Origin of the sequence: Methylobacterium organophilum (genome assembly GCF_022533465.1) — a bacterium.
GTDB classification, from domain to species: Bacteria; Pseudomonadota; Alphaproteobacteria; order Rhizobiales; family Beijerinckiaceae; genus Methylobacterium; species Methylobacterium organophilum.
This window is the reverse complement of record NZ_CP092848.1, coordinates 570,795-685,160: the sequence shown is the minus strand read 5'-3', so window position 1 is coordinate 685,160 and position 114,366 is coordinate 570,795. Positions and strand designations below refer to the sequence as shown.

99 protein-coding genes, 2 tRNA genes, 2 pseudogenes and 2 riboswitches (1 of these 105 cut by a window edge) are annotated in these 114,366 nt (G+C 68.4%); of the genes and pseudogenes, 60 read left to right on the top strand and 43 right to left on the bottom strand.

Going from position 1 to position 114,366, the window contains the following annotated elements:
- Positions 1–46, top strand: the 3' portion of a protein-coding gene (locus MMB17_RS03065; protein ID WP_238311931.1) for an LLM class flavin-dependent oxidoreductase. It extends 1,013 nt beyond the left edge of the window; the window shows 46 of its 1,059 coding nt (coding positions 1,014–1,059); its start codon lies off the left edge, out of view; its stop codon occupies positions 44–46.
- 54 nt (positions 47–100) lie between these two features.
- Here MMB17_RS03065 and MMB17_RS03060 read toward each other — a convergent pair whose 3' ends face one another.
- A complete protein-coding gene (locus MMB17_RS03060) occupies positions 101–1,324 on the bottom strand; it encodes an acyl-CoA dehydrogenase family protein (RefSeq protein WP_241101034.1) in 1,224 nt (407 codons plus the stop codon).
- A gap of 645 nt (positions 1,325–1,969) precedes the next feature.
- Between MMB17_RS03060 and MMB17_RS03055 the strand changes: the two genes are divergently transcribed.
- From MMB17_RS03055 to MMB17_RS03035, 5 genes and pseudogenes are all read left to right on the top strand, one after another.
- Positions 1,970–3,307, top strand: a complete 1,338-nt coding sequence (locus MMB17_RS03055; RefSeq protein ID WP_241101033.1) for a sugar ABC transporter substrate-binding protein — start codon at positions 1,970–1,972, stop codon at positions 3,305–3,307.
- Positions 3,308–3,402: 95 nt separating this feature from the next.
- Positions 3,403–4,983: a sugar ABC transporter ATP-binding protein gene (locus tag MMB17_RS03050; RefSeq protein ID WP_241101032.1), complete on the top strand. Its 1,581-nt coding sequence runs from the start codon at positions 3,403–3,405 to the stop codon at positions 4,981–4,983.
- Positions 4,984–5,082: 99 nt separating this feature from the next.
- On the top strand, positions 5,083–6,003 hold the full coding sequence (locus tag MMB17_RS03045; RefSeq protein WP_241101031.1) for an ABC transporter permease: 921 nt from the start codon (positions 5,083–5,085) through the stop codon (positions 6,001–6,003).
- Between the two features lie 11 nt (positions 6,004–6,014).
- The gene (locus tag MMB17_RS03040; RefSeq protein ID WP_241101030.1) at positions 6,015–7,397 is read left to right on the top strand and encodes an LLM class flavin-dependent oxidoreductase; all 1,383 of its coding nucleotides are present in this window, start codon (positions 6,015–6,017) and stop codon (positions 7,395–7,397) included.
- 186 nt (positions 7,398–7,583) lie between these two features.
- Positions 7,584–7,763: pseudogene (locus tag MMB17_RS03035) on the top strand (hypothetical protein); the annotation flags it as partial.
- Between the two features lie 63 nt (positions 7,764–7,826).
- Here MMB17_RS03035 and MMB17_RS03030 read toward each other — a convergent pair.
- The 4 genes from MMB17_RS03030 to MMB17_RS03015 all read right to left on the bottom strand — a co-directional run bounded on the left by MMB17_RS03030 (position 7,827) and on the right by MMB17_RS03015 (position 12,376).
- Positions 7,827–8,165, bottom strand: coding sequence for a hypothetical protein (locus MMB17_RS03030; protein ID WP_241101029.1), 339 nt, complete (start codon positions 8,163–8,165; stop codon positions 7,827–7,829).
- Positions 8,162–9,736, bottom strand: a complete 1,575-nt coding sequence (locus MMB17_RS03025) for a hypothetical protein (RefSeq protein WP_241101028.1) — start codon at positions 9,734–9,736, stop codon at positions 8,162–8,164. The genes MMB17_RS03030 and MMB17_RS03025 overlap by 4 nt, the downstream gene beginning before the upstream one ends.
- A gap of 274 nt (positions 9,737–10,010) precedes the next feature.
- The gene (locus MMB17_RS03020; protein WP_241101027.1) at positions 10,011–10,889 is read right to left on the bottom strand and encodes a CorA family divalent cation transporter; all 879 of its coding nucleotides are present in this window, start codon (positions 10,887–10,889) and stop codon (positions 10,011–10,013) included.
- 26 nt (positions 10,890–10,915) lie between these two features.
- Positions 10,916–12,376, bottom strand: coding sequence for a carbohydrate porin (locus MMB17_RS03015; protein ID WP_241101026.1), 1,461 nt, complete (start codon positions 12,374–12,376; stop codon positions 10,916–10,918).
- A 640-nt stretch (positions 12,377–13,016) separates the two neighbouring features.
- Here MMB17_RS03015 and MMB17_RS03010 point away from each other — a divergent pair.
- The 8 genes from MMB17_RS03010 (at position 13,017) to MMB17_RS02975 (ending at position 22,367) form a co-directional block, all read left to right on the top strand.
- Entirely contained in the window at positions 13,017–13,973 is a 957-nt protein-coding gene (locus MMB17_RS03010) for an ABC transporter permease (protein WP_241101025.1), read from the top strand.
- On the top strand, positions 13,970–14,806 hold the full coding sequence (locus tag MMB17_RS03005; protein WP_241101024.1) for an ABC transporter permease: 837 nt from the start codon (positions 13,970–13,972) through the stop codon (positions 14,804–14,806). Before MMB17_RS03010 ends, MMB17_RS03005 begins: the two co-directional genes overlap by 4 nt.
- A 14-nt stretch (positions 14,807–14,820) precedes the next feature.
- The gene (locus MMB17_RS03000; RefSeq protein WP_241101023.1) at positions 14,821–16,473 is read left to right on the top strand and encodes an ABC transporter ATP-binding protein; all 1,653 of its coding nucleotides are present in this window, start codon (positions 14,821–14,823) and stop codon (positions 16,471–16,473) included.
- Positions 16,474–16,523: 50 nt separating this feature from the next.
- Positions 16,524–18,083 carry an ABC transporter substrate-binding protein gene (locus MMB17_RS02995; RefSeq protein WP_241101022.1) on the top strand — a complete coding sequence of 520 codons (1,560 nt, stop codon included), beginning with the start codon at positions 16,524–16,526 and terminating at the stop codon, positions 18,081–18,083.
- 4 nt (positions 18,084–18,087) lie between these two features.
- Positions 18,088–19,389, top strand: coding sequence for an LLM class flavin-dependent oxidoreductase (locus MMB17_RS02990; protein ID WP_241101021.1), 1,302 nt, complete (start codon positions 18,088–18,090; stop codon positions 19,387–19,389).
- 194 nt (positions 19,390–19,583) lie between these two features.
- On the top strand, positions 19,584–20,240 hold the full coding sequence (locus MMB17_RS02985; protein WP_241101020.1) for a hypothetical protein: 657 nt from the start codon (positions 19,584–19,586) through the stop codon (positions 20,238–20,240).
- Between the two features lie 52 nt (positions 20,241–20,292).
- Complete coding sequence (locus MMB17_RS02980; RefSeq protein WP_241101019.1) at positions 20,293–21,156, top strand: class I SAM-dependent methyltransferase; 864 nt, start codon at positions 20,293–20,295, stop codon at positions 21,154–21,156.
- Complete coding sequence (locus tag MMB17_RS02975; RefSeq protein ID WP_241101018.1) at positions 21,153–22,367, top strand: MFS transporter; 1,215 nt, start codon at positions 21,153–21,155, stop codon at positions 22,365–22,367. Before MMB17_RS02980 ends, MMB17_RS02975 begins: the two co-directional genes overlap by 4 nt.
- A gap of 288 nt (positions 22,368–22,655) precedes the next feature.
- Here MMB17_RS02975 and MMB17_RS02965 read toward each other — a convergent pair.
- A tRNA-Ile gene (locus MMB17_RS02965) sits at positions 22,656–22,731 on the bottom strand.
- Between the two features lie 254 nt (positions 22,732–22,985).
- Between MMB17_RS02965 and MMB17_RS02960 the strand changes: the two genes are divergently transcribed.
- Genes MMB17_RS02960 through MMB17_RS02950 form a run of 3 tightly spaced genes read left to right on the top strand, consistent with a single transcriptional unit; the run spans position 22,986 to position 25,256 of the window.
- Positions 22,986–23,405: a DUF4062 domain-containing protein gene (locus tag MMB17_RS02960; RefSeq protein ID WP_241101017.1), complete on the top strand. Its 420-nt coding sequence runs from the start codon at positions 22,986–22,988 to the stop codon at positions 23,403–23,405.
- On the top strand, positions 23,321–24,097 hold the full coding sequence (locus MMB17_RS02955) for a hypothetical protein (protein WP_241101016.1): 777 nt from the start codon (positions 23,321–23,323) through the stop codon (positions 24,095–24,097). Before MMB17_RS02960 ends, MMB17_RS02955 begins: the two co-directional genes overlap by 85 nt.
- A 52-nt stretch (positions 24,098–24,149) precedes the next feature.
- Positions 24,150–25,256, top strand: coding sequence for a DUF2235 domain-containing protein (locus MMB17_RS02950; protein WP_241101015.1), 1,107 nt, complete (start codon positions 24,150–24,152; stop codon positions 25,254–25,256).
- Here the strand turns inward: MMB17_RS02950 and MMB17_RS02945 are convergent.
- A protein-coding gene (locus tag MMB17_RS02945) for an IS630 family transposase (RefSeq protein ID WP_241099727.1) occupies positions 25,226–26,187 on the bottom strand; the annotation gives its coding sequence in 2 pieces (ribosomal slippage) (positions 25,226–25,836 and positions 25,836–26,187; 963 coding nt in all). The genes MMB17_RS02950 and MMB17_RS02945 overlap by 31 nt on opposite strands.
- Positions 26,188–26,988: 801 nt before the next feature.
- Between MMB17_RS02945 and MMB17_RS02940 the strand changes: the two genes are divergently transcribed.
- Positions 26,989–28,203 carry a glycosyl transferase family 90 gene (locus MMB17_RS02940; protein WP_241101014.1) on the top strand — a complete coding sequence of 405 codons (1,215 nt, stop codon included), beginning with the start codon at positions 26,989–26,991 and terminating at the stop codon, positions 28,201–28,203.
- A 208-nt stretch (positions 28,204–28,411) separates the two neighbouring features.
- On the opposite strand, the gene MMB17_RS02935 is transcribed toward MMB17_RS02940, so the two are convergent.
- The 5 genes and pseudogenes from MMB17_RS02935 to MMB17_RS02915 form a co-directional block, all read right to left on the bottom strand.
- Positions 28,412–29,217, bottom strand: a protein-coding gene (locus MMB17_RS02935) for an IS5 family transposase (protein ID WP_241099007.1) whose coding sequence is annotated in 2 segments (ribosomal slippage) — positions 28,412–28,890 and positions 28,890–29,217 — 807 coding nt in all. Because the reading frame shifts where the segments join, the coding sequence is not laid out codon by codon here.
- A 55-nt stretch (positions 29,218–29,272) separates the two neighbouring features.
- Positions 29,273–30,218 (bottom strand): annotated as a pseudogene (locus tag MMB17_RS02930) (IS630 family transposase).
- A gap of 115 nt (positions 30,219–30,333) precedes the next feature.
- A protein-coding gene (locus tag MMB17_RS02925) for an IS630 family transposase (protein WP_241099727.1) occupies positions 30,334–31,295 on the bottom strand; the annotation gives its coding sequence in 2 pieces (ribosomal slippage) (positions 30,334–30,944 and positions 30,944–31,295; 963 coding nt in all).
- Between the two features lie 320 nt (positions 31,296–31,615).
- A complete protein-coding gene (gene msrA / locus MMB17_RS02920) occupies positions 31,616–32,134 on the bottom strand; it encodes a peptide-methionine (S)-S-oxide reductase MsrA (protein ID WP_241101013.1) in 519 nt (172 codons plus the stop codon).
- A gap of 498 nt (positions 32,135–32,632) precedes the next feature.
- Complete coding sequence (locus MMB17_RS02915) at positions 32,633–33,754, bottom strand: NADH:flavin oxidoreductase/NADH oxidase (RefSeq protein WP_241101012.1); 1,122 nt, start codon at positions 33,752–33,754, stop codon at positions 32,633–32,635.
- A 374-nt stretch (positions 33,755–34,128) separates the two neighbouring features.
- Here MMB17_RS02915 and MMB17_RS02910 point away from each other — a divergent pair, with 374 nt between their 5' ends.
- Both MMB17_RS02910 and MMB17_RS02905 read left to right on the top strand, forming a co-directional pair.
- Complete coding sequence (locus MMB17_RS02910) at positions 34,129–35,109, top strand: hypothetical protein (RefSeq protein WP_241102104.1); 981 nt, start codon at positions 34,129–34,131, stop codon at positions 35,107–35,109.
- The gene (locus MMB17_RS02905; RefSeq protein ID WP_241101011.1) at positions 35,106–36,563 is read left to right on the top strand and encodes a hypothetical protein; all 1,458 of its coding nucleotides are present in this window, start codon (positions 35,106–35,108) and stop codon (positions 36,561–36,563) included. The genes MMB17_RS02910 and MMB17_RS02905 overlap by 4 nt, the downstream gene beginning before the upstream one ends.
- A gap of 532 nt (positions 36,564–37,095) precedes the next feature.
- On the opposite strand, the gene MMB17_RS02900 is transcribed toward MMB17_RS02905, so the two are convergent.
- Entirely contained in the window at positions 37,096–39,039 is a 1,944-nt protein-coding gene (locus MMB17_RS02900; protein WP_241101010.1) for a propionyl-CoA synthetase, read from the bottom strand.
- 140 nt (positions 39,040–39,179) lie between these two features.
- Positions 39,180–39,362: a YdcH family protein gene (locus MMB17_RS02895; protein WP_238311915.1), complete on the bottom strand. Its 183-nt coding sequence runs from the start codon at positions 39,360–39,362 to the stop codon at positions 39,180–39,182.
- 250 nt (positions 39,363–39,612) lie between these two features.
- Between MMB17_RS02895 and MMB17_RS02890 the strand changes: the two genes are divergently transcribed.
- Positions 39,613–39,828, top strand: a complete 216-nt coding sequence (locus MMB17_RS02890) for a YdcH family protein (RefSeq protein ID WP_238311914.1) — start codon at positions 39,613–39,615, stop codon at positions 39,826–39,828.
- 33 nt (positions 39,829–39,861) lie between these two features.
- On the opposite strand, the gene MMB17_RS02885 is transcribed toward MMB17_RS02890, so the two are convergent.
- On the bottom strand, positions 39,862–40,038 hold the full coding sequence (locus MMB17_RS02885) for a DUF3606 domain-containing protein (protein WP_241101009.1): 177 nt from the start codon (positions 40,036–40,038) through the stop codon (positions 39,862–39,864).
- Positions 40,039–40,250: 212 nt separating this feature from the next.
- Between MMB17_RS02885 and purE the strand changes: the two genes are divergently transcribed.
- Both purE and MMB17_RS02875 read left to right on the top strand, forming a co-directional pair.
- Positions 40,251–40,748, top strand: coding sequence for a 5-(carboxyamino)imidazole ribonucleotide mutase (gene purE, locus MMB17_RS02880; RefSeq protein ID WP_241101008.1), 498 nt, complete (start codon positions 40,251–40,253; stop codon positions 40,746–40,748).
- 31 nt (positions 40,749–40,779) lie between these two features.
- A complete protein-coding gene (locus tag MMB17_RS02875) occupies positions 40,780–41,889 on the top strand; it encodes a 5-(carboxyamino)imidazole ribonucleotide synthase (RefSeq protein ID WP_241101007.1) in 1,110 nt (369 codons plus the stop codon).
- Positions 41,890–41,911: 22 nt separating this feature from the next.
- Here MMB17_RS02875 and MMB17_RS02870 read toward each other — a convergent pair whose 3' ends face one another.
- From MMB17_RS02870 to MMB17_RS02860, 3 genes are all read right to left on the bottom strand, one after another.
- Positions 41,912–42,124: a SlyX family protein gene (locus MMB17_RS02870; RefSeq protein WP_241101006.1), complete on the bottom strand. Its 213-nt coding sequence runs from the start codon at positions 42,122–42,124 to the stop codon at positions 41,912–41,914.
- 102 nt (positions 42,125–42,226) lie between these two features.
- Positions 42,227–43,030 carry an ethanolamine ammonia-lyase subunit EutC gene (eutC, locus tag MMB17_RS02865; RefSeq protein ID WP_241101005.1) on the bottom strand — a complete coding sequence of 268 codons (804 nt, stop codon included), beginning with the start codon at positions 43,028–43,030 and terminating at the stop codon, positions 42,227–42,229.
- Between the two features lie 10 nt (positions 43,031–43,040).
- Positions 43,041–44,423 carry an ethanolamine ammonia-lyase subunit EutB gene (locus MMB17_RS02860; RefSeq protein WP_241101004.1) on the bottom strand — a complete coding sequence of 461 codons (1,383 nt, stop codon included), beginning with the start codon at positions 44,421–44,423 and terminating at the stop codon, positions 43,041–43,043.
- Between the two features lie 99 nt (positions 44,424–44,522).
- A riboswitch (SAM-I-IV-variant riboswitch) is annotated at positions 44,523–44,634 on the top strand.
- A 112-nt stretch (positions 44,635–44,746) separates the two neighbouring features.
- On the opposite strand from MMB17_RS02860, the gene MMB17_RS02855 reads away from it, so the two are divergent.
- Complete coding sequence (locus MMB17_RS02855; protein ID WP_241101003.1) at positions 44,747–45,724, top strand: threonine aldolase family protein; 978 nt, start codon at positions 44,747–44,749, stop codon at positions 45,722–45,724.
- A gap of 172 nt (positions 45,725–45,896) precedes the next feature.
- Here MMB17_RS02855 and MMB17_RS02850 read toward each other — a convergent pair whose 3' ends face one another.
- Positions 45,897–46,085: a hypothetical protein gene (locus MMB17_RS02850; RefSeq protein ID WP_238311906.1), complete on the bottom strand. Its 189-nt coding sequence runs from the start codon at positions 46,083–46,085 to the stop codon at positions 45,897–45,899.
- 303 nt (positions 46,086–46,388) lie between these two features.
- On the opposite strand from MMB17_RS02850, the gene MMB17_RS02845 reads away from it, so the two are divergent.
- Entirely contained in the window at positions 46,389–48,065 is a 1,677-nt protein-coding gene (locus MMB17_RS02845) for a methyl-accepting chemotaxis protein (RefSeq protein ID WP_241101002.1), read from the top strand.
- Positions 48,066–48,316: 251 nt separating this feature from the next.
- Positions 48,317–50,389: a DNA topoisomerase IV subunit B gene (parE, locus tag MMB17_RS02840; protein WP_420847321.1), complete on the top strand. Its 2,073-nt coding sequence runs from the start codon at positions 48,317–48,319 to the stop codon at positions 50,387–50,389.
- A 13-nt stretch (positions 50,390–50,402) separates the two neighbouring features.
- On the opposite strand, the gene MMB17_RS02835 is transcribed toward parE, so the two are convergent.
- A complete protein-coding gene (locus MMB17_RS02835; protein ID WP_241101000.1) occupies positions 50,403–51,380 on the bottom strand; it encodes an SPFH domain-containing protein in 978 nt (325 codons plus the stop codon).
- Positions 51,381–51,594: 214 nt separating this feature from the next.
- Between MMB17_RS02835 and MMB17_RS02830 the strand changes: the two genes are divergently transcribed.
- On the top strand, positions 51,595–52,893 hold the full coding sequence (locus tag MMB17_RS02830; protein WP_241102103.1) for an LLM class flavin-dependent oxidoreductase: 1,299 nt from the start codon (positions 51,595–51,597) through the stop codon (positions 52,891–52,893).
- 34 nt (positions 52,894–52,927) lie between these two features.
- Here the strand turns inward: MMB17_RS02830 and MMB17_RS02825 are convergent, their stop codons facing one another.
- The 3 genes from MMB17_RS02825 to MMB17_RS02815 all read right to left on the bottom strand — a co-directional run bounded on the left by MMB17_RS02825 (position 52,928) and on the right by MMB17_RS02815 (position 53,797).
- Entirely contained in the window at positions 52,928–53,251 is a 324-nt protein-coding gene (locus MMB17_RS02825; RefSeq protein WP_238311902.1) for a hypothetical protein, read from the bottom strand.
- Between the two features lie 73 nt (positions 53,252–53,324).
- The gene (locus MMB17_RS02820) at positions 53,325–53,570 is read right to left on the bottom strand and encodes a hypothetical protein (protein WP_238311901.1); all 246 of its coding nucleotides are present in this window, start codon (positions 53,568–53,570) and stop codon (positions 53,325–53,327) included.
- Between the two features lie 89 nt (positions 53,571–53,659).
- The gene (locus MMB17_RS02815; RefSeq protein WP_238311900.1) at positions 53,660–53,797 is read right to left on the bottom strand and encodes a hypothetical protein; all 138 of its coding nucleotides are present in this window, start codon (positions 53,795–53,797) and stop codon (positions 53,660–53,662) included.
- A gap of 248 nt (positions 53,798–54,045) precedes the next feature.
- Between MMB17_RS02815 and MMB17_RS02810 the strand changes: the two genes are divergently transcribed.
- The 3 genes from MMB17_RS02810 to alaS all read left to right on the top strand — a co-directional run bounded on the left by MMB17_RS02810 (position 54,046) and on the right by alaS (position 57,414).
- The gene (locus MMB17_RS02810) at positions 54,046–54,252 is read left to right on the top strand and encodes a hypothetical protein (RefSeq protein WP_238311985.1); all 207 of its coding nucleotides are present in this window, start codon (positions 54,046–54,048) and stop codon (positions 54,250–54,252) included.
- A 17-nt stretch (positions 54,253–54,269) separates the two neighbouring features.
- Positions 54,270–54,566, top strand: coding sequence for an RNA-binding protein (locus MMB17_RS02805; protein ID WP_241100999.1), 297 nt, complete (start codon positions 54,270–54,272; stop codon positions 54,564–54,566).
- Between the two features lie 169 nt (positions 54,567–54,735).
- Positions 54,736–57,414 (top strand): alanine--tRNA ligase, encoded by a 2,679-nt coding sequence (gene alaS / locus MMB17_RS02800; protein WP_241100998.1) that lies wholly within the window; start codon positions 54,736–54,738, stop codon positions 57,412–57,414.
- Positions 57,415–57,430: 16 nt separating this feature from the next.
- On the opposite strand, the gene MMB17_RS02795 is transcribed toward alaS, so the two are convergent.
- Positions 57,431–57,865 carry a DUF2147 domain-containing protein gene (locus tag MMB17_RS02795; protein WP_241100997.1) on the bottom strand — a complete coding sequence of 145 codons (435 nt, stop codon included), beginning with the start codon at positions 57,863–57,865 and terminating at the stop codon, positions 57,431–57,433.
- A 232-nt stretch (positions 57,866–58,097) separates the two neighbouring features.
- Between MMB17_RS02795 and rfbC the strand changes: the two genes are divergently transcribed.
- From rfbC to MMB17_RS02770, 5 genes are all read left to right on the top strand, one after another.
- Positions 58,098–58,649, top strand: a complete 552-nt coding sequence (gene rfbC, locus MMB17_RS02790; protein ID WP_238311896.1) for a dTDP-4-dehydrorhamnose 3,5-epimerase — start codon at positions 58,098–58,100, stop codon at positions 58,647–58,649.
- Between the two features lie 62 nt (positions 58,650–58,711).
- Positions 58,712–59,776 carry a dTDP-glucose 4,6-dehydratase gene (rfbB, locus tag MMB17_RS02785; RefSeq protein WP_241100996.1) on the top strand — a complete coding sequence of 355 codons (1,065 nt, stop codon included), beginning with the start codon at positions 58,712–58,714 and terminating at the stop codon, positions 59,774–59,776.
- Between the two features lie 10 nt (positions 59,777–59,786).
- Positions 59,787–60,671, top strand: coding sequence for a dTDP-4-dehydrorhamnose reductase (gene rfbD / locus MMB17_RS02780; protein WP_241100995.1), 885 nt, complete (start codon positions 59,787–59,789; stop codon positions 60,669–60,671).
- A gap of 23 nt (positions 60,672–60,694) precedes the next feature.
- Entirely contained in the window at positions 60,695–61,585 is an 891-nt protein-coding gene (gene rfbA, locus MMB17_RS02775) for a glucose-1-phosphate thymidylyltransferase RfbA (RefSeq protein WP_241100994.1), read from the top strand.
- Positions 61,586–61,807: 222 nt separating this feature from the next.
- A complete protein-coding gene (locus tag MMB17_RS02770; RefSeq protein ID WP_241100993.1) occupies positions 61,808–65,887 on the top strand; it encodes a glycosyltransferase in 4,080 nt (1,359 codons plus the stop codon).
- A gap of 128 nt (positions 65,888–66,015) precedes the next feature.
- Here MMB17_RS02770 and MMB17_RS02765 read toward each other — a convergent pair.
- The 6 genes from MMB17_RS02765 to lptF form a co-directional block, all read right to left on the bottom strand.
- Positions 66,016–66,099: transfer RNA gene (locus MMB17_RS02765), tRNA-Tyr, on the bottom strand.
- Positions 66,100–66,203: 104 nt separating this feature from the next.
- Positions 66,204–67,082, bottom strand: coding sequence for a 16S rRNA (adenine(1518)-N(6)/adenine(1519)-N(6))-dimethyltransferase RsmA (gene rsmA / locus MMB17_RS02760; protein WP_241100992.1), 879 nt, complete (start codon positions 67,080–67,082; stop codon positions 66,204–66,206).
- Positions 67,083–67,092: 10 nt separating this feature from the next.
- Positions 67,093–68,139 (bottom strand): 4-hydroxythreonine-4-phosphate dehydrogenase PdxA, encoded by a 1,047-nt coding sequence (pdxA, locus tag MMB17_RS02755; protein WP_241100991.1) that lies wholly within the window; start codon positions 68,137–68,139, stop codon positions 67,093–67,095.
- 67 nt (positions 68,140–68,206) lie between these two features.
- Positions 68,207–70,858, bottom strand: coding sequence for an LPS-assembly protein LptD (locus MMB17_RS02750; RefSeq protein ID WP_241100990.1), 2,652 nt, complete (start codon positions 70,856–70,858; stop codon positions 68,207–68,209).
- On the bottom strand, positions 70,858–71,946 hold the full coding sequence (lptG, locus tag MMB17_RS02745; RefSeq protein ID WP_241100989.1) for an LPS export ABC transporter permease LptG: 1,089 nt from the start codon (positions 71,944–71,946) through the stop codon (positions 70,858–70,860). The genes MMB17_RS02750 and lptG overlap by 1 nt, the downstream gene beginning before the upstream one ends.
- A 7-nt stretch (positions 71,947–71,953) precedes the next feature.
- A complete protein-coding gene (gene lptF, locus MMB17_RS02740) occupies positions 71,954–73,123 on the bottom strand; it encodes an LPS export ABC transporter permease LptF (RefSeq protein ID WP_238311887.1) in 1,170 nt (389 codons plus the stop codon).
- Between the two features lie 240 nt (positions 73,124–73,363).
- Between lptF and MMB17_RS02735 the strand changes: the two genes are divergently transcribed.
- The 4 genes from MMB17_RS02735 (at position 73,364) to msrP (ending at position 78,357) form a co-directional block, all read left to right on the top strand.
- Positions 73,364–74,860: a leucyl aminopeptidase gene (locus MMB17_RS02735; RefSeq protein ID WP_241100988.1), complete on the top strand. Its 1,497-nt coding sequence runs from the start codon at positions 73,364–73,366 to the stop codon at positions 74,858–74,860.
- Positions 74,857–75,537 carry a hypothetical protein gene (locus tag MMB17_RS02730; RefSeq protein WP_241100987.1) on the top strand — a complete coding sequence of 227 codons (681 nt, stop codon included), beginning with the start codon at positions 74,857–74,859 and terminating at the stop codon, positions 75,535–75,537. The genes MMB17_RS02735 and MMB17_RS02730 overlap by 4 nt, the downstream gene beginning before the upstream one ends.
- Before the next feature lie 95 nt (positions 75,538–75,632).
- A complete protein-coding gene (locus MMB17_RS02725; RefSeq protein ID WP_241100986.1) occupies positions 75,633–77,333 on the top strand; it encodes an AMP-binding protein in 1,701 nt (566 codons plus the stop codon).
- Between the two features lie 73 nt (positions 77,334–77,406).
- Positions 77,407–78,357, top strand: a complete 951-nt coding sequence (gene msrP / locus MMB17_RS02720; RefSeq protein ID WP_241100985.1) for a protein-methionine-sulfoxide reductase catalytic subunit MsrP — start codon at positions 77,407–77,409, stop codon at positions 78,355–78,357.
- Between the two features lie 119 nt (positions 78,358–78,476).
- Here the strand turns inward: msrP and MMB17_RS02715 are convergent, their stop codons facing one another.
- From MMB17_RS02715 to carB, 7 genes are all read right to left on the bottom strand, one after another.
- Complete coding sequence (locus tag MMB17_RS02715; RefSeq protein ID WP_238311882.1) at positions 78,477–78,737, bottom strand: YARHG domain-containing protein; 261 nt, start codon at positions 78,735–78,737, stop codon at positions 78,477–78,479.
- 64 nt (positions 78,738–78,801) lie between these two features.
- The gene (locus tag MMB17_RS02710) at positions 78,802–79,692 is read right to left on the bottom strand and encodes a LysR family transcriptional regulator (RefSeq protein WP_238311881.1); all 891 of its coding nucleotides are present in this window, start codon (positions 79,690–79,692) and stop codon (positions 78,802–78,804) included.
- 241 nt (positions 79,693–79,933) lie between these two features.
- Positions 79,934–80,911 (bottom strand): thioredoxin-disulfide reductase, encoded by a 978-nt coding sequence (gene trxB / locus MMB17_RS02705; RefSeq protein ID WP_238311880.1) that lies wholly within the window; start codon positions 80,909–80,911, stop codon positions 79,934–79,936.
- A 71-nt stretch (positions 80,912–80,982) separates the two neighbouring features.
- Positions 80,983–82,059: a mitochondrial fission ELM1 family protein gene (locus MMB17_RS02700; protein ID WP_238311879.1), complete on the bottom strand. Its 1,077-nt coding sequence runs from the start codon at positions 82,057–82,059 to the stop codon at positions 80,983–80,985.
- A 28-nt stretch (positions 82,060–82,087) separates the two neighbouring features.
- The gene (locus tag MMB17_RS02695; protein WP_420847320.1) at positions 82,088–82,615 is read right to left on the bottom strand and encodes a hypothetical protein; all 528 of its coding nucleotides are present in this window, start codon (positions 82,613–82,615) and stop codon (positions 82,088–82,090) included.
- Between the two features lie 4 nt (positions 82,616–82,619).
- Complete coding sequence (greA, locus tag MMB17_RS02690) at positions 82,620–83,096, bottom strand: transcription elongation factor GreA (protein WP_238311982.1); 477 nt, start codon at positions 83,094–83,096, stop codon at positions 82,620–82,622.
- Between the two features lie 111 nt (positions 83,097–83,207).
- On the bottom strand, positions 83,208–86,681 hold the full coding sequence (carB, locus tag MMB17_RS02685; protein WP_241100984.1) for a carbamoyl-phosphate synthase large subunit: 3,474 nt from the start codon (positions 86,679–86,681) through the stop codon (positions 83,208–83,210).
- Positions 86,682–86,996: 315 nt separating this feature from the next.
- Between carB and MMB17_RS02680 the strand changes: the two genes are divergently transcribed.
- The gene (locus MMB17_RS02680; RefSeq protein ID WP_241100983.1) at positions 86,997–87,437 is read left to right on the top strand and encodes a pseudoazurin; all 441 of its coding nucleotides are present in this window, start codon (positions 86,997–86,999) and stop codon (positions 87,435–87,437) included.
- Between the two features lie 90 nt (positions 87,438–87,527).
- Here MMB17_RS02680 and MMB17_RS02675 read toward each other — a convergent pair whose 3' ends face one another.
- Both MMB17_RS02675 and carA read right to left on the bottom strand, forming a co-directional pair.
- Complete coding sequence (locus MMB17_RS02675; RefSeq protein WP_238311876.1) at positions 87,528–87,905, bottom strand: hypothetical protein; 378 nt, start codon at positions 87,903–87,905, stop codon at positions 87,528–87,530.
- A gap of 165 nt (positions 87,906–88,070) precedes the next feature.
- Positions 88,071–89,312, bottom strand: a complete 1,242-nt coding sequence (gene carA / locus MMB17_RS02670) for a glutamine-hydrolyzing carbamoyl-phosphate synthase small subunit (RefSeq protein WP_241100982.1) — start codon at positions 89,310–89,312, stop codon at positions 88,071–88,073.
- A gap of 195 nt (positions 89,313–89,507) precedes the next feature.
- Between carA and MMB17_RS02665 the strand changes: the two genes are divergently transcribed.
- The 4 genes from MMB17_RS02665 to rpoD all read left to right on the top strand — a co-directional run bounded on the left by MMB17_RS02665 (position 89,508) and on the right by rpoD (position 94,706).
- Complete coding sequence (locus MMB17_RS02665; protein ID WP_241100981.1) at positions 89,508–89,966, top strand: GatB/YqeY domain-containing protein; 459 nt, start codon at positions 89,508–89,510, stop codon at positions 89,964–89,966.
- Positions 89,967–90,049: 83 nt separating this feature from the next.
- Positions 90,050–90,445 (top strand): VOC family protein, encoded by a 396-nt coding sequence (locus MMB17_RS02660; protein WP_241100980.1) that lies wholly within the window; start codon positions 90,050–90,052, stop codon positions 90,443–90,445.
- Positions 90,446–90,600: 155 nt separating this feature from the next.
- Positions 90,601–92,520 (top strand): DNA primase, encoded by a 1,920-nt coding sequence (dnaG, locus tag MMB17_RS02655; protein ID WP_241100979.1) that lies wholly within the window; start codon positions 90,601–90,603, stop codon positions 92,518–92,520.
- Positions 92,521–92,705: 185 nt separating this feature from the next.
- Positions 92,706–94,706: an RNA polymerase sigma factor RpoD gene (gene rpoD, locus MMB17_RS02650; protein WP_238311871.1), complete on the top strand. Its 2,001-nt coding sequence runs from the start codon at positions 92,706–92,708 to the stop codon at positions 94,704–94,706.
- Positions 94,707–94,785: 79 nt separating this feature from the next.
- Here the strand turns inward: rpoD and MMB17_RS02645 are convergent, their stop codons facing one another.
- Positions 94,786–95,052, bottom strand: a complete 267-nt coding sequence (locus MMB17_RS02645; RefSeq protein ID WP_241100978.1) for a DUF2798 domain-containing protein — start codon at positions 95,050–95,052, stop codon at positions 94,786–94,788.
- 302 nt (positions 95,053–95,354) lie between these two features.
- Between MMB17_RS02645 and MMB17_RS02640 the strand changes: the two genes are divergently transcribed.
- Complete coding sequence (locus MMB17_RS02640) at positions 95,355–96,650, top strand: adenylate/guanylate cyclase domain-containing protein (protein WP_238311981.1); 1,296 nt, start codon at positions 95,355–95,357, stop codon at positions 96,648–96,650.
- 6 nt (positions 96,651–96,656) lie between these two features.
- Here the strand turns inward: MMB17_RS02640 and MMB17_RS02635 are convergent, their stop codons facing one another.
- Positions 96,657–97,175, bottom strand: a complete 519-nt coding sequence (locus MMB17_RS02635) for a retropepsin-like aspartic protease family protein (RefSeq protein ID WP_241100977.1) — start codon at positions 97,173–97,175, stop codon at positions 96,657–96,659.
- Between the two features lie 192 nt (positions 97,176–97,367).
- Positions 97,368–97,490: riboswitch (TPP riboswitch) on the top strand.
- A 62-nt stretch (positions 97,491–97,552) separates the two neighbouring features.
- Between MMB17_RS02635 and thiO the strand changes: the two genes are divergently transcribed.
- From thiO to MMB17_RS02565, 14 genes are all read left to right on the top strand, one after another.
- Entirely contained in the window at positions 97,553–98,767 is a 1,215-nt protein-coding gene (thiO, locus tag MMB17_RS02630) for a glycine oxidase ThiO (protein ID WP_241100976.1), read from the top strand.
- Positions 98,764–98,976 carry a sulfur carrier protein ThiS gene (gene thiS, locus MMB17_RS02625; protein ID WP_238311867.1) on the top strand — a complete coding sequence of 71 codons (213 nt, stop codon included), beginning with the start codon at positions 98,764–98,766 and terminating at the stop codon, positions 98,974–98,976. Before thiO ends, thiS begins: the two co-directional genes overlap by 4 nt.
- 2 nt (positions 98,977–98,978) lie before the next feature.
- On the top strand, positions 98,979–99,782 hold the full coding sequence (thiG, locus tag MMB17_RS02620) for a thiazole synthase (RefSeq protein ID WP_238311866.1): 804 nt from the start codon (positions 98,979–98,981) through the stop codon (positions 99,780–99,782).
- A 29-nt stretch (positions 99,783–99,811) separates the two neighbouring features.
- On the top strand, positions 99,812–100,423 hold the full coding sequence (locus MMB17_RS02615; protein ID WP_241100975.1) for a thiamine phosphate synthase: 612 nt from the start codon (positions 99,812–99,814) through the stop codon (positions 100,421–100,423).
- Positions 100,424–100,531: 108 nt separating this feature from the next.
- Positions 100,532–101,044, top strand: coding sequence for a CYTH domain-containing protein (locus MMB17_RS02610; protein ID WP_241100974.1), 513 nt, complete (start codon positions 100,532–100,534; stop codon positions 101,042–101,044).
- Positions 101,045–101,227: 183 nt separating this feature from the next.
- Entirely contained in the window at positions 101,228–101,860 is a 633-nt protein-coding gene (gene queE / locus MMB17_RS02605; RefSeq protein ID WP_241100973.1) for a 7-carboxy-7-deazaguanine synthase, read from the top strand.
- A gap of 65 nt (positions 101,861–101,925) precedes the next feature.
- Positions 101,926–102,282, top strand: coding sequence for a 6-carboxytetrahydropterin synthase QueD (gene queD, locus MMB17_RS02600; RefSeq protein ID WP_238311862.1), 357 nt, complete (start codon positions 101,926–101,928; stop codon positions 102,280–102,282).
- 13 nt (positions 102,283–102,295) lie between these two features.
- A complete protein-coding gene (queC, locus tag MMB17_RS02595) occupies positions 102,296–103,018 on the top strand; it encodes a 7-cyano-7-deazaguanine synthase QueC (protein WP_238311861.1) in 723 nt (240 codons plus the stop codon).
- A gap of 208 nt (positions 103,019–103,226) precedes the next feature.
- On the top strand, positions 103,227–103,481 hold the full coding sequence (locus tag MMB17_RS02590) for an acyl carrier protein (RefSeq protein ID WP_241100972.1): 255 nt from the start codon (positions 103,227–103,229) through the stop codon (positions 103,479–103,481).
- Positions 103,478–104,641 (top strand): acyl-CoA dehydrogenase family protein, encoded by a 1,164-nt coding sequence (locus MMB17_RS02585; RefSeq protein WP_238311859.1) that lies wholly within the window; start codon positions 103,478–103,480, stop codon positions 104,639–104,641. Before MMB17_RS02590 ends, MMB17_RS02585 begins: the two co-directional genes overlap by 4 nt.
- The gene (locus tag MMB17_RS02580) at positions 104,641–105,597 is read left to right on the top strand and encodes an amino acid--[acyl-carrier-protein] ligase (RefSeq protein ID WP_241100971.1); all 957 of its coding nucleotides are present in this window, start codon (positions 104,641–104,643) and stop codon (positions 105,595–105,597) included. The genes MMB17_RS02585 and MMB17_RS02580 overlap by 1 nt, the downstream gene beginning before the upstream one ends.
- A 5-nt stretch (positions 105,598–105,602) precedes the next feature.
- On the top strand, positions 105,603–106,571 hold the full coding sequence (locus MMB17_RS02575) for a DUF1839 family protein (protein WP_241100970.1): 969 nt from the start codon (positions 105,603–105,605) through the stop codon (positions 106,569–106,571).
- Between the two features lie 12 nt (positions 106,572–106,583).
- Positions 106,584–109,061, top strand: coding sequence for a glycoside hydrolase family 2 protein (locus tag MMB17_RS02570; RefSeq protein WP_241100969.1), 2,478 nt, complete (start codon positions 106,584–106,586; stop codon positions 109,059–109,061).
- Positions 109,054–110,799, top strand: coding sequence for an alpha/beta fold hydrolase (locus MMB17_RS02565; RefSeq protein WP_241100968.1), 1,746 nt, complete (start codon positions 109,054–109,056; stop codon positions 110,797–110,799). The genes MMB17_RS02570 and MMB17_RS02565 overlap by 8 nt, the downstream gene beginning before the upstream one ends.
- Positions 110,800–110,815: 16 nt before the next feature.
- Here the strand turns inward: MMB17_RS02565 and MMB17_RS02560 are convergent, their stop codons facing one another.
- Positions 110,816–111,880, bottom strand: a complete 1,065-nt coding sequence (locus MMB17_RS02560; RefSeq protein WP_241100967.1) for a TerC family protein — start codon at positions 111,878–111,880, stop codon at positions 110,816–110,818.
- 211 nt (positions 111,881–112,091) lie between these two features.
- Between MMB17_RS02560 and MMB17_RS02555 the strand changes: the two genes are divergently transcribed.
- The gene (locus MMB17_RS02555) at positions 112,092–113,345 is read left to right on the top strand and encodes a TIGR03862 family flavoprotein (protein ID WP_241100966.1); all 1,254 of its coding nucleotides are present in this window, start codon (positions 112,092–112,094) and stop codon (positions 113,343–113,345) included.
- Between the two features lie 69 nt (positions 113,346–113,414).
- Here the strand turns inward: MMB17_RS02555 and MMB17_RS02550 are convergent, their stop codons facing one another.
- On the bottom strand, positions 113,415–114,221 hold the full coding sequence (locus tag MMB17_RS02550) for a collagen-like protein (protein WP_241100965.1): 807 nt from the start codon (positions 114,219–114,221) through the stop codon (positions 113,415–113,417).
- Positions 114,222–114,366 lie beyond the last annotated feature (145 nt).

The following is a 114,366-nucleotide window of genomic DNA, read 5'->3' as shown; positions in this document are numbered from 1 at the left end:
GATGCGCCGCTTCGCCGCCGAGGTGCTTCCGCGGGTGCGGGGCTGAGGCGGCGGGAAGGGCCGGATCCGATCGTGGCCTTCGGCGCGAGACCCCGCGCCCTCAGGCCGTGCCGACGCGGTACTCGCGGGGCGGCCGGGTGCCGTTGAGGGCGAAGGCACCGACGCTGCGCTCGCGGTAGATCCGCGGGTTGTGCGAGGTCAGCGTGCGGGCGTTGCGCCAGTGGCGGTCGAGCCCGTGCTCGGCCTTCACGGCGGAGGCGCCGAGCGCGTCGAACAGCACGGTGGTGGCTTCCAGGACGAGGTTCGTCACCACGGTGACGGCCTGGTTGACCTCGATATCGGCCAGGGTAGCGGCCGGTTCGGCCGCGTCCCGCCCCTGGGCCTGGGCCGCCTCGAAGGCGCGCTGCACGCTCTCGGCCGCCTTCAGCACGATGGCGCCCGCGGCATAGGCGTTCCCGCGCACCCGGCCGACCACCGCCTGCACCTGCGGGTCGTCGGCCGTGCGCCCGGCATTGCCGTGGCTGTAGACCCGGGTCCGGGCCGCGACGAGCCGGGCCGCATCCTCCGCCGCCGCCCGGCCGATCCCGGTCAGCGTGGCCAGATGCACGAGCTGGAAGAAGGCCATCGCGTAGGGAAAGCGCGCCGTCTCCGGCTTGATCAGCTCCGGCGCCAGCACGACGCCCTCGAAGCGGGCGGTGCCGCTGGCGGTGAGCGCCTGTCCGAAGCCGTCCCAGTCGTCCTCGATGGTGACGCCGGGCGCGCGGGTCGGCACTGCCGCGACCACGGGCGCGCCGTCCTCGTCCTGCGCCGACAGGTGGATCCAGTCGGCGAACAGCGAGCCCGTCGTGTAGAATTTCCTGCCGTCCAGCACCCGCTCGCCGCCGCGGTGGCGCAGGACCGTGTCGAACTGCCCGACCTTGGCCGGTCCCGTCTCCGACACGCCGCTGCCGACCGTGTCGCCCGCCGCGAGCCGGGCGATCCAGCGGATCCGCCATTCGGGCGAGGCGGCGGTCAGCACGTCCTCGGTGAAGCCGAAATGGGCGCGCAGCGCGTTGGTGACGTTGGAATCGGCCGCCGAGAGTTCGATCAGCAGATTGAAGAGTTCGGGCAGGCTCGCGCCGATCCCGCCCGCTTCGGCGGGGACGCGCAGGGTGGTGAAGCCCGCTTCCTTGAGCCAGCCGAGCTCGGCATGGGGCCGGCGACGCTCGGCGTCCCGTGCGACGGCGCCGGCGCGGATCTCGGCGAAGACCGGCCGGAAGCGCGCCGCGAGCTCCTCGTAGCGTCCGCTCGGGCCGGCCCCCCAGCCCGCATCGATCTGCGACATCGTCCGGTTGTCCTCTGCTGCCCGCCCGAACCGCCAGGGCGGCCATCGGGCGCGGAAGGGCAACGAAATCGGCAATTCTCGCCGCAAGCTCAAGACAAACCATCCGGATTGCGGCGCACGCACGCGATTTTGAAAGATCTTTCTTTGGTGGGAGATCGATGAAGTTTGTTGTCCTTTTTCATCAGGATCAACGAAAATGACATTCTCGGTGCCGCCTCTCTTCAAAGGAAGAGCTTCGAGAAGGCACGGACCCGGCCGAGGCTGCGCGCCTCGGCTCTTCCTCAGACGCGATGCGGCGCCGCGGCGGTGTTGCCCCTCAACTTGCCGCTCAGGCAGGCATTCGATGGTTGCGATCCGGAGCGGAGAAGCAAACCTGCGAAATCGTCTGCGTGTTCGAATGTCTGTTCCGCATGAGCTGAAACATAAGGTAAATATTTCTATTGACTGAAATTCGCATGGCCGAGATTATTGCTCAAGCTTTCTCCAGAATATCGTATGCAGATCCAAGCATCGGTTGAAACGATGCTTGTCAGTCCTCTGCACGACGAGCCGGCCGCGTCGCTTCGTGCGCGCGGATGCGGCGGCCGGAAAGCGCCGTGACAGGCCGCTCGGGATGCGCGGTCCGTGAAGGTGGAGACCTCTCAAGTGACAAGCCGCCGTCATCGCTCGATGCCCGATTTCGAGGACCGGAAGGTCGTCGACCACTACATGGACCGGCTCGATACGCAGGGCGTGTCGCGCCGCGACTTCCTGGCCCTCGCCTCGGCCGGCCTGTCGGCCAGCGCTGCGGCGACGGCCCTCGGCCTGCCGAGCGTCGCGGTGGCCGATCCCTCCGGCAAGATCGCCTATCTCGCCTGGAGCGCCAGCACCGAGTACAACCAGCTCGTCAGCAAGGGCGCCGAGGCCGCCGCGAAGGCGCTCGGCCAGAACTACGTCTTCCTCGACGGCCAGATCGACAGCACCCGCCAGCTCAACCAGTTCGAGCAGCTGACGACGACCCGCGCCGCCGGCGGCTTCTTCAACATCCTCGACGGCAGTGCGCTGCGCCGGGTCTCGAAGGTCGCCGAGGACACGAAGACCTATTTCGGTGCGATCTGGGACAGCGTGGCCTGGTACACGCCGTTCGACGCGGGCGATTACTACACGCTCTACGCTGTGCCCGAAGAGGACGACGCGCATCGGCGCGTCTCGGCGGAGGTTCTGAAGGCGGTCACCGAAAAATTCGGCGGCGGCGACGTCGTGGCCCTCACCGGCACGCCGGGCAATTGGTGCGAGGCGGCGCGCAACCGCGGGCGCGACGACGCCTTCAAGGATTTCCCGAAGACCAGGCTCGTCGACACGCTTCCCGGCAAGTGGCTGCGGGAGGAATCCCTGCGGGCGACGGAGGATCTGCTGTCGCGCAACAAGAACATCGTCGGCATCATCACGCAGAACGACGACGAGGCGCAGGGGGCGCTCGCGGCCCTGCGCAATGCCGGCATCAAGCCGGGCAAGGATATCTTCGTCGGCGGTGCCGACGGGACCTCGCTCGGCTCACAGGCGATCAAGCGCGGCCTGCAGACCGCCACGAGCGGCAACAGCCCGGTCTATACCGGCGCGCTCTTCGCCGCCCGCATCTTCGACGTGACCCATGGCTGGCAGCCGCGGGCGGCCGAGCGGCAGCTCTACTGGCGCGCGCTCACGGTCACGCGGGACAATATCGACAGCTATATCGACCGCTACGTCGACAACAAGGATGTCGAGCCGTTCGACTATCGCAAGCTGTCGCATGTCCTGCATCCGAACGACTGGGATCCGCAGGCCGATCTCTACCCGATCGACGTGGAGCACCATTGGCGCGGCTATCCCAAGCCCGACGGCTGGACGCTGCCCAAGGCCTATGCCGAGGCCAAGGCGCGCGGCGAACTGGAGGCGGTGAAGGCCGAGTATGCCGACCGCAACAAAATCAAGTTCGACGGCCCCTCGCCCAACCGCAAGGCCTGACCGCCGCCCGGGGACGGGCCTCTGACCGGAACCCCGAGGCGCGCGATGGGCTCGGGACGTGAGCGGCGCTCGAACAACAGGAAGACGACGGGATCATGAACGATCGACGCGCCGGGCCGCTGTTCGAGGCTCGGGGGCTTTCCATGCGCTACGGGCCCGTTCCGGTGCTCGACGGCATCGAATTCGACATCCCGCGCAACGCGGTCGTGACCTTCGTGGGCGAGAACGGCGCCGGCAAGTCGACGCTGTTCAACATCCTGAGCGGGATCACCGCCGCCCAGCACGGGACGATGCGCCTCGCCGGCCTCCCCTACGCACCGCGGGATTACGGCCGGGCCGCCCGGCTCGGCGTATCCCGCGTGTTCCAGGAGCAGTCGCTCGTCCTCAACGTGCCGGTCTACGAGAACCTGCTCCTGGGCTGGGAGGCAGGCTTCGCACGGGCCGGCCAGTTCCTCGATCGGGGCGCGATGATCGCCGCGGCCGAACGGATCGCCGAGGAGGCGGATCTCGACATCGATGTCCGCCGCCGCACCGGCGCCTACGATTTCTCGAAACGCCAATCGATCGAGATCGCGCGGGCCTGCCTGGCGGGCCGTCTTCTCGGCGGGGTCGAGACGCCCCTGGTCCTCCTCGACGAGCCGACCTCCGCCCTCGACCGCCGCGACGAGGAGGCGTTCTTCCGCCTCGTCGATCGCGTCCGGAAGCGCGGCTCGCTGCTCTTCGTGTCCCACCGGCTGACCGAGGTGCTCGGCGTCTCCGACATCATCTACGTCCTCAAGGACGGGAAGCTGGTGGCGAAACGCGATCCCCGCGCGACGAGCGAGGCCGAACTGCACAGCCTGATGGTCGGGCGGGCGCGGGTGGCCGACTATTATCACGAGCACCGCCAGCGGGTGGTTTCGGAGGCAGAGAAGCCGGTTCTCACGGTGCGGGCACTCGAACGGGCCGGTGCCTTCGCGCCCATCGACCTGCGGGTCCGCCCGGGCGAGGTCGTCGGCATCGGCGGCCTGCTCGATTCCGGGAAGGGCGCCCTCGGCAAGGCCATCGCCGGCATCGATCCGGCCGATGCGGGCACGGTCGCGCTCGGGGACGCGCCCGCCGGCGCGGCGGAGATCGGGCGCTTCGTCCGTGACGGCCTCGGCTACGTCCCGGCGGAGCGGCTGGTGGAGGGGATCATCCCCTCGGCGAGCGTGGCCTGGAACATCTCGCTCGCGAGCGGGGGCGATCTCTTCGCCAATGCCCTCGGCTGGTGGCGCCGCCGCCGGGAGGTGGAGACGGCGCAGCGGCACGTGCGCGGCCTCGCCATCCGCTCCGCCACGCCGGATGCCAGGACCGCGAGCCTCTCCGGCGGCAACCAGCAGAAGGTCGTGCTCGCCCGCTGGCTCTGCCGCTCCCTCAAGGTGCTGGTGCTCGACAATCCGACCCGCGGCGTCGATGCCGGCGCCAAGGAGGAGATCTACCGGCTGATCCGGGATCTCGCCGAGCGCGGTGTCGGGATCGTGCTGATCACCGACGAACTGCTCGAACTGATCGGGCTGTCGAACCGCATCCTGATCCTGCAGCGCGGGCGGCTCGTCGCCGACCTGCCGGCCCCGGCCGAGGCCAAGCCCCGGGAGCAGGATCTCGTCGCGCTGATGCTGCCGCAGAGCGGCGACGCGCCCGCCTTCGCCGCCTGACACCGGCTGATCCGGAGACCCATGATGACCGCCGAGACCGTCCGTCTGACTGCGCCCGCGTCCCGGAGGTGGCTGTCCCTTCCAAAGGTCGACAGGAGCGTGGGGCTGCCGATCGCCGTGGTTGTGCTGCTCGTGACCTTCTTCTCCCTCGCGACCGAATCCTTCGCGACCTGGCGCAACTTCACCGCGCTGAGCGGTCAGGCCGGCGCCCTGCTGATCGTCTGCCTCGGGGGCAGCTTCATCATCCTGATGGGCAGCATCGACCTTTCGGTCGGCGCGATCGTGCTGTTCGTCGCCGCCGCCAGCGTGCAGATCCTCAACCACACCGAGATCGGTGGCGGGATCTTCTTCGTCGCCGCCGCCATCGGCGCGGGTCTCGGCCTCGTCAACGGCCTCGTCTACGCGGTCGGCCGGGTTCCGTCCTTCGTCGTGACCCTCGGCACGCTGTCGATCTTCAGCGGGCTTGCCCTGCAGATCCTCCAGGGCCGCGCCATCCAGTTCGATCTGCCGGGCTTCGAGGAGATCGCCATCGGCCAGCTCGTCCCGCGCCTGCCCAACATCGCCCTGTGCGCGCTGCTCGCCTGGGGCGGCGCGGTCCTGGTCGCGAACCGCACGCGCTTTGGCCGCTACATGGCCCTGATCGGCGGCGGCGAGACGGTGGCGCGCACCGCCGGCATCCCGGTGCGGCGCTACAAGATCTACGCCTTCGCCCTGGCGGGCCTGCTCACCGGCATCGGCGCGATCCTGATCGTGGCCCGCCTCGGCGCCGCCGGCCCCTCGGTCGGGCAGGATCTGCTGCTGAGCAGTCTCGCGGCGATCGTGGTCGGCGGCACCTCGCTGGCGGGGGGCGTCGGCGGCCCGCACCGCACCCTGATCGGCGTGCTCATCATCACCATCATCGACAACGGCCTCAACCTGATGGGGGTGAGCCAGTATTCGCAGATGGTCGTGAAGGGCGCCGTCGTCATCGCCGCGGTGCTGGTGAGCCGCGAGCGCTCCCTCGCCGCCCTGGTGAAGTGAGGCGACCCGCCATGACCAAGCGGCTCATCCTCAACGGCTTCTCGATGAACGCCGTCTCCCACGTCTATCACGGCCTCTGGCGCCGCGAGGACACGCGCCAGACCGCCTTCAACGATCTCGCCCCCTGGGTCGAACTCGCCAAGCTCCTGGAGAAGGGCCGCTTCGACGCCCTGTTCGTGGCCGACGTGATCGGCGTCGATCCGGCCTACAAGGGCAGCTGGGACACCTATCTCGAAGAGGCGGTGCAGATCCCGATCAACGATTCCGGCGCTCTCATCGCCGCCCTGATCGGGGCGACGGAGCATCTCGGGCTGACCTTCACCAGCTCGATCCTTCAGGAGCACCCGTTCAACTTCGCCCACAAGGTCTCGACCCTCGACCATCTCAGCCGCGGCCGCATCGGCTGGAACATCGTCACCAGCGTCAGCCACAACGCGGCGCAGAATTACGGCTTCGACCGCATCGTCCCGCATGACGAGCGCTACCGCTGGGCCGACGAATATGTCGACGTCGCCTACAAGCTCTGGGAGGGCTCCTGGGACGACGATGCGGTGCTCAACGACCGGAAGGGCGGCCGCTACGCCGATCCGAGCCGGGTTCACCGCATCCACCATGAGAGCGCGCGCTACCGGGTGCTCGGCCCGCACCTGTCGCAGCCCTCGCGCCAGCGCACGCCGGTGCTGTTCCAGGCCGGCTCGTCCCAGGCGGGCCGCGCCTTCGCCGCGCGCAACGCCGAGGGCACCTTCATCGCCAGCCTCACGCCGGAGGGCGCGCGGCGGCTGGTGCAGGAGATGCGCGCCCAGGTGGCCGCCGCCGGGCGCGACCCGAGCGACCTCCTGTTCATCCAGGGCCTGTCCTTCGTCGTCGGCAGCACCGAGGCGGAAGCGCGGCGCAAGGCGCGCGACCTCGACGCGTATCGCAGCACCGACGGCCTGCTCGCCCATATCAGCCGCGACCTCGGCATCGATCTCGGGCTGCTGCCGCCCGACAAGCCGGTCGACGAACTCGATATCCAGGGCGTCCAGGGGCTGGTGCGCTTCTTCGAGGAGGCCAATCCCGGCAAGCGGGCGACGGTGGCCGATCTCGGCAATGCCTATGCCTACAACACCCGCATCGTCGGCACGCCGGAGAGCATCGCCGACGATCTCGCCCGCTGGCAGGCGGCGGGCATCGATGGGGTCAACGTCATCTATCAGACGACGCCGGGCTCGTTCGTCGACTTCATCGAGCAGGTCGTGCCGGTGCTGCAGGCCCGTGGCTTGGCTCAGACCGAGTACGGTCCCGGTACCTACCGCGAGCGCCTCTTTCCCGGGCGCGGCCCGCGCCTCAACGCACGCCACCCGGCCGCGCGCTATCGCGGGGCTTTTGGTGATGGAAAGGGCGAATCGACTTAGGCGGAATTGAGAAAAATAAAAATATTGGATGATGTATATATTCAGATGCTGTCTGCATCGACGGGAAAATGATCAATTTTGTCTATAGAATGATTTGCAATATTTTATTTTGCCTTCGAGTAGATGGCCGATGATAGCCCCTCAGGACGCCGCATCCGTTGAGGGACTCTCGTCAAGCAGGTTCGGTTCGTGTCGCTGACCGATGCCTGCGAGCGCCTCGAGGACGGGAGGTGCCATGACAACGAGGACCGATCGCATACGGCCCTGGGCGGCTTGGCGCTTCGAGCCTTCGCCAACCCGTCTGTCACAGCCCGGGAACTGGCATGGGCCGTGGACAGCAAGCCGGGTCGAATTCAAGAGCGGTGACGCGGCGGTCGCATGGCGCCCATCGCAGGGTCACGCACGCGTCGTTCACGGTCGGACAGATGATCATGCGCTGGCGGGCAGGGCGCCCATATCCATTTTCAGCGCTTCGATGATCGCCTCACGCCTGCTCGGTGTCATAATCATGCGAATGGCCAGCGGGGCATCCCAAAACACGGTGACTTCCTTCTCTGTCAGCACCGCCCAGAACGTCACCTTTGCGGCGCGGACCTCGAGTACCCGATCCGAGAGCCAGGTGGCCGCGGGTCGCCCGGGCATGAGGACGTGCGAAAGCCGCTCCTCCCATGAGGCGGTATGCGGGGCGAGCCGGGCGTCGATGAGGGCACGGCGGTCACAACCAGCCGGCCATGCGACAGGCAGGCGGCACAGAATTTCCCGGCTCAAATCATGCCTCCCGGGCGACGGCTCATGACCCGTCCCAGGCGCCTTTCGAGACCCAGCCATAGTCCTGCCGTTGCCAGGGTCCCGACGGCGACGACCCCGATGGCCGACAGGCCGGCATAGACGCAGGCGCCGATCAGCACAGTGTTGAGGGCGACGGTCATCGACTTGACCGATGTCTCCTCGCCCTCCGTCCGTCGCACGAAGGCGACGATCTCGCAGAGCCGGGCGAGGTCCGGTCCCGGCAGGCCGATCTGCGCCTTGCTGTCGGCGAGAGCGGCCGGACCGACCGCGATGGGCACGTCGGACTTGGCATGGGGCTCGGCCCCGTGCACGGCATGCAGATGGATGACCCGGTGACCGAGAAGTCGCTGCTGGGCGAGATAGCTCGCGGGCGTGTGCACCGCGCTGCGGACGAAGTGGCGCGAGGCGCCGATGCGTATGGCGAGGTCGTCCCGCCCCTCGTCCCGCGCCGGGCGGAAGAGGACGGTCTCGCGCAGTCCGAGTTTGGCCATGCGCTGTCCGAACTCGCCGGAGCCGAGGCCGGACGTGTCCCACTCCACCCCGTCGTCGAGCAGGATCTCGTCGGCCTCGCGAATCTCGAGGAGCGCACGGAAGTTGCGCACCACGATGCCCTGATCGGCCAGGCGTAGAACGATCTCGGCCGCGGCGATGCGCCGATGCACCAGCACCGGGCTAAAGAAATCCGGCCGCAGCACCGCCTGTGCCAACGGCGCACCACCCGAGAATGCGGCCGAGGCGCCGACGCACAGCATCAGCGGAGTGCTCGCATCCGCAAAGGCCGTGGCCGCCTTGGACCGCGGCGCTTCGGAGAAAACCGTCACTGCCGCTTCGGCCGCTCCCCGGAGGGCGGTCCGGTCCCCGCCCAAGGCGACGGCGAGGCGCTCGAACAGGGCGACCTCCGTCCGGCACAGGTTGCGGCGGGTCAACTTGTCCCAGACCCGGAATAGCCACAACATCAGCGCGGCGGGCAGGTGATCGCCGTTGATGAGGGCGAGCGCAGACAGGATCATCAGGACCGCTGTCGCGTCTGCCCTCCGCTGCCTGAGCTGCCGGAGAGCCTGGCGCGCCGTTGGCCAGGAGGCCGCCGCCAGCACCACGGCACTGATCGGCATAAGCGCCGGGACAATTGCCGCCCCGATGGCGAAAGCGAGATTGGCGTTGATGAGCAGGCCCTTGACCTCCGGGTTGGAGAAGGGCGTGACCACGCGCCGCCGCAGGATGGCCTCGATCGACTCGGCCTCCGCCACGAGGTGGGGAAGGCCGCTCGGGTCGCAGCGCAGGTCGAGGAAGCCACGCCTGGCCGAGTGCCGGTCCATTGCGATCACGGCGCCGCGCCGTTTGAGGAAGCTCGCGACGATCGCAAGCGCAGTCCGGTCGCGCAGCACCCCGTGGCTCAACCGGACCCGGTCGCTGCCAAGATGATGCACGCGCCACGTCGAGAGCGATGGGCCAGACCGCCACAGGGTGACGGGCTCTTCCCAGATGCGTTCCGAGACGTGCCGGAGGAAGGCCGCGCTGCGCAGGCTCTCCCGTTGGCCGGCCTCCCGCATGATCCGGGCAAGATGGTGCATGTCCTCGCCCGAGGCTGCGACCGGACCGGAGAACCGCAATTCGATCCGCGCCGCCGTGAGATCGAAGCGCAGCCCCTCCAGCCGCTCGATCCGAAGGCAGCGGTTCAGGAAGTTTGGCAGGGCCGGACCACAGGCGAGGCGGCCCGTGAGCGGCCCGGTCAGGATGAGGCTGGCCCCCGCCACGCGGACAGAGAGCGGGGCGACGGCGGGGGCGCCGCGGGTCGGCCAAGTCGTCGGCACGGCGGTCGGCATCTCAGATGAAGGCGACGACGAGGGCGGCCAAGCCGAGAAACTTCATGCTCTGGTTCTCGTCGATGTTGATGAGGCCCATCGTCGAGTCGAGCAAGAACGACACCTCTGCAGAGAGCTGCCCGCAATACTCACGCAGGGAGGTGATATCCTTGCCAATGAGCTTAAGCTGGGCCACCGTGTCGGGGCCGGCCCAGTGCCGCCCGTTCGCGATGATGAACGGGATGAGTGTCGACAGCGTCACCGCGGAATCGCGCAGATTGGCGACCAGCGCGTTGCGCCGGCCGAGACGCTGCACGATGCCCTTCAGGTCCCGGAAGCTGATCTTGCCACGGAGGCCCATGGGCCGGGCGAAGCCGTTGCGGGGATGCGCCGTATCGGAAAAGATCTCGGTCGTCAGGGCGTTGAGGTCCTGTTCGACCGTCCGCAGGGTGCTCGCGAGCTGGCCGACGATGGTGTCGAAGAGCTCGACGAGCATGTCGGCCGAGTTGTTGACCCGGGGCAGGCCGCTGCGCCGACGCGGCTCGGCATAGCTGCGGAAGGCTGGGAAATTCCCCTGCCGCATGCTGATCAGGCGCTCGTGGTCGGCGATCAGGCCAACGGGCAAATTCACCGCCACGTCACCCTCGAAGGATGGCAGCCAGCAGATCAGGTTGAGGTCATCCTGCTCCACGAAGATGCGGCTCGATTCCTCGATCTCATGCAACTCGTCCGGGCTGAACAGCTCGACGTTCAGCACCGACGAGACGAGGGCCCTCTCCTCCGGAGTGGCGGCCAAGAGATCGACCCAAAGGGATTGAGCGAGCCGCTGACGCCTCTTCTCCTCCGAAAAGTGATCGAGGGGCTGCAGACAAGTCTCGCCGCGGGCGAAGGTCAGGATCACGACGCGTCGGTCCTCTCGGGTATCCGTCAATACACCACCGAGAGCGCGCCCGAGAAGACGAGGGCCGGGCGGGTGATGGGGGAGACCGAGGCGTGGTCGCCGTAGGTGAAGCCGGTATTGAGGAAGACGCCGCGGGCGACGTGGGTGGAGTAGGACACCGTCAGATTGTTGATGGCGGTGACGCCCGGAATTTTTCGCGAGCGGGCGAGAAACTGGCGCTGGCTGAAATCCGTGTGCGTGTAGACGAGGCTGATGAAGTCCTTCGGGCGGCCGGGAACGATGCCGACGCCGTAGAGGCGGCCCTCGTAATAGCGGTCGGTCCCGTCGACATTCGGGTCGCCCTTCAGGAAGCTGGCGCCGCCATAGATGCCGCGGGCCGGGAAGGCGTCGTCCGTCTTCAGGATCTGGGCATCCGCCAGGACGGCGAAGGCGCTGTTCGAGGCGGTCTCCCGGGTCCCGAAGACGGTGTACGGGCTGTCGTTGTAGAGGACGCCGCCGCGGATCCAGACCGAGCGCTCCTCCGCGCTGGCCGCGCGCTTGTAGCCAACCTCGTTGATGAGCAGGGTGCCCGCATGCGGGGTGCTGAAGCGGAAGCCGGTCGGATTGGCATCGCTCTCGGCCTGCGCCCCCGCCGGGTTGATGCTGCGCTGGATGCCGGACTTCAGGTAGAGGTTGTTCGGTCCATTGAGGCGGATATTGACGCCGGGGGTCGTCAGCGGCGTCCGCGAGAGGCCGAGCTGGTAGAGTACGTTCGCGTTCGGCCCGAGGGTGCCGGAGATGATGTTGCCGCCGACCGATGTGCCGAAGAACTCGTAATTGTTCGCGATGTAGCCGGCTTTGATCTCAAGCCGGCCGTCGAAGAAGGACTGGTAGTAGTTGAGGCGCAGCAAGCTGAAGGCCGAGGGGCCGAACGATTCCCAGGTGGTCGTCAGCAGCACGCCCGCCGCCGTGATCTGGGCATTGGGGATGCCGTATTGGTCGAGATTGAGGCTGACCGAGAGCGAGGTCGAGGAGCCGAAGGTCGGCTTCTGGCCGTTATAGTATTGCGTGCCCGGCGTCTGATGCAGGGTGTCCCCGAAGAAGGAATACGACCCCAGGCCGAGGAAGCCGATCCCGTACTCGGCCAGCGCGCTGCGGATCCCGCCCGTATCGGCGATGACCGATTCGGCTGTGCCCGGGCGCGGCACGATCCAACCCTTCTCCCCCAGCGTATCGAAATATTTGAACGTGTCGCCCCGGGTCCCGGCATCCGCAGGCTTCGCCGACAGCGTCGCGGCAACGGCCGAAGTGGGAACGCCGGCCTTGGAATCCACGCTCTGCGCCTGCACGGCCGCCGTCGCGCACAGATAGGCCAGGGCCGCCCCGCCCGCCTTGCGGCCGCTCGTGATCCTGCGCGTCGCCCCGCCCTCGACGATTCTGCGCGCGGCGAGCGGGAGATGCGGCAGCCGTCGCCACGATGAGAACCGGACCGCCGGCGGGGCGATCATCCCGCAACGGGGGCTCTGTCCGGCGCGGACCCGCCCGGATGCCGGATCGCCCGACCGAAGCGAGGCCTGACGGAGGCGGAAATCTCCCAAGAGCACAGTCGCGAGCTCCCATGAAATGAGTGATACGTGCGCAGATTTGCGATGATGGGCGGCGCAAGTTTGAAATTATACAGAATTTGCTTCGATAAAATCGCCGTTACTCGACGTTATGTTTGATAATCCGAGATTTCAATGGCAAATTTCAATAAAGTTCTGGAAGAAAATCATCTTCCATGATGCGTCGCGGGAAGTTCGTTCTCGCCGACTGGGCGCGGAGATGGGGATCGGGCGGGAGGGTGGCGCCTGCAGCGCAGGCATCTCGTGGACTGTATAATGAATGGGCTTAAAGCTCAGCCGCCAATCGCGTCCGATCTTTCTTTGGGAGATCAAAAATTTGGAACATCATTCTCTTTGATTGCACCGCAAAATGCGCAACTAGATGGATGATAATACGCCGTTCGACGTGATGTGATCCTTACATTGAGCGGTTGGAGGCAGGTCTGTGTTCGAGCCTGCGTGACGAGAGCCCTTCCTGTCGGGAAGGGGCCGTGCTCTGCAGCAGAGCCCAGCATCGATTCGCCAATAGGGAGCAGCCTGCTTGGTGCCTCGTCTTGTCGTTCGACGTCTTGCCACCTTCGCCGTGGTGCTGTGGGCGGTCTATACGCTCGCCTTCCTGATGCTCTACGCCCTCCCGAGCGATCCCGTCGCGCTCATGCTGGAACGGCGGTCCTCCGGGGCGGGGGGAAGCAGCCCCGAGCAGATCGAACTCCTGCGGCTGCGCTACGGGCTCAACGACCCGTTCTGGCTGCGCTACCTGAAGGGCCTGGGCGAACTCCTGCGCGGGGATCTCGGCACCTCGTTCCAGTCGGGACGCCCGGTCCACGACCTCCTCCGCGTCGTCGCGCCCAACACCCTGGCGCTTGCGGGCTCCGCCCTTGCCCTCGCGCTGCCCCTCGCCTTGGCCCTCGGCATCGCGACCTCGTGGCGGCGCGGCAGCCTGGTCCACCGCGTCCTTGCGAACCTGCCGGCGCTGCTCGCTGCCGTCCCGGTCTTCTGGCTCGGCCTGCTCCTGACCCAGCTCTTCGCGTTCCAGCTGCGCTGGCTGCCCTCGACGGGCGGGAGCGGTTTGACCGGCCTGGTGCTACCGGCTCTCACCCTGGCGCTGCCGATCGCCGCCCTCCTGACGGCGGTGTTCGTGCGCAGCCTCGATCAGGTGCAGGAGGCGCCCTTCGTCGCGCTGCTGCAGGCGCGCGGGCTGCCCTGGCACCGCATCTATCTCGCGCATGTGGTGCGCAACGCCCTCCTCCCCTTCGTCACTCTGGCGGGGCTGATGGTTGGCGGGGCGCTAGTCGGCACCGTGGTGACCGAGACCGTGTTCTCGCGGGCCGGCCTCGGCCGGCTGTTCCTCTCCGCCGTCGAGACGCGGGACGCGCCGGTGGTGCTGGCCATCACCCTCCTCGCCGCCCTCGTCTTCACCGCGGTCAATCTTGCGGTCGACCTCCTCTATGCCCGCCTCGATCCGAGGCTGCGCGGCCGCATCGCGGAGGCGCGGGCGTGAGGGCGACGACGATCCTGCTGCGCGAGCCCTCCCGGAAGGGGCGCTGGCCCTGGCTGGCATTTGCCTTCCTGGCCTGGGTCGCGGCGCTCGTCTGCGTACCCTGGCTGCTGGCCGGGCAGGATCCCGCCGCGCAGGATCTCGCCCAGCGCCTTCAGCCGCCCTCTCCCATCCATCTCTTCGGCACGGACGCCTTGGGGCGGGACCTGTTCAGCCGCGTCGTCCACGGGGCGCGCGCGAGCCTGGTCACCGCCGTGGTGGCCCTCGTCTTCTCCTTCGGTCTCAGCCTGCTGATCGGGCTGACGGCCGGATTCCTTGGCGGCCGGGTCGATCGCGTCCTGATGGCGATCATCGACGTGCTGCTCGCCTTGCCCTCGCTCCTGCTCTCCCTGCTCATCGTCTCCGGCCTCGGCACCGGGCCGGTCCATCTCGGCCTCGCCGTCGGGCTCGCCTCGGTGCCGGCCTTCGCCCGGGTGACGCGGGCGGAGGTGCTGCGCATCAGCACGCAGCCCTTCGTGGAGGCGGCGGCGGGCTATGGCCTGTCGCGCTGGCGCATCCTCCTGCGCCACATCCTGCCCCATGCCCGCACCCCGCTCCTGACCCTCGGGGCGCTCGAACTTGCGACCATGGTCCTGTCCGTGTCGGCCCTGAGCTTCCTGGGCTACGGCACGCGCCCGCCGGATCCCGAATGGGGCAACCTCATCGCGGAGGGACGCGAGCATTTCGCGACCGCTTGGTGGCTCACGACCCTGCCGGGGCTGGTCCTCGCCGGCGTCGTCCTCGCCCTGCACCGGGTCGCCCGCGCCTCCGGCCTTTCCGGCGCGGGGCTCGCATGAGCGCGGGGCGGTCGATGGGCGGCGAACGGACGGCGCCGCCTGTGCTGCGGCTGAGCGGGCTGAGCGTCACCTATCCGCACCCCCGCGGCACCGGGGGCGGCCCGGTGCTCGACGATCTCTCCCTGCTCGTGCCGGCGGGAGAAACCGTGGCCGTCGTCGGCGAATCCGGTTCCGGCAAGAGCACGCTGCTGCGCGCGCTCCTCGGCCTCAATCCCGCCGATGCCGCGGTGACCTGGCGCCGGCTCGAGTTTCGCGACCCCGCCGGGGCGCTGCGCCGCGTCGACGACGTGCGCAGCCTGCGCGGGACAGGGATCGGCATCGTGCCGCAGGATCCGGTCCGCTCCCTCGATCCGCTGATGCGGATCGGCGCGAACTTCGCCGAGCTCCACCGCCATCGGCTGGGCCTCGCCGACACGGCGGAGAGCCGCGCCCGAGCGGCGGCGGCCCTCGCTGCGGTCGGCATCGACCGCCCGGAGGCGCGCCTGGCGCAATATCCGCACGAGCTGTCGGGCGGCCTGCTCCAGCGCGTCCTCGTCGCCCTCGCTCTGGTCGGCGACCCGCAGCTCCTTCTCGCCGACGAGCCGACCTCCAACCTCGACGCGACGGTGCAGAAGCGTGTCCTCGACCTCCTCGATGGGCTGCGCGCCGAACGCGGCCTCTCGCTCCTCCTGGTGACCCACGATATCGCGGTCGCCGCACGGCGGGCCGACCGCATCCTCGTCCTGCATAGTGGGCGCATCGTGGAATCGGGGCCCGCTGCCGCCCTCCTCGCCGATCCCCGCACGGCCTATGCGCGGCACCTGATCGAGAGCGTGCCGGGTCGGCTGCATCGCGGGAGCGGCCCGGCGGCGCAGGCCCCGACGCCGGTGGTTCTCGAAGGCCGGAACCTGCACAAGGCCTTCGGCCGCGGGGGGCAGCGGATCGCGGCGGTGACGGATGTCGGCCTGCGCCTCCACCGGAGCCGGACACTGGCGATCCTCGGCGAATCCGGGGCCGGCAAGTCGACCCTGCTGCGCCTCCTGGCGGGGCTGGAGCGGCCGGACCGGGGACGCGTGCTCCTCCACGGGCGGCACGAGCCCTGGACGCGGAGCGGCCGGGCCGCCTTCCGCCGGGATCTCCAACTCGTCTACCAGAACCCTGCCCGCAGCCTGAACCCCGCCTACACGATCGGCGACAGCATCGCCGAGCCGCTGGAGGCCAACGGCATTGGCACGCGGCGCGACCGCCCCGCGCGGGTGCTGCGCCTCCTGCGTCAGGTCGAGTTGCCCGAGGCCTTCGCGGAGCGGCGCCCCTCCCAGCTCTCGGGCGGCCAACTCCAGCGCGTCGCCATTGCCCGCGCCCTGGCGCTCGAACCCGCGATCCTGGTGCTCGACGAGCCGGTCTCGGCGCTCGATCAGGCGGTGCAGCTCGCCCTGCTCCAGCTCCTGCGGACGCTGCAGCACCGACTCGGCATCGCCTATCTCCTGGTCTCGCACGACCTCGCCGTGGTGCGGGCGCTGGCGGATGTGGTGATCGTCCTGCGCGGCGGCCGCATCGAGGAGCAGGGGACGGCCTCGGCCGTCTTCGAGGCGCCGCGCAGCGCCTACACGCGCAGGCTCCTGGAGGCCGCGCCGAGCCTCGACCTGCCGAGCTTCGCCTCTTCATCCCCCATGACGGCCGCCCAATGATCCAAACTGCGTGCAGACGCGCCGCCCTCTCGGGAACCGCCCTCGCGGCGATGCTCCTGTCCTCCGGATGCGGGGATCGGGCGGACCCCTCTCCGGCGGAGCGGGCGCATCTGCGCCTCGCCTATGGCTGGTACCCGACCTGCTTCGACTACGCCCAGTCGAATCCCTTCGCCCTGTTCGGCCGCCAGCTGATCGACACGCTGTTGAGCGAGAACCGGGAGACCGGCGCCCTCGAACCCTATCTCGCGGAGTCCTGGCAGACCCTCGACGACGGCAGGACCTACGAATTCATCCTGCGCGAGGGGGTGACCTTCAGCAACGGCGAGGCGCTCGATGCCGAGGCCGTGGCCAGGAACTTCCGGACGCTGTGGACGCTCGCCGAGCAGGGCGTCTCGCCGACCCCGGCCGCCTATCTACGTGGCTTCCTGCGCGCCGAGGCCCTCGACCGGCGAACCGTGCGCGTCGCGTTCAAGGAACCGAATGCCGGCTTCCTCCAGGCCAACACCGAGGGCCAGTTCGGTATCCTGGCGCCCGAGACTCTGGCCAAGACGCCCGAGGAACGCTGTGCGCAGGGCGTGATCGGCAGCGGCCCCTTCGTCCTCCGCGAGGCCGTCCAGGACGAGCGCGTCGAATATGTCCGGCGCGAGGGCTATGCCTGGGCGCCCGCGACCTATGGCCGGCAGGGGCCGGCGGCCCTGGAGCGGGTGACGATCCGGATCGTGCCCGAGGAAAGCCTGCGGGCGGCGGGCGTCCTCGCCGGGGAATACGATCTCGCCTATTCCATCTACAAATCCGGCGTCGCCCAGGCGGCGGGGCAGGAGGCCGTCCGCATCGTCACCGCGCCCAATCGCGGCGTCGTCAACAGCTTCGTGGTCAACACCGCAGACCCGGTCCTGTCCGATCGGGCGGTGCGCCGGGCGATCCAGCACGGCATCGACCGCGCCCCCCTCGTCAGTGCCTTCTACGGCGATGGCGTCGAGGCGGCGAGCGACGTCGTCTCCCGCGGCCACCCCTTCTACGCCGATCACAGCGACCTCCTGCGCTACGACCCGGACCGCGCTCGCCGCCTGCTCGACGAGGCCGGGTGGAAGCCGGGGGCGGACGGCATCCGCGCGAAGGACGGGCGGCGGCTCGAGGTCGGGCTGACCTTCGTCAAGGGCACGATCGGCTCCCTCCAGGTCGGCTGGGAATACGTCCAGAACCAGCTCTCGGCCCTCGGGATCGCCTTGGTGCTGCGCTCCGTCTCCCTGGCCGAGCAGGCCGACATCCGGACCTCCGGCCGCTGGCAACTCGCCGTTCTCCAGGGGGCGAGCCGGGGCGACGCGGACGGCATCGCCTCGTTCTATTCGACGGCGCTGACCGTCTGGAAAGGACAGGCGCCCCGTCCGGAGGTTGATGCCCTGCTGGAGCGCCAGTCGACCACCGTCGATCCGCAGGAGCGGCATCGGATCGTCGAGCTTGCCGTGCGCAGGATCCTCGACGAGGGCGACGGCATTCCGCTCTTCGACTCCGCGCAGGTGCTGCTCGTGTCGAAGCCGGTCCAGGGGCTGAGCTTCCCGCTCAATGCCTGGGAGCCGATCCTCTACCGCGTCGAGAAGGCGGAGGAATAGGTCCATGCCGGTCCAAGCGCCCCGCCCGCCCGCATCGACCGATCCGATCCTCGTGCTGAACGCGCATTTCCTCCCCTCGAGCCATGACTGGCGCAGCGGCCGAGATGACGGCCGCGATCCCTATCGCCTCGACACCTATCTGCATCAGGCGCGGGTGGCGGCCGAGGCGGGCTTCGACATCCTGTTCCAGGCCTATTTCTCCGGTGTGAACCGGGGACGCGTGCGGGCCGGGCCCTGGTCTCCCCCCTTCGAGCCGTTCCAGCTCGCCGCGGTCACCGCCGCCGCCGTGAAGGGCATCACGTTGATGCCCACGCTCTCGACCCTCCACACGCATCCGTTCACCGCCGCCCGGCAACTCGCCTCCCTCGACCGCATCAGCCGTGGACGGGCCGCGGTGAACCTTGTTTCCTCCTTCCGCTCCGGCACGGCGCTCGGTGCGCGGCGGACAATCGACCCCAGCCGGCGCCACGCCCAGACCGAGGAATATCTCGCCTTGCTGCGCGCCCTCTGGGCAAGCTGGCCGCCGGATGCCCTGGTGCCCGATCGGGCGGGCGGGCGCTTCGTGCGGGACGACGCGATCCGCGACCTGGGGCATGAGGGGGACTTCTACGAGCAGGATGGCCCCCTCGACCTGCCGCCCTATTCCGCGTCCTTCCCGCCGCTGATGATGGCGGCCGGCTCGCTCGGCGGCCTACAGCTCGCCGTGCGCGGCGGGGATTACGTCTTCGCCGCTGCCCCGACGCTTCCCGCCGCGCAGCGGCTGCGCCGGGCCCTGCACGCGGAGGCGCGGGCGGCCGGGCGCGACCCGGACGCGGTGAAGCTCGTCCTCGGCGCCAATTTACAGATCGCGGGCGCCAAGGAGGCTTCGACGCCGGTCGCCCCCTCGGACGCGGCGCTGGCTGCGCTCGCCCGTGGCCTCGCGCAGGACATCCCCGCCCTCGGCCTCGAAGCCCTCTCGCTGGACGACTCCCTCCCCGTCCTTTTCCCGTACGACGCCGAAGAGACCCTGCGCCGCTTCGGCTTCCGCGCCTCCGGCTTCTGGGAGCAGGCCGCCTGCCCCTCGCAGAGCCTGCGCGGCTTCCTCGCGGCGGTGGCGGCTCAGGGGGAGCACGCGGTCTTCCGCGGGCCCGCCGCGGGCATCGCTGAAACGATGCGGCGCTGGATCGAGGAAGGCGGGACGGACGGCTTCCAGTTCATCCAGGGCAACGATTTCGCCGCGCTCTGCGGGACGATCGTGCCGGTTCTGCGCGGCGCACGACGCTCTGTAGAGGGCATGATGTTCTCGGGTGATCTGCTGCACGCGTGACGTTGGCTTTGGTATACAGAGAAATACAGTAAAATATTTTATAGATTCAATCGAGGCATTACTATAATAGTAAAGAACAAAAAGCAGTTGCTTGCGCGAATTTGTCTGTCTCGAGCCGTCAAGGCGCCGATATCCGAGCGTCTTGCGGTCGCCTGAGGCATGGCGCGCGTCATGGCAGGGAAGGAGGTCTGACAGTGACATCGCAACCTCTCGGCTCGTCCTCGCAGGCAGCGTTCCACCCGCCGCCGGCTCCCTCCGACGGGACCCGCCTCTGGCGGCGGCGGCTGTTCGAGGCGGAGGCGGGCCTCACCCGCTTCGTCGCCGAAACTCGCGCCGGCGCGCAGATGGAGCAATTGCTGCGGACGAAGCGGGCGATCTTCGAGCAGCTGCCCGAGCGCGAGGACGAGAGCGAGTGGAAAGCGGCTTTCTTCCGCGGGCAGGCCCTGATGGAGCGCTTCGTGGTCGAGAGCTTCGGCCTGGAACAGCTCGCCGCCTGGGCTGCAGCCAACAGCACGATCTACGCGGCGGTCGATGCGGAACCCAAGCACGACGCCACGGTGCCGCTGCGCAGGCTCGACGAGCAGGCCTCGCTCTACGATTCGCAGAAGGAATGGATCGAGTATGGCAGCGATCAGTCGACCCTGCGCATCCGCCACTGCGCGATCTGGGATTACCGGGAGCTGGCCCGCAAGCGCGGCGTCCAGCTCACCCTGAAGGCGCCCTGCGAATACTGCGTGCCGGCGGTGACGGCCATGATCACCAACAAGGGCCTGCACGCCACCCATGAGCTGACCGAGAACGAGGAGGGCCAGGGCTGCATCTGGACCGCCTCCCATGTCCGGGTCAGCTGAGCGGCGGCGCAGGCACCCGACGATGTTATCGACCAACCTTGAAGGAGGCAGCATGGCAGCCGGCGCGCTCGACGCTCGACATCTCCACGCTCGCTACGACGAGATCTCGCCCCTGCGGCAGGCGCGTGACATCGAGCCCGTGCTCGCCATGGTCGCACCCGCCACGCAGGACCTGCTCGACATCGGCTGCGGGACCGGCGAGCTGCTGGAGCGTGCGGCCCGGCAGGTGAAGGGCCTCAACCGGCTGGTCGGGATCGATCTGTCGGACGAGCGGGTCGGCATCGCCCGCACCAAGCTCGCCGCGTTGCCCATCGAGTCCGAAGTCCACGCCGCGGATATCCGACAGAGCATTCCGCCGGTCGGGACGTTTGACTGCATCGTCATGATGTCGGTGATGCACTGGCTGCACCCGGTCGAGGCCGATGTATTCCGGGGCATCGGCAGCCATGCCAATCGCAAGGGAACCTTCGTGTTCTCCACCTACCATCCCCTGCCGGACGAGAACGATCTGGGTGGAACCGACGCGCTGGTGCACGGCGCGTTGCTGCGGATGGGATGGTCCCCCGAGGCAGCCGAGGCGTTCTTCGCTGATCCCGACCACCTGCCGATCTCGAAGCGGACGCGGCCCAAGCACGAGATCAAGGTCCTGCTCTCTCCGTATTTCGAGATCGACCGCGTCGTCGACCGGCTGGCCGAGATGCGGGCCGACAGTGCGGAACAATACCTGACGTACCACAAGGCCACGTTCGGGACCTATTACGCGGGCCGGTTCTCCGGGGAGGAACGGGACCTGTTCTTCGAGGCGCTCGGGGCGGAGGCCATGGCCCGCATGGCGCGCGACGGTCACGTCACGGCTATGCCGGTGCGGATCTGGCGCTGCACCAACGCCCTCGAGAAGCGAATCGACGTGGTATGACACGTCGCGACAGCCCTTCGCCGGGCGCTTGGCAGGCTGCTCTGTTCCCGCTCTACGCGGCCCTGTTCCTGTTCGGAACGGAAACCTTCGTCATCGCGCCCATCCTCCCGCTGATCGCCTCCGAGATCGGCGCCTCCCTGCGGGTGACGGCCTCCGCGGCGGCGGCCTACGTCGTCGCCTACGCGGTGCTGGCCCCGTTCCTGGCCTATTTCTCGGATGCGGTCGACCGGCGCGCCACGCTGATCGCCGGCTTGTTGATCTTTGTCCTGGGCAATGTCCTGGCTGCCTCGGCGCAGAGCCTCCAGGGCTTCGTCGCCGCCCGCGCCCTCAGCGGCCTCGGGGCGGCGCTGGCAGGTCCCGCCATCTGGTCCGCGATCGTGGCCCTGGCCCCGGCGGAGCTCCGCAGCCGGGTGGTCGGCTTCGGCATGGCCGCCTTCTCGATCGGGCAGGTGGCCGGCGTGCCGGCGGGCGGGGCGCTGACCGCCTCCCTGACCTGGCGCGCCGTATTCCTCGCCATCGCGGCCGTGACCGTACTCGCCAGCCTCTGGGTGGCGGCGCTGTCGAAGCGTTACGAGAGCGCCGCCGACTCCGCCCGCGGGCAGCGATTCAGCGTCGTCTCGATCTGGCGGAACGACGTCGCCGCGCGGACCCTCGTCCTGACGGGTCTGTTTCACGCCGCCAATCTCGGCGCCTATGCCTATATCGGCGCGCTGTTCGCCTCCCGCTTCGCGCTGGACGCGCAGGCGATCGGGGTGGTCGGCGTCTCGGTCGGCGCGGGCAGCGTCCTCGGCGCCTTTCTGGCCGGACGGCTTGGCGACCGCGCTCGCCAAGCTCGGGGGTCGGAAGAGGGGCGGCTGCCACTCTGGTGCGCCCTCCTGGCCGCGTCGCTGATCGCAACCTTCCTCGCGCCGACGCTGCTCCTGGCGCTCCTGTCCCTCGGCCTCTGGTTCGTGGCGAGCGGCGCCTACGTCACCGACAGCCAATCCATCGTCACGGGCTCGTCCGCCGCGTCCCGCGCTCTCGCCAGCGCCTGGAACACGACAGCGATGCATGCGGGAACGGCGATGGGCGTGTTCCTGCTCGGCGTCTTCGCCGGAAACTGGCTCCCATTCTTCGGCACCGCCGCCTGCCTCGCGATCATTGCGCTCCTGTTCAGTTTCTTCGCGACCACGGGTGCCTGTCGGATTCCTTGTCGATTGTCTCGACGTTGACCGCGACCGGATCTGTAGGGTGGTGAGGTCGGGCACCGCAATGGCGGCCTGCCCAGACGGCCAAACCCCTTCGCCTCGTATTCAACGTCGCTACCGGCGTCGTGCCGCCCACTGATCGGCGGGTCGAGCTTCATGCTGTCATGGGACGCGTCCGATGCGACGCTGCGGCCTGCGGGCGGAAGAGTCTTCGCCGAGCGAGTCCTCCGCCCGTCTCCTCGTTCCATCACACCCAGCTTCAAGCCGGATTGTCGATGCGCGTTGAGCGTTCGCAGCGACTTGGCAGGGAGATGGTGGGCCCGGCAGGACTCGAACCTGCAACCAGACCGTTATGAGCGGTCGGCTCTAACCATTGAGCTACAGGCCCTGCGCTCTGGGAAACGCCCTTGTGAGATACCCGACGAAGCCGGTTTCGTCACCCCAGATTCCCTCTCGTTACCTCCCATTCCCGTGCCATGCTCGTGCCCTAGAACAAACAGGGAACATAGGTCCTCCTGCAACGTTGGGGCGTGGGTATGCGGGTAACTGCCCGAGCCGGACGACGAGCGCCTGGCCCGCCTCCCCCAATCGGTGCCCGGCTTCCGGCAGCCAGGCTCGACGCCGACCTGTGGGGAGGCCGACGTGAAGGTTTTCATCAGTTCGCTCATTACTGGGCTTGAGACGATCCGCGCCGCGGCCCGGGCCGCCGTCAAGGGCCTCGGCTACGAGCCGGTCATGGCCGAGGACTTTGGGGGCCGTCCAACCTCGCCGCAGGTCGCGTGCCTTGACGGCGTCAGGCAGTCCGGCCTCGTCGTCCTCATCCTCGGCAAGGACTACGGCTGGAAGCAGCCCTCCGGCATCTCGGCCACCCACGAGGAATACCGCGAGGCGCGCGAGAGCCGTCCGGTCCTCGCCTTCGTGCAGGAGGGCGTCGACCGCGACCCGGACGAGAAGGCGTTCGTGCAGGAGGTGCAGGAGTGGGCCGGTGGCTTGTCCGGGGTGGCTTCACGACGGCTGAGGACCTGCAGGCCAAGATCGGCCGGGCCATGCACGAGTACATGATGTCCCGCGCCGCCGGGCCGGTGGACGAGCGCTCCCTCCTCGAACGCGCCCTGTCGCTGTTGCCGGAGGAGCGCCGCAATTACTCCACCGGCGTCCGGCATCTGGCGATGTCGTTGGCCTGCGGCCCCGCCCAGTCGATCCTGCGACCCAGCCAGATTGAGGAGCGTGCCCTGGCCGAGCACCTCGCGCAATCGGCGCTGTTCGGCCCGGCACGCATCCTCGACCGCGGGAAGGGGAGCCAGGAGGCCGTCGAGGACGGCACCCTCGTCCTCCGGCAGGGGGATGAGACGTCGGTCACCCTGTTCCCACAGGGCGACCTGCGCCTCATCCTGCCGCTGCCGCGGTCAGATGACATGATGGGTGGGGTCATCGAGGAGGATGTCGCCGCACTGCTCGGGCAGGTGCTCCGTTTCACCGCCGCCACCCTCGACCACGTCGATCCAACCCAGCGGCTCACCCACATCGTTCTGGCGACCTCGATCACCGAGGGGCGCATGATGGTATGGCGGACGCGCCGTGAGGCGACGCAGAGCCGGGGCTCCGTGAGCTTTGGCTTCGACCGTGACGAGCCCGGCCGGGTCCACCTGACGCCGGCCATGCGGACGCGCGCGGCCCTGCGGCACGACGAGGCGCACCTTGTCGAGGACCTCGTCACCCTCCTGCGCCGGGAATACCGCAGCAACTCGGACTGACGTCCGCCGATGCTGGTTGCCCGCGGTGGTGCGACATCGAAGGAGATCACCCTTGAAGCGCCTCGCCATCTTCCTCGACGGGACCTGGAATACCCTCGGCAACAACACCAACGTCTGGCGGCTCAAGTCGCTGTGCGATCCGCTGGCCGAGCGCCAGATGGTCTACTACGGCCAAGGGGTCGGGACCCGCTTCGGCGAGAAGGCTCGCGGAGGCCTCGCCGGCTACGGGCTCGATAACGAGATCATCGACGCCTACACTTGGCTCGCCCAGGCCTACGACGAGGGTGACGAGATCTTCATCTTCGGCTTCAGCCGGGGTGCCTACGCCGCCCGCAGCCTGTCCGGGCTGATCGCGAAATGCGGCGTTCTCCGTCCCGGGGCACCCCTTTCCATAGAGCAGCTTTTCGCCCGGTATCGACGGGCTGACGAGAGGACGATCCGGAAGCTTCGGGCAGGCGACGGTAGTCCCCCAAAGGACATCGAAGAGCGCTGGCTGCTCGCCCACACCATCGTGGCGGACATCAAGTTCGTCGGCGTCTGGGATACGGTCGGTTCGGTCGGCCATCCCCTGATGACCATGAAATCCCGGGTGAAGCGTTACCGCTTCCTCGACACCCACCTCCGCAAGGCCAACCTCCATGCCTTCCATGCGGTGGCTCTCGACGAGCATCGCAAGTCGTTCGAACCCACGTTCTGGACGGTCACCACCCCGAATGGCGCGCCCGCGACGTCAGGCCGGACGCTCGACGAGGTCGAGCAGCGCTGGTTTGTCGGCGCCCATGCGAACGTCGGTGGCGGCTATCCGAGCGACATCCTCGCTCAAGCCCCTCTGCGGTGGCTGATGGACAAGGCCAACCTCCACGGGTTGGCGTTCCGCGCGGACTTCGAGACGGACCCCGTCGATCCGGCGGCGCCGATTGCCGATTCCTATGCGAACTTCACGCCGTGGTGGCTGCGTGCCGTCAGCAAGCCGTTCCACCGAGCCGGAGGACCACCGGCAGCTACAGGCACTAAGTTTACGACGTCGAGGATAAACGAAACCATCGACGGGTCGGTGTCCGACCGCTGGCGTGGCAACACCGATTACAGGCCGCCGGGACTTCAGGCTTGGGCTAGAGCGGTTCCCGCCTACGTAGCGACGGCCAAGTCGTTGTCGTAGCCGGCGGCGGCGAGGCTGTTGCGGCACTCGTCTGGGGTGAAGCGGGTGAAGGCGTGCCGGATGGCGTCCCAGAGGTCTGGCAGGGTGCGGGCGGCTGCGCTCCGCAGCAGGGCTTTCAGCTTGGCGAAGATCTGTTCGATCGGGTTGCACTCGGGGCTATAGGGCGGAAGGTAGAGCAGCCGGGCGCCGGCCGCCTCGACCCGCTCGCGGATGCCGCTGACCTTGTGAGCTTGCAGGTTGTCGAGGATCACGATGTCGCCGGGCCGCAGCACCGGGCCGAGGCGGTTGGCGACGTAGTCGCGAAAGCGCTGGCCATTGGTAGCGCCATCCGCGAGGTCGAAGGCGCACAGGCCGGTGGTGCGCAGGGCGGCGGTGACAGTGGTCGTTTTGTAATGGCCCTGGGGCACGAGGAGCCGGCAGCGCTCGCCGCACGGGGCGCGGCCGTAGCGGCGGGCCATGTTGGTGGCGGCCGCCGTCTCGTCGAGGAAGACGAGCCTGTCGGGGTCGCGGTCAGGCTGGGCCGCGAACCACGCTTCACGCGCCGCCTTCACGTCGGCCCGCTCCTGCTCCGTTGCGTACAGCGCCCCTTTTTACGGGTGATCCCATGGCGAGCGAAGAAGCGTGACAGCCCGCTCGTGCTGGTCTGCACGCCCTGCTCGGCCAGGGCGTCGCGCACCTCACGCAGGAAGCGTTCGGGCTGGGCCTCGTCGAGGGAGAGGATCAGATCCGCATGCGCCTCGATCGCCGGCAGGCGGTCGTCGCCGTGTGTCGGTTTGGGGGCGGCGTGACCCTGCTGCGCAAACCGTTGCGACCAGCGGCTGGCGCTCGACACGCTCACCCCGAACCGCGCCGCCGCCTGATGGAAGGAAGCGCCCTCTGTCACGGCCGCCACGACGCGCTCGCGCAGATCGACAGACAACGGTGAAGGCATCGCTGGATCCTTCACCGGTCAACGCTCCAGCCACCGTCCTGTCGCAACACCGCCGGGAACGGCTCTAAACCGGGTGTCTGCGAAACCGGAAGCAGGCCGATACCGAGAGCGTGCTGCGCCACCTTCCGATTTGCCTGGCGCACCACGACGGTCTTCCCCCTCAGCGCGCAGTGGGCTACCGCTCGCCGCGCGCATTTATCAGCCGATCAAACCAGGAGGTCCGGGTCAGTTTCAAAGGGAAAACACATCGGGCCCGCCTTCGCTCGGTTTAACAAAATTCGCTGCCCATCCATCTGCTACGTACGCCAAGCCAAAAAATGAGAGGTGTTTACCCGCCATGTCAGAAACCTCATCACGGTCAAGCAGACTATCGATTGGATTTAGGCAATCGCGACGTAAACAGTTCGTTTTCGCGCGCGTTGGTGTATAATAACATGGCATGTTTTTCCAGATATTTTATAATATCTATAACTAGCGTTAAATGCATTACTGTATAATGAATTTTATGAAATATATAAATAATATTACTTCAAGCAGAATTTATATTTGTATTTTTCAAAATCATTGATTATTTTGCATAGGCATGTCAGTGACTTTGTATCCTAGCCGTTGACAGCATCCTCAGAAATGCAATCTATAATTGAAATTTGACCTCATGTTGCCCCTCTCCGCATTTCGATAGGAATCAAGTTCGGCTCAATGTATGATATCAAAAGGCATTTTATCATCTTAGCTGCCCAAGCTCGATCAGTATTACCTTTTAAAATCTTGAGAAAATAGGCACTTTGTTGGAAGGAAGACATGTCTCGATATTCATCGGATAAAGAATTTGGATCCTACGAAGTACAGCAGCTATTCCGCGGGCTTCTGAAACGAGACCCGGAAAGTGAGGAAACGATTCAGTGCCATCTCAAGTTTGGGTCGATTGAGAAGGCTGCCGATTTCATCATCACATCGCAGGAGTTTCGCAATAATCAGAATGCTAAATATAAAAACGATTTACGAGTGCAGCTCTCGCAATTGGTGCGCGCGCAACTTGCCGCCTGGACGCAGGCTGAGATAAATGTTTCTGACTATGCCGCTCATATTAGTGGCTGTCGCCAAATATTGAACAAGTTTGTTTTTTTCTGCGAAGGAAACACAGTAAGACTGCTAGATAAGGATGATGGCGCCTGCATCAACAAAGAGCGAGCTATGTTTTATCTTGAGCTTCTAAAAGAGGTTCTTTCAGTATATCCGATCAATTCGGGAATATACATCATAATTGACGTTGACGATGAAGCTCCTCAAAGCGAAAATATGCCTGTATTTTCATTCCAAAAACCTCGAGGTGGGAAAAACATACTTCTACCAGATTTCGACATGTTTGGGCATAATTTTTTGAACATAAAATACGATGATGTCCCATATGAGAGCAAACAACCGCTAGCAATCTTTGCAGGTGCCACAACAGGCGCGAAGGTTATAGATTTAAACACTGCGCAGAATTCACTTACCCAGCGTCTTAGATCGGCGAAGTATTTTAGAGATGAGCCTCTTGTGGATTACCGCTTGCCAAAGATATGCCAATGCCAAAATGACGATGTTTTTGATTATCTGCTAAGCCAGGGATATGGGCGCGATCCCGTAGGTTGGAATGAGATGCTAAATAACAAGTTTATAATTTCAGTGGATGGAAACGGTGCGACTTGCGGACGTGTGGCATTAGCACTGAAAAGCAATTCATGTCTCGTAAAATACTCTTCTAACAATATCTTGTATTACTTTGATGCTTTGATTCCATACCTACACTATCTTCCAGTAGAAAAAGATGAGGACTTGGTGCCGTTTGTGAGGAACGAAATCGAAAAACCGAATTTGTACAAATATGTCGCAACAAGCGGTACTGATTTTGCTAATTTCATGCTGAATAAAGATGCTGTTTTGCTTTACACAAGCTTGCTGCTTGAAGCGTTCAAAGAAATTTTGGCAAATAATGGTATTTTTTGGAACGGCCGCAAGTCAATAGATTTGTAGTGATCACGTCGGATGAAAATACAACTTACAGATTCACAAATATGCTATGCAGCAATATCGACTAACGGCACGCGCCGACAGACCGTGGTAAATTAGAGAGCTCAAGGGAAACATCTCATGCGTAACATTTTGCTTTCCATCCTTGAGCACTGCGTCAAGAAAGGAGCTAGACAGAGATGTAAGCTCGCCGCCGCAAGGCAACTTAGAATTAGGGACAAAACCGTCTGGCCTGAGCTTGGCAGATGAGGGCGCAAGCGAGTGTGGTGAAGGCGAGATGGAGATCGGCCCGGCGCTCGTAGCGGATGGTGAGCCGGCGGAAGCGGGCGAGCCAGGCCAGCGTGCGCTCCACACTCCAGCGATAGCGCCCCAGCCGTTGATTGCTCTCGATGCCGCGCCGGGCAATCCGAGGCGTGATGCTGCGGGCTCGGCACTCGCGCCGGCAGCGGCGATGGTCGTAGCCCTTGTCGGCATGCAGCTTGTCGGGTCTGCGCCGCGGGCGACCACGCCGGCCGGTGCGCACGCCCGGCACCGCATCGAGCGTGGCGGCCAGCATGCGGCTATCGTGGCAGTTGGCGCCGCTCAGTCTCAGGCCGAGCGGCGTGCCGTTGGCGTCCACGACGAGGTGGCGCTTCGTGCCCGGCTTGCCCCGGTCCGTCGGGTTCGGCCCCGTCGCGGAGCCCCTTTTTTCGCAGGTAGGCTGGCGCTGTCGAGGGCGGCCCGCGACCAGTCGAGCGCGTCGGCGTCCTGAAGCCGCTCCAGCATCGCGCGATGGAGTGCGGCCCAGACGCCGGCCGCCTGCCACGCTCCCAGCCGCCGCCAACTCGTCTTGCCGCTGCAGCCGACTTCGGAACGCGGCAGGTGCTTCCACTGCATGCCGGTCCGCAGCACAAGGATGATGCCCGCCAGCGCCGCCCGGTCCGAGGCTGGCGGGCGACCGCCTTTCGGCTTCTCACGCTCAGGCGGCAGAAGCGGCGCGATCACCGCCCACAGATCGTCGGGGACAAGGGTCTCCATGCCCTTCCAACTCGCTCACACAGGTTTCGTCCCACGCTCTTAGAGCGGCATCCGATCAGGTTGCATCGTAGCCAGCGGCGGCGAGGTAGGCTCGGCACTCGGCTGGCGCGAAGCGGGTCAGGCTGCGTCGGATGGCGTCCCAGAGGTCCGGGATGGTCCGCGCCGCCGCGCTGCGCAGCAGCGCCTTCAGCTTGGCGAAGGCCATCTCGATCGGGTTGAAGTCGGGGCTGTAGGCTGGGCGGTAGAGCAGCCGGGCTCCCACGGCCTCGATGCGCTCGCGGACGCCGCTGACCTTGTGGGCCGGCAGGTTGTCGAGCACGACGGTGTCGCCGGCCTTGAGGGTTGGGGCGAGCACGTCGGCCACATAGGTGCGGAAGGCCTGCCCGTTCATCCCACCGTCGAGCAGCCACGGTGCGGTGATGCCGTTGCTGCGCAAGGCCGCCGTGACGGTGGTGGTCTTCCAGTGGCCCTGAGGCACGCTCATCCGGCAGCGCTCGCCGCGGGGCGCACGTCCGTAGCGGGGGCCATGGCAGTGTTGGCGGCCGTCTCGTCAATGAACACGAGGCGGTCCGGATCGAGGCCGAGCTGGCCCTCGAACCACGCCTCGCGCGCCGCCCTCACATCCGGCCGGTTCTGCTCGGCGGCGTGGCCCGTGCTTTTTTTCGCGAGATGCCATGGCGCTTGAAGAAGCGCGAGAAGCTGCTTTGGGCCACGCAGACGCCGCGCTCGGCCAGGGCCGCACGGAGTTCATGCAGGTAGATGCCGGGCTGCGCCTCGTAGAGCGACAGGATCAGGTCGGCCTGCGTCTCAATCCGGTGCGAGCGTCGATCGCCGCCCATCGGCTTGGGCGCGACGTGGCCCGCCCGGGTGCAGTGCCCGCACCAGCGGCTGGCGCTCGCCAGACTGACCCCGAAGCGTTCAGCCGCCTGATGCCGAGACGCCCCAGCCTCGACGGCATGGACCACGCGCTCTCGCAGATCGACGGACAAGGCTGAGGACATCGGCACTCTCCTTCACCGACCAACCTCATCACCCTGCCAGTCGTTTCAGCCCGCTCGGATGTCGCTCTAAGGGCTCGCCATATGGCGCAGATCGTGCTGCTAGAGCGGTTCCCGCCTACGTAGCGACGGCCAAGTCGTTGTCGTAGCCGGCGGCGGCGAGGCTGTTGCGGCACTCGTCTGGGGTGAAGCGGGTGAAGGCGTGCCGGATGGCGTCCCAGAGGTCTGGCAGGGTGCGGGCGGCTGCGCTCCGCAGCAGGGCTTTCAGCTTGGCGAAGATCTGTTCGATCGGGTTGCACTCGGGGCTATAGGGCGGAAGGTAGAGCAGCCGGGCGCCGGCCGCCTCGACCCGCTCGCGGATGCCGCTGACCTTGTGAGCTTGCAGGTTGTCGAGGATCACGATGTCGCCGGGCCGCAGCACCGGGCCGAGGCGGTTGGCGACGTAGTCGCGAAAGCGCTGGCCATTGGTAGCGCCATCCGCGAGGTCGAAGGCGCACAGGCCGGTGGTGCGCAGGGCGGCGGTGACAGTGGTCGTTTTGTAATGGCCCTGGGGCACGAGGAGCCGGCAGCGCTCGCCGCACGGGGCGCGGCCGTAGCGGCGGGCCATGTTGGTGGCGGCCGCCGTCTCGTCGAGGAAGACGAGCCTGTCGGGGTCGCGGTCAGGCTGGGCCGCGAACCACGCTTCACGCGCCGCCTTCACGTCGGCCCGCTCCTGCTCCGTTGCGTACAGCGCCCCTTTTTACGGGTGATCCCATGGCGAGCGAAGAAGCGTGACAGCCCGCTCGTGCTGGTCTGCACGCCCTGCTCGGCCAGGGCGTCGCGCACCTCACGCAGGAAGCGTTCGGGCTGGGCCTCGTCGAGGGAGAGGATCAGATCCGCATGCGCCTCGATCGCCGGCAGGCGGTCGTCGCCGTGTGTCGGTTTGGGGGCGGCGTGACCCTGCTGCGCAAACCGTTGCGACCAGCGGCTGGCGCTCGACACGCTCACCCCGAACCGCGCCGCCGCCTGATGGAAGGAAGCGCCCTCTGTCACGGCCGCCACGACGCGCTCGCGCAGATCGACAGACAACGGTGAAGGCATCGCTGGATCCTTCACCGGTCAACGCTCCAGCCACCGTCCTGTCGCAACACCGCCGGGAACGGCTCTAATCGCACGTCCGATGCCAAGGCCAGACAACTGCGTCAGGTTCGATATGGCAAGCGCGACCATAGGCCTATTAAAAAATCAAAGCTATAGCTGCCATCGTTTTACCTCTGAATTTTTGTGCGATTCCGCACTAAATCCATTGAATAATGTAGAACTACCCACATACAAGATGCATCTGAAGAGTCGCCAACTCTCCGGTAGGCGTGCGATCCGAATGGCATCGGCCGTTCACGGACGGATGTCTTTGTTCGCGCTCAAGTGTTCTGAACCGCCGGCGCCTGCGCCGGCAACAGCCAGTTCGGGCGAACAAAGTGGCAGGTGTAGCCTTTCGGCCGACGTTCCAGATAGTCTTGGTGCTCAGGCTTGGCCTCCCAGAATGGTCCCGCCGGCGCCACCTCGGTGACCACCTTTCCCGGCCATAGACCGGACGCGTCGATGTCGGCGATGGTGGCCTCGGCGATCCGACGCTGCTCTTCATCGACGTAGAAGATGGCCGAGCGGTAGCTCAGGCCCCGGTCGTTGCCCTGTCGGTTCAGGGTGGTCGGGTCGTGGATCTGGAAGAAGAACTCCAGTATGCGACGGTAGCTCGTTCGAGCCGGATCGAAGACGATCTCGATGCCTTCGGCATGCGTCCCGTGGTTTCGGTAGGTCGCATCCGGCACGTCGCCACCTGTGTAGCCCACCCGGGTCGCCAGCACGCCTACCTGGCGACGGATCAAGTCTTGCATGCCCCAGAAGCAGCCGCCGGCCAGCACCGCCCTCTCGCTACCCATGTTGCTTCTCCGTCAGCCAGTCATTTCCCCATCAGATATGTACCGCGACAGTGCTTTGCCCTGCGGCCCCGTATCCATTCACGGTGCGGAATGACTGGCCAACGCGCTTCCGGCCTCCAAGGTCGGCTTGGTTGCCAGGGGGAGCGTCGGTTGGCTTCATCACGAATGGCGAACGCGGAACGTCGACCGGGCCCGGCGGGCAGCCCAAGAGAGCACTTTCCCGTGCCCTACCGAAAAAAGGTGAGTCGCGCCTGGGCATTACATGGTTTGGACGGATCGTTATGAGCGGTCGGCTCTAACCATTGAGCTACAGGCCCTTCGGTTTCCTTCTCAAGGCCTTGGCGCCGAGACCGGGGGTCGGCGGCGAGGTCGGCGACGGAAACGGCGTCGGGAACCGGGTTCGTGGTAGCCCGTGTGCCCGGCGCCGGCAAGGGACGGATCGGCCGCGCGGCGCGTCGGAGCGGCAGGGCCGCCCCGGCACTCGCCGGGGGCCTCCCGTCAGCGCTGGCCGAAGGCGCTGTCGGTGAAGAGGTGCTTCAGGCCGTGCGGCTGGGAGCGCCAGTATTGCTTGGGCGCGCGCACCTGCGCCCCGAGTTCGGCCGCCGCGTGCCAGGGCCAGCGCAGGTCGTAGAGCAGGGCGCGGGCGAGGGAGACCGCATCCGCCTGGCCGTTCCGCAGGATCGCCTCGGCCTGGGCGGGTTGCGTGATCAGGCCCACGGCGATGGTGGGAAGCCCGGTCTCGGCCTTGATGCGCGCCGCGAAGGGCACCTGGTAGCCCGGCCCCACGGGGATTGTCTGCGCCGTCGAGAGGCCGCCGGAGGAGACGTGGATCGCCGCCGCGCCCCGGGCCTTCAGGGCCTCGGCCAGGGCGAGGGTGTCCTCGAGGTCCCAGCCGCCCGCGACCCAGTCGGTGGCCGAGACGCGCATCCAGACCGGGCGTCCCGCCGGCACCGCGTCGCGCACCGCCTCGAAGCATTCGAGGGGGAAGCGCATCCGGTTCTCCAGGGTGCCGCCATAGGCGTCGCCGCGGGTGTTGGCGAGCGGCGAGAGGAATTGGTGCAGCAGGTAGCCATGGGCCCCGTGCAGCTCCACCCCGTCGATCCCGAGGCGCATCGCCCGCCGGGCGGTGGCGACGAAGCCGTCGCGGATGCGCTTGAGGTCGGAGAGGTCGAGGGCGTGCGGGGCCACCTCGCCCGCCCCGTGGGGGATCGCCGAGGGCGCCTCCGTGCGCCAGCCCTGGGGATGCTCGGGCGGGATCTGCGCGCCCCCGTCCCAGGGGGCCCGGCTCGAGGCCTTGCGCCCGGCATGGGCGATCTGGAGGGCGACGGGCACGGGCGCGTATTCCCGCACCGCGCCGAGCACCCGGGCGAGCGCCCGCTCGGTGGCGTCGTCGTAGAGGCCGAGATCCCAGGCGGTGATGCGCGCCTCGGGGCTGATCGCCGTCGCCTCCAGGGTCAGGAGCCCGGCCCCCGAGGCGGCGAGCTGGCCGAGATGCATCACATGCCAGTCGGTCGCCGCCCCGTCCCGGGCGGAGTACTGGCACATCGGCGCGACGAGGATGCGGTTCTCGAGCACGAGATCGTCGAGCCGCAGGGGCTCGAACAGGCGCGGGGCGGACATGGCGGCTCCGGTGTGTGGGCGGTTCGTGGGGTATCTGGGGAGGTGAGCGCGAGGTTTCCAGTTCGGAGTCTCATCCTGGGTGTCGCTTTGAACGTGCATATTTGCCAGATTGGGAATAATAATATTTGGCAAAATTTGCTTTAGTATCGGGGTTGCGTGAAATACATGGAATAATATTTTTATTTACTTTGTTATGTGGAAATATTTACATAACTCGTCCGACCAACAGATTATTGCCGTCACAACATATGACAGGAATGGGTAAATTTGGTTGTTGAAGAGGGCTTGGATTGACCCGTTTGCCCCTTCACGTTCATGAAGTGTTCTCATAAGATCCTCTCTTGCGAATCCGCCGAGCTTGCCCGAGAAGGTTGATGAAGGCACGCGCGAAAAAACGTCTCGACAGCGAAGATTCAATTGAGACGGTTTCAATTGTAAAGAAGATCGGTCCAACATATGCCAAAGGACTTCATCATTTGGCTGGGCTAGGCTTAGGTATTCGTCAGGGCGAATCTTATGCTAGAATGCGCTTAGATTTCGAATTGAACTGCGGTACCGCAGCATTTCAAAGCAATGGAAGAGATTTTGGTATAAGTCTTCGTGTGTGCCATATAAGCCTGAGTCGAAAAAATTGTGAAGTAGAGGTTCGTAGTCGGTATGAGCATAGTTTGGTAAATGGTAGTTTTGAAATCAGCGGAACGGAAGTGCGCAGTAGCGAACAGCTCCGCGATAGAAATCTAAATGTTGAAGGTGGCTTAAATGCTAGCGCCATCTCACCTGCTTTGTTTGCTAAGATTGCGGGCGGATTTAGGTGGGGTAAGAAGAAGAATGAAAAATTACAGGAGACTTCACGTAGACAAGTACGCATTGATTTGATTTCTACATTTGGTCATGATCGCTGGCGTGTAGGTGATCCACGACTTGGGGATGCTCGCAGGACCGATGGCAAACTTGCAGGGACCTATTTTGGTGAAGAGAGAGACAGTGATGGTGAGCCCAGGCCGCTCTGCATTGTCAGTAGGCAGGATCCGACTCTACCGGTTCAAGTAACGATTTCGGTATCAGCACCTATTGGTCAGGTTGTGATTGAGTGTGCTGATGAACCCGCTTCTGCGTCCGAACGCAGTGCCACCGAAGCAGCTCTGCGTGCTAGGTCGCTTAGAGCTCAAAAAGAACATGCAACAGCGCAAAGTGAGCTACAGAGTCGCGTTGCGGGGTTAACTCTTGGTAAAGCTATTGCTGAAGCTCAACGGGAGGCAGGACTCCAACTTCCGGACGGCGAATTTTTGATCGCGCGTCAGACGCTTTCCCTAGTTAGACCCGCACTATTGGAAGATGAGAAAGAAAATTTATGATCGATCTGGATGCAATTTTTTTAAAAGAAGAGGTAAAGGAGCGCATTGCCAAAACCCTGGCGTTGTCGGATGTGGGGCTTGCAGAGTTTGTTCGAGTTGCTGGACTTGATCCTGCTTTCGACTTCCAGGGTCAAGACTTGCGCGGCTGGCCGTTAGCAGGGCAGGACATTCGCGGATTTAATTTTTCCGACTCAGATTTGCGATCAACAGGAATTGAGCGTGCATTAAGCGACAAGACTACCATTTTGACACGTGCCAAGCTCGATCGTGTTTCCAAAAAATCAAAATCGATTACAGACAAAGATGTTGTGCCAAAATCTATAGATCGTGTTTATACAAAAGTCCGCGTTCCTGATTTAACCGATGCTGAACTTCTTGAAAGAAATTTCTTGGTTTCAGAGCCTGAAAGCCTCGAAAATCTGACTGCAGGCGCTCCGCCGACGGATCAATGGCTAACGTATGAGGGTCGTTATGATGTCGGCAAGGGAGTAACTTGTGCATTTGGGCATCATCATAAGCGTGGCTATATTTTTCGTGACGAAGTTGATCGCCGGTATCTTGTTGGGCACGAATGCGGCGCAAAACATCTTGGTCTTGGCCGCTGGCAGACATTTACAGCCGGACGAGAGCGTCTTGAGGAGCGTGCTTCGTATTTGCGTCTGATCCGTGATCTAGCCGACGCATTTTCCGAGCAACGCGACTGGATTGCTGGATTGAGGAAAGATCAATCTGTTCTGGCAGCCGATGCCGTTAGAAGACAATTGCAGGCTCGTTGCCCCGATGCAGTAGCAGCAGCTCGATTGGCGTTTTCTCGATATGATGGAGCGATCTCCATCAAAGTGACAGTTCGCGATTTCGGCGCTGAGGAAAGGAGACGAGAACGTGAAGTTGAAGCGAAAGAAAAATATGATGCACTTAATGCAGCCGAGCTGCGTGCTTTTCATGAGAAAGGCAAGCGACCTCCAACAATTGATCGATCGCCTCTTGTAAAGCAAGAGATTAAATCGCTCGGTACTTTGCAAGGTAGAAGGCTTTTTAGCGAAAACATCTCAAATGCAAAAATGCTGAATGATTTGCTCGAATTGATCGATCGGTTCTTGGCTATGCCGTTTACGCCAAAGAGCAGAAAGGAGTTGATGACAGTAGCGCGTAATGCAAAAGAGCTTGTGTCTCGTGTTCAAAGGCTTGAGAATAGTGTTTCTGATGCTGTTGCTTTTTTTGAACAAAGCAACCTTGAAAAATTTGCCAATTGGGCAGATCGGAATTCATTTGATGGCCTTCGATATGAGGCGCGCTCAGCTTCATTGGTGACAGAAAAAATCGAGGGTGGAAATTTCCAAGAAATTATTCGCCCCTCAAACTTGCGGAATATCAACAAAGAACCTCTTGCGAAATTACAGGCTGCGATACAGGGTGTATCAAATCGAGCTAATCGTGCGCGTAGAAGGCAGTAAGATTAATAATTTATATTTTCAGTTATATTTATTAAATTGGCTGAAAAATTTGCTGATATATTTTACGAGAAAAATTGTAATTTATTTATATAAAATAATAAGTCGCCAATTATTTATTTTCGAGATTTTGCTAGCCTGCGCGTTGGCTTGTTTACGCCTTGAACTATAGTCGTGGGTGGAACGATTGGAACAGAAAAAGATACTCGACTTACAGTTCGATTCTGTTCTTGGCTTTCAATCTTTCCTCCTAAATCTATCGACATAACTTTAATCCCGCCCCTTCCCCCTTTAGTGTTTTGGTCGGATGCTGTGACGGCGACTTCAAACCTCACAACTTGAACATGATCAGCTAGGTCGGTTATATCGTTCCACGTAGGATTAATAACTCCGTGATGGCCGTCTAGAGGAATAATCGCGTCCTGAGCGTCGCGGATGCCGCCTAGAATTTCAGTCAAGCTTTCTTTGATAAATTCTCGGAGATCCATTTTTATACCTATTTTTGCGAGTTGTTTTTGAAATAATATAACGTATTTTAAGCCTGCCCAATCCCCCGCTCCTTCAAGCGCGCCCCAATCTCTTCCAACGCCGCCGGATCATCGATCGTCGGCGGCATGGCAAAATCCTGGCCGTCGGCGATGCGCTTCATGGTGGCCCTGAGAATCTTGCCGGAGCGGGTCTTGGGGAGGCGGGCGACGGTGACGGCGAGCTTGAAGGCGGCCACGGGGCCGATCTCGTCGCGGACACGGGCGACGAGTTCTTGCTCGATCGCCTCCGGGCTCTTCCGCACGCCGGATTTCAGCACCACGAAGCCGCAGGGGGCCTCGCCCTTGAGGGCGTCGCGGATGCCGATCACCGCGCATTCGGCCACGTCCGGATGGGCGGCGAGCACCGCCTCCATGCCCCCGGTGGAGAGGCGGTGGCCGGCCACGTTGATGATGTCGTCGGTCCGCCCCAGCACGGTGACGTAGCCCTCCGCGTCGACCACGCCGGCATCCGCCGTGTCGTAGTAGCCGGGATAGGTGGCGAGGTAGCTCCGGCGGAAGCGTTCGTCGGAGCCCCACAGGGTCGGCAGGCAGCCCGGGGGCAGGGGCAGCTTGAGGGCGATGGTGCCCATGGTGCCCGGGGGCACGGGCTTGCCGGCCTCGTCGAGCACGTGCAGGTCGTAGCCCGGCATCGGCAGGGCGGTGGAGCCGTATTTCACCGGCAGGGGCTCGATGCCCAGCGGGTTGCCGGCGATGGCCCAGCCGGTCTCGGTCTGCCACCAATGGTCGATGACCGGGCGGCCGAGGGCCTTTTCCGCCCAGGCCACCGTGTCCGGGTCGGCCCGCTCGCCGGCCAGGAACAGGGCGCGGAAGCCGGAGAGGTCGTAATCCTTCAGCCGCTCGGCGCGGGGATCGTCCTTCTTGATCGCGCGGAGCGCCGTCGGCGCGGTGAAGAGCACGGCGGCCTTGTGCTCCGCGACCAGGCGCCAGAAGGCGCCGGCATCGGGCGTGCCCACCGGCTTGCCCTCGTAGAGCACCGTGGTGCAGCCGTGCAGGAGCGGCGCGTAGACGATGTAGGAATGGCCGACCACCCAGCCGATATCGGAGGCGCAGGCATAGACCTCGCCGGGCCTGACCCCGTAGAGATGGGCCATCGACCAGGTCAGCGCCACGCAATAGCCGCCGGTGTCGCGCACCACGCCCTTGGGGCGGCCGGTCGTGCCCGAGGTGTAGAGGATGTAGAGCGGGTCGGTGGCGGCCACGCTCACCGGCGCGGCCCGGCGGGTCTGGGCGGCGATCGTTTGCTGCCAGTCGTGGTCGCGGCCCTCCGTCATCGCCGCCTCGGCCTGCGGGCGCTGCAGGATCAGGCAGGCCTCCGGCTTGTGGGCGGAGCGGGCCAGCGCCGCGTCGAGGAGCGGCTTGTAGGGGACGACGCGGGTCGGCTCGATGCCGCAGGAGGCGGCGAGAATCAGCCTGGGCGCCGCATCCTCGATTCGCGCCGCGAGCTCGTTGGCGGCGAAGCCCCCGAACACCACGGAATGGATCGCCCCGAGCCGCGCGCAGGCGAGCATGCCGAACAGGGCCTCGGGCACCATCGGCATGTAGAGCACGACCCGGTCGCCTTTCTCGACGCCGAGATCCTCCAGCACCGCGGCGAGGCGGCCGACCTCGTCCTGCAACTCGGCATAGGTGATGCGGCGCTTGCTGCCCGTGACGGGCGAGTCGTAGAGAATCGCGGCCTGGTCGCCGCGGCCGTTCGCGACGTGGCGGTCGACGGCGTTGGTGCAGGCGTTCAGGCGGCTTCGCGGGAACCATCGGCCGGCCTCGGCGCCTCGGGCCGCGGCCTCGGAGCCGGCTTCGAGGCCTTCCGAGGCGTAGGCGCGGGTCGGGCGCTCGTCCCAGTCGAGCGCCTCGGCGGCCTTCAACCAGAAGCTCTCCGGATCGGCGAGCGCGGCGGCCTGGACGGACCGGTAGGAGCGGGGCTCCGGCGTCATCGTGTGTCCTCCGTGGAGGGCCGGTCGGCGCCGGCCTCTTGCCGCGGAATGTAGCGCCTTCGCGCCCGCTTCCCAACGAAAACGCCGCGCCGGGGAGGGCCCGGGCGCGGCGCGCGATACGCTCTATGCCGTTGAAGACGCTAGTGAAGTGTCTGGCTAGCGGGCCTGAGCCGCTCGATCTCGTCCTTCAGGAACAGCTTCTTGCGCTTGAGCTCGGCGACGCGGAGGTCGTCGATGGACGGGGCTTGCTGGGCGTCGTGAATCTCTTTTTCGAGAGCTTCGTGCTTCGCTTCGAGCTGGCTCAGATGCGTCTGCAAGGACATGAGTGGCGTCTCCTGTCATCGTTTCCGACGCACCCAGAGTGCCACGGATTCGCTTTCCTGTCGAAATCAATCCGCCGCGAGACTGAGATTTCCGTTACACGAACGGCGCGTCTTTTCGGCAACGCTTCGGGTTGCCCGAGGCCGTGTCATCGTCGTGGGGTAAGCCCCTGTCCCGCCTTGCTCCGGGCGAGGCCTTGCCGCATGGTCGCCCCGTCCGGCGACCCCTGAGAGAGCCCTGCTTGTGAACATCATGGTTGAGGTTGCGAACGATGGCGGCCCCGATCTTGAAGCCGAGCTGAACCGACTCCGCGAGGAGCACCGGGATCTCGACGACGCGATCGAGGCGCTGATGCTCAGCGTCGCCGGGGATCAGCTGCAGATCCAGCGGCTGAAGAAGCGCAAGCTCGTGCTGCGCGACCGCATCACCCATCTCGAGGACCAGCTCACGCCCGACATCATCGCGTGAAGGGAGGGGGCGCGGACCGCCCCCTCGGAGCGTTCACTTCGCCAGATAGGCGGTCACGCTGGAGAGCCGCGTGCCGACCATGCGGACGGCCTTGCGCAGGCGCTCGTCGCTGACGCCCAGGGTCTCGGCCCAGTGGCTGCGGGACTTCGCGTCGTGGATGTCGATGTGGATGGCTTTCGGGGCGGTCTGGGGCTGGCCGTGGCTCGGCATTGTCGTAGGGTTCCATGGAGGGTGCGCGGCCGCACAGGTGGGCCGTTTGCTCCACAACGCGGCAGGCTGCGCCCGGCTCCGTGCCGGCGCGCGCCGCCCACGAAAAAATCGCCGCCTTGCGGCCCGGGCGCGGCCCCTGTATCCGGCGCCTTTGGTCCGGCCCCGCGACAACCGGCGGTCCGGGCTTCCTCGAACCGAAGGCATCGACGAGGATGACGGGAGCGGTCCCGGTCGCGATCATCATGGGCAGCCAGTCCGACTGGGCGACCATGCGGCACGCCGCGGAGACGCTGGAGGCGCTGCAGGTTCCCTACGACGCGCGCATCGTCTCCGCCCACCGCACGCCGGACCGGCTCGTCGCCTTCGCGAAGGGCGCGCGGGCGGCGGGCTTCAAGGTGGTGATCGCCGGGGCCGGCGGCGCGGCCCATCTGCCGGGCATGGCGGCGGCGATGACGCCCCTGCCGGTCTTCGGCGTCCCGGTCGAGTCGAAGGCGCTCTCGGGCCAGGACAGCCTGCTCTCGATCGTGCAGATGCCCGCCGGTATCCCCGTCGGGACGCTCGCGATCGGTCGGGCCGGGGCGGTCAACGCCGCTCTGATGGCCGTCGCCGTGCTCGCCCTGACCGATCCGGCCCTGGCCGAGCGCCTCGATTCCTGGCGCGCCCGGCAGAGCGAGAGCGTCGCCGAGCGTCCCGACACCTCGGCCGTGTGAGGCCGGACAAGCATTGACTGACGGCACGGATATGAGCAGCGACAGCACCCCGGCGGTGAGGCCCGGCGGCACGATCGGCATCATCGGAGGCGGCCAGCTCGGCCGCATGATCGCCCTGGCGGCCGCGAATTATGGCCTGAAGGCGCATATCTACGCCCCCGATGCCGACAGCCCCGCCTTCGACGTGGCCGCGGCCCGCACGATGGCGGCCTATGACGATGCGCAGGCGCTCGCCGCCTTCGCCGATGCGGTCGACGTCGTCACCTACGAGTTCGAGAACATCCCGCACGAGACCGCTGCGGTGCTGGAAGAGCACGCGCCGGTGCGGCCGAGCGCCAGGGCCCTGTTCACCACCCAGGATCGGCTCACGGAGAAGACCTTCGTGAACGGGCTCGGCATCGCCACGGCCCCATTCCGGGCGGTGGACACCGTCGCGGATCTCGAGGCGGCGCTCGCGGCCCTCGGCCGGCCGGCCGTGCTCAAGACGCGCCGCTTCGGCTATGACGGGAAGGGACAGCGCACGATCCGCGTAGGCGAGGACGCGGCCGATATCCTTGCCGCATTCAAGGGCGCGCCCTGCATCCTGGAGGGCTTCGTGCCCTTCCGTCGTGAAATCTCCGTGGTGGCCGCCCGCGGCCTCGACGGGGCCTTCGCGGCCTTCGCCCCGGTCGCCAACGAGCATCGCAACCACATCCTGGCGGTGACGCAGGCGCCGGCGCCGGGGCTCGATCCCGAGACGACCCGGGCCGCTCTGGATATCGCCAAAGCCATCGCCGAGGCCCTCGACTATGTCGGCGTGCTCGCGGTGGAGCTGTTCGAGGTGGAGGGGCCGGCCGGCCGCGACCGGCTCGTCGTCAACGAGATCGCCCCCCGCGTGCACAATTCCGGGCACTGGACCATCGAGGGTGCGCAGACCTCCCAGTTCGCCCAGGCTGTCCGCGCGGTCTGCGGCTGGCCCCTCGGCGGCACGGCCATTCCCGCCGGGCACCGGGTCGAGATGCACAATCTGATCGGGGACGAGGCCGAGACCTGGGCCACCGTGCTCGCCGAGCCGGGCGCCGCCCTCCATCTCTACGGCAAGGGCGAGGCCCGTCCCGGCCGCAAGATGGGCCATGTGACCCGGCTGATCCGGGAAGGCTGAACCCGCCGGGCGACCGCCCGGCTCAATAATGCGGTGGCGGCGGCTCGGGCAGGCCTGAGGGCGCGCGGATCGCAGCCTCTTCCAGTTGCTCGGTCAGCTTCTGCACCTGCCGCACCAGCAGATCGATCTTCCGCCACTGCGCGGTGATCGTAGCGTTGAGATCGTCGATGACCGCCTCCTGCTCGGTCAGGCGGATCTCCAGGCGGTCGAGGCGGCTCTCGGTGTCGGTCGTCATGGATGGGCTTCTAGATCCGTGTCCGATCGCGTTGCAATCGGGCACGCCTCTCGATCGCGATTCCGACGCGCACTCTGCCGAAGGGACAGGCCGCATGGGGAATCAAGCCGGCTTGGCGGGCGTTTCGGTTTGAGAGGGGGCGATCGCGGCTCGGGTCTGCGGTGCATCCAGCACGTGGTCGCTCTCGTCCTTCAGGTTCACGCCCGAGAGGCCACGGGCGAAAGCCTGGGTGAGCAGCCAGTTCAGCTTGAACGCGGCGAGGTCGAAGGACAGCCCGGCGGGCCGCACATTCGAGATGCAGTTGCGCTCCGCGTCCGAGCGTCCGGGTTTCGGGTCGAAGGTGAGATAGAGGCCGAGGCTGTCGGGCGAAGACAGGCCCGGCCGTTCGCCGATCATCACCACGACCGCCCTGGCCTTCAGGGCCGCGCCGATATCGTCCCCGAGCGCGACCCGCGCCTGCACGGCGATCACGACGGGGGCGAGGCGCCAGCCGGCCTTGTCGAGATAGGGCTTGAGCGCCGCGAGCATCTTGGCGGCTCCCTCGTGCACGGCACGGGCGGAGAGCCCATCGGCGACGACGAGGGCGAGATCGACCGTTTCCGTCGCCGTCGCCGCGAGCGCCCTGCGGTCGTCCGGGGCAAGCCGCCGGCCGTAATCGGGCCGGTGCAGATAGGTCGGGCGGTCCAGGGCGGAGGAGGCCGCCTGCACCGTCGGAAAGCCGAGAGCCGCGATCGCATCGGCCACGGCCTGTGCGTCGAGAGGCGTGTGCACCGCGTCCCGCGCCTGGGCGTGTGCGAGCCCGAAGCGCAGCACTTCCCGTGTCGGCAGGCCGCTTCCGACCCGGCCGAGCCCGATCCGCGCCGGTGTGAGGCGGGCGAGCCGTTGCCAGAGATCCTCGTCGCTCATCGCAGCCCCCTCACGCCGCGAGGTCGGGCGCGGCGGCGAGCAGCCGCGGGCCGGCGCCGTCGGGCAGCAGCTTGCCCTCCGCGTCGGTGAGTCCGATGCGCTGCAGCCATTCCTCGAACTCGGGGGCCCGCTTCAGGCCCAGCACCTCGCGCAGGTAAAGGGAATCGTGGAACGAGGTGGACTGGTAGTTCAGCATCACGTCGTCAGCCCCGGGAATGCCCATGACGTAGGTGCAGCCCGCCGCGCCGAGGAGCGTCAGAAGGATGTCCATGTCATCCTGATCGGCCTCGGCATGGTTGGTGTAGCAGACGTCGCAGCCGAGCGGCACGCCCATCAGCTTGCCGCAGAAGTGGTCCTCCAGCCCGGCGCGGATGATCTCCTTGCCGTCGTAGAGATATTCCGGGCCGATGAAGCCGACCACGGTGTTGACGAGGAGCGGACGGAAGACGCGAGCCACGGCATAGGCGCGCGCTTCCAGGGTCTGCTGGTCGATGCCGTGATGGGCGTCCGCCGAGAGGGCCGAGCCCTGGCCGGTCTCGAAATACATCACGTTGTCCCCGAGCGTTCCCCGCTTGAGGGCCAGCGCGGCCTCGTGCGCCTCCTTCAGGATGTCCAGGGTGACGCCGAAGCTCGCATTGGCCTTCTGCGTACCCGCGATCGACTGGAACACGAGATCCACCGGCAGGCCGCGATTCATCGCCTCCAGCGTCGTGGTGACATGAGTGAGGACGCAGCCCTGGGTCGGGATCCCGAGCCGCGTGATGATGTCGTCGAACAGCCGCAGCAGCCCGGACAGAGTCTGCACGGAATCGGAGACCGGGTTGATGCCGATCACGGCGTCGCCGCAGCCGTAGGACAGTCCGTCGAGGATCGAGGCGGTGACGCCGGCCGCATCGTCCGTCGGGTGGTTCGGCTGGAGCCGCACGGCCATGGTGCCGGGGAGCCCGATCGTGTTGCGGAAGCGGGTGACCACCCGGGCCTTCCGGGCGACCAGGATCAGGTCCTGGTTGCGCATGATCTTCGACACGGCCGCCGCCATTTCCGGCGTCACGCCCAAGGCGATGCGGGCCAGCGTCTCCGACGAGGCGGTGAGCAGGAACTCGCGGAAGTCCCCGACCGTGAGATGGGCGATCTCGGCGAAGGCGGCAGCGTCATGCCCGTCGAGGATCAGACGGGTGACGTCGTCTTCCTCGTAAGGGACCAGCGGACGGGCCAGAATCTCCTTCAGTGGCACCTCGGCGAGGCACCAGCGGGCCGCCATGTTCTCCTCGGCCGATTCCGCGGCGATGCCGGCGAGGCAATCTCCGGAGCGGATCGGGCTCGCCTTGGCCATCAGGGTGCCGAGATCGGCGAAGACGTGAGCGTGGGACCCGACGACGTGGCGATAGGGCATAGCGGCGCTTCTCCTTGGATCACGGAATCACAGGATCCCGTCACCCGATGCAACCTCGACGATCCATTGCCGGGAGACCGCCGACGGCATAACTGGATCTCACAACATCACGAGTCGAGCCGGCGCTCGACGCCAACCTGCCGACCCGGCAAGGTGGCGCCCTTTCTCGAGGAAAGGGGATGTGGCCGTTCCGGCAACCAACGGGAACTCTGCATCCGCGTCGCTTGGCTCCCACTCTGGAAGGCGCCGCCGTGAGGGATTCGACTGCCCAGCAATTCGCAAGCGACAACTATGCCGGAATCTGTCCGGAGGCCTGGGCAGCCATGGCCGAGGCGAATGTGGGCCACGCTCCCGCTTATGGTGCCGATCCCTGGACGCAGCGGGCGACCGATGGCTTCCGAACGCTGTTCGAGACGGATTGCGAGGTCTTCTTCGTCTTCAACGGCACCGCGGCGAATTCGCTGGCGCTCGCCGCGCTCTGCCAGTCCTACCACAGCGTGATTTGCGCCGAATCCGCCCATGTCGAAACCGACGAATGCGGTGCGCCGGAATTCTTCTCCAACGGTTCGAAGCTCCTCGTTGCCCCCGTGAGCGAGGGCAAGCTCACGCCTGATGGCGTGCGGGGCATCGCCGGGAAGCGCAGCGACATCCACTTTCCGAAGCCCCGTGCCGTCACGATCACCCAATCGACCGAAACCGGCCGCGTCTACAGCGTGCACGAGGTGGCGGCGCTCTCGGAGACCTGCCGCAGCCTCGGACTCAATCTGCACATGGACGGCGCCCGGTTCGCCAATGCCTGCGCCGCGCTCGAGGCGAGCCCGGCGGAGCTGACCTGGAAGGCGGGGGTCGACGTGCTGTGTTTCGGCGGCACCAAGAACGGCATGGGGATGGGCGAGGCGGTGATCTTCTTCGACCGCCGGCGCGCCGAGGATTTCGACTATCGCTGCAAGCAATCAGGCCAACTCGCGTCCAAGATGCGCTATCTCGCGGCGCCCTGGGTCGGGATGCTGGAAAGCGGGGCCTGGCTCGCTCATGCGCGCCACGCCAATGCCTGTGCCCGCCGCCTCGCCGACGCGGTGGCAGGCATTCCGGGAGTCGAACTCGCCGCCCCCGTCGAGGCGAACGGCGTCTTCCTCCACCTACACGAGACGGTTCAGGCTGCCCTGCGAGAACGGGGCTGGCATTTCTATGGCTTCATCGGCGGCGCGGCCCGCTTCATGTTCGCCTGGGACGCCGATCCCGTCCGGGTCGATGCCCTGGCCCGCGACATCCGCGATTGCGTCCTGCCGACGGCGGCCTGAGCGAGGGGAAGAGGTCCTGCCGGTCACGGTCATCGGGACGGTGATGACACCGAGTTTCCTGCGACCGCCCTCGTGTGCACGCTTCAGCTGCCCAAAGCCTGCGCAGCATGGCTGGCCATATCTCTTCGGATACGGCCTCGCTTGGCTTGCCGTGCTCGCGACGAACGGGCGATCAGACCAGATACCCGATCGTCGCGACGACCGCGGTGGCGACTGTGGCGAAGGCGATAGTCGTGGGGGTCAGGAACAGCGAGGGCCGGGACAGGGGCTCGGCCTCCACCGGACAGCCGAAGGCTTCGCCGGCCGCCTGCTCGAAGCGCAGCAGCGAGAGGTGACGCGCATGTGCGGCGGCGGAGGTCATGGCTGAATCTCCCTGGCTGGCGGGCCGGCCGCAAGCTTAAGCATTGGAGATGCAACGCGCAAACACCTGAGAGGTTCCTGAACGCCCCCGCTCGGCAACCTTTCATTAGCCATGCCCTGCGCCATTCCGGACATGAGACCCTACGGTGTCCGGGGCCGCATCGGACCACGACATCCGCACGGTCTGCCGGTCGACTCCGCGGGGGGATCGCGAGACGACTCCCGGTTCGAGTTGTCGTCTTAGATTGCCGTTAACTCCCGCAATGCACGATAATTTGCATTATCTTTTTACGAATGGTTCACGATGAAGGTCTCGCTGAAGCAGAGTCTAATTGGGCTCTTCGCGATCATGCTCGTGCTGTCGGTGGCGCAGGGTGTGATGGCGCTGGTGAAGCTGGAGGCGATCGGCGGCCAGACGACAGCACTCCTCGACAACACCATCCCTTCGATGAACGAGGCGAACGCCATCAACATCCTCGTCGTGCGCACGCGCCTCTGGCAGTTCCGCTACATGACGGCGCTGGACGAGAGCGGGAAAACGCAGAGTGCGGCCAAGGTCACCGACATGATCCGCGAGCGCAATGCCAAGGTCGACGGTTACCGCGCGCTCATCGTCTCGCCCGAGGAACAGGCGATCTACGAGGACCTGCAGATCAAGCTGAACGCCGTCAAAACGGATTGGGATGAGCTGCGCGCCTTCCCTGCGGATCGCCAAGCCGAGGCGATGGCCTTCTTCACCGGGCCGATGCAGGTCCGTTACCTCGCCGTCACCGCTGCGGCTGCGAAGCTCGTCGAGATCAACCTCGCGGCGAGCCGCGCCGCGGATGCCGCGATCCGCTCGGAGCAGGCCTCCGCCTGGCGCACGACGCTGATCATGCTCTCCCTTGCTCTCCTGACGGCGCTCGGCGCGGCGGCCTATTCCTTCACGGGCGTGTCCCGTCCGATCGGTCGGATGACGGTGGCGATGCGGCGGCTGGCGGGCGGCGACACCGCGTTCGACATCCCCTACGGTCAGCGCAGGGACGAGATCGGCGAGATGTCCGCCGCCATCCGGGTCTTCCGTGAGAACCTCCTCCATACCAGGCAGCTGGAGGCCGAGACCGTGTCGGCCCGCGCTTCGGCCGAAGAGCAGCGCAAGGCCGGGATGAGACAACTCGCGGACGGCTTCGAAGCGGCCGTGGGCGGAATCGTGGCGCGCCTCGGAGCCGCTGCGGGGGATCTGCAGGGCACCGCCCAGACCATGAGCGCCACTGCGGGGGAGACGGCGGCGCAATCGACCAGCGTCGCGGCTGCCGCGGAAGAGGCTGCCACCAACGTCAACGCGGTGGCCGCTGCGGCGGAGGAGCTCGGCACCTCCGTCGACGAGATCGGCCGCCAGGTCGGCAGCTCCGCCGATCTCGCCCGGATCGCCGTGGGCGAGGCCAACCAGACCGCGCAGCTCGTGCAGGACCTGTCCCAGGCCGCCGCCCGCATCGGCGACGTGGTCAACCTGATCTCGACCATCGCCGGCCAGACCAATCTGCTGGCGCTGAACGCCACGATCGAGGCGGCCAGGGCAGGGGAGGCGGGGCGCGGCTTCGCGGTGGTGGCGAGTGAAGTCAAGGAACTCGCGAGCCAGACCGGCCGCGCCACGGAGGAGATCGGCCGCCAGATCGCGCAGATCCAGGGCTCGACCGACCAGGCAGTGGAGGCGATCGGCGGGATTGCCGGGCGCATCCGCGAGATCAGCCAGGTGGCGACCACCATCGCCGCCGCGGTGGAGCAGCAGGGCGCGGCGACGCAGGAGATCGTGCGCAACGTCGCCCAGGCGGCCATGGGGGCCGGCGAGGTGACGCACAACATCGCGGGCGTCGCGGGCGCGGCCGAGGAGACCGGCTCCGCCGCCACCCAGGTCCTGGCCTCGGCCTCCGCGCTGGCGCAGCAGGCCGAGCATCTCGGCGCCGAGATGACCCGCTTCCTCGGGAGCGTCCGCGCCGCCTGAGGCGCGGCGCCCCGAAACCGCATCCGGCCCATGTGTTCCCCTGCCTGGGCCGGGTCCGGCGCCGTGATATGAGACGGCGTTCGAGCGAGCACCGGATCCGCCCTCCCGAGGGGAGCGCGCGGACGAGGTCCGAGACGATGACAAGCTCCGCCTCCCCGGCGGAGGTCTTTTTGTTTCCGGTTTGTTCCGGTACAAGAAGAAGGATGAAGGCGCATGCAGCACGATCGACCCGAGATGCCCGGAGACCGCGCGTGAGCGACCCCGCCCGCGATCTGTTCGGCGCCGGCAAGGCGCCGGCCGACATATCGGCGCAGGACAGGATCTCCGACCCGGCGGCCGAGCGGCGGCGCAAGCTCGCCCCCGTGCCGGCTGTGCCCGAATCGGCCGAGGCCGGCTACGACGCCTCGGCCATCGAGGTGCTGGAGGGGCTGGAGCCGGTGCGGCGCCGGCCGGGCATGTATATCGGCGGCACCGACGAGCGGGCGCTCCACCACCTCTTCGCCGAGGTGATCGACAATTCCATGGATGAGGCGGTGGCGGGCCATGCCAGCTTCATCGAGGTGGAGCTGGAGGAGAGCGGCACCCTCGTCGTCACCGACAATGGCCGCGGCATCCCCGTGGACCCGCACCCGAAATTCCCCGGCAAGTCGGCGCTCGAGGTCATCATGACCACGCTGCATGCCGGCGGTAAGTTCGATTCGAAGGTCTACGAGACCTCCGGCGGCCTGCACGGCGTCGGCATCTCCGTGGTGAACGCCCTCTCCGACGTGCTGGAGGTCGAGGTCGCCCGCAACCAGACCCTCTACCGCCAGTGCTTCTCCCGCGGCCACGTCCAGGGCCCGCTGGAGACGGTGGGCCGGGTGCAGAACCGCCGCGGCACGCGGGTGCGCTTCCACCCGGATGCGCAGATCTTCGGCTCGCTGAAGTTCGACCCCCGCCGCCTGTTCAAGATGGCCCGCTCCAAGGCCTATCTGTTCGGCGGCGTCGAGATCCGCTGGCGCTGCGCGCCCTCCCTTCTCGAAGGTCTTGAGGACGTGCCCGCCGAGGCCGTGCACCGCTTCCCCGGCGGCCTGCGCGACTATCTCGCCCGCGACATCGAGGGCAAGGAGCTCGTCACCGACGCAATCTTTGCCGGCAAGGTGACCAAGCCCGGCTCCCACGGCTCCCTCGAATGGGCCGTGGCCTGGATGGTGGCCGAGGACGGCGTCTCGCATTCCTACTGCAACACGATCCCGACGCCCGAGGGCGGCACCCACGAGAGCGGCCTGCGCGTCGCCCTTCTCCGGGCGCTCCGCGAGCATGCCGAGCGCGTGAACCAGGCCAAGCGCATGACGGCCGTGACCACCGACGACGTGATGGCGACCTGCGCCTCCATGCTCTCGGTCTTCATCCGCGAGCCGGAATTCCAGGGCCAGACCAAGGACAAGCTCGCCACGGTGGAGGCCTCGCGCATCGTCGAGACCGCCGTGCGCGACGCCTTCGACCATTGGCTCGCCGCCTCGCCGGCCCAGGCCAACAAGCTGCTCGACTGGGTGATCGACCGGGCCGAGGAGCGCCTGCGCCGCCGCCAGGAGAAGGAGGTCGCCCGCAAATCCGCGACCCGGAAGCTGCGGCTTCCCGGCAAGCTCGCCGATTGCTCGGCCGCCGGCACCGCCGGCTCGGAGATCTTCATCGTCGAGGGCGACTCGGCCGGCGGCTCCGCCAAGCAGGCCCGCGACCGCGCCACCCAGGCGATCCTGCCCCTGCGCGGCAAGATCCTGAACGTGGCCTCGGCCTCCCGCGACAAGCTCGGCGCCAACCAGCTCATCTCCGACCTGACCCTGGCGCTCGGCTGCGGCACAGGGGCGAATTTCCGTGATGCAGACCTTCGCTACGAGAAGGTGATCATCATGACGGATGCCGACGTGGACGGCGCCCACATCGCCTCGCTCCTGATCACCTTCTTCTATCGGCAGATGCCGAAGCTGATCGACAAGGGCCACCTCTATCTCGCGATCCCGCCGCTCTACCGCCTGCAGCAGGGCACCAAGACGGCCTATGCCCGCGACGACGCCCACAAGGATCAGCTCATCAAGACCGTGTTCAAGAACGGCAAGGTCGAGATCGGCCGCTTCAAGGGCCTGGGCGAGATGATGCCCGCGCAGCTCAAGGAGACGACGATGGACCCGAAGAAGCGCACGCTGCTGCGCGTCGCGGTCCTCGACGAGGCCCGGGAATCCACCGGCGACACGGTGGACCGCCTGATGGGCAACAAGCCGGAAGCCCGCTTCGCCTTCATCCAGGAGCGGGCCGCGTTCGCGGACGGGGCGGAGCTGGATATCTGAGACGGCTCAGGCCCTACCCCTTCCCCACGCTCACCACCGGCGTGGCCTCGCGGTCGCCGACGATCATGATCAGCATGGTCTGGGCCATGCTGGCGCGGCCCTGCTCGTCGAAGGGGATGCCGGGGCGGCCGTCCTCCGGCTGCTCCAGGCGGGCGATGGTGTCGCGCACGATGCCGACCGCGCCCTCCACGATCTGGCGGCGGGCCGCGATGATGGCGCCCGCCTGCTGGCGCTTGAGCATGGCGCCGGCGATCTCCGGCGCATAGGCGAGATGGGTGAGCCGCACGTCCTCGACGATGACGCCCGCCACACCGACCCGCTGGCCGAGCTCGCCGATCAGGTCGGCATGGATGGCGTCGCGATCGGCCCGCAGGGAGGCGACCCGGGTGGCCTTCTCCGCGAGTCGGCGCTTGGCGTCGCCGGCCTCCTGGCCGAGATTCTCCGCCTCCTCGTGGTCGTAGGGCCGGGTCGAGGCGATGTTGCGCAGGGCCGCCTCCGCCTGGAGCGAGACGAAGTCCCGGTAGCTGCCGACATCGAAGGTGGCCCGCGCCGCGTCCTGCACGCGCCAGATCGCGGCGGCCGCGATGGTGATCGGGTTGCCCATCAGGTCGTTGACCGTGATGATCTTGGTCTCCTGCGCCTCCGTCGCCAGGGAGACCTTGGCGACCGCGGTGAGCGGGTTGCGCCACCAGAAGCCGTCCCGGGCGATGGTGCCGTGATAGCGCCCGAACAGGGTGAGCACCGCGGCCTGGCGGGGCTTCAGGGTGATGAGCCCGGCGAGCAGCACCAGGCCGGTGAGGCCGGCGAGCACGGCGACCCCGAGGAAGGCCACGCCGCTGCTGCCCCGCCCGAGCAGCGTGCCGAGGCCGCCGAGGAAGAACAGGGCGCCGAAGGCCAGGCAGGGCAGGGACAGCAGGAGCGCCCACCAGCCGTTGAGCGCGCGATAGGGCACGTCCTGCGTGGCGTGGGGCGCGGTGGCGGGGCCTGTCATGCGGGTCTCCCTACGGGTCTCGGGACGGAAATCGGTCAGGGCGGGGCCGCATCATGACCCGGCCGGCGCAGGTCTGCCGTGCGTGTGCGCGCCCGCGGCCCCGGTTGGCCAGCCGCCTTCCGCGCAACATATCGGAAGCCTCGAAGCGATCGGGACGCCGGAGGCCAGCGTGAACTCAAGCCCTCAGCGAAAGAGACTGCATCTCGGCGCCTTCATGCGCCCTATCGGCATCCACACCGCCTGGTGGCGCTATCCCGGCGGCTTCCCGGACGCGAACTTCAACCTCGAGCATCTGGTGCGCTTCGCGCGCAAGCTGGAATCGGGCAAGTTCGACGCCTTCTTCATGGCCGACCACCTCGCCGTGATGAACATGCCAATCGAAGCCCTGAAGCGCTCGGCGACCGTCACCTCCTTCGATCCGCTGACCCTGCTGCCGGCGCTGGCCATGGTGACGGAGCGGATCGGGCTGATCGCCACCGCCTCCACCACCTACAACGAGCCCTATCACATCGCCCGCAAGTTCGCCTCGCTCGACCATATCTCGAAGGGCCGCGCGGGCTGGAACCTCGTCACCTCCGGCAATCCGGACGAGGCCCTGAATTTCGGGCGCGACGCCCATCTCGACCACGCCACCCGCTACCAGCGCGCCCGCGAGTTCTTCGACGTGGTGACCGGCCTGTGGGATTCCTGGGCCGACGACGCCTTCCTGCGGGATGTGGAGCAGGGGCTCTATTTCGACCCCGACAGGCTCCACACCCTCGACCACAAGGGCGCATTCCTCAAGGTGAAGGGGCCGCTCAACGTGGCCCGGCCGGTCCAGGGCTGGCCGGTGATCGTGCAGGCGGGGGCCTCCGAGGCCGGGCGGCAGATCGCGGCGGAGACCGCGGAGATGGTGTTCGGCTCGGCCTCGCGGCTGGAGGCGGGGCAGGAATACTACGCCGACGTGAAGGGCCGCATGGCCCGGGCCGGGCGCAACCCGGCCCATCTCAAGATCCTGCCCGGCGCCTTCGTGGTGGTGGGCGCGAGCGAGGCGGAGGCCCAGGAGAAGAAGGCCCGCCTCGACGCCCTGGTACCGGTGGAGAGCGGGCTCGCCAATCTCTCGGTGCGGCTCGGGACCGATGCCTCCGGCTTCGACCTCGACGCGCCGCTGCCCGAGATTCCGGAGACGAATGCGAGCAAGAGCGGTCAGGCCCAGATCGTGGCCTATGCCCGCAAGACCGGCGCCACCGTGCGCGAGCTCGCCCAGCGCGTGGGCGGCTATGGCGGGCTCAGCTTCGTCGGCACCCCCGCCCAGATCGCCGACCACATGCAGGAATGGCTGGAGGGCGAGGCCTGCGACGGCTTCAACGTGATGTTTCCCTTCGTGCCGGAGGGGCTCGACGCCTTCGTCGATCAGGTCGTGCCGGAACTGCAGCGCCGCGGCCTGTTCCGGACGGAGTACGAGGGCCACACGCTGCGCGACCATCTCGGCCTGCCGCGCCCGGCGAACCGGTTCTTCCCGCCGGGCGCGTGAGCGAGGCCCGAATCCGCTTCGGGGGTGAGGCGGATCAGCGGCGGTTGGCGAGCCCGTAGAGGGCGAAGCCGGCCAGACCCGCGATCGCCAGGGCCAGCACCGGCACGCCGCCGAGGGTGCCGGCCGCCTCGCCGCCGCGATGCCGCACGGTCTCCAGGATCTCGGAGCCCCTCAGGATGCGGGCGGCGCGCCGCCGGTTCTCCGGCCGCACCGGGATCGAGACGACGAGCTCCTCCTCGTCCCGCTCGATCGTGATGCTGTTGCGGGCGAACCCCGACCGGACGAGCCGGTCGCGGGCCGCATGTGCGGCCTCCAGGGTCGGGAATTCCGCCGAGACTCCGACCGTCTCCTCGGACATCGTTTCCTCCGTTTTCGTTTCCGACGGTCGGAGGAAGCTCGGGGCGGGCCGCCCGGTTCCGGCAAAGGCCGCCTCAGGCGGCCTCCGCTTCCGCCTCGCAGGCATCGACGCGCACGGCGCCGGCCCCGGTCAGCGAGCAGATGATCTCGGTGCCGTCATCCAGCGCGAAGGCATGGAACAGGTGCCGCTCCAGCGCTTCCAGTCCTTCTCCAGGCAGTTCCGCAATCGCGTCTCGGGCCCGTTCTTCGAGATCGGGGAGATCACCGCGGCCTTCGACCAGTTCCTGGGCGGACTGCGTGAAGATCACTTCGAAAGACATCGCCGTCTCCTCGCAACGACCTTGCATGAGTTGCGGAAGACAGGCCCGGCTTGCGACTTTTTTGGGGCAGATGATTTTCGTGTGTCATTTCAGTGACTTGCGGAGACGCGGTTGAACGCCGCCAGGAACGCTTCCGCTTCCGGCCCCGTCAGGCCACTGATGCAGAGATCTTCGTCCACGAAGACGGTCCAGATTCCGTCGGAGGTGACCTGCGTGCGGATGCGCATGGCGGCGGTCCCGGCGTGGTGCGGCGTCGTGAGGACAAGTCGCCCGCGGGAAACATGTTGCACGAAGCGTGCCGGTGCGCCTCGAGAAGCGTCGGCCGCCGCTCCGGGTCCGTCCGCGGTGGTGTGACGCAGGAATGGATGGCCGAAAGACAGGCGCCGTGCAGGCGCTTTGCCGGTTATCCTGCAACGGACCGTGGTGGCAGGCGCCTCTTCGGAACGATCTCGCCGAAGAGGATGACCGCCGCATGATGAATTCGATCCTCGTCGTCGCCCTGGTCTGCGCCGCTTCCGTCCAGGCTCCCGACTGCTCGCGCGAGACGGCCCTCGACGTCATCACGGGGCCGGCGCACTCGCTTCAGGAATGCCTGATCCAGGGCCCCGTGCTCGCGGCCAGCGCGGGCCATGGCGAGGACAAGACGACCTACGTGAAAACCCGCTGCGAACAGCGCCGCTGAGCCCCGGATCCTCCGCGATGTCCTCCGACGAGATCGGCCTCGACAAGGCCGCAGCTATCCGCCTGCGCGCCCGCCTCGCCGTGGTGGAGCGCGCCGCCTGGTTCGGCTTCGTGCAGGCGATGCGGGTCGCCGGGCCGGAGACCGAGGCCGCCATCGAGGCGGAGCGGGTGCGCTGTCAGGAGGGATTCGCCAGTGGCCGCTGGGCCACGGACCTGACCAGGGCGGAGCAGATCATGCTCGGCGAGGAGGTCGATGCCGGCCTCGCCCGTCTCGTCGCCGACGCCAAGGCGGAGATCGCCGGCGACGAGGGCTGAGCGCGCGCGCTCTCTCGGACGGTTCCGCGCCGGCGCTCCGGCGCCCGGGACAGGGGCGGCCGGAGCCTCTGCGGAAATGCTCCCGTGACTCGGGGCCGCCCGCACCGTATGAGGGCCCAAACGGGGCGGCTTTCGCGGCCCGGGCATCCAGATCGAACCTTTCTGAGCGATGAGCGGCGTCAACGAGATCCGGTCGACCTTCCTCGACTACTTCGGCAAGGCCGGCCACACGGTGGTTCCCTCGTCCTCGCTGGTGCCGAAGAACGACCCCACCCTGATGTTCACGAACGCCGGTATGGTGCAGTTCAAGAACGTCTTCACGGGGATCGAGAAGCGCCCCTACGTCAAGGCGACCTCCTCGCAGAAATGCGTGCGCGCCGGCGGTAAGCACAACGACCTCGACAATGTCGGCTACACCGCCCGCCACCACACCTTCTTCGAGATGCTGGGGAATTTCTCCTTCGGCGACTACTTCAAGGCCGATGCGATCGAGTTCGCCTGGACGCTGATCACCAAGGAATTCGCCCTGTCCCCGGAGCGCCTGCTCGTCACCGTCTACGCGGATGACGACGAGGCCGCCGGCCTCTGGCGGAAGATCGCCGGCTTCTCCGACGAGAAGATCATCCGGATCGGGACGTCGGACAATTTCTGGCAGATGGGCGATACCGGCCCCTGCGGCCCCTGCTCGGAGATCTTCATCGATCAGGGCCCGGCGCTGGCCGGCGGCCCGCCCGGCTCCCCGGACGAGGACGGCGACCGCTTCCTGGAGTTCTGGAACCTCGTCTTCATGCAGTACGATCAGGTCGAGCCGGGGGTGCGCAATCCCCTGCCGCGGCCTTCGATCGACACCGGCATGGGCCTGGAGCGCATGGCCGCGATCCTCCAGTGCGTGCATTCCAACTACGACACCGACCTGTTCCGCGCGCTGATCGACGCCGTCGCCCATGCGGTGTCCCGGGCGCCGGATCCGGCCACGGTGGCCTCCTACCGCGTGGTCGCCGACCACCTGCGCTCGACCTCGTTCCTGATCGCCGACGGCGTCCTGCCCTCCAACGAGGGCCGCGGCTACGTGCTGCGCCGGATCATGCGCCGGGCCATGCGCCACCTCGAACTGCTCGGCGCCCGCGAGCCGGTGATGTACCGCCTCGTCCCGACCCTGGTGCGCGAGATGGGTCAGGCCTTCCCCGAGCTGGCCCGTGCGGAATCCCTCGTCTCCGAGACCCTTCGCCTGGAGGAGAGCCGCTTCCGCAAGACGCTGGAGCGCGGCCTGTCGATCCTCGACGCGGAGAGCCGCGATCTCACCGCCGGCCAGAACCTGTCCGGCGAGACCGCCTTCACCCTCTACGACACCTACGGCTTCCCCCTCGACCTGACCCAGGACGCGCTCAAGTCCCGCGGCATCGGCGTGGACACGGAGGCGTTCTCGGCCGCGATGCAGCGCCAGAAGGCCGCCGCCCGCGCCGCCTGGGCCGGCTCCGGCGAGGCGGCCACCGAGACGGTCTGGTACGGAATCAAAGAGCGTACCGGCGCCACCGAGTTCCTCGGCTACGAGAGCGAGGAGGCCGAGGGCGTGGTCGGTGCGCTGATCCGCGAGGGGGCCGAGGTGGAGGCGCTGCGGGCCGGCGAGACCGGGCTCGTGGTCGTCAACCAGACCCCGTTCTACGGCGAGTCCGGCGGCCAGGTTGGCGATACCGGCACGATCGGCGCGCCCGGCCTGAAGGCGCGGGTGACCGCCACCGAGAAGAAGCTCGGCGACCTGTTCGTGCATCACGTCACGGTGGATGAGGGCATGCTCTCCCTGGGCGATGCGGTCGAGCTGAAGGTCGATCACGGCCGCCGCGCCGCGATCCGCGCCAACCACTCGGCGACGCACCTCCTGCACGAGGCCCTGCGCCAGGTGCTCGGCGACCACGTCGCCCAGAAGGGCTCGCTCGTCGCGCCCGAGCGCCTGCGCTTCGACATCAGCCATCCCAAGCCGATCGAGCCGGCGGAACTCGCCCGGGTCGAGGAGATCGCCAACGCGGTCCTCCTGCAGAACGCCCCGGTGGTGACCAAGCTGATGGCGGTGGACGAGGCGATCGAGTCCGGTGCCCGCGCCCTGTTCGGCGAGAAATACGGCGACGAGGTTCGCGTGGTCTCCATGGGCAAGCCGGTGGACGACGACGGGGCGCTCGTGGAAGGCGGCCGCCTGCCGAACTTCTCCATCGAGCTCTGCGGCGGCACGCATGTGAGCCGCACCGGCGATATCGGCCAGATCACCGTGCTCGGCGAGAGCGCCGTGGGCGCCGGTGTGCGCCGCATCGAGGCGATGACCGGCAACGCCGCCCGCCGCCACCGGGCGGAGGAATCCCGCGCGCTCGCCGCGCTCGCCGGCCAGCTCAAGGCCCCGGTCGCCGACGTCTCGGACCGTCTCGCCGCCCTGATCGAGGAGCGGCGCCGACTGGAGCGCGAACTCGCGGATGCGCGCAAGAAGCTCGCCATGGGCGGCGGCGCCGGAGAGGGCGATGCCGCGCGCGAGGTCAACGGCGTGAAGCTGATGGCCCGGGTGGTCGAGGGCGTAGAGATGCGCGACCTGAAGGGCCTCGCTGACGAGGGCAAGAGCCGCCTCGGCTCCGGCATCGTCGCCATCGTCGGCGTCGCGCCGGACGGCAAGGCTGGCCTCGTCGTCGGCGTCACCGAGGATCTGACGGAGCGCTACGACGCGGTCGGACTGGTCCGCGCGGGCGCCGGTCATCTCGGTGGCAAGGGCGGCGGCGGGCGTCGCGACATGGCCCAGGCCGGCGGCCCCAACGGCGCCGGGGCCAGTGCGGCCCTCGACGCTATCGCGGAGGCGCTGGCCGCGGCCTGAACGCCCCGGCCGAGGCTTACCGCACCCGGGTCCAGGTCTGGCGCTTGCAGAGCACGCCGAGCACGCAGCCCGCCACCTCGATGGTGTCGGGTCCCTTGGGTGTGAGGCTGCCCGAATAGGTCTTCCCGTCCTTCGGGTTGTAGAGGCTACCCTCGTAGCTGCCCGAGGCGGGGGTGCGCGCGTCGAGGATCTGGATGCCGACGAGCTTGCGGCTGCGCAGCGCCGGATCCGGGTTGTTCACGTCGAGCTCGCCGCCGCCGATGCTGGCCAGCGTGCCGCAATAGCCCGCACCGCAGGGGGCGATCTTCACCCGCGAGCCCTTGGTCTCGGTGAGCCAGAGGCCGCTGGGATCCGCTGCCTTCTGCGCGAGGGCGGATCCCGCCGAGAGGCCGAGGCAGAGGGCGACGGCGGTGGAACGGACAAGGCCGACGGTTCCGGCGCAGCGGGCCATGGTGCATCCTCCCTCGAGGCCGGCCTTGTTGAAACGTGGTCGCCGGCTCGCCACCGGATAGACCGCCGAGCTTCCGGCCCGCAAGGCTGGGCCGGCCGCGTGCCGGAACCGCTGTGCCTTGACTTCGCCCGCTTTGGGGCGATCAAGGGCAGTGGGTGCGGTGCATCATCGGGGGGCGGATCGCCGGCCCGGCACGGCCTGATGCGGCAACGCTGAGCGAGAGAGCAATCTATTGCGCGTCATCGAGACTGAGATTCCCGCGGTGAAGCGGGTCATCCCGAAGCGCTTCGGTGACGATCGCGGCTGGTTCTCCGAGACGTTCAGGGTCGATCAGCTCGCCGAGGCCGGCATTCACAACGTCTTCGTTCAGGACAATCAGTCCTTCTCCGCGCCGCGCGGCACGGTCAGGGGCCTGCACTTCCAGACGCCGCCTGCCGCCCAGGCCAAACTGGTCCGCGTCTTGGCCGGCAGCATTCTCGACGTGGTTGTCGACATCCGGAGCAAGTCCGAGACGTTCGGCCGCTATGTGGCGGTGCGCCTCGACGCGGAGAGTGGCGAACAGCTCTTCGTGCCGGCCGGTTTCGCGCACGGCTTCTGCACCCTGGAGCCGAACACGATGGTCGCCTATAAGGTGGATGCTTACTACAGCCCCGAGAACGACCGGAATCTCTTCTGGAACGATCCCGAGATCGGCATCGACTGGCCGGTCTCCGAAGCGGAGGCGATCCTCTCGGGCAAAGACAAGGTCGCGCCGCGGCTCGCCGCGCTCGGAACCGTGTTCTAGGCCGGTGATCGCCCGCCGGTACGGCGACGGGGCCAGCGCGATTTCAGGGGGGAAAGAGAGCGATGCGTATCATCGTGACAGGCGGTTGCGGCTTCATCGGCTCGGCTCTGGTGCTGCACCTGGTGCAGGATCTCGGGCATGAGGTCGCCACCCTCGACGCCCTGACCTATGCGGCCAATCCGATCTCCCTGAAGCCGCTCGAGGGCAGTCCCCATCACCGTTTGGTGGAGGGCGACATCTGCGATCCGGCGACCGTCCATGCCCTCTATGCCGACTTCAAGCCGGACGCGGTGATGCATCTGGCCGCCGAGAGCCATGTCGACCGCTCAATCACCGACCCGGGCGCCTTCGTGCGCACCAACGTGATCGGCACTCAGGTGATGCTCGACGGCGCCCGCACCTACTGGGAGGGCCTGACCGGCGAGGCGAAGGCGGCCTTCCGGTTCCTTCATGTGTCGACGGACGAGGTCTACGGCTCGCTGCCGCCTGGGGGCTTCTTCACGGAGGACAGCCGTTACGACCCGCGCTCCCCCTACTCGGCTTCGAAGGCGGCTTCGGACCATCTCGCGCGGGCCTGGCACGAGACCTACGGCCTGCCGGTGCTGGTGACGAACTGCTCCAACAATTACGGGCCGCGCCACTTCCCCGAGAAGCTGATCCCGCTGATGATCCTCAACGCCCTGGAGGGCAAGAGCCTGCCGGTCTACGGCGACGGCCTGAACGAGCGGGACTGGATCCATGTCGAGGATCACGCCCGCGGCCTCGTCGCGGTGCTCGAGCGCGGCCGGCTCGGCGCGACCTACCTGCTCGGCGGCCGTTCGGTGCGCAACAACCTCGCCGTGGTGAAGGCGCTCTGCGCGGCCTTCGACCGGCTGCGCCCCGAGCACGGGCCGCACGAGCGCCTGATCGCCTTCGTCGCCGACCGCCCGGGCCATGACCGGCGCTACGCGATCGACCCCTCCAAGGCCGAGGCCGAGGTCGGCTGGGCACCCACGAAGGTGTTCGAGGAGGCGCTGGTCGACACGGTGCAATGGTATCTCGACAACGAGGATTGGTGGCGCCCGATCCGCGAGGGCCGCTATTCCGGCGAGCGCCTCGGCCTCGCCCCGGCCCGCAAGAGCGCCTGACGCGACGCCCATGGAGATCCTGATCCTCGGCGGTGCGGGCCAAGTCGGCACCGAGCTCCAGGCCTTTCCATGGCCGGAGGGCGTGCGCCTCTCGGCCCCGGACCGGGCTAGCCTCGACATCACCGATGAGGCGGCGGTCGCGGCGACCGTGGCCGAGCGGCCCTGGGCGGCGGTGATCAATGCCGCGGCTTACACGGCGGTCGACAAGGCCGAGAGCGAGGTCGGGGCGGCCTGGCGCCTCAACGCCCTGGCTCCGGCCTATCTGGCGGCGGCGACGGCCCGGGCCGGCATCCCCCTGGTCCATGTCTCGACCGACTACGTCTTCGACGGAGCGGGGGAGGGGGCCTATGCCCCGGACGCGCCGATCGGCCCGCGCAGCGTCTACGGTGCCAGCAAGGCCGCGGGCGAGATGGCGGTGCGCAGCGCCCATCCGCGCCACGCCATCGTGCGCACGGCCTGGGTGGTGAGCCCGCATCGCGGCAACTTCGTCAAGACGATGCTGCGGCTCGCCGGCGAGCGCGACACGCTCACCGTGGTCGCCGACCAGCATGGCTGCCCGACCTCCGCGGCCGATCTCGCCGCGGCGCTCGCCACCATCGCCCTGCGCCTCGCCCGGGACCCGCAGGCGCCGACCGGCACCTTCCACTGCGTCAACGACGGCGTGACCACTTGGCACGGCTTCGCCCAGGCCATCGTCGCGGGCAGCGCCCGGCGGGGCGGCCGGTCCCTCCCCGTCGAGGGGATCCCGACCAGCGCCTATCCGACACCCGCCCGGCGTCCCGCCAATTCGCAGCTCTCGACGGCGAGTCTGACAGAGGCCTACGGCATCCAGCCGCGGCCCTGGCAGAGCGCCCTCGACGACATTCTCGACCGGCTCGTGGGGCCGGCCCGCTGACCCGCTTCAAGGAACCAACACGTATGAAGGGTATCGTTCTGGCCGGCGGCTCCGGCACGCGGCTGCACCCGGCCACGCTCGCCATCAACAAGCAGTTGCTGCCGGTCTACGACAAGCCGATGATCTACTATCCGATCTCGGTGCTGATGCTCGCCGGCATCCGCGAGATCCTGATCATCTCCTCCCCCGAGCATCTCGGCAATTATCAGCGCCTTCTCGGCAGCGGCGAGCAGTTCGGCCTGAACTTCACCTACGCGGTGCAGCCGCGGCCCGAGGGCTTGGCCCAGGCCTTCCTCATCGGGCGCGACTTCGTCGGGACCGACGACGTCGCCCTGGTGCTCGGCGACAACCTGTTCTTCGGTAACGGCATGACCGCGATGCTGCAGCGCGCCCGCGCCCGCACGAGCGGCGCCACGGTCTTCGCCTATCACGTGGACTATCCCGAGGCCTATGGCGTCGTGACCCTGGACAAGGACGGCAAGCCGCTGCGCCTCGTCGAGAAGCCGAAGACGCCCGAGAGCCCCTGGGCCGTCACCGGCCTGTATTTCTACGACAATCAGGTGCTCGACATCGCCGCGGCGGTCAAACCCTCCGATCGCGGCGAGCTGGAGATCACCAGCGTGAACCAGGCCTATCTCGAGCGCGGCCAGCTGCATGTCGAGCGCATGGCCCGCGGCTTCGCCTGGCTCGACACGGGCACGCACGACAATCTGCTGGAGGCGGCGGAGTTCGTGCGGACGCTCCAGCACCGCCAGGGGCTTCAGGTGGCCTGCCTTGAGGAGATCGCCTATCTGCGCGGCTTCATCGACCGGCAGCAGCTCATCGCCCGGGGCGAACTCTTCGCCAAGACGCATTACGGCCAGAACCTGCTGCGGCTGGCCCGAGACGGTGCGGCGGCGGACAGCCTGGTCTGAGGGGAGCCGGTCCGCGAAAGTCAGCCGGCTCGACAAATGGATTTCGCGGATCCGCGACCCATCCAGAATAATCCTGCCCTAGGATCGCGGGGCACGGCGACATGAAGTCTTTCAGGAGTATTGTGCAAGATAAGGAATTTATTGCAGATGGCCTAACGGATCGATTCAATTTATGGACGTTTTCCGAGGATCGTCAGCGCAGAGGGCGGAGCCCGCAACAGTATGGTAGCAGGTAAGGACATCGGAAGCGCTGTCAGGACGATCGCCACAAAAACGCTGAGACGGGGGCGGGCGGCCCTCCGGAACAGTGCGGGAGCGAAGGCCCCGCCGAGGGGTGAAGCGGCGCAGGCGGACGAGGCGCTGCACCTCGATTTCTATCGTAGCTACTATCCCGACCTCGCCAGCAAATCCGACGACGAACTCCGGCAGCACTACCGGAACTTCGGGCGCGCGGAGGGACGTTTCGCCAGCGAGACGCAGGCCCTTCTCCGCCTGCACCGGGATCCCCGCCTGCCGTCCGATTTCTCCGTCGAGAGCTATCTTCGGCTTAATCCCGACGTGAAACGGGCGACCCGATGGCCGTCGGAAGCGATCGCCCACTTCCTCGAGAAGGGGCGCGCGGAGGGACGCGCCTATCAGCGCGAGGGGCTGAGCGAGCCGCTTCCGCCCGTGACGACCTACGATCCGGCCATTCTGCGCAAATACCCGGCCGCGCTCCAGTCGGAGGAAAGCCGTCAGTTCTTCAAGAGACGGGCCGAGGACATCGCTCTTCTGCCGAGCGACTTCAATCTCGCAAGCTATCTCGCCCTGCATCAGGACGTGTGCAAGTCGATCCAGCATCCCCACGAAGGGCTGGCGCATTACCTCGACCATGGCAGGCCGGAGAACCGCTCCTACGCGCCGATGCGGGTGAGCCGGCCTTTTGTGATGGAAGTCTACGGCGTGGATGCCGGGCTGAGCATGCCGGCGGCCCTCGTGCTGTCGGAAATCCGGTTCAAGCACGGCTTCTCCGCGGAGCACCTCGTCTATCTGTCGGAGGAGGAGCTTTTCCATGGCCACGGCATCGTCAACCCCGTGTGCCTGGAACTCTTCAATCACGAATACTACGCCCTCGCCGCCGGAGATGCGGTCGATCTCTCGGCAAGGCGCTCCGAATGTCTGTTCCACTTCTGCAAGGTGGGACAGCAGCAGGGGTTGAACGTCTCGGACCGGGCGCGGTTCGATCCGGATTTCTACCGCAAGGAATATTTCTCGGACTGGTCCGATGAGGCCGCTCCCGGCTCGGAGGAGGCGCGCCTGAGGCGCCTCGAGCTCTTCCGGGATTGGCTCGGATCCCCGGCCGACAGCAATCGGCTGCCGAATCTCCGGGCGTGGTTCGAGAAGACCTTCGAGTTTTCCATTCCGGATGCGGTCGTTCGCCAGCTGACCGCCTACCGCAATCTGGTCCCCGATCTTCGAGGCGCCAGCCTCACCGAGGCGGCCCGCCATCTCGTCGCCTGCTGTACCCCCGACATTCGGCTGATCGAGATCGCGGACGTCTCCGTAGCGGAGTTCTTCGAGAGCATCGCCAACGCCTTCTCTCTCGAGGAGGAGTTCGAGAAGGCGGATATCGTCTACCACTACCTACAACAGCGTATGCCGGGCTATGGCCCCGCTGATCATCACCGTGCCGATCATGCCTTCCGGCGCGGCGACTATTACACCTCCGCGCAGATCCGCGCGCGGATCTGCGCGGCCGGCAAAGGGACACGCTGGGCCTACCGGATGCTCGGCGAGAGCTTGAGCCGACTCGGCGATCATGCCGAGGCGGCCCAGGTGCTGTCGCGCGGCGTGCAGCTCTATCCCGACGACGTCGACATGCGGGACAAGCTGCGGCAAACGCAGCGCACCTCCTTCGAGAGCCTGTGGGGGCGATCCGCGCACAGGGCGCTGGCGCTCGACTATGCCGAAGTCCAGAACGAGCTGCGCGCCGCGCTGGCATCGAGCACCCCCGTTCTCGTCAATCCGCGCGAGCAGCGGACCATCCGGCGCGTGGCGATCCTGGGCGGATACGACCTGCCGCAATGCCGGTACTACCGGATCGATCAGAAACTCGAGCAACTCAGCGAGGCGGGTTTCGCGGTCAGCGCCTACAACTACGCGACCGAGCTCGAGATGTTTCTCGGCGATCTCCTGAAGACGGATCTGGTGATCTTCTATCGCCTGCCGGCCTTCCCGAAGGTGATCGAAGCGATCGCCCGGACGCGTCAGCTCGGATTGCAGACGATCTACGACGTCGATGATCTCGTCTTCTCGGCGCAACATTTTCCGCCGTCGCTCGCCTCCTACGCGCAGCAGATCAGCGCCTTCGAGCATGCGGCGATCGCCTGCGGTGTGCCCCTGTTCGAGCATGCGATGACGCTGTGCGACTACGGCATGGCCTCCACGCGCGCCCTCGCCCACCATGTCGAGCAGCGCGTGGGGACCGGCATCGCCTTCGTGTATCCGAACGCGCTGGGAAAGATCCGCTTCGACCGGGCCGAAAGGCCCACCGCGGCGGACCGGCCGGTCACGGTCTTCTACGGCTCGGGCACGAAGGCCCACAAGCAGGACTTCCGGGAGATCATCGAGCCCGCGATTGCCAAGCTCGCCAAGAAGTTCGGCAAGCGTGTCCGCTTCCTCCTGATGGGGCACATCGTCCTGTCCGACAGCCTCCTGCCCTACAAGGAGCGCATCCGCGTTCTCGAACCGGTCAAGGCGCTCGAAGACTATTGGGAGTTCCTGGCCGAGGCCGACATCAATCTCTCGGTGCTGTCCGACTCGGTGTTCGACGGCTGCAAGAGCGAGATCAAATGGCTCGAAGCCGCGGTCATGGGGATCCCCTCCGTGGTGAGCCGGACGGCCACGCATGAGGACGTGATCGAGGACGGCCGGACCGGCCTGCTCTGCGACACGAGCGACGACTTCTACCGGGCGATCGAACGCCTCGTCGCCGATGCCGCCCTGCGCACGGCCATCGGGACGGCGGCGCGGGAGCGGGCCCTCGAGCGCTATTCCTGTGAGGCGCAGGCCGAGACCTTCAAGGCGATCGTCGGCAGCATCGAGGCGCGGATGCCGAAGATCCGCAAGCGGCTGCTCGTGGTCAATGTGTTCTATCCGCCCCAGGCGATCGGCGGGGCCACCCGGGTGGTGCACGACAACGTGCGCGACCTCAAGGAGGCGCTCGGCGACGACTGGCAGATCGACGTGATCTGCACCCTCGAAGGCGGCCCCAAGCCCTACGCGATCGACTGGTATGTCGAGGACGGCATCCGCGTCTTCGCGATCACCGCCGCGGACCGGCCCGACATCGACCACATCCTCGAAGACCGGCAGATGGCCGCTGCCTTCGCGACCTGCTTCGACATCATCCGACCCGACCTGGTGCATTTCCACTGCATCCAGCGGCTCACGACCTCCATCGTCGACGTCACGATCGAGAAGCGCGTGCCCTACCTGATCACCATGCATGACGGCTGGTGGATCTCGCCGCTGCAGTTCCTGATCGACGAGCATGATGACGTTCAGCTCTACGACCTCGATCACGTCGTTCCGGACGGGGCCGGCGGCGCTCTTCTGCCGCCCCGGGCCCGCCGGCTGCGGCGCTATCTCCGCTCGGCGAAGCTGATCACGACGGTGTCGGAGGGGTTCGCGGAGGTCTGTCGTTCCGCGGGGCTCAGGGATGTCCGGGTGGTGGAGAACGGCGTCTCGCGCATCCCCAGGCCGATGCGGACCCCGCGCAGCGAGGGGCGGGTGCGGCTCGCCCATATCGGCGGCCTGTCGCGCCACAAGGGCTATCATCACGTCACGAACATCTTCCAGACGCAGGATTTCGCGAATCTGGAACTGCTCGTCGTCGACCATTCCCTCCCGTCCGACATGCGGCGCGAGGAGATCTGGGGGAACACGCCGGTGGTGATCCAGGGCAAGACGCCCCAGCGCCGGGTGGACGAGATGTACGGGCAGATCGACGTGCTGCTCGCGCCCTCGGTCTGGCCGGAGAGCTATGGTCTCGTGACGCGGGAAGCGCTCGCGGCGGGCTGCTGGGTCGTGGCCTCGGACAGGGGCGCGATCGGCGGCTGCGTCACGCCGGGCGAGAACGGCTTCATCGTCGACGTGTCCTCGCCCCGCGGCCTGCTCGACGCCCTGCGCGCGATCGATGCGGATCCGCAGCGCTACCGCACCTCGCCGGCCACCGCGCCGCGCATCCGGCCGGCCTCCGATCAGGCGGCGGAGCTGGCCGCGATCTATCGCGGCCTCGTCGGGGAGGGCGGGGCGACCTGAGCCCGCGGGGAGGGCGCCTGGTGCCCTCCCGCCCGACGGCACGCGAAAAAGCCGCCCGGTCGGGGCGGCATTCGACGGAGACGATCAGAAGAAGGGCGCGCGACGCTCGCCGTCAGAGGCGAAGATCCTGGTGGGGGAAGTAGGACTCGAACCTACGAAGCTTACGCAGCGGATTTACAGTCCGCCCCCTTTGCCGCTCGGGACATTCCCCCAGCACCAGCCGGCGCCCGGCTGAACGAGGCCCTTATGGTGGGGCGGATGAGGGGTGTCAACCGCACAGATCGCGTTCCGGCACGCTCGTCCCCGCCCGGCCCCGTCAGCCCGTCCGGCCGGCATCGAGGGCTCGGGCGAGGCGGACGAAGCCGGCAACGGAAATCTCCTCCGCGCGGGCCGTCTCCGGCAGATCGGCGGCGGCGAGCAGGGCGGCGGGATCGGGGGTCGCCGCCTTGAGGCTCTGGCGCAGCATCTTCCGGCGCTGGCCGAAGGCGGCGCGGGTCACCGCTTCCAGGGCGCCGAGGCGGCAGGGTAGGGGATCGGGCCGCGGACGCAGGTGCACGATGCTCGACGTGACCTTGGGCGGCGGCACGAAGGCGGAGGGGGCCACGTCGAACAGGATGTCGGCCTGGGTGCGCCAGCCGCAGAGCACGCCGAGCCGGCCGTAATTGGCCCGGTCGCCCTCGTCGGCCACGATCCGGTCGGCGACCTCCCGCTGGAACATCAGCGTGGCGCTCTCCCACCAGGGCGGCCAAGCCTCCTCCGCGGCCTCGCCGGCGATCCAGCCGGTCAGCAGGGCGGTGCCGACATTGTAGGGGAGGTTGGCGACGATCCGCACCGGCCCGTCGCCGATCAGCGGCCGCGGGTCGAAGGCGAGGGCGTCCGCATCGACGACCTCGAGGCGGCCGGGGTAATGCGCCGCGATCTCCGCCAGCGCCGGCAGCGCCCTCGGATCGCGCTCGATGGCGATGACGCGGCCCGCCCCCTCGGCGAGCAGCGCCCGGGTCAGGCCGCCGGGACCCGGGCCGACCTCGACCACGGTGACGCCGTCGAGCGGCCCGGCGGCCCGGGCGATCCGGCCGGTCAGGTTGAGGTCGTAGAGGAAGTTCTGCCCCAGCGACTTTTTCGGCTCCAGGCCGTGCCGGCGCACGACTTCGCGCAACGGCGGCAGGCCGTCGGCACTGACGGATTCGGCATTCATGGAAGGCGGGTCACCGGCGGGTCGGGAAGGGGGTCACGTTATCCGCCGGCGGCCGGGTGGCCAGGCGCCGGGCGAGGCGCAGGGCCGCGATCAGGCTGTCGGGTCGGGCGATGCCTTTGCCGGCGATGTCGAAGGCCGTGCCGTGGTCCGGCGAGGTGCGCACGAAGGGCAGGCCCAGGGTCACGTTCACGCCCTCGTCGAAGGCGAGGGTCTTGATCGGGATCAGCGCCTGATCGTGGGTCGGGGCCAGGGCCACGTCGTAGCCCGCCCGCGCCCGCTCGTGGAACAGGGTGTCGGCAGGCAGCGGGCCGCGGATGTCGATGCCCGCGGCGCGCAGGGCCGCGACCGCCGGGGCGAGCACCTCGCGATCCTCAGAGCCCATGGTGCCGTTCTCGCCCGCATGCGGGTTGAGGCCGGCGAGCACGAGGCGCGGCGCCGGCATCCCGAAGCGGCTCTTCAGGTCGGCCGCGACGATCCGGGCCGTGCGCTCCACGAGGTCCTGCGTCAGCAAGTCGGGCACCCGCCGCAGGGCGACGTGGATGGTGACCGGCACGACGGCCAGCGCCTCGCTCCAGATCATCATCACGGGCAGCGGGGGCGCCCGCCCGGGCTCCGTGGCCAGGGCGGCCAGGAACTCGGTATGCCCCGGATGGGCGAAGCCGACATGGGTCAGCACGAATTTGGCGATCGGGTTGGTGACGATCGCGGCGGCGCGGCCGGTGCGCACGAGATCGACCGCGGCGGTGATCGATTCGATGATCGCGCCGGCATTGCCGGAATCCGGCGTGCCCGGGGTCGCGGACACCGTCGTCCCGCCCGGCAGGGGCAGCACCGGCAGCGCCCGGGGAAACACCTCCTCGGCATATTCCGGATCGATCTCGGCGACCGGCACGGACAGGCCGAGCCGATAGGCGGTCCGCTCCAGGAAATCCGGGTCGCCGACCATCACGAAGGGCGGCACGCCCCGCTCGCTCCGCGACAGCCACGCGGCGAGCGCGATCTCGGGGCCGATGCCGGAGGGGTCGCCGAGGGTGAGGGCGAGGGGGGCGGTGGACATGGGCGGGATCATACAGCGATCCCGTCCGCTTTGTGAGGTCGCCCCGCGCTGAGGCGCGCCATGCGCCTCAGCGCACGGTCGCGATGCCGTCCGCGGTCGTGGTCGAGCTGACGTTCTGGCGCAGATCGGCCTCGCCGAGCGTCTTCAGCTCGACGCGCAGCAGCACGGTCTGGTTGCGCTCGCGGGTGCCGATCGCCGTGGCGATGGGCGAGACGATGTAGTTGAGCGAGACGGTGGTGCACTCGTCCTGATAGCCGCCGCCCAGGCTCATGCCCGTGAGGTAGAACTTGCCCGGGTTCGAATAGACCGGCGCCGTCGTGCTCGACCCCGACAGGAAGGCGGCATAGGCGTCGATGAAGTTGTCGCGCACGTCCAGGTAGTGGGTCAGGTCGACGAGGGCCGAGCCGGTCACGAACCAGTTCGGCGTGATGTGGTAGGTCGCGGTGGCGGTGATGCCCTCGCGGCGATGGCTGAAGCCGAGCAGCGGCTGCGCCTCGTAATAGGAATAGAACAGCGAGGTATCGAGGGGCAGGAACGGCGAGAACCGCGCGGTCAGGCCCGTTTCGAAGCGGTTGGTGCTCAGGTCGTTCTGGGCCAGCCGGAAGCGGCTGATGAAGCTGATGTTCTGGTTCGGCGAGAGCTGGAAGCGCCCAACGAAGTCCGAGAGCTGGTTCTCGAGACCGGAATCGAGGCCGACATTGGCGATGTCGCCGCGGCGGAACGAGTTCACGCCGGCCACCTGGATCGACTCGCCGAAGAGCAGGTTCGCGTACCAGCCCGAGGGCGTGACCACGGAGTACTGGCCGCCGAGATTGGCACGCACGCCGCCTTCGACCCGGTCGTAGCCCGAGAACTTGTCCCATGCGAACAGGGAGGTGTCGTCGAAGACGAGGCTCTGCGCGTCCTCGTTGGGCAGGCGGCCGATGCGGGTCTCGGAGGGACGGGCGATCACCTGGGCGATCGGCTCGATGGTGTGGACGCCGAGCGCGCCGAAATCGCTCACGAAGGGATAGCGGTATTCCAGCCCGATCGCCGGCATCACGCGGCCGGAATAGCCGTCGTCGACCGTGGTGATGTTGTTGACGAGCTGGTTCTGGTAGCCCGACAGGCTCGGATTCACGAAGAAGGTGTCCGCCCGCAGATAGGCGAAGGGCGTGATGACCTGCCCGAAATCGTCGATGAAGGTGCGGCGCCAGGAGACCTGCGCCGAGAGGCGCGTGTCGGTGCCGCCGAGGCCGCGCACGAGGCAGGTGCTGCGCGTGAAGGTCGTGCAGGTCTCGTAGAGCGGGTAGTTGATCCCGTTGATGCTCGGCGAGAACAGGTAGCTGCCGGTGCGCGGCAGACCCTGGAAGTCGGTCGCTTCCCGCGACAGGCTCGTCACGTTGGCCTCGAAGCGCACCTCGCCGCCGAGCACGCCCGGGCCGTCGATGCGCTTGTCGTAGTCGATCACCGGGGCGACGACGGGCTGCTCCTTCTGCCAGTCGAAGCTCGACAGGGCCTTGAAGTAGTAGCCGCGCGCCTCGAACCAGGAGCGGTCGCCCTGTCCGATCAGGTAGCCGGTCGAGACCGCCTCGCGGAAATAGTCGGTGGTGATGTTCTGGTTGCGGATCCGGTAGTTGTCGAGGAACCACTTGTCGGTCACGCCGACGATGTCCCAGCCGGTGCGCCAGCGGTCGTTGATGTAGAAGCGCCCGCGCGACTCGATCGAGCCGCGGAAGTCGCGGTCGGCGGCGCCGAGGGGGCCGGGCAGGAAGGCGCTCGGCGTCGATTGCGAGATGCCCGACAGGCGGATGTTGTAGGAGCCGTTGTCGAGCCGCTGGCGGAACTCCGCCTGGCCGAGCACGCCCTGGCGGCTGATGAAGGCCGGCGACAGGGTCAGGTCGTAGCTCGGGTCGAGGTTGATGAAGAACGGGGTCGCGATGCCGGTGCCGAGGGCCGTCGACGTGATGAAGCGCGGCGTCAGGAAGCCGGTCTGCCGCTTCACCGTCGGGTCGGCCGACTCGAAATAGGGCAGGTAGGCGACGGGGATGCCGGCGAGTTCGAGGGTCGAATCCTCGTACGAGATTGTGTGCGTCTCGTTGTTGTGGATGATCTTGGCCGCCTTGATCTGCCAGAGCGGCGGCCTCTCGGGATGGTTCTTGCAGGGCTCGCAGGCGGTGTAGGTGGCGTAGTCGAAGCTCGACTGCTCGCCGCCGATCCGCTCGGCGCGGGGGGCCGAGATGCGGGTGCGCACCGGCTCGCCCTTGATCTCGGCGGTCTGCTGGATGCGCAGCGAATCGATGAAGCCGGTCTTGAAGTCGTCGGTCAGTTCCATGCGCTCGCCGGTGACGACGGCGCCGGTCTCGTCGGTGAGGTGCACATTGCCTTCCGCGAAGACGCGGCCGCTGCCGCGGTCGTAGCGGACGCGGTCGGCCTGGAGCGTGCGGGGACCGTAATGCAGCTCCGCATTGCCGCGGGCCGACACGGTGTTCCTGTCGTTGTCGTAGACGAGTTCGTCCGCCTCGACGAGCAGACGCTCGTTCTTGGCACCCGGCTTGCTGCCGCCGGAGGCCAAGCGCTCCACGGCGCTCTGCGCGCGCGCGGGCGCAGCGACGAGGTTCACCCCCGCCGTGACCAGCAGAACCATGCCCGCGACGACCGCGATGTCGGCGACCCTACGCAACGCGTGTCCCAACTCCTGTCCCGGTCTCCCGCCGATTCCTCCGAGAGGCCACGGCATCAGCCGTCCTCCTGGTAAAGAAGCGTGAGCGTACCGAGAAGACTCCCTACCACGGCCGGGAACCACGCCGCCACCGTCGGCGCGACGATCCCCGACGCACCGAGGCCCTCCATGAGCTGGCGGACGACGTAGAGCAGGAACCCGGCTGCAACGCCGCCGAGCACCAGCTTCCCGACACCACCAAAGCGGAAGAATCTTAAGGAAACCGTTGCCGCCACGAGCACCATCGCCAGGAAGAGGAGCGGCCGAGCCATGAGCACATCATATTGGAGCCGGTAGCGCGTGGCATCCAATCCCGCTCGCTCGTTGCGCGCGATCGTTTCCGGCAGTTGCCAGAAAGGCACGGATTCCGGGGGGGTGAAGCGCTGGCGGATCTGCCCCGGATCGAGATTCGAGGCGATCAGGTAGGCGTCGTGGCTCTCCGGCGGCTGATCCTCGACGAGGAGCCGCGCGTCCTGCAATTCCCACCACCCGTCGTGCAAAATCGCACGCGCCGCTTCGATCTGCGCGAGAAAGTGCCCGGCATCGTCGAAGGTGTAGGCGCTCACCCCCGCGAGCGTGGTGGTCCCCTCGATCGCCGTCTCCGCCCGGAGGATGGCCTGGCCGTCGAGGCTGCGCTGGCTGATCCACAGGTCCTTGCCCGAGGAGGCCTTGGTGGATTTGGCGAAGATCTTCGCCTCGATCTCGGTGGAGCGCTGCTTCAGGAGCGCCGAGACCGGGTTGTAGACGCCGATCGCCAGCGCCCCGATCCCGAGCGCCACGAAGACGCCCGGCTGCAGGAACTGCCAGGCGGAGATGCCGGCGGCCCGCGCCACCACGAGCTCGAGCTTGCGCGAGAGCTGCAGCAGAGCGGTCATCGAGCCGAACAGGATCGCGAAGGGCAGCACGCCCTCGGCCACGGCGGGCGTGCGGTAGAGGGAGAGCTGCGCCATCAGCCCGGTGGTGGCGTTCTCGGCCTCGCCCGCCCGGCGCACCAGCTCGACGAAGTCGAGGGTGTAGACCAGGGCGAAGACGGTGAGGAACACGCCGAGGATGGTGCGCAGGAAGCGCCAGGCGAAGTAGCGCCCGAGGGTCGCGCCGATCAGCATGGCGGCCTCAGCTCGTGCCGAGCCGTGGGCGGCGGGCGAACCCGTCGGTCAGGGACCGGAGGCGGCGGCCGAGGGTGGCGTTGGCGTGGCGCATCCGCGCCCCGTGGAAGATGAGCAGGCTCGACAGGGCGATGGCGAGGAGCGGCGTGGCGTAGACGAAGAACACCGCGCCCTGGCTGCGGGCGGCGGCGCTGCTCGCGGCGAAGCCCGCGATGCGCAGCACCACCACGGCCACGACCGCGCCGGCCACGGAGAGGCCGCGCCCGGAGCGGGTGGTCCGCGGGTCGCCCAGGGCCGCGAAGGCGATGAAGGCGAAGGCGAGGGGATAGAGCCAGGAGGAGAGCCTGTCGTGCAGCTCCGCCCGGAAGCGGCCCTTCTGCAGCTTGAAGTACAGCTCCTCCCGGTCGGGGAAGAAGAGCTGGCTCGTGGAGCGCTCCCGCGGCTTGTATATCGTATCCGAATCGGGCGGCGTGAACGCCGCGAGGTCGACGGCGTAGCGCGCGAAGGTCACGATCGAGGAATCGCGGGAATCCTTCTGCTGGCGGTGCACGCTGCCCTTCTCCAGCACGAGATAGGTCTGCCCCTCGATCTCCGTGACCATGCCGCGTTCGGCGAGATAGACCACGGTCTTTCCCGGTTCGCGCTTGTCCTGGATGAAGAGGCCGTTGAGGCCCCCGTTCGGCCCGCGCTCGCGGAAATGGAAGGTGATGCCGTTGTCGAGGGTGGTGAACTGGCCCTCCTTGACGATGTTCGCGACAAAATCCCCCCGCACCCGGGTGAGCACGTCGCGCAGCTCCTGGAACGAGGACGGCATCACCTGGATCGTCAGGAAGGCGACCATGAAGCTCACCGCGAGCGCCAGGGTGAAGAAGGGCTTGAACAGCCGCCGCGGCGGCATGCCCGCCGCCGACATCACGATCAGCTCGGAATCGCCGTTGAGCTTGTTCAGGGCGTGGATCACGGCGATGAACAGCGCCATGGGCGCGATCACCGTGATCAGGGTCGGCAGCGAGAGGCCGGTGATGAACAGGAAGATCAGGATCGTCTGACCCTTGGCGGTGATCAGATCGAGCTCGCGCAGGGCCTGCGTCACCCAGATCGTGCCGGTCAGCCCCAGGAGGCAGGCGAGGAAGGCCCCGAGCGCGATCCGGAATATGTAGCGCTGGATCTGCGTCATCCGCCGTCGGGTCCGGCCTTCATCGAAGCCTCGGGCGGATGCGCGAGGGGACGCGCGGCCGCCAGGCTGTTGCGGTCGCCCCCCGCTTCAACGCCCCCGGCTTGTCCCGCGAAATGGGCCGTTTCGCGGCAAGCGCCCGCGTTGCGTTCTTCGCCTCAGGGGGTACACAGAAGCGGCGCCCGCGGCATGTCAAATGGATAGCCGGGCAGCCGGCGCATCGAAGGGTGGACAACTTTTCCCATGGCGGACGGTATCGACATCGCTTTCCAGACGCTGTCCTCGCGCGGGCACGGCGACCTCGTGGTCTTCGTGGGCGACGACCTCGCCCTGTCGCAGCCCGCGGTCGAGGCGATCGGGCGCCCGGGGGCCGATCTCGTGGCCAAGGCGGCGGCCAGCGAGCGCTTCAAGGGGAAGTCGCAGAGCGCGATGACGCTGGCCGCTCCCGCCGGGGTCGAGGCCGACCGGCTGGTGGTGGTCGGACTCGGCGCGGAGAAGGACCGCGCCAAGATCGACTGGACGCTCCTCGGCGGCTTCACCGCCGGCAAGGTGGCGGGCCGTGACGCCCGCGCCGTGCTCGACTGGCCGGGGATCGCCGCCGGCGCCCGCGACCTCGCCGATTTCTCCCTCGGCGCCCGCCTGCGCGCCTACAGCTTCGACCGCTACAAGACCAAGAAGAAGCCCGAGGCCGAGGACGACCGCCGCACGGCGCTGACCCTGCTCGTGGCCGATCCCGGCGCCGCCGAGAAGGCCGCCGCCGAGGCCGCCGCGGTGGCCGAGGGCGTGATTCTCGCCCGCAACCTCATCAACGAGCCGCCGAACGTCCTCTATCCCGAGGAATATGCCCGCCGCGTCTCCGAGCTGACGAAGCTCGGCGTCGAGGTCGAGATCCTCGACGTGGCGAAGATGAAGGCGCTCGGCATGGGCGCCCTGCTCGCCGTGGCCCAGGGTTCGGCCCGGGAGCCGCGCCTCGTGATCATGCGCTGGAACGGCGCCGAGGACAGGAGCGCCCCGCCCGTGGCCCTGATCGGCAAGGGCGTCGTGTTCGATTCCGGCGGCGTCTCGATCAAGTCGGCCGGCGGCATGGAGGACATGAAGGGCGACATGGGCGGCTCGGCCGCGGTCGTCGGCACGCTCCACGCCCTCGCCGCGCGCAAGGCCAAGGTGAACGTGGTCGGCGCCATCGGCATCGTCGAGAACATGCCGGACGGAAATTCCTACCGCCCCAGCGACATCGTCACCTCGATGTCGGGCCAGACCATCGAGGTCATCAACACGGACGCGGAGGGCCGCCTCGTCCTCGCCGACGTGATCTGGCACGTGCAATCGGCCTACAAGCCGAAGCTGATGATCGACCTCGCCACGCTGACGGGGGCGATCATCGTGGCCCTGGGCCAGGACATCGCCGGCCTGTTCTCGAACGACGACGAGCTCGCCGCCAAGATCACCGCCGCCGGCGAGGCCGCGGGCGAGAAGGTCTGGCGCATGCCGCTGATCCCGGCCTTCGACAAGGCGATCGACTCGAAGTTCGCCGACATGAAGAACACCGGCGGCCGCCACGGCGGCGCGGCCACCGCCGCGGCCTTCATCAAGCGCTTCGTCAACGACGTGCCCTGGGCGCATCTCGACATCGCCGGCGTCGGCATGAGCTCCTCGCCGAGCGAGATCAACCGCAGCTGGGGCGCGGGCTGGGGCGTGCGCCTGCTCGACCGCCTCGTGCGCGACAACTACGAAGCGTGAGCCCGGCCGCGCTCCGGATCGCCGCGGCGCCTCCCGCCGCGGCGCTCGCCGTCCTGGCCCTCGTCTTCCTGACGGGATTCGATCAGCACGCGGCCTTGCCGCCCCTGCTCGGGCGCCACTTCTACGGCTTCTTCCTCGATCGCTACCCGCTCTTCGCCTTCGCGATTCCCTACGGGATCGCGCGCATCCTCGCCGCCGCCTGCGCGCCGGGGCCAGCCTCTATCCTCCGGCGGGCGCTCGGCGCCGTGATCGCGCTGGGGCTGCTGCTCGCCCTCAGCCTCTATCCGACCTTCGGCGGCCTCGTCCTGCGGGCGGGCTTCATGCCGGGGGGCGTCGCCTTCCTGAACGGCATCCCGCTGAACCTCGCCTATCTCCTCGGGGCCGCGATGGCGGCGGTGGTGTTCCTGGTGCCGACCGAACTCGGCGCGACCCTCGCCGCCGGGCGCTGGCCGGCGCGGGGCCGCCGACTCCGGGCCTTCGGCGCCCGGATCCTCGGCCTCGTCCTGCTGTTCCTGGCGCTCTGGTTCGCTGCGGCCGTGATCGGCCTCGCCCGCGACCTCGGCTTCGGTCCCTGGCCGCGCCGGCCCCTCGACGGACGGGACGCGGCGCTCGCGACGGGCCTGATCCTGCTCGCCTGTCTTCCGCACACCCTACTGGTGGCGCGGCGCCATCTGTAACGAGTCCCGCTTGATCCAGGGCGAGCGCAGCGATTAAGCCGGTCAGCCTAAGGGTGATCGAGGGATTCCTCGAGCAAACGCCCAGGGAGGATGGGATGCTCGATGACCGCTTCGCGGCGCGCCCGTGGCTGTCTGCCTACCCGGTGGGCGTCCCGCCCGAGATCGATGCCGATCGGCTGGGCACCCTGGTCGACCTGTTCGACCGCAGCGTCACGGATTTCGCCGAGCGTCCCGTCCTTCAGTGCTTTGGCGCGCGGCTGAGCTATCGCGACTTCGGAGCCGCGTCGGCGGCGGTGGCGGCCTGGCTCGCGGCGGAAGGCCTCGGCAAGGGCGACCGCGTCGCGATGATGATGCCGAACGTGCCGGCCTACCCGATCGCCCTGTTCGGCGCCCTGATCGCCGGCTGCACCATCGTCAACGTCAACCCGCTCTACACGCCGCGCGAGCTGACGCTGCAGCTCGCCGATTCCGGTGCGAAGGTGCTGTTCGTGCTGGAGAACTTCGCGCACACGGTCGCCACGGCCCTGCCCCAGCTCGACGCCCTGGAGCGCGTGGTGATCGTCACGCCCGGTGCCTGCCTGGGCATGAAGGGCCGGCTCATCGACGTCGCCTCCCGCCATCTCAAGAAGGCCGTGCCGCCCTTCCGGCTGCCGCCGAACGTTGCCGTCCCCTTCGAGGCCGTGCTGCGGGCCGGCCGCGGGCGGCCGCGCCCCGCCGTCTCCGTGACGCCGGACGACCTCGCCTTCCTGCAATACACGGGGGGCACCACCGGCATCGCCAAGGCGGCGATGCTGACCCACCGCAACATCATGGCGAACGTGGAGCAGGCCCGGCTCTGGTTCCAGGTCGCGGGCGAGGATCCGGACCGGCGGGTGATGATCACGGCGCTGCCGCTCTATCACATCTTCGCCCTGACGGCCTGTTTCTTCTTCTTCGTGAAGATCGGCGGCTGCTGCCTGCTCGTGCCCAACCCGCGCGACGCGGACGGTTTCGTGAAGACGCTGGCGAAGAACCGCTTCACCCATCTCGCCGGGGTGAACACGCTGTTCAACCTCCTGAACAACCATCCGAAATTCGGCAGCGTCGACTTCTCCGGCGTCCATTACGTCATCGGCGGCGGCATGGCGGTGCAGGCGGCGGTCGCCCAGAGATGGCAGGCGATCACCGGCACCAGCATCGTCGAGGGCTACGGCCTCTCGGAAACCTCGCCGGTCGTCAGCATCAACCTCGTCGGCCCCGATGCCTGGACGGGGACGATCGGCTATCCGATGCCCTCGACCATCGTCTCGATCCGCGACGCGTCCGGCCGTCCGCTGCCCTATGGCGAGGCGGGCGAGCTCTGCGTGAAGGGTCCCCAGGTCATGGCCGGCTACTGGAGGCGGCCGGACGAGACCGCCCGCGCCACCACCCCGGACGGTTTCTTCCGCACCGGCGACGTGGCCGTGATGGAGCCGAGCGGGCGCCTCCGCATCGTCGACCGGATGAAGGACATGATCCTGGTCTCCGGCTTCAACGTCTATCCGAACGAGGTCGAGGACGTGCTGGCGGCCCATCCGGCGGTGCTCGAATGCGCGGTGGTCGGCGCCCCGAACGCCGAGAGCGGCGAGATGGTGGTCGCCCATCTCGTGCTGAAGGACCCCAGCGTCACCTGCGAGGTCCTGACCGCCCATGCCCGCGCCCAGCTCACCGGCTACAAGGTGCCCCGCCGGATCGTGCTGCACGACAGCTTGCCGAAGACCAATGTCGGCAAGGTGCTCCGCCGCGCCCTCCGCGACGAAACAACACCCCCGGCCTGAGGCTGTAACCGGACGACGCTTCCCGCCGTATGATGCGTGAGAGAGGCACGCATCAAAGCGGCGGAGCGGATTCATGCAGATCAGGCACAGGCGCGGCTGGGAGATCCCCGAGCGGCTCGCGACCCCGGAATCGGTCTTCCTCGACCGGCGCAGCCTGCTCGGCGGGGCGGCCGGCCTCTCCCTCGCCGCCTGGCTCGGCGACGGCGCGGCCCGGGCCGCCACGGATCCGGCATCCGCCTATCCGGCGCCCCGCAACGGGGCCTATGCCCTCGACCGTGCCGTGACGCCGGAGCGCTACAGCGGCGACTACAACAACTTCTATGAATTCGGCACCTCGAAATCGGTGCTGCCCGCCGCCGACCGGCTCAAGACCCGGCCCTGGACGATCCAGATCGACGGGCTCGTCGAGAAGCCCTTCACCATCGGCATCGACGAGCTCGTCGGGAAGATGGGGCTGGAGGAGCGCCTCTACCGCCACCGCTGCGTCGAGGCCTGGTCCATGGCCGTGCCCTGGACCGGCTTCCCCCTGGCCAAGCTCGTGGCCCTCGCCAAGCCGCTCTCCGGGGCGAAATACGTGGCGATGCAGACCTTCCTCGACCGTTCGATGGCGCCGGGGCAGCGCATGTTCTACCCCTGGCCCTATCTCGAGGCGGTGACCATGGCGGAGGCCGCCAACGACCTCGCCTTCGTGGCCACGGGCGTCTACGGCAAGCCGCTGCCCAACCAGTTCGGCGCGCCGATCCGGCTCGCTCTGCCCTGGAAGTACGGCTTCAAGTCGATCAAATCGATCGTGAAGGTCTCCTTCGTGGCCGAGCGGCCGAAGACCTTCTGGGAGGGGCTGGGCCCGACCGAATACGGCTTCTGGGCGAACGTGAACCCGGCGGTGCCCCATCCCCGCTGGAGCCAGGCGACCGAGCGGGTCCTCGGCACCGACGAGCGCGTCAAGACGCTGATCTACAACGGCTACGGCGAGCAGGTCGCCGGCCTCTACAAGGGGCTGGAGGGCGAGCCGCTGTTCATGTGAGGGCGGTTTCCTCCCCCTCCGGGGCGGGCGCGAAGCGGCCGGCGGGGACGGCGCCGGGGTTTCCAGGGGATCGGGGGGATGCGCACACCCCCAACGCGATCATCCGGAACGCTGCGCGCCTACGGGCAGCCGCGGGCGCGTTCGAAGGCTCTCAGCTCGGCCACGGCGCTGCGCTGGCGGGGGGAGAGGGGCACGTCGAGGAGGTTGTCGTAGCGGCAGCCGGCATTGCCGAAGGCGCGGATCGCCTTCGGCGTGGTGAAGCAGTAGCCCGCGTCCTTGTAGATCAGGTTGCGCTGGTACCAGGCCTCGTCGCAGCTCTGCGCGACGGCGCCCGTGGTCCCGAGGGCGAGGAAGCAGGCGAAGCCGGTCGCGATTCGCATGGGCTGATATTTCTCCCGTTCACCCGCCCCCGCCCACCGGGCGGCGGCGTCGAGGCGCGACGCCTCAGAAGGTCCAGCGCTGGGCCTTGGCCACCAGGAAGTCGCGGAAGGCCTGGACGCGGGCCACGGAGCGCATCTCCTCGGCATAGACGAGGTAGCTCTCCATGGTCGGCATCTCGCTCTCGCGCAGCACCTGGACGAGGTTCTCGCCGCCATCGACCGCGTAATCGGGCAGGATGCCGACGCCGGCGCCGAACTCGATCGCCTCGTGCAGGGCGGCGACGTTGTTCACGGTGAGGCCGACCGGCCGACGTTCCTTGCCCTCGCGCCCGATGGTCGCGATGTAGTGGGTGGCGAGCAGGTAGGACGGCTCGTTGCCGCCGAAGGTGACGAGGCGGTGGTTGTCGAGATCCTCGATGGATTGCGGCTCGCCGAAGCGCTTCACGTAATCCTGGCTCGCGAAGGCGTGATAGTGGACCGTGAACAGCCGGCGCTGGATCAGGTCCGGCTGGGCCGGCCGGCGCATGCGCACGGCCACGTCCGCCTCGCGCATGGCGAGGTCGAGCTCCTCGTTGGTGAGGATCAGCTCGATGCGGACCTCCGGGTAGAGGTCGAGGAATTCCGGGATGCGCTGGGCGAGCCAGGAGGTGCCGAGCCCTACCGTGGTGGTCACCCGCAGGTCGCCGGAGGGGCGCTCGCTCGTCTCGACCAGGCGGGCCTTGGTGTTCTCCAGCCGGAGCTTCATGTCCCGCGCGGCGCGGAACAGCAGGTCGCCCTGCTCGGTGAGGATGAGGCCGCGGGCGTGGCGGTGGAAGAGCGGCGCCTTCAGCTCCCGCTCTAAGGCGCTGATCTGTCGACTGACGGCGGATTGGCTGAGGCCGATATCGTCGCCGGCGCGTGTGAAGCTCCCCGCCTCGGCGACGTTGAGGAAAATCCGGATCTTGTCCCAATCCACGGCCGTCACTCCCGTACGCACAGCCGGGCCAGTCGGACCGGATGAGCGGTTCCGCGAGCCTTCGCCTCAAACCTTTCCGGCCCCTCGGCCGGGCCGGCCCATGGATCGCCGAAGCACCCCATGGTTTCGCCGGCTCGGATGCCTGTCCCGCGAAGCTGCCTCACGCCGGCAGAGTTCACCCTAGGATTACAGGCTTGCGATTTGGTTTCGAGCGGCCGCGTGTCACCTTGCGGTCACTTGGTTACTCGGCTGCGGCCTGCTTCGGAAGCTCTCCCACCTCGAGATTCGCAAGAAACTTTTCCGCTTCGAGTGCGGCCATGCATCCCATCCCCGCCGCGGTGATGGCCTGGCGGTAGACGTCGTCGGTCACGTCGCCGGCGGCGAAGACGCCCGGGATCTCGGTCTGGGTGGTGCCCGGGGTCACGTTCAGGTAGCCGCCGTGGCGCATCGGCAACTGCCCCTCGAAGATCGCCGTGGCCGGCTGGTGGCCGATCGCCACGAACACGCCGTCGGTGGCGTGCTCGACGATCGCGCCGCTGCGGGTGTCCTTGAGGCGCAGATGGGTCACCGAGGGGGCGGGCTCCTTGGTGCCGCAGATCTCCTCGATGGCGTGGTGCCACGTCACGGTGACGTTCGGGTGCTTGAACAGGCGCTCCTGCAGGATGCGCTCGGCCCGGAACTCCCCGCGGCGATGCACGACGGTGACCGACTTGGCGAGGTTGGCGAGATAGAGCGCCTCCTCCACGGCGGTGTTGCCGCCGCCCACCACGGTCACGTCCTTGCCGCGGAAGAAGAAGCCGTCGCAGGTGGCGCAGGCCGAGACGCCGAAGCCCTGGAAGGCCGCCTCGGAGGGCAGGCCCAGCCACTTCGCCTGGGCGCCGGTGGCGATGATGAGCGCGTCGCAGGAATAGGTCTCGCCGGAATCCGCCTCCAGCCGGAAGGGCCGCGTCTTCAGGTCGACCTTGGTGATGTATTCCGAGACGATCGTGGTGCCGACATGCTCGGCCTGGAGGCGCATCTGCTCCATCAGCCAGGGGCCCTGGATCGCCTCGGCGAAGCCCGGATAGTTCTCGACATCCGTGGTGATCATGAGCTGGCCGCCCGGCTGGAAACCGGAGATCAGGAGCGGCTCGACCATTGCCCGGGCCGCGTAGATCGCGGCGGTGTAGCCGGCGGGGCCGGACCCGATGATCACGAGCTTCGCGTGGGTATGCGCCATGGTGTCCGGTCTCCTTGCTTCGCCCGTCCGTCCCGGCCCCTGCCGGCTTCGGGCGGGCGCCCGTGTCGCTGTCAGAATCCCCCGGTCCGGTTCGGGCCGCCGGCGGGACTGTCCGTCGTGCCGGGCGCGCCGGCAAGGCGCCCCCTGTGCCGGGCGAAGCTCGCCGCCAGCGCCGAAGCGATCTCCGGCGTCGCGTCGAGCGGCGCGTAATGCAATTCCTCCAGCCGGCCGATGAACGGCTTCAGGGCTCCCGCCATGGCGAGGCCCGCGAACATCCGCCGGTGCCGGATATAGGTCTTCGGCAGGTCGAACAGCAGGAGGGGCACGCCGGTGCTCGCCGCTTCCCCGACCATGTTCGCCGAATCGGAGGTGACCACGATCTGATCGGCGAGTGCCAGCATGCCGATATAGGGATTGTCGCCGGTCCCGTCCCAGAAGAAGCCGCCATGGGTCTTCGCCAGGGCCTGGAGCGCCGTGCGCAGGGCCGGCGGCGTGCGGCGCGACACGGTGAGCATCAGCGAGCAGCCGCCTTCGGCGAGCTTGGTGAGATCCGCCACGAGCCGCTGCATGTCGGCCTGGCCGTAGCTCAGGTGCCGGCTGTTGCCGCCGACCAGCACGGCGATGCGCGGCCAGGGCAGGGCGGCGAGGCGCGGGTCCGGCGCCCGGCGGGCGGCCTGCAGGCGCGCCTGCGAGACCGGGTGGGGCGCCGTCAGGGTGGTGAAGACGTTGGGGCCGCGCAGGTCGTCGTAATCCGGCACCCAGATGAAGTCCGCCGTGTCGTGGCCGGTGCGCGGATCCTTGAGGAAGGCCGTGAAGGTGCGGTTCCCCGAGGCGCGGCGGATCGCGCGCAGATAGGGCACCGCGCGGCGGCCGGAGGCGATCAGGAGATCGGGCATGGCGCCCGCGAGCAGGCCGCCGGCGCGGCCCGGCGCGTCCCGCGGGTCGATCGGCCCCCAGGGCGCGGTCCAGACCAGGGGGCGGCCCCTCGGGATGCGCCGGATCTCCGCCTTGAGCGACAGGCTCTCGGCGATGCCGATGCACTGGTTCTCGTCGCCAGCCTTCCCGTCGGTCAGGATCCAGGCGGAGAAGCGGGAGAGGTCGGGCGGGGTGCCGCCGGCGCCCTCGGGCGCGGGGTGGGAACGGTCCACGGGGTTCGGTCCTGGAGCGCGGCCGGCCTCAGTCCAGCGGCAGGCTGCGGCGCAGCCACTGCGCGTAATGCTCGGCGATGGCGCCGACGCGCCGCCGTTCGGAGGCCGGATCGTACCAGGCGCCGCCCGAGCTCGCCGGCAGGGCCGAGAGCTGCGGATGCCGGGCCAGGATCTCGCCCCGCCGGCCGACGAGGAGGGCCTCGCCGTCGAGATAGTCGGTCTGGCTGCCCCCGCCGAGGCCGCTGCGCGCGCCGCCGCCCGCGCCCCCGGCGATCGGGTTGAGGGAGAGGCTGTTGACGAGGACGACGAGGGTCGGGCCGCCGGCACCGATGCGGTCGGCGAAGCTCGCCCGCAGAGCCGCCAGCAGATCCTGGCGCAGCGCCTCCGCCTGCGGGCCGCCACCCCGGGCGAGCACCGGCCGGACGTCGACGCGGATGCCGGAGAAGCGGTCGTAGCCCTGCGCCCGCGCCCCGCCCGCTGCCGCGAGCACGATGAGGCAAAGGCCGAGCCGGACGGCGAGGCGCCGTCCCGCCCCGAGCCGCGCGGAGCCGGTCACGGCGTCAGGCGCTCCAGCGGACGGCGACGACCTCGTAGGACTTGCCGCCGCCCGGCGTCGTCACTTCGACGGTGTCGCCGACGCCCTTGCCGATCAGGGCGCGGGCGATGGGGGAGGAGATCGAGACGCGGCCCGAGCGCACATCCGCCTCCGGCTCGCCGACGATCTGGTAGGTCTTCTCTTCCTCGGTGTCCTCGTCGACGAGCTGCACCGTGGCGCCGAACTTGATCTTGCTGCCCGAGAGCTTGGAGGTGTCGATGATCTCGGCGCGGGCGATCATGCTCTCCAGCTCCAGCACCCGGCCCTCGTTGTGCGACTGCGCTTCCTTGGCGGCGTGGTACTCCGCGTTCTCCGAGAGATCGCCCAGGGCGCGCGCTTCGGCGATCGCCTGGATGATGCGGGGCCGCTCGACCTGCTGGCGCTGTTTCAGCTCCTCTTCGAGGGCTGCGAAGCCGCGGGCGGTGATCGGAAGCTTCTCTATGCTCATCGCAAATGCGCCACAATGAATAGGCCCGGCGGGAGCGGGGACGCTCCTTCCGGGCCGGAGAGGATGGGTGACGGGACCCCTGACGCCGCGGCCCCGCTTCGTGCTTCAGGCCGCGAAGTATTCCTGCAAGGCGCGCACGCGAAGATCGCCCTCGAGATAGGCTTTGATCCCCTCGGCTGCCGCCATCGCACCGGCGAGAGTGGTGTAGTACGGCACTTTATGCAAGAGGGCCGCGCGCCGGAGCGAGCGCGAGTCCGAGAGCGCGCCGGCCCCTTCCGTGGTGTTCACCACGAGGCTGATCTCGCCGTTCTTGATCGCATCCACGATGTGCGGACGCCCCTCCAGCACCTTGTTGATGCGCTGGGCCGGGATGCCCTCGTCCACGAGGTAGCGCTGGGTGCCGCTGGTGGCGAGCACGGTGAAGCCGAGCTCGTGCAGCAGCCGCATGGTCGGCAGGATGCGCGGCTTGTCCTCGTCGCGCACGGAGACGAACACCGTGCCCGAGCGCGGCACCGCGGTGCCCGAGCCGAGCTGGCTCTTGGCGAAGGCCACGCCGAAGCCGGTATCGAGCCCGATCACCTCGCCGGTGGAGCGCATCTCCGGCCCGAGCAGCACGTCGACGCCGGGGAAGCGGGCGAAGGGGAACACCGCCTCCTTCACCGCGATGTGGTCGAGGCGCTTGGGCTTCAGGCCGAAGCCCGCCAGCGGCTCGCCGGCCATGACGCGGGCGGCGATCTTGGCGATGGGCTCGCCGATCACCTTGGCGACGAAGGGCACGGTGCGCGAGGCGCGCGGGTTCACCTCCAGCACGTAGATCGTGCCGTCCTTGATCGCGTACTGGACGTTCATCAGGCCGCCGACCTTGAGGGCCAGCGCCATGGCCTTGGTCTGGCGCTCCAGCTCGGCCACGATCTCCGGCGACAGGGTGCGCGGCGGCAGGGAGCAGGCGGAATCGCCGGAATGGATGCCGGCCTCCTCGATGTGCTCCATGATGCCGGCGATGAACACGTCCTTGCCGTCGCAGACCGCGTCGACATCCACCTCGGTGGCGTCGGACAGGTAGCGGTCGAACAGGAGCGGGTTCTTGCCCAGCACCGTGTTGATCTGCCCCGTCTTGTCGTTGGGGTAGCGGGCGACGACGTCCGACGGGATCAGGCTCGGCAGGGTGCCGAGCAGGTAATCGGCGAATTCCTTCTCGTCGCGGATGATCGCCATGGCCCGGCCGCCGAGCACGTAGCTCGGGCGCACCACGAAGGGCAGGCCGAGCTCGGCCGCCACCAGCCGGCTCTGCTCCACCGAATAGGCGATGCCGTTCTTCGGCTGCTTCATGCCGAGCTTGTCGAGCAGCCGCTTGAACTGGTCGCGGTCCTCGGCGAGGTCGATCGCGTCCGGCGAGGTGCCGAGGATCGGCACGCCGGCGGCCTCCAGCGCCCGGGCGAGCTTGAGCGGGGTCTGGCCGCCGAACTGCACGATGACGCCGTGCAGCGTGCCGGCCTGCCGCTCGGTCTCGATGATCTCCAGCACGTCCTCGGCGGTCAGCGGCTCGAAATAGAGCCGGTCCGAGGTGTCGTAGTCGGTCGAGACCGTCTCCGGGTTGCAGTTGACCATGATGGTCTCGTAGCCGGCCTCCGCGAGCGCGAAGCAGGCGTGGCAGCAGCAATAGTCGAACTCGATGCCCTGGCCGATCCGGTTCGGGCCGCCGCCGAGGATGACGACCTTCTTCTTGTCCGAGGGCAGGGCCTCGTCGACGACGGTGCCCGCGAAGGGCGCCACGTAGGTCGAGTACATGTAGGCGGTCGGCGCCTTGAACTCGGCGGCGCAGGTGTCGATGCGCTTGAAGACCGGCCGCACCTCCAGGGCGCGGCGCTTGGCGCGGACCTCCGCCTCCTCGAGGCCCGTCAGCACGGCGAGGCGGGCATCCGAGAAGCCCGCCGCCTTGAGCTGGCGGAAGGCGCCGGGGGTGGCGGGCAGGCCATGCGCCTTCACCCGGTTCTCCAGATCCACGATGGCCTGGAGCTGCTCCAGGAACCACGGGTCGATCTTGCAGGAGGCGTGGATCTCCTCGTGGCCGATGCCGAGCCGCATGGCCTGGCCGACCTTGAGCAGCCGGTCCGGGGTCGGCGTGCCGAGGGCCGCCTTGATGGCGTTGCGGTCGTCGCCCTTGCCGAGCCCCTCGATCTCGATGTCGTCGAGGCCGGTCAGCCCGGTTTCGAGGGAGCGCAGGGCCTTCTGCAGCGATTCGGCGAAGCAGCGGCCGATCGCCATGGCCTCGCCCACCGACTTCATGGCGGTGGTCAGCGTCGGCTCGGCGCCCGGGAACTTCTCGAAGGCGAAGCGCGGGATCTTGGTGACGACGTAGTCGATGGTCGGCTCGAACGAGGCCGGGGTGGCGCCGCCGGTGATGTCGTTGGCGATCTCGTCGAGGGTGTAGCCGACCGCGAGCTTGGCGGCGACCTTGGCGATGGGGAAGCCCGTGGCCTTCGACGCCAGGGCGGAGGAGCGCGAGACGCGCGGGTTCATCTCGATCACGATCATGCGCCCGTTCTCGGGGTTGATCGCGAACTGCACGTTGGAGCCGCCGGTCTCGACGCCGATCTCGCGGAGCACCGCGAGGGAGGCGTCGCGCATCACCTGGTATTCCTTGTCGGTGAGCGTGAGGGCCGGGGCGACGGTGATCGAATCACCGGTATGGACGCCCATCGGATCCACGTTCTCGATGGAGCAGACGATGATGCAGTTGTCCGCCTTGTCGCGGACGACTTCCATCTCGTACTCCTTCCAGCCGAGCACGCTCTCCTCGATCAGGACCTCGTTGGTGGGCGAGGCGTCGATGCCCCGCTCGACGATGTCGAGGAATTCCTCCCGGTTGTAGGCGATGCCGCCGCCGGTGCCGCCCATGGTGAAGGAGGGGCGGATGATCGCGGGCAGGCCGACCTCGGCCAGGGCGATCAGGGCCTGGCCCAGGGCATGCTCGATGTAGCGCTTGCGCCGCTCGCCTTCGCCCGACTGCCAGGCCCGGTCGAATTCCTCGACCGCCGCCGCGCGCACGGCCGGATCGCCGTTGGCCTGCTCGATCCGCGCCTTCTCGGCGAGATACTTCTCCCGGTCGGCCTTCTTGGCGGCCGAGGCATTGGCCAGCGCCGATTTTGGCGTCTCCAGGCCGATCTTGGTCATGGCGTCGCGGAAGAGATGCCGGTCCTCGGCCTTGTCGATGGCCTCCGCGGTGGCGCCGATCATCTGCACGCCGAACTTGTCGAGCACGCCCATGCGCTTGAGCGAGAGCGCGCAGTTCAGCGCGGTCTGGCCGCCCATGGTGGGCAGCAGCGCGTCCGGGCGCTCCTTCTCGATGATCTTGGCGACGATCTCCGGCGTGATCGGCTCGACATAGGTGGCGTCGGCCATGTCCGGGTCGGTCATGATCGTGGCCGGGTTCGAATTGACCAGCACGATCCGGTAGCCCTCCTCGCGGAGGGCCTTGCAGGCCTGGGTGCCGGAATAATCGAACTCGCAGGCCTGGCCGATGATGATGGGCCCCGCGCCGATGATCAGGATCGACGCGATATCGGTACGCTTGGGCATCTCGGGCCTTGTCACGGCCGCGCGCGCTCGGCCGCGCCCAGCCTTGAGAAACGGCGGATCGGCGGCGAGCGTGCGGGCATAGATGGTCGTTGAGCCCCGCGTTTACACGCAGGCGTCCCGGTTTGAAAGTCCGCCGGACCCGCCTGTCCCGGGTCGGAGCCCCCGGGGCTGCGGGCTTCCAAGACCAGGGATTTTCTGAAGATGGAATTGATAAAACTAAGAAGTGTTTATTCGTTTGCTTGCGGTGTTCTGTTTTTATACGAGCATTTTATCAGCGAATCCGCTGATTTAAGTCATAACAATTCTGAGGAAAGCATGTCACTCAGCAGGGCTTTTGCGGCCGCCGCGCTCGTCGTGGCGGGCTCCGTCGGTGCGGCCTCGGCCGCCGAGATCGTGGTGAAGACGCTCAACAGCGGGCCGGGCGGATCGATGGTGTTCGACCCGTCCTTCGTGAAGATCGCCCCGGGCGACAGCATCAAGTTCGTGCCGCAGGACAAGGGGCACAATGTCGAGTCGATCAAGGGCATGGCCCCGGAGGGCACCGACTACGTCAAGACGACGGTCGGCCAGGAGGCGGTCGTGACCTTTCCCAAGGAAGGGATCTACGGCTTCAAGTGCTCGCCGCATTACCTGATGGGCATGGTCGCCCTGGTCCAGGTCGGCGACAAGCACGAGAATCTGGAGCAGGCCAAGGCCGTGCAGCACGGCAAGCTCGCCCAGAAGCGCTTCGACCCGCTCTTCGAGAAGGTGCAGTGACCGGACGCTGAGGGCCGACGCGGCGACGAACACGCAACGCCCGGGCCGTCGGGGACCCGGGCGTTGCCTTCAGGAAGAAAGAGCGTGGCGTCAGAAGCCGACCGAGAGGGCGGCGACGGCGCGGTCGATCGAGAGGTAGAACACGCCGAAGGCGACGAGAGCCGCCGCGGCGAATTCCGCCGCCTGATTCGGCAGGGTGCGGAACTGGCGCATGACCTCGCGGCCGAAGAAGACCGAGAGCCAGGCGAGCGTCAGCACGGCGGGCATGGCGAAGAGATAGGAGCCGGTGCTCTCGATCCGGTCGAGGGCGCGGGCGGGGTCGATCAGGGCGCGGATGTTGTGCACCCACGGCGCGTGCGCGGCGGAATAGAGCGCGGTGAGCCAGGACAGGCCCACGGCCACGCCGAGATGGAAGGTGAAGAGCCGGTGCAGCCGGGAGAACTCGTCCCGCGCCTGGTCGAACGTCATCCCGCAAACCCCCAAAGCGATCCCAGTGTCGACGGCCCGCCGGCGCTGGTTCGCTCGCGTCGGTTCGGGCCGCCCTGATCGGGGCGGAGTGCCGGGGAAGCTGGAGTTTTTTGTGGCTGAGGACGTCCGGGCCGTCCGCGGCGGCCCGGTGTGGTTGCAAAGCCGCTATGCGTTGCCGCGGGAGGTCCGCGGATTGTCCTTCATCAGGGCCACGAAGCGCTCGAACAGGTAGTGGCTGTCCCGCGGGCCGGGGGAGGCTTCCGGGTGGTGCTGCACCGAGAAGGCGGGCCGGTCGGTCAGGGACAGGCCGCAATTCGAGCCGTCGAACAGGGAGACATGGGTCTCCACCGCCGTCTCCGGCAGGCTGTCCGGGTCGACGGCGAAGCCATGGTTCATCGACACGATCTCGACCTTGCCGGTGGTGTGGTCCTTCACCGGATGGTTCGCGCCGTGATGGCCCTGGCCCATCTTCACGGTGCGGCCGCCGAGGGCGAGGCCCATGAGCTGGTGGCCGAGGCAGATGCCGAAGGTCGGCACCTTCTCCTCCAGCAGCCGGCGGATCACCGGCACGGCATAGGCGCCGGTGGCCGCCGGGTCGCCGGGGCCGTTCGAGAGGAAGACGCCGTCGGGCTGGAGCGCCAGGATGTCCTCGGCGGGGGTGGTGGCGGGCACGACGGTGACGTCGCAGCCGGCTTCGGCGAGGAGGCGCAGGATGTTGCGCTTCACGCCGTAATCGATCGCGACCACCTTGAAGCCGGCGCCGGGGGCGCGGGAGCCGTAGCCGCCCTTCACCGCCCAGGTCGTCTCGCTCCAGGTGGAGCGCTCGCGGCTCGTCACCGGCGGCACGAGGTCGAGGCCCTCCATCGGCGCGAGGGCGGCGGCGCGGGCCTTCAGGGCCTCGCGGTCGAAAGTCCCGTCCGGATCGTTGGCGATCACGGCGTTCGGCATGCCGTGGTCGCGGATCAGGGCGGTGAGCGCCCGGGTGTCGACGCCGGTGATGCCGACGATGCCGCGGGCCTTCAGCCAGCCGTCGAGATGCGAGGAGGAGCGCCAGTTCGAGGGCTTGGTCACCGCCGAGGCGATCACGGCGCCGCGCACGCCCGAGGCCGGGGCCTGGTCGAGGCTCTCCAGATCCTCGTCGTTGGTGCCGACATTGCCGATATGCGGGAAGGTGAAGGTGACGATCTGCCCGGCATAGGAGGGATCCGTCAGGATCTCCTGATAGCCGGTCATCGCCGTGTTGAAGCAGACCTCGCCGTCGGCGATCCCGGTCTGGCCGATGCCGAAGCCTTCCAGCATGGTGCCGTCGGCGAGCACCAGCAGGGCGGTGGCGACCGGCTCGGCCCAGGGCTCGGGCTGGCCGCCCGCGGGTTGCGTGCGCGGGAGGGCGCTCTCGTCTTGCAGCATCGATGCGATCCAGATTATCTCCGCCGCCTTCCCGGCGCCCGGCTGGCGGGGCGCACCGGGCATGGCAGGGCGGCAGCGTCTTCCGGCGCTCATACCGACCCGGCCGCGCCGGGGTCAACGTGGCCACCGTCGCGCCGCTGTTCAAGCCGGGGCAGGCCAGCCCCGGCCCACCGAAAGCCCTCAGGAGACCGTCCGATGCTGCGCGAGCGCCTCACCGCCGAGATGAAGGAGGCCATGAAGGCCGGCGAGAAGCAGAAGCTCTCGACCATCCGCATGATCCAGGCGGCCCTCAAGGACAAGGACATCGAGGCCCGCGGCGCCGGCAAGGGCCAGTCGAGCGAGGAGGAGGTGCTGGCGCTCCTCCAGAAGATGATCAAGCAGCGCAACGAGGCGGCGGGCGTCTACGAGCAGGGCGGCCGGCCGGAGCTCGCCGAGGGCGAGCGGGCCGAGGCCGCGATCATCGCCGGCTTCCTGCCCCAGCAGATGGACGAGGCCGAGACCCGCGCCGCCATCGCCGACGCCATCGCCGAGACCGGCGCGGCCGGCCCCAAGGACATGGGCAAGGTGATCGGCGCCCTGAAGGGCAAATATGCCGGCCGCATGGATTTCGGCCGGGCGAGCGGCCTCGTGAAGGATGCACTCGCCGGCAAGTAGGATTTCGAATCGGGCTGTAGCTGGCGGTTGCGCCGGCGGCGGCGCGCGGCGATCCTCCCGTCGAGCGATTCGGGAGGACGCCGATGCCGCGGGCCGAGATCATCCCTTACCTGTTCTACCGCGACGTGCCGACGGCGCTGGACTGGCTTGCCCGGGCCTTCGGCTTCATCGAGGAGAGCCGGCACCCCACGCCGAGCGGCGGCCTGCATGCGGAGATGCGGCTGGAGGGCTGCCGGATCATGATGGGGCAGGCGGCGGGGCAGGGGGCCGGTGCCGAGCGGATCGGCCCGCCCGCGCCGGGCGGGCGCGCCACGCAGGGCGTCTTCGTCTACCTGCCCGACCTCGCCGCGCATTTCGCCGCGGCGAAGGCCGCGGGCGCCGAGATCCCGGCGGAGCCGGCGGATCACGGCTACGGCCTCACCTACACGGCCTACGACCTCGACGGGCATCCCTGGTACTTCACGCAGATGTCCGGCTGACGAATCCGCGCCGCCGGTGTCGGGAGACTGCCGCGGGCGGCGTGAGCCGGGCCATCGCCGTACCCAGCGATCCACAGGCTGACCCGCGGGACTCCGGGCGGCGATCTGCGGTATCGTCGGCGTTTGACGGATCGATCCGGACCCCGCCCCAGCCCGTGCGCTACCCGCCCCACATCCTCGACGAGATCCGCGTCCGGCTGCCGCTCTCCGAGGTGGTCGGGCGCCGGGTCCGGCTGAAGAAGGCCGGCCGCGAATGGCGCGGGCTATCGCCGTTCAACGCGGAGAAGACGCCCTCCTTCTACGTGAACGATCAGAAGCAGTTCTACCACTGCTTCTCATCGGGCAAGCACGGCGACGCCTTCACCTTCCTGATGGAGACCGAGGGCGTCAGCTTCCCGGAGGCGGTCGAGCGCCTCGCCTCCGAGGCGGGGGTAAGCCTGCCCAAGCTCTCCCCGGAGACCGAGCAGGCCGAGAGCCGCCGCAAGGGCGCCCTCGAGGTGATGGAGCTCGCCACGGTCTTCTTCGAGGAGCAGCTGCGCGGGCGCTCCGGCACGGAGGCGCGCCACTATCTCGACCGGCGCGGGCTCGGCCCCGAGACCCGGGCCCGCTTCCGCCTCGGCTACGCGCCGGGCGACCGCTACGCCCTGCGCGACCATCTCGCCGGCAAGGGCATCGACAAGGAGACCATGTCGGAGCTCGGCCTGCTGGTGGCCGGCGAGGGGATCTCCGTGCCCTACGACCGCTTCCGCGACCGGGTGATCTTCCCGATCCTCGACATCCGCGGCCGGGTCATCGCCTTCGGCGGCCGGGCCATGCAGGCGGATGCCCGGGCGAAGTACCTCAATTCCCCGGACACGCCGCTCTTCCACAAGGGGCAGGTGCTCTACAACCTGCACGCGGCCCGCAAGGCGGCGCACGAGCGCAGCACCATCATCGCCGTCGAGGGCTATGTCGACGTGATCGCGATGACGCTGGCCGGCCATCCCAACGCCGTGGCGCCGCTCGGCACGGCGCTGACCGAAGAGCAGCTCGGCCTGCTCTGGCGCCAGGCGGCGGAGCCGATCCTGTGCTTCGACGGCGACGGGGCGGGCCGCCGCGCCGCCTACCGCGCCCTCGACGTGGCCCTGCCCCTGCTGGAGCCGGGCAAGTCCCTGCGCTTCGCCCTGCTGCCCCAGGGCCAGGACCCGGACGACCTGCTGCGCTCCGGCGGCGCCTCGGCCATCGACAAGGTGCTGGAGGGCGCCCGGCCCCTCGTGGAGATGCTGTGGGCGCGGGAGACCGAGGCCGCGCCCCTGGACACCCCCGAGCGGCGCGCCGGCCTCGCCCGCACCCTGCGCGAGACCGTCTCCGGCATCCGCGACGAGACCGTGCGGCGCTTCTACCGCGACGAGATCGAGGGCCGGCTGCGCGACCTCTCCGGCCCCCGCGCCCGGGGCGGGGGCGAGCGTGCGCCCTTCGAGCGCTTCGCCCCCCGGGGGGGCGGGCCGGGGCGTTCCCGCTTCGGCGAGCCGGCCTCGCCGCGGCTCACCGCCAAGTTCAGCCCGCTCCTGGCCTCCGCCGCCGCCCCCGCGCCGGGGGGCGCCTTCAGCGAGCGCGAGGCGATGATCGTCTCCTGCCTGCTCGTCCATCCCGAGCTTCTCGTCATCGAGGCGGAGGATCTCGCGCAGCTCGACCTGCACAATCCGGATGCGGATGCCCTGCGCTCGGCTCTGCTTGACCATGCAGCGGAAGCGGGGCACGGGGAGCAGGAACTCCTGCAGGGTCGCCTCGACCGGCAGGGCCTCGGCGAGGCCGCGGCCCGACTCGCCGCCCTGGTGCGGCCCGGGGACCGTTGGGCGCTGGATTTGCATGCGGATCCGCAGCGCCTGGAGCATACCGTGCGTCAGGCCGTGATCTTGCACCGCAAGGCGGGAGCGCTACATAGCGAACTTCTTCAGGCGGAACGGGCGCTTGCCGAAGACGAATCCGAGGCCAATTTCGCATGGCTCTGCGACGTCAAGGCGCGACAGGCCGTCGTTGCCGCTGCGGAGGTCGAGAAAGAGCCGTCGGACGGAAGCGATTTTTCGGGGCCGTGACCCGCGGGAGATACCCTTCAGGTGAGCGCATGGTTAACGCTCGGTCAAGCACCGTAAGCGCATAGCAACGATTGACAAGATGGGCGGCCATTCGCGAAGGGCCGCAGCGGGAAGTGATCACGGTGCCGTCGATGCGGAGCTTTCGCGGCTCCCCACGGCATCGGTTCTGGAACAATAGGCTGGGCATGGCAACGAAGGCAACCGAGCGGGACGAGGCTGACGTCGCTCAGGAACAGCAGTCCGATGGGCCGCTGCTCGATCTGACCGATGCCGCCGTCAAGCGCATGGTGAAGCTCGCGAAGAAGCGCGGCTACGTGACCTACGAAGAGGTCAACGAGGTCCTGCCCGACGGCCAGGTCGACGGCGACCAGATCGAGGACGTCCTCGCGCAGCTCGACGACATGGGCATCCGCGTCGTCGAGGCGGAGGAGACCGAGGACACCCCGGCCGAGCGTCCCGCCAACGGCGAGGCCGCCGAGGAGGAGGAGACCGCCGAGGGCGGCGAGGTCGCCGAGGCCTCCCCGTCCCGTGCCGTCGCGGTCGCGACCACCACCACCCGCGAGCCGGCCGACCGCACGGACGATCCCGTGCGCATGTACCTGCGCGAGATGGGCTCGGTGGAGCTCCTGTCCCGCGAGGGCGAGATCGCCATCGCCAAGCGCATCGAGGCCGGCCGCGAGGCGATGATCGCGGGCCTCTGCGAGAGCCCGCTCACCTTCCAGGCGATCATCATCTGGCGCGACGAGCTGATCGAGGGGAAGGTTCTCCTGCGCGACATCATCGACCTGGAGGCGACCTATGCCGGTCCCGACGGTCGCAATGCGCCCCAGGTCGCCGAAGGCGAGGGTGAGGAAGGCGAGGACGCCGAAGGCCCGACGCCGCCCGAGGGCGGCGACGAAGAAGACGACATGGAGAACAACGTCTCGCTCGCGGCGATGGAAGCCGAGATCAAGCCGCGCGTTCTCGAGACCTTCGACAACATCGCCAACAACTACCGCAAGCTGCGCAAGCTCCAGAACGAGGAGGCCGCGCTCAAGGCCTCCGGCGGCGCCTCGGCTCCCGGCCAGGACAAGAAGCAGGCCGAGCTGAAGGACATCGTCGTCGGCGAGGTGAAGTCGCTCTCGCTCAACGCCAACCGCATCGAGGCGCTGGTCGAGCAGCTCTACGACATCAACAAGCGCCTCATCAGCCACGAGGGTCGGCTGATGCGCGCCGCCGAGAGCCACGGCGTCGCCCGCGACGAGTTCCTGCGCCACTACCAGGGCTGGGAGCTCGATCCGAACTGGATGGAGCGCGTCGGCACGCTCGGCGGCAAGGGCTGGAAGAACTTCGTCGAGAAGGGCGGCCGGCAGGTCGCGGATCTGCGCGAGCAGATCCTGACGCTCGCCTCCGAGACCGGGCTTCAGATCGGCGAGTACCGCAAGATCGTGAACATGGTCCAGAAGGGCGAGCGCGAAGCCCGGCAGGCCAAGAAGGAGATGATCGAGGCGAACCTCCGCCTCGTGATCTCGATCGCCAAGAAGTACACCAACCGCGGCCTGCAGTTCCTGGACCTGATCCAGGAGGGCAACATCGGCCTGATGAAGGCGGTCGACAAGTTCGAGTACCGCCGCGGCTACAAGTTCTCGACCTATGCCACCTGGTGGATCCGGCAGGCGATCACCCGCTCGATCGCCGACCAGGCCCGCACGATCCGCATCCCGGTGCACATGATCGAGACGATCAACAAGATCGTCCGGACCTCGCGCCAGATGCTGCACGAGATCGGCCGCGAGCCGACTCCGGAGGAGCTGGCCGAGAAGCTGGCGATGCCGCTGGAGAAGGTGCGCAAAGTCCTCAAGATCGCCAAGGAGCCGATCTCCCTCGAGACGCCGATCGGCGACGAAGAGGATTCGCATCTCGGCGACTTCATCGAGGACAAGAACGTCGTCCTGCCGATCGATGCGGCGATCCAGAGCAATCTGCGCGAGACGACGACGCGGGTGCTGGCCTCGCTCACGCCCCGCGAGGAGCGCGTGCTGCGCATGCGCTTCGGCATTGGCATGAACACCGACCACACCCTCGAGGAGGTCGGCCAGCAATTCTCGGTGACCCGCGAGCGCATCCGCCAGATCGAGGCCAAGGCCCTGCGCAAGCTCAAGCACCCGAGCCGCTCGCGCAAGCTCCGGAGCTTCCTCGACAACTGAGCGGAGCGCCCGGCGCTCCCGTTCCGACGAGGCCAGCCGGCCGTGCCCCCTGGCGGGGCGCGGCCGGTTTTCTTTTGCCTCAGGAGGCGGCGGGCGCGACGAGCAGGCCGACGATGCGCCGGACCAGCGGCATGACCAGCAGCAGGGTCGGGAAGGCCACGACCCAGGAGATGGCCCAGGCGCCGGGCCAAGTCTGCAGGAAGGCGGCGCTGAGGCCGAGGCTCTTCAGGGTCGCGATCCCTGAGACGACGAAGGTCATCAGCAGGCTGAGCACGAAGGGCATGAGGATGGCGGCATAGCGCGCCGGCAGGCGCCGCAGGGCGAGGGAGTTCTGAGAGTTCGGCATGGAAACGTCTTTTGTCGAAGGGTCATCGTCAGGTTTCGGGAAAGGACGCCGCGCAACCGGTTCGACGAACCCGGAGGGAGCGTTGCCTGACGTGAGACGCTTACGGCCCGGCCTGATGGCACGGAACGACGCAGAATTAATGAGTGTCACGGAGGAAGCCAAGCCGTTCCGGTGAGCGGCTGGCGAAGTTTTTTCGTGCCGGATACGCGTACGGCGCTAGATTCCGATCGAATGCGCGCAGAAGGATTTCGCGCTTCGGCCCGACCATTGCGGTGCTCCGCCGCCGAACCCACCTTGGCCATATGCTCGACGAGGACATTCCCCACCCTCCGCCGACGGCCCTCGCCGACGGCTCGGAAGCCGAGGACGTGCCCTTCGGCGCGATCCAGCCCAGCGTCGCGATTCGCGACTGGCTGCTGAGCGAGGGCGCGCGCCTGCCCAAGGCGGACGACCTGCTGGCCGGGCTCGCCGAGCGCCTCAACGCCATCGGCGTGCCCGTGGACCGGGCCTCGACGGCGATCGACACCCTGCATTCGGAGTATTCCGGCGTCGGCCGCGTCTGGAACCGGGAGACCGGCTCCACCGTGCGGCTGTTCCCGCACGGGGAGGCCTCCGAGGCGGCCTACCGGGCGAGCCCGTTCCACGCGGTGCACCAGTCCGGCGAGTGGATGATCCTCGATCTCGCCGAGACCGAGGAGACGCGCTTCGAGATCATCCCGGAGCTGAAGGCGGGCGGCTACACCACCTATGTCGTCGTGCCGGTGTTCTTCACCAACGGCACCCATAACGGCATCACCTTCGCCACGCGGTCGGCGGAAGGCTTCCGCGACGACCACATCGCGATCCTGCGCTTCATCATGCCGGCGCTGGCCGCGGTGATGGAGATGCGCATCGTCAACAAGCAGCTGGACCAGGTGCTGCGCATCTATGTCGGGGACGAGCCGCACCGGGCGATCCTGGCCGGCGACATCCGCCGGGGGCAGGTGCGGCGGATCCGCTCCGCGATCCTGTTCGCGGACATGCGCGACTACACCCAGCTCTCTGCCGACCTCACGCCGGAGGAGGCGGTCGATCTCCTCAACGTGTTCTTCGACTGCCTCGTGCCGGCCATCGAGCGGGAGGGCGGCGAGGTGCTGAAATATCTCGGCGACGGCCTGCTCGCGATCTTCCGCGAGCCCGGCGACGATCTCGGCGGGGCCGCCAAGAGCGCGCTGACCGCGGCGCAGGACGGGCTGCGCGCCCTCGACGAGGCCAATGCCGTGCAGCGCTTCGGCGCGCAGCCGGTGGCCGCGGGCATCGCCCTCCATCACGGCGAGGCGGCCTACGGCAATGTCGGTTCCGGCACGCGGCTCGACTTCACCGTGATCGGCCGCGACGTGAACCTCGCGAGCCGCCTCGCGCGGCTCAACCGGCCGCTGGGCGAGCCGCTGCTGATGTCGAAGCCCTTCGTCGACTTCCTATGGGGGGACCCCGAGCCGCTCGGCGAGCATCCCCTCGACGGATTCCGGGACAAGATGGCGGTCTACCGCCCGGGCCGGAAGCCGGCCCCCGCCCTCGATGTCGGCCGCCGCCCGGCGCGGGAGGCGGCGGAGGCTTGACCGGCGTCAGCTGCGCAGGGTCAGCCGCCCGCCGGCGATGTTGAAATCGTGCAGGCGGCGCAGGAAGGACATCCCGAGCAGGTTCATGTGGAGGCGTCCGCGGGGCACCACCACCGCCTCGACGTCGCGCACGCTCACCGCCCCGATCCGGATCTGGTTCAGCCGCACGGGGGCGACCCGGACCACGCCGTTGGCCGTCGCGACCTCCTGGCGGAACTCCGACGGGCTCGGCCGCAGGCCGAGGCGTTCCGCATCTTCCTCCATGAGCACGCAGAGACTCGCGCCGGTATCGACCACCATGCGCAGGCTGCGCCCGTCCACCACCGCCTCGGTCAGGAAATGGCCTCGCTCGTCCGCGTTCAGCGTGATCGCGTTGGGCGCCGTGGTCACCACCGGCGTCACGGCCCCTCCCGGAGCGGCGACGGCCGCGGTCTCGACGGGCGCGGCGGGCTTCCGCCCGATCCGCGTCGAGGCGACGCCGCCGACGAGGCAGCACACGCCGAGTGCCAGGATGATCTGCCGCATGGGAAGGCCTTCGCCCGGGATCCTTAGGCGACGAGCCTGCCCCGGCGCGGGTGAAGGCCGCGTCGCCGGACCGCGCCGGGAAGGGCCGGGGAGAAGGATTTTCGCGATTGCGGTTGAGAAACCCTCGCCACCAACGAGCGAATCCGACGCGGGCAGGGGGATTGACCCCGGCGGCCCGTGGGGCCAAATCGGGGATGTTCCAGGGAGATCCCCGGCAAGGGGCTGAGACACCGCTGGGCTCGTGACGAGCGGCGCGGAAATCCTTCGAACCTGATCCGGCTCATACCGGCGTAGGGATTGGACCTTGGGCTCTCCGAGAGCCCGCTTCACCGGAAGCGACAGGCACCAGTTCCTGCGGGCCACCGCGGAGTTCTCGCTTGTCGGACGTCCTGGCCTCCCCCTTCGGTCTGCGCCGCCTCTCCGGCGTGCGCCCCCGCCCCGCCGCCCTGCCGGAGCGGGCCGATGTCGTCGTGGTCGGCGGCGGCATCATCGGTCTGTCGATCGCCTGGCGCCTGGCGGAGGGCGGCCGCTCGGTCGTCGTGGTCGAGCGCGAGAGCGTCGGAGCCGGGGCGAGCCTCGCCGCCACCGGCATGCTGGCGCCCGCCGCCGAGCACGAGCCGGGCTCCGATATCCTGCTGCCCCTCGCCCTGGAGAGCCTGCGCCGCTGGCCGGGCTTCCGCGACGCGCTCCAGGCGGCCTCGGGCCAGGACATCGATTACCGGGAGGAGGGGACCCTGGTCCTCGCCATCGGCCGGGACGAGGTCGACCGCCTGCGCTTCCGCCACGACCTGCAGCAGCGCTCCGGGGTTGCCGCGCAATGGCTCTCCGGTGCCGAGGTGCGTGCCCGCGAGCCCCTGCTGCGCCCCAATGTCACCGCCGGCATCCTCTGCCCCCTCGACCATCAGGTCGATCCCCGCCTCGTCATGGCGGCGCTGGTGCGCGCCTGCGAAGGCGCCGGCGTCGCCATCGTCGAGAACCGCGGCGTCGATGCCCTCGACCGTGAGGGGGGACGCGTCACCGGCATCCGGGCCGGGTCCGACCGGGTCGCGGCGCAGACCGTGATCCTCGCCGCCGGCGCCTGGAGCGGCGAGGCCGGGCTCCTGCCCTGGGCGCTGCCGGTGCGCCCGCTCAAGGGCCAGTCCCTCGCCCTGCGCACGACGAAGCGCACGGGCACGCTGTCCCACATGGTCTGGACCGAGCAGGTGCACATGGCCCCCAAGGGCGACGGCCACCTCATCGTCGGGGCGACGGTGGAGGATTGCGGCTTCAAGGCCGGCGTGACGGCGGGCGGCCTGTTCGCCCTGCTCGAAGGCGCCCGCCGCGTGCTGCCGGGAATCGAGGAGATGGAGATCGAGGCGGTCTGGTCGGGCTTCCGCCCGACCTCGGACGACGACGCACCGATCCTCGACACGCCCATGCCCGGCCTCGTCGTCGCCACGGGCCATCATCGCAACGGCTACCTGCTGATGCCCGCCACCGCCGACGCGGTCGCCGCGCTGCTCGCCACGGGCGCGCTGCCGGATTTCGCCCGCGGCTTCGGGCTCGACCGGTTCGGGCAGGACGAAAACCAGGAGGGGAGGGCGGTCGCGTGACGGTGACCATCAACGGAGAGCGCCGCGAGCACGCGGCGGAGACTTTGGCGTCCCTGTTCGCGGTCGAGGCGGAGGAGCGCGGCATCGAGAGCCCGGAGGGCATCGCCATGGCCCTCAACGGCCGTGTCGTGCGCCGGAGCGAGTGGAGCGTGACGCCGCTCCGGGACGGCGACCGCGTCGAGATCGTGCGCGCCATGCAGGGAGGCTGAGGATGAGCCATCACGACACCGCGCTGACGGCCGAGGCCGCCGAGGACGTTCTGGAGATCGCCGGGGTGCGGCTCGCCTCGCGCCTGTTCATCGGCACCGCCGGCTATCCGAGCCAGAGCATCATGGCCGAGGCGGTGCGCGCCTCCGGCGCCGACGTGGTCACCGCCTCGATCCGCCGCGTCTCGCTGCAGGGCCACGGCTCGGACACCTTCCAGCGCCTCAAGGGCAAGCATTTCCTGCCCAACACCGCCGGCTGCGAGACCGCCCGGGACGCGATCCTGACCGCGGAGCTCGCCCGAGAGGCGCTCGGCACCAACTGGATCAAGGTCGAGGTGATTGGCGACCGCGAATCGCTCTACCCCGATGTGATGGAGTTGATGGAGGCCTGCCGCCACCTCGTCGAGGACGGCTTCGTCGTGCTGCCCTATTGCAACGACGATCCCGTCATCTGCGAGCGGCTGGCCGATCTCGGCTGCGCGGCGGTGATGCCGATGGGCTCGCTGATCGGCTCCGGCATGGGCGTCGCCAACCCGGCCAATCTCGAGATGATCTGCCGCCGGGCCAAGGTGCCGGTGATCGTCGATGCCGGCATCGGCACGGCCTCGGACGCGGTGATCGCCATGGAGCTCGGGGCGGCGGCCTGCCTCATCAACACGGCCGTGGCCAAGGCGGACGATCCGGTGCGGATGGCCAGGGCCATGCGCCATGCGGTCGAGGCCGGGCGCCACGCCTTCCGGGCCGGCCGGATTCCGCGCCGGGGCCGGGCCGAGCCGTCGAGCCCGCAGCTCGGTCTCGTCGGTTCGTGAGAAATCCGCTCCCGTCACGGCTCCTCGTCGTGACGGACCGGCTGGGGGCGCGGCGTCCCCTGGCCGAGACGGTCCGGGCCGTCCTCGAAGGCGGCGGGCGCTGGATCTGGCTGCGCGAGCGCGATCTCGACGCGCCGGCGCGCCGGGATCTCGCCCGCGACCTCCTGGGGATCGTGCGGGGAGCCGGGGGGCGGCTCGTCGTCGGAGCGGATCCGGATCTCTGCGCGGCGATCGGCGCCGACGGCGTCCACCTGCCCGGCGCCACCACGGCGCCGGAGGTGTCGGCGGCGCGGTGCCGCCTCGGCCCCGCGGCCCTGATCGGCGTCTCGGCCCATGGCGCCGCCGACCTCGCCGAGGCCGCGGAGGCGGATTACGTCACCTTGAGTCCGATCTTCGCGAGTGCGAGCAAGCCCGGCTACGGGCCGGCCCTCGGCCTCGACGGCCTGCGGGCCGGTTGCGCCGCCGGGATCCCGGTGATTGCCCTCGGCGGCATCGCGCCCGAGGGGGCGCCCGCCTGCCGCGCGGCTGGCGCAGCGGGTGTGGCCGTCATGGGCGGCCTGATGCGCGCGCAGGATCCTGCCGCCGCCGCCCGCGCGTTCCTGGACGCTGTGGCGGTATCCGGAAGGATCCTGCGCGGGTGACGCGGCCGCTCGCGCCCCTGCGCCGTCGTGACGGGTGATTCCGGGAAATTGCTCTTGCTGCACTGCAATGCCATGCTTAGAGCCGTGCCGGATTGAGCCGGGTCACGTATGCGTTTCGAGATCGAGCGGAAGTTCTTGGTGGTTGGCGAGAGCTGGAAGGCGGCAGCCACGGACAGCCGTCTGCTCCGGGACGGCCTGATCGGACGATTCGGGACCGGCAAGGTCCGCATCCGCATGGATCCCGAGCGCGCCTGGATCACGGTCAAGGGCGCCCGCATGGGCTTCTCCCGGCCGGAATTCGAGTACGAGATCCCGCAAAAGGATGCCGCGGCGATGCTCGATGCGGTCTGCGTCGGCCCGATCGTCGAGAAGACCCGCTACACGGTCCCCCATGACGGGATGCTCTGGGTGGTGGACGTATTCGAGGGACCGTTGAAGGACGTGACCATCGCCGAAATTGAGCTGGAGCGGGAGGACCAGATCTTCTCCTGTCCGCCCTGGATCGGCGAGGAGGTGACCGGCGACGTGCGCTTCCGGCAGACCACGCTCCTCGAGCTCTGCGCCCGCGGGCGCCGCTCGATCTCCCTCGACGACATCTTCGCCCTGCCCAAACTGGCCTGACCGTCGCGCGCGGATGCCCTGCGGGCCGGGTGACGGCGCGTCCGCCCCGTTCGCGCCGAAGCGGGAGGGGCGGCCCTGCCGGGGAGCCCGGTTACGCCCCCGGCATGGCAGGTTCGGCGAAAAGCGCCTATGTGCCGGGTCTTCCAGGGAAAGCGCGGCGCCCCTCCGGCGCGCGACGATGCGATGAGCTACGCGGTCAAGGAACTCTTCCACACGCTGCAGGGCGAGGGCGCCCGTGCGGGCCGGGCAGCCGTGTTCTGCCGCTTCAGCGGCTGCAATCTCTGGTCCGGCCGCGAGGCGGACCGGGCGAGCGCGGCCTGCCGCTTCTGCGACACGGACTTCGTCGGCATGGACGGGGAGGGCGGCGGCCGCTTTGCAGAGGCCGAGGATCTCGCCGCTGCCATCGCCGATACCTGGGAGGGCGGGCCCGCGAGCCGCTATGTCGTCTTCACCGGCGGCGAGCCGCTGCTCCAGCTCGACGCGGCCCTGATCGCGGCGGTGCATGCCCGCGGCTTCGAGATCGCGGTTGAGACGAACGGCACGATCCCCGCCCCGCCCGGCATCGACTGGATCTGCGTCAGCCCCAAGGGGAGCAATCCCCTGCGGCAGACCAGCGGCCACGAGCTGAAGCTCGTCTACCCGCAGACGGACGCGCCGCCCGAAGCCTTTGCCGACCTCGCCTTCGCCCATCATTACCTGCAGCCGATGGACGGGCCGGAGCGGCTCGCCCATACCGAGGCCGCGGTCGCCTATTGCCGGAAGGACGCGCGCTGGCGGCTCTCGCTCCAGACGCACAAGCTCATCGGCATCCCCTGAGGGCTCTCGCCTGTCCGCCGCGCCGGCGGCCCGCCCGAGAGCCGACGTTCCATGAAGATCACGCCATGAAGATCACGCAAGCCTTCACCTTCGAGGCGGCCCACCGCCTGCCCAACGTCCCCGAGACGCATCGCTGCCACCGCATGCACGGCCATTCCTACCGGGTGGAGCTGCAGCTCTCCGGGGCGGTCGATGCGCGGACGGGCTGGGTCGTCGACTTCTTCGACGTGGAGAGCGCCTTCGCGCCGTTGCTCGCCCGGCTCGACCACCATTGCCTCAACGAGGTCGAGGGGCTGGAGAACCCGACCGCCGAGAACATCGCGGCCTGGATCTGGCATCGGGCCAAGCCGGCGCTCCCGGCCCTGTCCCAGGTGAAGGTGTACGAGACGCCGATGTCCTGGGCCGAGTACGACGGCGACTGAGGAGAAGCGAGGCATGGAGGACGGCGCGCTGGTTCTGTTCTCGGGCGGCCAGGATTCGACCACCTGCCTCGCCTGGGCCCTGGAGCGGTTCCCCCACGTCGAGACGCTGGGCTTCGATTACGGCCAGCGCCACGTCGTGGAGCTCGAATGCCGGGCGCATCTGCGCGCCGCGCTGACCGCCCTCGACGCGACCTGGGCGCGCCGGCTCGGCCCCGACCACACCGTGGACCTCGCCGCCCTCGGCGCGATCTCGGAGACGGCCCTGACCCGCGACAGCGCCATCGCCTTCGAGGCGAACGGCCTGCCCAACACCTTCGTGCCGGGCCGCAACCTCGTCTTCCTCACCTTCGCCGCCGCGCTCGCCTATCGCCGGGGCCTGCGCCACATCGTCGGCGGCATGTGCGAGACCGATTATTCCGGCTATCCGGATTGCCGGGACGACACCATCAAGGCGCTGCAGGTCGCGCTCAATCTCGGCATGGAGCGCCGCTTCGTCCTGCACACGCCGCTGATGTGGATCGACAAGGCCCAGACCTGGGCGCTCGCCCAGGAGACCGGCGGCAAGCCGCTGGTCGACCTCATCGTCGAGGGTACCCACACCTGCTATCTCGGCGAGCGCGGCACGCGCCACGACTGGGGCTATGGCTGTGGCACCTGCCCGGCCTGCACCCTGCGCGCCCAGGGATTCTCACGATTTTGTGAGACGGAAGATGGGGATGCGGCATCGGCGCCGTGAGCGGGGCCGGTCCCGATCCGACACAGCGCCCGGGGCCGGGCCTCCGCGGCCCGCGGCCGGGATCGAAGGACGGCTCCGAAACCGAAACAAAATGAGACGAAGTGTTCATTTTTGAAATGAACGCTCCTGTTTACCAAGGCCGGTAATCTGATTTGAATTGAGAAAGGCGGTATTTTAAAAGAAATCATCCAAATAAGAGGTGGCCCGGATGATTTCGCTCGAAGATATTCGCGAGGTGGTCGGTAGCCTCGAGGCGATGGCCGGACTGGTCGAGGGGCTCGGCCCCGACGCGGACCTGTTCGAGAAGGGCCTGACCTCCTTCGGCTCGGTCCAGCTCATGCTGGCCCTGGAGGAGCGCTTCGAGATCGAGTTCCCCGATTCGCTCCTCAACCGCCGGTCGTTCTCGACCCTCAACGCGATCCGCGACACCGTCGCCTCGCTGACATCGGCGGAAGCCGCATGAGCACGCTCGTCGCCCGCGCCCGGCGCGTCGCAGCCGTCGCCGCGCTCCATGCCGAGGATGTCGACCGGGAAGGACGTTTCCCGGCCGAGGCGGTCGCCGCCCTGCGCGAGGAGCGCCTGCTCGGGATCCAGATCCCGCGCCAGCTCGGGGGCGAGGGCGCCGGGATGATCGAGATCGCCGATGTCTGCACCCTGCTCGGGCAGGTCTGCACGGCGGCGGCGATGGTCTTCGCCATGCACCAGATCAAGGTCGCGAGCCTCGTCAGCCACGGCCTGGACAGCGCCTGGCATCGCGGCCTGATGGAGCGCATCGCCGCCGGGCAGCTCCTCGTCGCCTCCTCGACCACCGAGGGGGGCATCGGCGGCGACCTCCGCAACAGCCTCTGCGCCGTCGTGACCTCGGGCGAGGTCTTCTCCCTGGAGAAGGACGCGACCGTCATCTCCTACGGCGCCCATGCCGACCTCATCCTGGCGACCGCTCGCCGGCACCCCGAGGCGGCGACCTCCGACCAGGTTCTCGTCGCCCTGATGCGGGATCAGATCTCCCTGGAGCGGACCAGCCGCTGGGACACGCTCGGCATGCGCGGCACCTGCAGCGACGGCTTCAAGCTGGTCGTCCGGGACGTGCCCGTCGCCCAGATCCTGCCCAAGCCCTTCGCCGAGATCGCGGCGCAGTCGATGCTCGCCGCCTCGCATCTCCTCTGGAGCAGCGTCTGGTACGGCATCGCCAGCTTCGCGGTCGACCGGGCCCGGGCCTATGTCCAGGGCGAGGCCCGGCGCCGGCCCGGCCACGTGCCCCCGGGCGCCCTGCGGCTCGCGGAGGCCTCCAACGCCCTCCAGGCCCTGCGCGGCAGCGTGGTCGTGGCGCTGCGCCACTTCGAGAACGCGCAGGGCGATGCCGATGCGCTGGGCTCGATCGGCTTCTCGGTGATGCTCAACAACCTCAAGACCACGGCCTCCGCCACGGCGGTCGACGTCGTGCAGCGGGCGCTCGGGATCGTCGGCCTGTCCGGCTACAAGAACGGCACCCCCTTCAGCCTGGGCCGGGCCCTCCGCGACGTGCTCTCCGCGCCGCTGATGATCGGCAACGACCGCATCCTCTCCAACACCGCCAACCTCCTGCTCGTGCAGAAGGGCAGCGGCCAGCTCCTGAGCGCGTGATGGACCAGCTTGCTTCCTTCGAGATCCCGGCCCTCGCGACGGACGAGGCGACCGAGCCCCGCAGCTTCCTCGACCGGCTGTTCGATCACGGCCTGCTCGTGCGCACCGGCGTCGACGGCCTCTATGGCCGCAGCGGCGCCTTCGAGAGCGTGGTCGAGGCGATCGACCGGCTCGCGACCGAGCTCGGCGCCGCCGATGGCGCCGAGGCGATGCGCTTTCCTCCGGGCATGAGCCGGGCGAGCTTCGAGCGCAGCGGCTACCTCAAGGGCTTCCCGCATCTCGCCGGCACCGTGCACTGCTTCTGCGGCAACGAGGCGGACCATGCCCGCCTCCTGGCCTGCCTCGAGGCGGGGGACGACTGGACGGCCAAGCAGGCGGCGAGCGAGGTCGTGCTGACCCCGGCGGCCTGCTATCCGCTCTACCCCGTCGCCGCCGCCCGCGGGAACCTGCCCGAGAACGGCCTGCTCTTCGATCTGCAATCCTACTGCTTCCGGCACGAGCCCTCGCTGGAGCCGACCCGCATGCAGATGTTCCGCATGCGCGAATACGTCCGCATGGGCACGCCGGAGCAGGTGCTCGCCTTCCGCGAGACCTGGCTGGAGCGCGGCACGGCCATGATGCGCGAGCTCGGCCTGCCCCTCGCCGTCGACCCCGCCAACGATCCGTTCTTCGGCCGGGCCGGGCGCATGCTCGCCAACAACCAGCGCGACCAGGGCCTGAAGTTCGAGCTGAACGTCCCGGTCAACAGCGTGGACAAGCCCACCGCCTGCCTGTCCTTCAACTACCATCAGGACCATTTCGGCGAGGTCTGGGGCATCCGGCAGGCCGATGGTTCGGTCGCCCACACGGCCTGCGTCGGCTTCGGCCTGGAGCGGATCACCCTGGCGCTCCTGCGCCATCACGGGCTCGACCTCGCCGCATGGCCCGAGGCCGTGCGCGCCCGGCTCTGGGGCTGACGCGCATGTCCGCCGCCCTCGCCCTGATGCCGGAGCCCGCGGCTCCGGCCGGCCACGCCGCGCATCCCCTGCACGCCTTCGACCGCATCTGGCCGGAGTCGAACTGCTACGTCGATCTCTGGATCGAACTCCTGCATGCCCGCGGCCTCGTGCCGGAGGCGATGCTCGGCTTCACCCTGCGCCAGGACTTCGAAGGCGACCAGTTCACCTTCTTCAAGCCCTTCGCCGCCGATCTCGAACGGCTCTACGGCCTGGAGATCCAGGAACTCGCGATCTACGACAGCCTGGAGAGCCAGGCCGCCGTGCAGGTCGCCCGCGGCAACCCGGTCCTCGTCGAGGTCGACGGCTTCCACCTGCCCGACACCGTCGGCACGACCTATGGTATCGAGCACCACAAGACCACGATCGCGATCCTCGGCCTCGACCGGGCCGGCCGCCGCCTGGACTATCTCCACAACGGCGGCCGCTACCGGCTGGAGGGCACGGATTACGCGGGCCTCTTCGCCCCCGCGCTCCTGTTCCCCTATGCCGAGTTCGTGAAGACGAGCGGCCCCGCCCTCCCGGCTTCCGCGCTGCCCGAGGTCGCCCTCGCATTGCTGCGCGCCCACCGGGCCAAGGCGCCGCGGGCGAACCCGATCGCCGCCTTCCGGGACAGCGTCGCCGCCTGGGACGACGGCTTCCTGCGCCGGCCGCTCTGCGCGTTCCACGCCTACGGCTTCAACACGACGCGCCAGCTCGGAGCGAATTTCGAGCTCCTCGCCAGCCATCTCGACTGGCTCGGGGCCGCGACGGGCCGCGATTTCGGCGAGGCCTCCGCCGCCTGCCGGATTCTGGCGCAGGAGGCCAAGACCTTCCAGTTCCAGATTGCCCGCGCCTTCGCCCGCGGGGGGGCGGTGGGGCTCGCCAACCGGCTCGACCGGGCGGAGGCCGCCTACGCGACCGTCTTCGCCGCCCTCGACCGCAGCCTGGACTGAGCGGGACAGGCCATGGCCCGTGTCCTCTCGGTGGACGGCCGGGCGCCCGAGCCGCTCGGCGGCCCGTGGGAATTGCTGCTGACCGCGCCGGAGGCCTGCCCCGGCCCCGGCGATCTCGCTGGCCGCGAGGGCTGGATCCCGGCCCTCGTGCCCGGCACCGCCGCCGCGGCGCTCAAGGCCGCCGGGCTCTGGTCCGCGGCCGCGCCGACGCCGCTGCACGAGTCCGACATCTGGTACCGGACCCGCTTCGCGGGCAGCGGCCGCGCCTGCCTGCGCTTCGAGGGCCTCGCCACCCTGGCCGAGGTCTGGCTGAACGGCGTGCTGGTGCTGTCGAGCCGCTCGATGTTCCTCGCCCACGCGGTCGAGGTGGATCTCGCCGGCGACAACACCCTCGCGATCCGCTTCCGCGCGCTTTCCGTCGAACTCGCCAAGCCGCACAAGCGCGGCCGCTGGCGCCCGCGGCTCGCCACCCCCGGTTCCCTGCGCCATGTCCGCACCAGCCTGCTCGGCTTCATGCCGGGCTGGTGCCCCTCGGTCGACGCGGTCGGCCCCTACCGGCCCGTCACCCTCGAAGCGCTTTCCGACCGAGGCCTGCGCGTCCTCTCGGCGGATCTGCGCAGCGATCTCGACGGGGAGACGGGGCGCCTGAGCCTGCGCCTCGCCGTGGCGAACGCGTCCGGCCCCGCTCTCCTGCGCTGTGCCGGGCACGCGGCGCCGCTGCGGGCGGTCGCCCCCGGGCTCTACGAGGCCGACCTGGCGCTGCCGGGCATCGCGCCCTGGTGGCCGCATACCCATGGCGAGCCAGTCCTCCACGCCGTCGAGGCGGAGATCGGCGGGGTGCGGATCGATCTCGGCCGCACCGGCTTCCGCCGCCTCGTCATCGATCGCACCGGCGACGGCTTCGCCCTGCGCATCAACGGCGTGCCGGTGTTCTGCCGCGGCGCCTGCTGGACGCCGCCGGATCTCGTCGGCCTGTCCGGCACGGAGGCGGCCTATCGCCCGGTTCTCGACCTCGTCCGCGCCGCCGGCATGAACATGCTGCGGGTCGGCGGCACCATGCTCTACGAGGCGGCGGCCTTCCACGACCTCTGCGACGCCTTCGGCATCCTGGTCTGGCAGGACCTGATGCTCGCGAATTTCGAATACCCGACCGACGATCCCGCCTTCCGCGACCAGCTCACCCGCGAGGTGGCGCAGCTTCTCGACCGCACGCAGATGTCGCCCTCCCTCTGCGTGGTGGGCGGCGGCAGCGAGGTCTGGCAGCAGGCGGCGATGCTCGGCTTCCCGCGCGAGGCGTGGTCCGGCGGCTTCGTCGAGGAGAGCCTGCCCGGCCTCGTCGCGGTGTCGCGGCCGGATCTCGCCAGCGTGCCGAACTCGCCGTCGGGCGGCGACCTGCCGTTCGCGGCCGAGGCGGGGGTGGCGCATTACTACGGTGTCGGCGCCTATCTGCGCCCGCTGGAGGATGCGCGCCGCGCCGGTGTGCGCTTCGCCACCGAATGCCTCGCCTTCGCCCATGTGCCGGAGCCGGCGAGTCTCGCCCGCGCCGGGCTGACCGATCCCGCGGATCCGCGCTGGGCGGCGGGCGTGCCCCGCGACCGCGGCGCCGACTGGGATTTCGAGGCCGTGCGCGACCATTATGTCGGACTGCTCTTCGGGGCCGATTCGGGCCGCCTGCGCCACGAGGCGCCGGAGCGCTACCTCGCGCTGGGCCGCGCGGCGGTGGTGGAACTGATCGAGGCGACCTTCGCCGAGTGGCGGCGGGAGGCCTCGCCCACGGCCGGCGGCCTCGTCTGGCTGCTGAAGGATCTCGCCCCCGGCGCGGGCTGGGGCGCGATCGACCACGAGGGTGCCCCGAAAGCCGCCTGGTACGCGCTGCGCCGCGCCTTCCGCCCGGTCCAGGTCTGCCTGACCGACGAGGGCCTGAACGGCCTGCATATCCATGTCCACAACGAGACGCCGCAGCCCCGGGACCTCGTCCTGCGTCTCGCCTTCACCGACGCGAAGGGCAAGGCCGTCGCCGCCGCGGAACGGGCGCTGACCGTCGCACCGCGCAGCGGGCAGCGATTCACCTCCGCCGCCCTGCTCGGGCGCTTCTTCGACGTCACCGACGCCTATCGCTTCGGTGCCCCGGCCCATGCGCTCGGCCATGCCGAACTCTGCGACGCGGCCACCGGTGCGGTGCTGGCCGAGGCCTTCCACCATCCCCTCGGCCGCGATGTCGCGCCGGGCGAGACCGGCCTTTCCGCCCGGCTGATCCGCGACGGTGCGGGCTGGGCGCTGGAAATCGCCGCCGGGCGGCACGCTTTCGGCGTGGCCATCGACCTCGACGGGGCGACCGCCGCCTGGCGGCCCGAGGACAACCACTTCCACCTGGCGCCGGGCCGGACGCGGACGATCACGCTTCTCGGCCGGCCGGAAACGGCGCCGCGCGGCCGGGTCGTCGCGCTGAATGCCCTGGAAACCTGCAGCTTCGGAGGCGAGGATGCCTGAGACGGAAACCGTGCCCGCCCAGCCCGTCGCCTTCGAGGGGCTGTTCGGCTGGCACAGCCCGGGCCGCACCGGGCGCGGCGTGATCCTGTGCGGGACGCACGGCTACGAGCAGCTCTCGGCCCATCGCGGCTGGCGGGCGCTCGCCGAGCGGATCGCCGGCACGGGCTGCACGGTCCTGCGCTTCGACTATCCCGGCCAGGGCGATTCCGGCGACGTCGCCGTGGAACGGCTGGAGGATGCCCTCGGCGCGATCCGCGCGGCGATCCGCTTCCTGCGGGCGGATCCGGGCATCGAGGAGATCGCCCTCGTCGGCCTGCGCCTCGGCGGCACGCTCGCGGCGCAGGTGGCGGCGGAAACGGGCGGGGTCGATCGCCTCGTCCTGATCGCGCCCTTCGCCGCCGGCCGCACCTTCCTGCGGGAGATGAAGATCCTGTCGCGCACCACCGGCGTCCTGCCGGACGGCACGCCCCTGCCGCAGGAGCCGGAGGGCCTCACCGTCGCGGCTTTCCGCATCGGCCCGGCGCTCTCGGAGGATCTCGGCGGCCTCGACCTCGCCAAGCTGACGCGGGCGCCCGCGCCGCGCATCCTGCTGCTCGGGGGTGAGGGGGGCGCCCTGCCGAAGCGCTTGGCCGCCCTCGGCGCGCAGGTCGAGACACGCCCCTTCCCCGAGCTGCCCGACCTCGTCTCGAACCCCCTCTACGCCAAGGTGCCGGAAGCGGCCTTCGCCGCGGTGGCCGCCTTCCTGTCGGAGGGCGCCGCGCCGCGCCTGCGCCCGGCTGCGCCGGCCCGCGAGGCCGTCCTGGCCGGCCCCGGCTGGTCCGAGCGGCCGGCGCGGTTCGGGCCGGGGCTGTTCGGCCTCGCCTGCGCGCCCGAGACGCCCCTGCCGCGGGCGCCGGTGGTGCTGTTCGTGAATGCCGGCACCAACGTCCATTCCGGCTGGGGCCGCTCGACGACGCGCCTCGCCCGGCGCCTCGCCGGAATCGGCGTCGCCTCCCTGCGGATGGATCTCGGCGGCATCGGCGACAGCGCCCCGCGCGCCAGCGGCGTCTTCCCGATCTATGCCGACGAGACCCTGGACGACGTGACGGCCGCCCTCGACCATCTCGGCCGGCCGGCGGTGATCTTCGGGGCCTGCAGCGGCGCCAATCTCGGCTTCCATGCGACCTGCCGGGATCCGCGGATCGCGGCGGCGATCCTCGTCAACCTGCAGCGCTTCGACTGGGACAAGACCCAGGACATCGAGGTCGCGATGCGGAATGTCTACCGCAGCACCGGCACCTATGCCGCCATGCTGAAGCAGGGCGCGGCCTGGAAGCGGCTGGTGCGCGGCGAGGTGCGCGTGGGGCCGATCCTCGCCTCCCTTGCCCGGCGCGGGTTCGAAGCCGTGCAGCGGCGCATCGCCCCGCTCGTGAATCCGCCGCCCGGCGGCTCGGTGAAGCGGCGCGTGGCGGCCATCCGGCGGCGGGGCAGCCTGATCCAGCTCGTCTACAGCCAGGGCGACGTGGGGCTGGCGGACCTCGCCCTGCAGCTCGGCCGGCAGGCGGACGCCCGCCTCGGCCGCCCCGTCACCGTGATCCCGGAGGCCGATCACGACCTCAGCACGCGCGCCGCCCAGGAGACGCTCTACGGCGTGGTGAGCGGCCTGCTGCGGGATCTCGCGGCCGCCCCGCTCCCGTCGAGCGAGGGCGCGCGCGGAGCGGCACCCGTCGCCTACGGCCGGGTCGCGCCCGCGCGCTGAGGCCGAGGCCCCCGGGTCAGGCCCGGTGGGCGGCCTCTTGCGGCGGCTTGCCGGGTTCCTTGCCCGCGTCCTTCTCCGCCTCCGGGCCGCCCACGACGCCGCGGGTGCGCCACAGGCTGTAGGTGACGCCCGCCGCGAGCAGCACCAGGGTAACGAGCAGCGAGACCCACGGCGGCACGTGCACCAGGTCGAAGGTGTCGGCCACGACGATCTTGGCGCCGATGAACAGCAGGATCAGGGCGAGCGCCGTCTTCAGATAGGCGAAGCGGTCGACCATGGCGGCAAGCGCGAAATAGAGTGCGCGCAGGCCCAGGATCGCGAAGATGTTCGAGGTGTAGACGATGAACGGGTCGGTGGTGATGGCGAAGATCGCCGGCACGCTGTCGACCGCGAAGATCACGTCGGCGATGTTCACGAGCACCAGGGCGAGGGCCAGCGGCGTCAGCCAGAGCACCGGCTTGCCGTCCCGGCGGCGCGGCTCGCGCACCACGAAATGCTGGCCGCGGGGCTTGTCGGTGATGCGCAGGTGCTTGCGCAGGAAGCGCAGGCTCGCGCTCTCGTTCACGTCCTGCGCGTCCTCCTCCTTGGAGAACAGCATCTTGAGGCCGGCATAGATCAGGAAGGCGGCGAAGAGCGAGAGCACCCAATGCGCCTGCTGCACCAGGGCGGCGCCGAGCCCGATCATCAGCCCGCGCAGGAGGACGGCGGCGAGGATGCCCCACACCAGCACCCGGTGCTGGGCGGCGCGGGGCACGCCGAGGGCCGTGAGGATGACCGCGATGACGAAGACGTTGTCCATCGACAGCGACTTCTCGATCACGAGGCCGGTCACGTATTCCTGGCCCGCCTGGGGCCCGAGGTACCACCAGACCCAGCCGCCGAAGACGAGGCCGAGGCTGAAATAGAAGGCGGTGAGGAGAAGGCTCTCCTTCACGCCGATCTCGTGGTCCTTGTCGCGGTGGAGCAGGCCGAGATCGAAGGCGAGCAGGGCGGCGATGAGGGCGTGAAAGCCCAGCCACATCCAGACGGGCTTGCCCAGCCACGCATGGGTGAGGAAATCGGCGGTCAAAAGGTCGGACATGTCGGGACGCGGGGATGCCTCGGGGAAGAGAGCATCGGCTCCGACATCACGTGGCGCAGGAGAGCCTGCGCCCCGCCAGAGGGGCCCGCAGCCGATGGCGGGCAGTTATTCCCGGATTCGCGCTGAATCAAGGCCGGTCCCCGGCGCCGCGTGACAGCCCGGCCGGCGGTTTCGCCTTGACAGGCGCGCCGTCCTGCGGCCTCCCGCCGCCATGGCTGACGACGGGGACGATCGGATCGCGGTGGTGGGGGGCGGCCCGGCGGGGCTCGCCGCCGCCGAGCTGCTGGCCGGGGCGGGCCTTCCCGTCACGGTCTACGAGCGGATGCCCTCGCTCGGCCGCAAGTTCCTGATCGCCGGGCGCGGCGGCCTCAACCTCACCCACAGCGAGGCGCTGCCCGCCTTCCTCGCCCGCTACCACCCAGCCGAGCCCCGCCTCGCCGCGGCGATCGAGGCCTTCCCGCCCGAGGCCCTGCGGGACTGGTGCGAGGGTCTCGGGCAGCCGACCTTCGTCGGGTCGAGCGGACGCGTCTTCCCGCGGAGCTTCAAGGCCTCGCCGCTGCTGCGGGCTTGGCTCGCCCGGCTCGCCGGCCTCGGTGTGTCCCTGCGTCCGCGCCACCGCCTGGTAGCCTGGGACGCTGAAGCGCTCACTTTCGCGACCCCGGAGGGGGCGACCGCCTGCCGCCCCCGGGCCGTGCTTCTGGCGCTGGGCGGGGCGAGCTGGCCCCGGCTCGGCTCGGACGGAGCCTGGGTGCCGCTCCTGGAAGAGGGCGGCGTGCCCGTCTCCCCCCTCGCGCCGGCCAATGTCGGCTTCACGGTCCCCTGGTCCGCCCACATGGCCGAGCGCTTCGCCGGGGCGCCGCTCAAGCGGGTCGGCTTCGCCTTCGAAGGCACCCGCCTGCTCGGCGAGGCGGTGGTGACGGCCGAGGGCATCGAGGGCGGGGCGATCTACGCTCTGTCCCGCCCGATCCGGGAGGCGATCGCCCGCGAGGGCGCGGCCCGCCTCACCCTCGATCTGCGGCCGGATCTCGACCGCGACACCCTCGCGGCCCGGCTCGCCGCGGGCAAGGCGGGGCAATCCGCGAGCAACCGGCTGCGCAAGGGCGCCGGCCTCGATCCCGTGGCGGCCGCCCTGCTGCGCGAGGCGCATGGCGTGGCGCTGCCCTCCGAGGCGGAAGCGCTCGCCCGCTGCATCAAGGCGGCGCCCCTGCGCCTCACCGGCCCGCGCCCGATCGCGCGGGCGATCTCCACGGCGGGCGGCGTCGCCTTCGCCGGGCTCGACGGGCGCTTCATGCTGCGGAGCCGGCCGGGCACCTTCGCGGCCGGCGAGATGCTCGACTGGGAGGCCCCGACCGGCGGCTACCTGCTCCAGGCTTCCTTCGCCACCGGCCGCGCGGCGGCGGCGGGCCTGATCGGGTGGCTCGGGGAGCGGGGGTGGTCCCGCATTCCATCGATGACGGAGCGTTGAGCGGGGCCCCTCTCGCCGCAAGCGGGGCGAGGGGATGCGCGGAGACCGAAGTATTCGAGTTCGGCCGCTTCAGGGCTTCGTGCAGATCCCGACCATGCCGGCGCTGTCGCCGGGGCAGCGCGCGCCGGCGCCCCCCTCGCCGAAGACCGGGCTGCCGCTCCGCAGGCAATGGGCCGAGGCGAGGATCTCGCCGCTCTCGCAGGTGACCTCGCAGCCGCCCTGGGAGCAGCTCTCCTTGCGCAGGACGCGCATGGGCGTCGCGGCGGGGGGCGCCTCCGCCTTCTCCCCGGCCGGTCCCGGCTCGCCCTTCGTGCCCGGCTCGCCCTTCGGCCCCGCCTCACCCGCGGGGCCGGGCGGGCCGGCAGGTCCCGGGGCGCCGGCCGGTCCGGCCTCGCCCTGCGGTCCCTTCTCGCCGGGCAGGCCCTGCGGGCCGGTCGGCCCCGGCTCGCCCTTCGGTCCGGCCTGGCCTTCCGGGGCGCAATTGGCGATCACGGCCTCGCGCTCGTCCTCCTCCGCCTTCAGCGTGGCGACGCAGGTCGCGGGCCGGTAGGGCAGCTTGAACAGGAAGCGGCCGCGGCTGTCGGCCATGACCGAGATGTCCTCGTCGAGCACCACCACGATCCCGCCCTTGCGCACGCTGCCGGAGATGCGCAGGTCCCCTGCCTCGATGCGGGCGTCGTAGACCATGATGGGCTGGGCCGGCCCCTGCGGTCGCCGCCGGGCCGGCTTCGCGGAGGCGGCCGGGCTCGGCTGCGGGGCCTCGGCGACGGGCGTCTGCGCGGCCGGCGTTTGGGCGGAAGCGCCGCCCGCAGGAACCGCGAGGGAGAGGGCGCCGACCATCACCGCTACGATCCTGGTGGCCGTCCTGGCACGCATCCGCTCGTCTCCTCCGGGGCGCCGTCGGGGCTGTCGGCGCGGCGGGCCGGACCTTGTGGTCCCGCTTGCGCCAGGGTCAAGCCCGGCCGGCCGAGCCGCGCCCCCGCACATCCGCTCGACTTCGCACGAAGCGGGAGTAAATGTG

Coding starts and splice junctions, on each gene's coding strand:
- MMB17_RS03060 (WP_241101034.1), bottom strand. CDS start 1,324: ATGTCGCAGATCGATGCGGGCTGGGGGGCCGGCCCGAGCGGACGCTAC.
- MMB17_RS03050 (WP_241101032.1), top strand. CDS start 3,403: ATGAACGATCGACGCGCCGGGCCGCTGTTCGAGGCTCGGGGGCTTTCC.
- MMB17_RS03040 (WP_241101030.1), top strand. CDS start 6,015: ATGACCAAGCGGCTCATCCTCAACGGCTTCTCGATGAACGCCGTCTCC.
- MMB17_RS03025 (WP_241101028.1), bottom strand. CDS start 9,736: ATGCGGGAGGCCGGCCAACGGGAGAGCCTGCGCAGCGCGGCCTTCCTC.
- MMB17_RS03015 (WP_241101026.1), bottom strand. CDS start 12,376: ATGATCGCCCCGCCGGCGGTCCGGTTCTCATCGTGGCGACGGCTGCCG.
- MMB17_RS03000 (WP_241101023.1), top strand. CDS start 14,821: ATGGGCGGCGAACGGACGGCGCCGCCTGTGCTGCGGCTGAGCGGGCTG.
- MMB17_RS02995 (WP_241101022.1), top strand. CDS start 16,524: ATGCTCCTGTCCTCCGGATGCGGGGATCGGGCGGACCCCTCTCCGGCG.
- MMB17_RS02990 (WP_241101021.1), top strand. CDS start 18,088: ATGCCGGTCCAAGCGCCCCGCCCGCCCGCATCGACCGATCCGATCCTC.
- MMB17_RS02980 (WP_241101019.1), top strand. CDS start 20,293: ATGGCAGCCGGCGCGCTCGACGCTCGACATCTCCACGCTCGCTACGAC.
- MMB17_RS02975 (WP_241101018.1), top strand. CDS start 21,153: ATGACACGTCGCGACAGCCCTTCGCCGGGCGCTTGGCAGGCTGCTCTG.
- MMB17_RS02940 (WP_241101014.1), top strand. CDS start 26,989: ATGTCTCGATATTCATCGGATAAAGAATTTGGATCCTACGAAGTACAG.
- msrA (WP_241101013.1), bottom strand. CDS start 32,134: ATGGGTAGCGAGAGGGCGGTGCTGGCCGGCGGCTGCTTCTGGGGCATG.
- MMB17_RS02915 (WP_241101012.1), bottom strand. CDS start 33,754: ATGTCCGCCCCGCGCCTGTTCGAGCCCCTGCGGCTCGACGATCTCGTG.
- MMB17_RS02910 (WP_241102104.1), top strand. CDS start 34,129: ATGAAGGCACGCGCGAAAAAACGTCTCGACAGCGAAGATTCAATTGAG.
- MMB17_RS02905 (WP_241101011.1), top strand. CDS start 35,106: ATGATCGATCTGGATGCAATTTTTTTAAAAGAAGAGGTAAAGGAGCGC.
- MMB17_RS02900 (WP_241101010.1), bottom strand. CDS start 39,039: ATGACGCCGGAGCCCCGCTCCTACCGGTCCGTCCAGGCCGCCGCGCTC.
- MMB17_RS02895 (WP_238311915.1), bottom strand. CDS start 39,362: ATGTCCTTGCAGACGCATCTGAGCCAGCTCGAAGCGAAGCACGAAGCT.
- MMB17_RS02890 (WP_238311914.1), top strand. CDS start 39,613: ATGGTTGAGGTTGCGAACGATGGCGGCCCCGATCTTGAAGCCGAGCTG.
- MMB17_RS02885 (WP_241101009.1), bottom strand. CDS start 40,038: ATGCCGAGCCACGGCCAGCCCCAGACCGCCCCGAAAGCCATCCACATC.
- purE (WP_241101008.1), top strand. CDS start 40,251: ATGACGGGAGCGGTCCCGGTCGCGATCATCATGGGCAGCCAGTCCGAC.
- MMB17_RS02875 (WP_241101007.1), top strand. CDS start 40,780: ATGAGCAGCGACAGCACCCCGGCGGTGAGGCCCGGCGGCACGATCGGC.
- MMB17_RS02870 (WP_241101006.1), bottom strand. CDS start 42,124: ATGACGACCGACACCGAGAGCCGCCTCGACCGCCTGGAGATCCGCCTG.
- eutC (WP_241101005.1), bottom strand. CDS start 43,030: ATGAGCGACGAGGATCTCTGGCAACGGCTCGCCCGCCTCACACCGGCG.
- MMB17_RS02860 (WP_241101004.1), bottom strand. CDS start 44,423: ATGCCCTATCGCCACGTCGTCGGGTCCCACGCTCACGTCTTCGCCGAT.
- MMB17_RS02855 (WP_241101003.1), top strand. CDS start 44,747: ATGGCCGAGGCGAATGTGGGCCACGCTCCCGCTTATGGTGCCGATCCC.
- MMB17_RS02850 (WP_238311906.1), bottom strand. CDS start 46,085: ATGACCTCCGCCGCCGCACATGCGCGTCACCTCTCGCTGCTGCGCTTC.
- MMB17_RS02845 (WP_241101002.1), top strand. CDS start 46,389: ATGAAGGTCTCGCTGAAGCAGAGTCTAATTGGGCTCTTCGCGATCATG.
- MMB17_RS02835 (WP_241101000.1), bottom strand. CDS start 51,380: ATGACAGGCCCCGCCACCGCGCCCCACGCCACGCAGGACGTGCCCTAT.
- MMB17_RS02830 (WP_241102103.1), top strand. CDS start 51,595: ATGCGCCCTATCGGCATCCACACCGCCTGGTGGCGCTATCCCGGCGGC.
- MMB17_RS02825 (WP_238311902.1), bottom strand. CDS start 53,251: ATGTCCGAGGAGACGGTCGGAGTCTCGGCGGAATTCCCGACCCTGGAG.
- MMB17_RS02820 (WP_238311901.1), bottom strand. CDS start 53,570: ATGTCTTTCGAAGTGATCTTCACGCAGTCCGCCCAGGAACTGGTCGAA.
- MMB17_RS02815 (WP_238311900.1), bottom strand. CDS start 53,797: ATGCGCATCCGCACGCAGGTCACCTCCGACGGAATCTGGACCGTCTTC.
- MMB17_RS02810 (WP_238311985.1), top strand. CDS start 54,046: ATGAATTCGATCCTCGTCGTCGCCCTGGTCTGCGCCGCTTCCGTCCAG.
- MMB17_RS02805 (WP_241100999.1), top strand. CDS start 54,270: ATGTCCTCCGACGAGATCGGCCTCGACAAGGCCGCAGCTATCCGCCTG.
- alaS (WP_241100998.1), top strand. CDS start 54,736: ATGAGCGGCGTCAACGAGATCCGGTCGACCTTCCTCGACTACTTCGGC.
- MMB17_RS02795 (WP_241100997.1), bottom strand. CDS start 57,865: ATGGCCCGCTGCGCCGGAACCGTCGGCCTTGTCCGTTCCACCGCCGTC.
- rfbB (WP_241100996.1), top strand. CDS start 58,712: ATGCGTATCATCGTGACAGGCGGTTGCGGCTTCATCGGCTCGGCTCTG.
- rfbD (WP_241100995.1), top strand. CDS start 59,787: ATGGAGATCCTGATCCTCGGCGGTGCGGGCCAAGTCGGCACCGAGCTC.
- rfbA (WP_241100994.1), top strand. CDS start 60,695: ATGAAGGGTATCGTTCTGGCCGGCGGCTCCGGCACGCGGCTGCACCCG.
- MMB17_RS02770 (WP_241100993.1), top strand. CDS start 61,808: ATGGTAGCAGGTAAGGACATCGGAAGCGCTGTCAGGACGATCGCCACA.
- rsmA (WP_241100992.1), bottom strand. CDS start 67,082: ATGAATGCCGAATCCGTCAGTGCCGACGGCCTGCCGCCGTTGCGCGAA.
- pdxA (WP_241100991.1), bottom strand. CDS start 68,139: ATGTCCACCGCCCCCCTCGCCCTCACCCTCGGCGACCCCTCCGGCATC.
- MMB17_RS02750 (WP_241100990.1), bottom strand. CDS start 70,858: ATGCCGTGGCCTCTCGGAGGAATCGGCGGGAGACCGGGACAGGAGTTG.
- lptG (WP_241100989.1), bottom strand. CDS start 71,946: ATGCTGATCGGCGCGACCCTCGGGCGCTACTTCGCCTGGCGCTTCCTG.
- lptF (WP_238311887.1), bottom strand. CDS start 73,123: ATGACGCAGATCCAGCGCTACATATTCCGGATCGCGCTCGGGGCCTTC.
- MMB17_RS02735 (WP_241100988.1), top strand. CDS start 73,364: ATGGCGGACGGTATCGACATCGCTTTCCAGACGCTGTCCTCGCGCGGG.
- MMB17_RS02725 (WP_241100986.1), top strand. CDS start 75,633: ATGCTCGATGACCGCTTCGCGGCGCGCCCGTGGCTGTCTGCCTACCCG.
- msrP (WP_241100985.1), top strand. CDS start 77,407: ATGCAGATCAGGCACAGGCGCGGCTGGGAGATCCCCGAGCGGCTCGCG.
- MMB17_RS02715 (WP_238311882.1), bottom strand. CDS start 78,737: ATGCGAATCGCGACCGGCTTCGCCTGCTTCCTCGCCCTCGGGACCACG.
- trxB (WP_238311880.1), bottom strand. CDS start 80,911: ATGGCGCATACCCACGCGAAGCTCGTGATCATCGGGTCCGGCCCCGCC.
- carB (WP_241100984.1), bottom strand. CDS start 86,681: ATGCCCAAGCGTACCGATATCGCGTCGATCCTGATCATCGGCGCGGGG.
- MMB17_RS02680 (WP_241100983.1), top strand. CDS start 86,997: ATGTCACTCAGCAGGGCTTTTGCGGCCGCCGCGCTCGTCGTGGCGGGC.
- MMB17_RS02675 (WP_238311876.1), bottom strand. CDS start 87,905: ATGACGTTCGACCAGGCGCGGGACGAGTTCTCCCGGCTGCACCGGCTC.
- carA (WP_241100982.1), bottom strand. CDS start 89,312: ATGCTGCAAGACGAGAGCGCCCTCCCGCGCACGCAACCCGCGGGCGGC.
- MMB17_RS02665 (WP_241100981.1), top strand. CDS start 89,508: ATGCTGCGCGAGCGCCTCACCGCCGAGATGAAGGAGGCCATGAAGGCC.
- MMB17_RS02660 (WP_241100980.1), top strand. CDS start 90,050: ATGCCGCGGGCCGAGATCATCCCTTACCTGTTCTACCGCGACGTGCCG.
- rpoD (WP_238311871.1), top strand. CDS start 92,706: ATGGCAACGAAGGCAACCGAGCGGGACGAGGCTGACGTCGCTCAGGAA.
- MMB17_RS02645 (WP_241100978.1), bottom strand. CDS start 95,052: ATGCCGAACTCTCAGAACTCCCTCGCCCTGCGGCGCCTGCCGGCGCGC.
- MMB17_RS02640 (WP_238311981.1), top strand. CDS start 95,355: ATGCTCGACGAGGACATTCCCCACCCTCCGCCGACGGCCCTCGCCGAC.
- MMB17_RS02635 (WP_241100977.1), bottom strand. CDS start 97,175: ATGCGGCAGATCATCCTGGCACTCGGCGTGTGCTGCCTCGTCGGCGGC.
- thiG (WP_238311866.1), top strand. CDS start 98,979: ATGAGCCATCACGACACCGCGCTGACGGCCGAGGCCGCCGAGGACGTT.
- MMB17_RS02610 (WP_241100974.1), top strand. CDS start 100,532: ATGCGTTTCGAGATCGAGCGGAAGTTCTTGGTGGTTGGCGAGAGCTGG.
- queE (WP_241100973.1), top strand. CDS start 101,228: ATGAGCTACGCGGTCAAGGAACTCTTCCACACGCTGCAGGGCGAGGGC.
- queD (WP_238311862.1), top strand. CDS start 101,926: ATGAAGATCACGCAAGCCTTCACCTTCGAGGCGGCCCACCGCCTGCCC.
- queC (WP_238311861.1), top strand. CDS start 102,296: ATGGAGGACGGCGCGCTGGTTCTGTTCTCGGGCGGCCAGGATTCGACC.
- MMB17_RS02590 (WP_241100972.1), top strand. CDS start 103,227: ATGATTTCGCTCGAAGATATTCGCGAGGTGGTCGGTAGCCTCGAGGCG.
- MMB17_RS02585 (WP_238311859.1), top strand. CDS start 103,478: ATGAGCACGCTCGTCGCCCGCGCCCGGCGCGTCGCAGCCGTCGCCGCG.
- MMB17_RS02580 (WP_241100971.1), top strand. CDS start 104,641: ATGGACCAGCTTGCTTCCTTCGAGATCCCGGCCCTCGCGACGGACGAG.
- MMB17_RS02575 (WP_241100970.1), top strand. CDS start 105,603: ATGTCCGCCGCCCTCGCCCTGATGCCGGAGCCCGCGGCTCCGGCCGGC.
- MMB17_RS02570 (WP_241100969.1), top strand. CDS start 106,584: ATGGCCCGTGTCCTCTCGGTGGACGGCCGGGCGCCCGAGCCGCTCGGC.
- MMB17_RS02565 (WP_241100968.1), top strand. CDS start 109,054: ATGCCTGAGACGGAAACCGTGCCCGCCCAGCCCGTCGCCTTCGAGGGG.
- MMB17_RS02560 (WP_241100967.1), bottom strand. CDS start 111,880: ATGTCCGACCTTTTGACCGCCGATTTCCTCACCCATGCGTGGCTGGGC.
- MMB17_RS02555 (WP_241100966.1), top strand. CDS start 112,092: ATGGCTGACGACGGGGACGATCGGATCGCGGTGGTGGGGGGCGGCCCG.
- MMB17_RS02550 (WP_241100965.1), bottom strand. CDS start 114,221: ATGCGTGCCAGGACGGCCACCAGGATCGTAGCGGTGATGGTCGGCGCC.